The sequence below is a fragment of the Bacillus sp. AR8-1 genome (genome assembly GCF_008042345.1).
Classification (GTDB): Bacteria; Bacillota; Bacilli; order Bacillales; family Bacillaceae_G; genus Bacillus_A; species Bacillus_A cereus.
Window position 1 is genome coordinate 1 of sequence record NZ_QNUB01000013.1, and the last position, 115343, is coordinate 115343.

The following is a 115343-nucleotide window of genomic DNA, read 5'->3' on the forward strand; positions in this document are numbered from 1 at the left end:
GTTTCAGCGACTTTTATAATATATCATAGTATATTATTTTCGTCAACAAGTTTTTCAAGATAATTTGTATCTCTCATTTGCTGACTTTGCCTATTATATAGACTTTTCTATTACTATGCAAGTATTATTATAAAAAAATAAGAGGGGGAAAATCCCCCTCTTATTCTTCAGAAGAAACCTCTTCATTAGATTCTTCTTCTTCATCTTTCTGTGCTTTTGCTACTGTCGCTACCTCTTGCTCATCCTCTAAACGAATTAGACGAACACCTTGTGTATTACGTCCCATTTGAGAGATTTGATCAACTGGCATACGAATAATAACGCCTGCGGCTGTAATTAGCATGATGTCTTCTTCACCTGTTACAGACTTAACCGCTACTAACTTACCGTTTTTATCTGTAATGTTACAAGTCTTAAGACCTTTACCACCACGACTTTGTAGTCGATACTCTTCAACTGGAGTACGCTTACCATACCCGTTTTTCGTTACAATTAAAACATTCGTATCTTCTTCAACAATTTCCATACCTACTACTTGGTCCTCTTCGCCTAATGTAATAGCTTTTACACCAGCTGCATTACGGCCCATAGAACGTACATCTTGTTCATTGAAGCGAATTAACATACCGTTGCTTGTCCCTACGATAATATCTTTATCGCCAGATGTTAAACGTACAGAAATCACTTCATCTTCTTCACGAAGCGAAATTGCAATTAAACCGTTTGTACGTATATTTGCAAATGATGAAAGTGGCGTTCTCTTAGAAATACCTTGTTTCGTTGTAAAGAATAAGAACTGGTCGTCACCAAATTCACGAATTGGAATAATGGCATTGATCCACTCACCCTTATCTACCCCTAATAGGTTAATAATTGGTAGCCCTTTTGCAGTACGACTATACTCTGGGATTTCATATCCTTTCGTACGGTATACTTTACCCTTGTTTGTAAAGAATAAAATATGATCATGAGTAGACGTTGTTAATAAGTGTTCAACAAAGTCATCATCATTCGTACCCATTCCTTGTACACCACGTCCCCCACGGTTCTGTGTTTTGTACGTAGAAGCTGGTAACCTCTTAATATAACCGTTATGAGTTAACGTAATCGCAATGTTTTGCTCAGGAATTAAATCTTCATCTTCAATAAATTCCATACCGCCAATTGTAATTTCTGTTCGTCTCTTATCATTGAAACGCTCTTTTACTTCTGTTAATTCTTCACGAATAATCTCAAGAACTTTCTCTTCATCTGCTAAAATCGCTTTTAATTCAGCAATTAATTTCATTAAGTCTTGATATTCTTGCTCGATTTTTTCACGTTCTAATCCAGTTAAGCGTTGCAGACGCATATCTAAAATCGCTTGCGCTTGTTTCTCACTTAAACCGAAACGTTCCATTAAGCCTTGCTTTGCAATATCAGCCGTTTTTGAACTACGAATTAACGTAATAACTTCATCAAGATGATCTAAAGCAATTCGTAATCCTTCTAAAATATGGGCACGTGCCTCTGCTTTTTCTAATTCATAAGCAGTACGTCTACGGATTACTACCTTCTGGTGCTCCAAATAATGATATAAGTTTTGTTTTAAGTTTAGTACTTGAGGCTCTCCATTTACAAGAGACAACATATTAATACCGAAACTTGTTTGAAGTGCTGTATGTTTATATAGATTGTTTAATAGTACGTTTGCATTAGCGTCACGACGTACTTCCATGACAATACGCATACCATTTCGGTCTGATTCATCACGTAAATCTGTAATACCTTCAATTTTCTTATCGCGAACTAATTCTGCGATTTTTTCAATTAATCGTGCCTTATTAACTTGATAAGGTAGTTCCGTTACGATAATAGATTGTTTACCATTTGATTTCTCTTCAATTTCAACTTTGGCACGAAGCATAATAGAACCTCGTCCTGTTTCATAAGCTCTACGGATGCCACTTCGCCCTAAGATTAAACCTGATGTCGGGAAGTCTGGCCCAGGAATATATTCCATTAATTCCGCGATAGTGATATCTGGATTATGGCTTAATGCCAACACACCATCAATTACTTCGCCAAGTTGATGCGGCGGAATATTTGTTGCCATACCAACTGCAATACCTGTCGTACCGTTTACTAATAAATTAGGGAAACGCGCTGGTAATACAATCGGCTCTCTTTCCGAACCATCGTAGTTATCTTGGTAATCAATTGTATTTTTTGAAATATCACGTATTAATTCCATAGAAATCTTAGACATTCTTGCCTCTGTATAACGCATTGCCGCTGCTGAATCTCCATCTACAGAACCGAAGTTACCATGCCCATCTACAAGCATATAACGTTGACTGAAATCTTGCGCCATACGTACCATTGTTTCATAAACGGCTGAATCTCCATGAGGGTGATACTTACCGATTACTTCACCGACAATACGTGCTGATTTCTTATACGCTTTATCAGCTGTAATTCCTAAATCATTCATCGCATATAAAACCCTACGATGCACAGGTTTTAATCCATCACGAACATCTGGTAATGCACGAGATACGATAACACTCATTGCGTAATCTAAAAATGAGGTACGCATTTCATGACTAATATTAATTTCTCGAATTCGTGCTTGTTGTTGATTGTCTGACATCAACGAGCACCTCCTCTTACATTTCCGTTACACATACATTGATTTATATGTAGAAGACAGGAATACTTAGATTCCTGTCATTACTCATTTAAATATCAAGGTTTTTCACGTATTTTGCATTCTCTTGGATAAAGTTACGACGCGGTTCCACTTTATCACCCATTAAAATTTCAAATGTTTCATCTGCTTCTATTGCATCTTGAAGGGAAACTTGAAGTAACGAACGTACTTCTGGATCCATTGTCGTCTCCCATAGCTGAGTTGGATTCATCTCTCCAAGACCTTTATAACGTTGAATTCCTGGTTTCGGCTGGGCTGGTAACTCAGCTAATATTTTTTCAAGTTCTTTATCATTATAAGCATATTGAATTTTTTTACCTTGTTGCACTTTAAACAAAGGTGGCTGTGCGATATATATATATCCACACTCAATTATTTGACGCATATAACGATAGAAGAACGTTAATAATAGGGTACGAATATGCGCACCATCAACATCAGCATCGGTCATAATAATAACTTTATGATAGCGTGCTTTTTCGATATCGAAGTCCCCACCAATATTTGTACCAATCGCCGTAATAATTGTACGAACTTCATCATTTGATAAAATCTTATCTAAGCGTGCCTTTTCAACATTAATAATTTTACCCTTCAGCGGTAAAATTGCTTGAAAATGACGATCGCGTCCTTGTTTTGCAGATCCACCCGCAGAGTCACCCTCTACGATATAAATTTCACTAATTGCTGGATCTTTAGAAGAACAATCTGCCAATTTCCCTGGTAAACTTGAAACTTCTAAAGCACTCTTTCGGCGAGTTAGCTCACGAGCCTTTTTAGCTGCTACACGCGCACGTGCTGCCATCGTCCCTTTATCTACAACCTTACGTGCAACATTGGGATTTTCCAGTAAGAATTTTTCAAAAGCCTCAGAGAATACTGACTCCGTAATCGTTCTCGCTTCACTATTTCCAAGTTTCGTCTTCGTTTGCCCTTCAAATTGTGGATTTGGATGTTTAATTGACACGATTGCTGTTAAACCTTCACGAACATCTTCACCAGTCAAATTACTATCCGCATCTTTTAAAATGTTATTTTTACGACCATAATCGTTAATCACACGTGTTAAGGCAGTTTTAAATCCTACCTCATGTGTACCACCTTCATACGTATGAATATTATTTGTAAATGAGTAAATATGATTTGTATATCCTTCGTTATATTGAAGCGCAACTTCAACTTGAATACCATCTTTTGAACCTTCTACATATACAGGCTCTTCATGAATTGGTTGTTTTGAACGATTTAAATGTTCAACATATGATTTAATTCCACCTTCATAGTGGAACTCTTTCTTTTGCTTATGTTCACGTTTATCTTCAATTGTTAATTTAATATTACGATTTAAAAACGCCAACTCACGCATACGAGTCGCTAGCGTATCGAATTCATATTCTGTCGTCTCTTTAAAAATTTCTGGATCCGGTTTAAAGCGAGTTATTGTTCCAGTCTTATCTGTATCACCGATGACTTTTAAATCTGCAACCGGAATACCTCTTTCGTATTTTTGGTAATGGATTTTGCCATCACGATGTACAAATACTTCTAATTCTGTTGATAAGGCATTTACAACAGATGCACCAACACCGTGCAAACCACCAGAAACTTTATAACCGCCACCGCCAAATTTACCACCAGCGTGGAGGACAGTCATAATAACCTCTACTGCAGGACGTCCCATTTTTTCTTGTATACCAACTGGAATACCACGTCCATTATCCGTTACAAGAATACTATTATCTTCTTCGATACTAACGTTAATTTCATCGCAATATCCTGCTAATGCTTCATCGATACTATTATCGACAATCTCCCATACAAGGTGGTGAAGTCCCTTCCCACTCGTAGATCCAATATACATACCCGGACGTTTCCGAACTGCCTCTAGTCCTTCAAGTACCTGTATCTGACTTTCATCATATGCATTTTCTTGCATTTGTTTTTGTTCCATTGACACAAAGATCACCTACTTTTCCATTTAAACAGGGGTTTATGCCCTATCTATTTCACAATCTACCGTGCCGTTCGTTACATGAATTGTTTTCGCATCTTTTAATGTTTCGTGTTCAATTCCGTCGACACTCGTCGTTGTAACAAATGTTTGCACCTTTCCTTGAATTGTATTTAACAGATGTGATTGACGATAATCGTCTAATTCTGATAAAACATCATCCAGTAAAAGGATTGGATATTCTTTAACCTCTGAATAAATTAATTCAATTTCAGCTAATTTTAGGGATAGTGCGGTCGTTCGTTGTTGTCCTTGCGAACCAAAGACTTGAACATTTTTACTATTAACGAAGAATTGTAAATCATCACGATGAGGACCAATTAAAGTCGTACCACGGAAAATTTCACGTTGTTTCACAGATTGAAAACTTTCATAGTATACTTCTTTTATTTTCGACAAATCCATTGATTCTGATACATCTACACTTGGTTTATAGACAATTTCTAACTCTTCTAATCCACGGCTTATACCGCGATGAATTGGAGCTGCCCATTCCTGTAGCAAATGCAAAAATTCAAAACGTTTTTGCAGTATTTTTGCACCATGCTCAATTAGTTGAAGGGTAAATACATCCAACATCGTTTCCTCATTCTTACTATTCCCTTGCATTTTTTTCAACAAGTGATTTCGTTGCGTGAGCACCTTTTGATATTGACTTAATTCATACAAATATACAGGAGCTATTTGTCCTAATTCCATATCTAAAAAGCGTCTTCTTACTTGAGGGCTTCCTTTTACAAGATTTAAATCTTCTGGGGCAAACATGACAACGTTCATCACGCCAATATATTGACTTAACTTTTGTTGTTCAAGTTGATTTAATTTTGCCTTTTTACCTTTTTTCGAAATATTTAATTCCAAAGACAAAGAACTGTTTCTTTTTTGTAATTTCCCTTTTATTTGACCAAACTCTTCATCCCAGCGGATAAGTTCGCGATCATTAGAGGTTCTATGAGATTTCGCCATCGCTAAAACATAAATAGCTTCCATCAAGTTTGTTTTCCCTTGTGCATTTTCGCCGATAATTACATTTACCTTATCTTCAAAGGAAAGCTCTAATTTTTCATAATTGCGATAGTTTTTTAATTGTATTTCTGAAATAAACAAAGGGCTCCCCCTTTATGCCTGAACTTGGAAAGTTCCGCTTCCTGGAATTTCAATAACATCATTCGCATATAGTTTGCGACCTCTTCTATTTTCAAGTTCGTTGTTCACGTACACTTCATATTCTTGTAAAAACCATTTTACAGCGCCACCTGTATCAATTACATCAGCTAACTTTAAAAATTGTCCTAGTGTAATATACTCTGTTGAAATTTTAATATGTTTCATAAAATCGCTCACTTTCTGAAAGTGTTCATTCTTTCATTGTACTAAATAAACTAACATTAGGAAAGTAATACCCAAAAATCAAATAAGGGCCACTAGCATCTTTAAACTAGCAACCCTTATTCCTTACCTAGTAAGTACGAACTGGTAAAATTAATTGAATAATTGAATCATCATTTACTGTACGAATTAAGAACGGTCTCATCGCCCCAGTAAAACTAACTTTAATCTCTGTACTATCCAAGGCTTTCAATGCATCCATCATATATTTTGCACTAAAAGATATTTTTAACTCTTCTCCATCCACTTTTTCACATTGTACTTCTTCGACAACTTTTCCGATTTCTGGTGAATTCGAAGAAATCTCTAGCATTTCTTGCTCTAAAGTTGATAATTTGACAACGTTATTGCGGCCATCTCTCGCTAATAGTGAAGCACGATCAATTGCTTGTAGGAATTCTTTTGTATTCACAAAAATATCCGTTTTACTCTCTGCTGGAATTAAACGTGTTGTATCTGGATAATTTCCTTCTAACAATCTTGAGAAGAATAATAAATGTTTTGTACGGAATAATACTTGATACTCCGTAATAACGATATCTACCATTTCTTCAGACTCATCTAGAATCTTACTTAATTCATTTAAGCTCTTACCTGGGATAACAACATTAGCTTGAAATTCATCTGCAATATTATGTCCTTCGATTTTCGCTTTTCGAAGTGCTAGTCTATGACTATCTGTTGCAATACAAGTTAACTCGCTGTTATATACCTTCCAGTTTACACCTGTCAAGATTGGTCTTGTTTCAGAAGTAGAAACTGCAAATACAGTTTGTCTGATCATATGCTTAAGTAAATCTGTTGGTATCTTAAATACATGATGTTCTTCAATCTGTGGTAATAACGGATATTCTGCAGAATCTAAACCATTTAAGTTAAATTCTGATTTTCCAGATTTTATTTTTGTCATAAAATGATTTTCCACAGAAATTTCGACAGTATCTTTAGGTAGTTTTTTTACAATCTCACTAAAATATTTTGCTTGTAAAACAATGCTTCCTGATTGAGCTATTTCTACGATTTCTTTTCCATTTTCTTCGACAGGAATAAACGATTCAATAGAAATATCAGCATCACTTCCTGTTAATGTAACCCCTTCTTCAGTAGCTACAACTTTAATTCCTGTAAGGATAGGGATTGTTGTACGAGAAGAAACTGCCTTCATTACATCTTGTACACCTCTTACAAGATAGTCTTTTTGTATTGTAAAACGCATAAAGAAAAACCTCCGGTAAGTATAAGATTTTATTTAATTAATAAAGATAAAAAAATAGTAGTAATAGTAATAGGGCTTGTGGATATGTGGATAACCCCTTTGAAGGATGTAAAAACAGTCTATCTACATGTGGATAGACTGTGCGTAAAACAAGGTAAGTTATTCACACTATTCAGCTACTACTTTAAAATACCATTAATTTCTTCAACTTGCTTTTGTAATTGCGTATCGGTTTTTAGTAGTTTAGAAATTTTTTCATGGGCATGGATAACTGTTGTATGATCACGTCCACCAAATTCTTCACCTATTTTTGGTAAAGAGGAATCCGTAAGTTCGCGTGATAAATACATTGCAATTTGGCGAGGAAACGCAACTGATTTTGTGCGTTTTTTCGCTTTAAAATCTTCTAATTTTACTTGATAAACGTCTCCGACAGCTTTTTGAATATCATAAATAGAGATAATTTTCGGCTTAGAATTTGGAATAATATCTTTAAGTGCTTCAGCTGCTAAATCAGCATTAATATCTTTATTAATTAAAGATGAATAAGCTACAACTCGGATAAGTGCACCTTCTAATTCACGAATATTTGAATCAATTTGATTTGCGATATAAAGCATAACTTCATTTGGTATATCAAGCCCTTCAGCTTTTGCCTTTTTGCGTAAAATTGCAATTCGTGTCTCTAAATCTGGCGGCGTAATATCTGTAATAAGTCCCCATTCAAAGCGAGAACGAAGACGATCTTCTAAAGTTGGAATTTCTTTTGGTGGTCGATCACTAGAAATTACAATTTGTTTACTTTCTTCGTGTAATGCATTAAATGTATGGAAAAACTCTTCTTGAGTTTGTTCTTTTCCAGCAAGAAATTGAATATCATCTATCAATAAAACATCTACGTTGCGATATTTATTACGAAAATCAACAGCTTTATTATCACGAATAGAGTTAATAAATTCATTCGTGAATTTTTCTGATGATAAATATACAACTTTTGCATTTGGATTATGTTCAATTACATAATGACCAATTGCGTGCATTAAATGCGTCTTTCCAAGCCCAACTCCCCCGTAAATAAAGAGTGGATTATACGCTTTAGCTGGCGCCTCGGCTACAGCTAATGAAGCTGCATGGGCAAAACGGTTACCAGAGCCGATAACAAATGTATCAAATGTATATTTTGGATTTAACATGCTCTGTGGTAAATGAGCTGAATCATCTTGTGCTGGATTCCGCTTAACTGGAGGAAGATCAATGTCCTCTTCCGATTGACTTTGGGGAATAATAAAGCGAATTGCTAATTTTGCCCCTGTTAAATCGTATAGTGTTTCCGAAATTAGTTCTGAGTAATGAGATTCTAGCCAGTCACGAGCAAATTCATTTGGAGCTGTAATCGTTAATACGTCTTTCTTCAAGTTATGAGCCGTTGTTGATTTTAACCATGTTTCATAACTAGGCTTGCTTACCTTTTTTTCTAATTCTTTTAAGGCACTATTCCATAAATCAGAGATATTTTCCAAAGGTGTCCCTCCTTTACTAAGATGGTAAAAGAATAAGGTTGCGCAACAAATGTACAACCTAATAAATATAAAATGTATATTTATACGAAACGTATTTTAAAACCTAAAAACGTCGTTTGTATATGAGATAGGGTTTTCGACAAAAAAAGCAAATGTGGACAACTATTTACCCACATGTGATTAAAACTGTCCACATGTTATACACAAATTGTGGATAAGATAAAGGTGTGGAAAACTTATTCAAAGTGAAAACACAACTATAATATCAAAAAAAAGTGGCTATAGCAATGAATTTAAGAAAGTTATCCACAAAATCAATACCTTGTGGAATAAACTTGTCCACAACACGATATACTGTGTAAAAGTGGGAAAAAAGTTTGTGGATATAAAAAACGTGAAAAAACATTTATCCACAAGGAAATATAGATGCTGTGAAAAAGTATGTGAATAGGTTCAAAATGAATATTTGATGAAAATTTCTAGAACCATTGACATTTTCCTAGTTAATTAACTATAATTTATAGGACTGTCTTTAACAGATATTCCTCAGGGAGGTGTCATATAATGAAAAGAACTTACCAACCAAATAAACGTAAGCGCAGCAAAGTACATGGTTTCCGCAGCCGTATGAGCACAGCGAACGGACGTAAAGTGCTAGCAGCTCGTCGTCGTAAAGGAAGAAAAGTATTATCTGCGTAGACCACTGATCGTTCAGTGGTCTTTTTTTCTAATAATAGTGAATTTCCGCTGATGAAATACAGGAGTGTCAATTGATATGAAGAAAAAACATCGTATAAAGAAGAATGATGAATTCCAGGCGGTTTTTCAAAAAGGAAAATCAAATGCGAATCGTCAGTTTGTTGTATACCAATTAGATAAAGAAGAACAGCCAAACTTTCGCATCGGCCTTTCTGTTAGCAAGAAAATAGGAAATGCAGTAGTTCGTAATCGAATTAAGCGCATGGTCCGTCAGGCTATTACAGAGTTAAAAGATGAGATAGATTCTGGAAAAGATTTTGTTATAATAGCAAGGAAGCCTTGTGCAGAGATGACATATGAAGAAGTAAAGAAAAGCTTAATTCATGTCTTTAAACGCTCTGGTATGAAAAGAATAAAAAAGTAGCGTAAGGAAATGAATTACACTATATACATACCGATACAAGGAGGAGTAGGCTTTGAAAAAGAAATTAGGTTTACTAGCCATGGTCGTTGCATTAATGGCGATTGCCACCGGTTGTAGTGAAACGGGTCAGCCGATTACATCGAAAAGTACTGGGATTTGGAATGAATATTTCGTATATCCACTTTCTCAGTTAATCACGTATTTTGCCGACTTATTTAACAGTAATTACGGTTTAGCAATTGTTATTACAACTCTTATCATTCGTTTTGCATTATTACCATTAATGATTAAACAAACGAAGAGTACAAAGGCAATGCAAGCGTTACAACCAGAAATGGTGAAGTTAAAAGAGAAATATAGTTCTAAAGATCAAGCAACGCAGCAAAAACTACAACAAGAAATGATGCAGTTATATCAAAAGAATGGTGTAAATCCATTGGCAGGATGTTTACCGATATTTGTTCAGATGCCTATTTTATTCGCGTTTTATCATGCGATTATGAGAACAACAGCAATTAGTGAACATACATTTTTATGGTTTGATTTAGGACAGGCAGATCCGTTCTATATCTTACCAGTTGTTGCGGCAATTACGACATTTATTCAGCAAAAGCTTGCAATGGCAGGAACAGCTGGTCAAAATCCGCAAATGGCAATGATGCTTTGGCTTATGCCGATTATGATTTTAATCTTTGCAATTAACTTCCCAGCTGCATTATCACTTTACTGGGTTGTTGGTAATATCTTTGGTATTGCTCAAATGTACTTTATCAAAGGGCCAGAGATTAAGGCTAACAAAGCTGGAGGCTCAAGCAAGTGAGTATAATTACTGCTAAAGGACAAACAGTCGAGCTGGCAGTAGAGGATGCTTTAAGGCAATTAAACACATCAAAAGATCGAGTAGATATAAATATTGTCGATGAGGGTAAAAGAGGGTTCTTAGGTTTATTTGGGAATCGTCTTGCAGTAGTAGAAGTTGTATTGAAGAAAGATCCAATTCAGGAATGTGAAGAATATTTAAGAAATGTTATTCACAATATGGGTGTGGAAGTTGAAATTAGTAAAATTGTAAAAGGACGCGAGATTGAATTTACAATTTCTGGTGATGATGTAGGAGTTTTAATTGGAAAAAGAGGTAATACATTGAACTCTTTACAGTATTTAACAAAACTTGTCGCAAATCGTAACACGAAGCAGTATATAGGTATTACACTAGATGCTGAAAATTATCGTAGTAAAAGAAAAAGTACGTTAGAATCACTTTCTTATCGATTAGCGAAACAAGTATCTAATACGAAAAAAAGAGTTATTTTAGAACCGATGCCATCTTTTGAACGAAAAATTATTCATCAGGCATTATCAAATCATCAAGGTATCAAAACAACTTCTGAAGGAAATGAACCACATCGGCATGTTGTAATATCTCCTAAATGACCGGTTGCTCAAATGAGTGCCGGTTTTTTTGAGCGAAAAATAGATGTGGATAACTAAAAAACACTAAACTTATCCACTGTGAATAAGTTTAGTGTTTTTTACATGGGGATATAATAAAATGAGTTATTCTTCTTTTGTAGATAGGTTCGTTATGGTATCCTAATAATTTAGTGAAAGAAATAATCATGTTGAAATAGAGATAAATAAGCAAGTGAGGTGAAAGGACATGGAATTTGATACAATTGCTGCGATTTCCACAGCGCTTGGAGAGGGTGCAATTGCCATTGTTCGAGTAAGTGGGGATGATGCGGTTGAGAAAGTTGACCGTATTTTTAAAGGGAAGGATTTAACAGAGGTTTCTTCTCATACTATTCATTATGGTCATATTGTTGATTTAGATACAAATCAAGTTATTGAAGAAGTTATGGTGTCTATTATGCGCGCACCGAGGACTTTTACACGTGAAAATATAGTGGAAATTAACTGTCATGGCGGACTTGTTTCAGTAAATAAAGTATTGCAACTTATTCTAGCGCAAGGAGTACGATTGGCAGAACCGGGCGAATTTACAAAACGTGCTTTTTTAAATGGACGTATCGATTTATCACAAGCAGAAGCTGTTATGGATTTGATTCGAGCAAAAACAGATCGTGCGATGAATGTAGCAATTAATCAAATGGAAGGGCGATTATCTAAATTAATTGGTCGCTTACGTCAAGAAATATTAGAAACATTAGCTCATGTTGAGGTAAATATAGATTATCCAGAATACGATGATGTAGAAGAGATGACACATAATATTTTAATTGAGAAAGCAACGCATGTTCGTTCGGAAATCGAAAAAATATTAGAAACATCAAAACAAGGGAAAATCTTACGTGAAGGTATTGCTACAGCAATTATCGGTAGGCCTAATGTTGGAAAATCATCGTTATTAAATAGCCTTGTTCAGGAGAAAAAAGCAATTGTAACTGATATTGCAGGAACAACTCGTGATGTTATTGAAGAGTACGTTAATGTGCGTGGCGTACCTCTTAAACTTATAGATACAGCCGGTATTCGTGAGACAGAAGATGTTGTTGAACGAATTGGTGTGGAGCGTTCAAAAGAAATGATGAGCCAAGCAGATTTAGTATTAGTTGTTGTCAACTATAGCGAGGCTTTAACAAATGAGGATGAAGATCTATTCCATGCGGTACAAGGAAAAGACTTTATTGTTATTGTGAATAAGACTGATTTACCGCAAGCGATTGATATGGAACGTGTTACAGAGTTAGCCGAGGGAAATCGTGTTATTACAACATCCTTAATTGAGGAACAAGGAATAGATGAACTCGAAAAGGCAATAGCTGATTTATTCTTTGAAGGAACAATCGATTCTACAGATATGACATATGTTTCTAATGCGAGACATATTGGATTATTAACACAAGCGGGACAAACAATCGGTGATGCAATTGAGGCAATAGAAAATGGTGTACCAATTGATATGGTGCAAATTGATTTAACAAGAACGTGGGAAATACTTGGTGAAATTACTGGTGACACAGTCCATGAAAGCCTAATTGACCAGTTGTTCTCTCAATTTTGTTTAGGAAAATAATATAGTGATGTTTTAGAAAGATAGAGATTATTAGGAGGAATAAACAATGGGATACAATGCCGGTTCATACGATGTCATAGTAATCGGTGCAGGTCATGCAGGATGTGAAGCTGGTCTTGCGGCAGCACGAATGGGCTCAAAAACATTAATGTTAACAATTAACTTAGATATGGTAGCATTCATGCCATGTAACCCTTCTGTTGGTGGACCAGCAAAAGGGATTGTTGTTCGTGAAATTGATGCATTAGGCGGAGAAATGGGACGTAATATTGATAAAACTCATATTCAAATGCGTATGCTAAATACAGGTAAGGGTCCAGCTGTACGTGCACTTCGAGCGCAAGCTGATAAATTCTCTTACCAACATGAATTGAAGAAAACAATTGAAGAAACACCAAACTTAACGTTGTTCCAAGGAATGGTAGAGCGTTTAATCGTTGAAGAAGGTATATGTAAAGGGGTAGTTACACAAGCTGGTGCAGAATATACAGCGAAAACCGTTGTAATTACGACTGGAACATTTTTACGTGGCGAGATTATCATGGGCGATTTAAAATATTCAAGCGGTCCAAATAATCAACAACCGTCTATTACATTATCTGAGCATTTAGAGGAGCTTGGATTTGATCTTGTTAGATTTAAAACAGGGACACCTCCGCGTGTAAACAGTAATACAATTGACTACAGTAAAACGGAAATTCAACCAGGTGATGATAAGCCGCGTTCGTTCTCTTTTGAAACAACGAAATTTATTATGGATCAAATTCCATGTTGGTTGACATATACAAGTACAGAAACACACCGTTTAATAGATGAAAATTTACATCGTTCAGCTATGTATTCTGGTATGATTAAAGGAACAGGCCCTAGGTACTGTCCTTCTATTGAAGACAAAGTAGTAAGATTTAATGACAAACCACGTCATCAAATTTTCTTAGAGCCAGAAGGGCGTAATACACAAGAAGTATATGTACAAGGTTTATCCACAAGCCTACCAGAAGATGTACAACGTGACATGCTTAGAACAATTCCAGGCCTAGAAAATGTTGAAATGATGCGCACAGGTTATGCGATTGAATATGATGCAATTGTGCCAACACAATTATGGCCAACACTTGAAACGAAAAAGATTAAAAATTTATATACAGCAGGACAAATTAATGGAACTTCTGGTTACGAAGAGGCGGCAGGACAAGGGCTTATGGCTGGGATTAATGCAGCATGCCGTTCTTTAGGTAAAAAAGAAGTTGTTTTAGGCCGCGAGGATGCTTATATTGGTGTCTTAATTGATGATCTTGTAACGAAAGGTACAAATGAACCATATCGTTTATTAACGTCTCGTGCAGAATACCGTCTATTATTACGCCACGATAATGCTGATCTTCGTTTAACTGAAGTTGGTCGTGAAATTGGATTAATTAAAGAAGAGCGATATGAGCGATTTACAAATAAAAAATTACAAATTGAACAGGAAAAGGAACGTTTAAGCAGCATTATTATTAAACCACGTCCTGAAGTTCAAGAATTAATTCGCAATATTGGCGGAAGTGAATTGAAAGATGGAATACGTGCAAGTGACTTATTACGTCGTCCAGAGATGACATATGAGCATATTCATCTTTTAGTACCAAGTGAAGTAGAGTTAAGTGATGAAGTTACAGAACAAGTTGAAATTCAGATTAAGTACGAAGGATATATTGAAAAATCTTTACAGCAAGTAGAGCGTATGAAGAAAATGGAGAGTAAAAAAATCCCTGTAGATATTGATTATGACGCGATTTCTAGCCTTGCTTCAGAAGCTAGACAGAAATTGAAAGATGTTCGTCCACTTTCAATGGGGCAGGCTTCACGTATTTCTGGCGTAAATCCAGCGGATATTTCCATTTTACTTGTGTATATAGAACAAGGAAAAATTGCGCGCGTATCGAACCAATAACATAGTAAGGAGATATTGCTAGATGAACATAGAACAATTTCAATCTATGCTAGAAGAGAAGGGAATCACCCTCTCTTCTAGACAATTAGAGCAGTTCAAAATCTACTTTGAAACATTAGTAGAGTGGAATGAAAAAATGAACTTAACGGCTATTACAGAAAAAGAAGAAGTATACTTAAAACACTTTTTTGATTCCATTACAGCTGCTTTTTATTATGATTTTTCAAAACCATTCTCAATTTGTGATGTTGGTGCAGGGGCTGGATTCCCAAGTATTCCTTTAAAAATCTGTTTCCCGCACTTAAAAGTAACAATTGTAGATTCATTGCAAAAACGTATTAATTTCTTAAATCATTTAGCACAAAAGTTAGAATTAAGTGATGTTGCATTTTGTCATGATCGTGCTGAAACATTTGGGAAAAAAGAAGGTGTACGTGAATCATACGATATTGTAATGGCACGTGCAGTTGCGCGTCTTTCTGTATTAAGTGAGCTATGCTTACCACTTGTAAAAGTTGGAGGAACATTCATTGCAATGAAAGGTGCAGCAGCAAACGAAGAAATCGAAAATGGCAAGTATGCTTTAGAGGTGCTAGGCGGAGAGTTAAAAGAGATGTCTACGTTCCAATTACCGTTTGAAGAGAGTGAACGTAATATTTTATTAATCGAGAAAAAGCGCAAGACACCAAAGAAATATCCACGCAAACCGGGAACACCCAATAAATTACCTATTGAAAAATAAATCTTATTAGACGTAAGATTAAATTATATAAATGAAAACGTAAATGTTTCATAGGAAACATTTTATGGAGAATAGTCAATAGGCCTAAAAGGTGGTGGAATATGTATGAAAAATACGTTTTCTCGTTTATTTGGCTTTGGAGATAAAGAGAGCGAATTCGAATTACAAGACGAAAGCCATGAAGAGATAGATAAAAAGGTATATGAGGAAATACAAGAAATTCCGATAGTAAATATTACCCCTAACCGTTATCAACCAAGAACAGTTTTTGATGATGCGCGTATTGATGAGCTAGCATTAACGATTCGTACACATGGACTTATTCAGCCGATTGTTGTAAGGCAATATGAGGACGATAAGTATGAGATTATTGCTGGAGAAAGACGTTTTCGCGCGGCAACAAAGTTAGGTTGGGAAAAGGTTCCTGCAATTATAAAGAACTTAAATGATACAGAGACAGCTTCTGTAGCTTTAATTGAAAACTTGCAACGTGAGGAACTAACGGCAATCGAGGAAGCTGTGGCGTATCAAAAGCTGATTGAGTTACATAATTTAACACAAGAAGCATTGGCACAACGACTTGGAAAAGGACAATCTACAATCGCAAATAAGTTGCGATTGTTAAAGTTGCCTGAAGAAATAAAAAGTGCATTATTAGAAAAAAGCATTACAGAACGTCATGCCCGCGCTCTCATTCCTTTAAAAAATGAGGAATTACAACTGAAGGTTTTACAGGAAATTGTGGAGAAACAACTGAATGTAAAGCAAACAGAAGAACGAATTGCGAAGTTACTAGAGGAAGCAAAACCGAAGCGTAAGGCAAAGCAAAAAGCAGTAAGTCGAGATACGAGGATTGCTATGAATACAATTAGACAATCTTTACAAATGGTTACTGAAAGTGGTTTAAATGTTAATTCTGAGGAAGAAGAATTTGATGAGTACTATCAAATTACAATTAAAATTCCAAAGAAAAAATAATAATGACGTGTTAGAGACCTTATCCTATTGGAGAGGTCTCTTTTACTATATTTTCTTGTTAAATGAAGAAGGAGTTTATAAATAAATTTTGAAGTTTAATAAAGGACGTAAAAGAAAAAGTTTTATTTCATGTTACAATAAACGTAATTGTTACTAGAATAAGATAGAAAGGTTGAAAGTAGGTGACATCATGGGAAAAATCATTGCTATTGCTAATCAAAAAGGCGGTGTTGGAAAAACCACAACATCTGTTAATTTAGGGGCTGGATTGGCGCAAGTAGGTAAAAAAGTCCTTCTTGTAGATATTGATGCTCAAGGAAATGCAACGACTGGTGTGGGAATTGAAAAATCTGAATTAGATCAATGTATTTACAACGTTCTTGTGGAAGATGCAGATGTTCAAGGGGTTATACAGAAAACCGCAACTGAAAACTTAGATGTTCTACCCGCTACAATTCAATTGGCTGGTGCTGAAATTGAATTGGTACCGACTATTTCCCGGGAAGTACGTTTGCAAAGAGCATTACAGCCAGTTCGTGATGAATATGATTATATTATTATCGACTGTCCCCCGTCTTTAGGGTTATTAACGATTAATGCATTAACAGCAGCAGATTCTGTTATTATTCCTGTACAGTGTGAATATTATGCACTAGAAGGATTAAGTCAGCTATTAAATACAGTTCGACTTGTACAAAAACATTTAAATAAAAATTTAGCAATTCAAGGCGTATTGTTAACAATGTTGGATGCTCGTACAAATTTAGGGATCCAAGTTATAGATGAAGTGAAAAAGTATTTTAGGGATAAAGTATATCGCTCGATTATTCCGCGTAATGTACGCTTGAGCGAGGCTCCAAGTCATGGGAAACCTATTATGCAGTATGACGCTAAATCAAGAGGAGCAGAAGTATATATAGATTTAGCAGAGGAAGTGATTGCAGGTGGCTAAAGGATTAGGAAGAGGAATTAATGTGTTTTTTCCTGATTTAGATGTGAAAGAAGAGGAAACAATTCAGGAGATTATTGTAACTGAATTAAGGCCAAATCCATATCAACCGCGTAAACACTTTAATAAAGAGGCTATTCAGGAATTAGCAATTTCGATTAAGGAACACGGTATTCTACAACCATTAATTGCTAGAAAGAGTATTAAAGGATATGAAATCGTTGCAGGTGAAAGACGATTTCGTGCTGCAAAAGAGGCTGGTTTAGAAAAGGTACCTGCGGTTGTAAGACAATTAACTGAACAGCAAATGATGGAATTTGCTTTGTTAGAAAACTTACAACGAGAAGATTTAAATCCTATGGAAGAGGCAATGGCATACCAGATGTTAATGAATGAGCTAAATGTAACGCAAGAACAATTAGCGAAACGTCTTGGCAAAAGCAGACCTTACATTGCAAATTATACTCGGTTATTAAGCCTCCCTTCGTTCGTCCAAGATATGATTGCAAATGGTCAACTTTCAATGGCTCATGGGAGAACTTTACTTACGATAAAAGACGAAGAACAATTGAAGTCCTTATTGAAACGCATTGAAAAAGAAGGATTAAATGTTCGTCAATTAGAGAAAATCGTCCAAGAGATTAATAAACACGTTTCACGTGAAACAAAAAAAGTGAAAAAAGAGCGAAATATATTTTTCGTAGAACGTGAAACGTTCTTAAGAGAAAAGTTTGGCACAGATGTGAAAATTAAAGAGACGAAAAAAGAAAAAGGTAAAATCGAAATTGAATTTTTTAATAAAGAAGATTTAAATCGTATTTTAGAACTATTAGCACAGAAAAATTAAAAAGCAAACCATCTTATTATTTATAGATGGTTTGCTTTTTTTAATGCGGATAATTTTTGATCCGTCTCTTTTATACTTTGTGCGATTACATCAGCCATTTTCATGACTAAACTTAATCTTGTATTTTGAAGAACGAAAAACTCCATAAACCCATTTAGATTGACGATACCGTGTATATGCAGATCACCAACTGCAGGTAATTTCTTATTCATAGCAGCACCCGGTTTACTAGGTCCCTTTCCAGTAGTGATTGACCCAATATTTTGGGACTTTCCTAAACATGCATCAACAGCAATTATAAATGCAGTAGGATGTTTTTTCTGTATATTCTGAATTTTTTCTTCTAAATTTAGTGCATGTACTGGCTCATCTAGTGTACCGAATATTTGGAGGTTTTTTATGTCTATTTGTTCAAGTTTTGTACCAACTAACGGGCCGAGTGCGTCACCTGTAGAACGATCTGTTCCGATACAAACGAGAATGAGTGGTATATTAGTTTTAATAGGAATATGGGTAAGTAAGAAATTACTGATTATCTCAGAGGCTTCTAGATCTTGGTGCATAACGTTTTGAGTTTCTTTCTCAAAAAATGGTAAGCGAAAACTTCCAATGTTCATGAAGCACCCATCCTTTTAATAAATTTTCAATATATGTTATATGGTGAGAAAAATGGAAAGCTATAAGTGCGTAATTTTTGCAAAATGTGAATGAAAACGGAAATAATAGTACTAGTATATATATATTCGTTCCATTTTATACCTGAATGGCGGGGATAAAATAGGATTAAAATCATAAAATTTTTTCAGCAATTAGAGGACTTCTGATACAATAATAAGGATAACTAAAAAGAAATTTTAGCTAGAGAGGTAGAGGTACATGGATTTATTAACGAAGTGGTTTAATTCTACGAAACAGTATTTGTTAGATGCTGATCGTTGGGCTCATATTGGAGTTGCGACATTAAAAATATGTATTATTTTAATAATTGGTGCAGTTGTTGTGCGAATTGCAAGAGCGGTTGTACGAAATGCGTTTCGTATGGGGAGTCGTTCTCCAATTCAAATTTCAGAACGTCGTACAGTTACAGTGGCGAAATTACTTGAAAATATTGTAGCGTATGTTGTTATGTTCATTATGCTAATTGCGATTTTAGGTGTGTTTGATATTAATGCATCAGGTTTATTAGCGGGTGCCGGGGTAATTGGTTTAGCAGTCGGATTTGGTGCTCAAAGTTTAGTGAAAGACGTTATTACAGGTTTATTTATTTTGCTAGAAGATCAGTTTTCAGTTGGCGATTATGTTAAAATCGGTCAATTTGAAGGAGTCGTTTTAGAAATTGGACTTCGTACAACGAAAGTAAAGAGTTGGACAGGTGAAATTCATACTTTACCAAATGGAAGTATTATTCAAGTTACTAACTACTCAGTTAGTAATAGTGTAGCGTTTGTTGATGTATCTATTTCATATGAGGCTGATATTGCGAAAGCAGAACAGGTTATTGAAGATTTATTAGTAGAGTTACCTTCAAAGTATGAAAAAATGGTAACAACACCTCAATTATTAGGTGTGCAAACGTTAGCTGCATCAGAAGTTATATTACGCGTTATCGCTGAAGTAGAGCCGATGCAACATGCAGTTATTGCAAGGGCACTTCGTAAAGAGATTAAAAATCGTCTTGATTTACATGGAATTGAAATTCCATATCCACGTATGGTTTTATACAATCGTGAAGAATTGGTTAGTGGAAAAGCAATTTAGTATGGAGAGGAGTTTGAAGAGTGGAGCAAAAGGAATATAACTTGTACGATGTTGTGGAAATGAAGAAAGCACATCCATGTGGCGAGAATCGTTGGAAAATTATTCGTATGGGAATGGATATCCGCATTAAGTGCGAGGGATGTGACCATTCAGTAATGATTACTCGAAGAGAGTTTGATCGTAAGGTGAAAAAAATACTTGTGAAGCACGAAGAATAGAGGGAGAGTAACAGTTACAGTAGGTAACTGTTACTTTTTTTCGTTTGGCGGAAACTTGTCATTTTTTTCGTTACTATCTATAATGATGAAAGATTGAGACATAGGAGTGAAAAATATGGGATTAACGGCTGGGATTGTTGGATTACCTAACGTAGGTAAGTCCACTTTATTTAATGCAATTACACAAGCAGGAGCAGAATCTGCAAACTATCCATTCTGTACAATTGATCCAAACGTAGGGATTGTAGAAGTACCAGATGAGCGTTTAAATAAATTAACGGAATTAGTAGAACCGAAAAAGACTGTTCCGACTGTATTTGAGTTTACTGATATTGCAGGTATCGTAAAAGGTGCTAGTAAAGGTGAAGGTTTAGGAAATAAATTCTTATCTCACATTCGTCAAGTAGATGCAATTTGCCAAGTTGTTCGTTGTTTTGAAGACGAAAATATTACGCACGTTTCAGGGAAAGTAGATCCAATTGATGATATCGAAACAATCAACTTAGAGCTAATTTTAGCGGACTTAGAGTCTGTTGATAAGCGTATCGAGCGTGTTGCGAAATTAGCAAGACAAAAAGATAAAGAAGCTGTATATGAGCATGAAATTTTAGTTCGTTTAAAAGAGGCTTTTGAAGAGGGGAAACCGGCTCGTACTGTTGAATTTACAGAAGAGCAGATGAAGATTGTTAAAGGCCTTCATTTACTTACAACAAAAGAAATGTTATACGTAGCGAACGTAAGTGAAGACGATGTTATCGATCCTTCGGAAAATAAATACGTACAAATGGTAAAAGAATTTGCAGAAAATGAAAATTCTCAAGTAATCGTTGTATGTGCAAAAATCGAATCAGAAATCGCTGAATTAGACGAGGAAGAGAAAAAAGTATTCCTTGAAGAACTAGGTATTGAAGAGTCTGGTTTAGATCAATTAATTCGTGCAGCATATGACTTATTAGGACTTGCTACTTACTTTACAGCTGGCGTTCAAGAAGTACGTGCTTGGACATTTAAACAAGGTATGAAGGCACCACAATGTGCTGGTGTTATTCATACAGACTTTGAGCGTGGATTTATTCGTGCAGAAACAGTTTCTTACGATGACTTAATGACAAACGGTTCTATGACAGCTGCAAAAGAAGCTGGAAAAGTACGTTTAGAAGGAAAAGAGTATATCGTAAAAGACGGAGATGTTATGCACTTCCGTTTTAACGTTTAATCTAATATTTCCTAGGAAAAATAAAGATATGAGCTTGGCGAATATATTATATGTTTGCCAAGTTTTTTATGTATTGGTGAGTTGATTCATATAACTTACTATGATATAATCTAAACTCGTGAGTAATTACTATAAATTAATTGCTCCTTGCCCATTATGGGCCGTTTAGACCAAAAGGAGGTGAAAGTGTAATGAGAAAGTACGAAATTATGTACATCATTCGTCCTGGCGTTGAAGAAGAAGCTCAAAAAGCTTTAGTTGAACGTTTTGCAGGTGTTTTAACAAACAATGGTGCAGAAATCATTAACACGAAAGAGTGGGGTAAGCGTCGTTTAGCTTACGAAATCAACGACTTACGTGAAGGTTTCTACATGATCTTAAACGTGAACTCTAACGCAGAAGCGATTAACGAATTCGACCGTTTAGCTAAGATCAACGAAGACATCCTTCGTCATATCGTTGTTAAAGAAGAAGAAAAATAATTGATATATAAGGGAGAGTGGTTCGATTGATGAATCGTGTTATCCTCGTTGGTCGTTTAACTAAGGACCCTGACTTACGTTACACGCCCAATGGTGTTGCAGTAGCTACTTTTACGTTAGCTGTGAATCGCGCATTTGCGAATCAACAAGGTGAGCGTGAAGCTGACTTTATTAATTGTGTAATATGGCGTAAACAAGCAGAAAACGTAGCAAATTATTTGAAAAAAGGAAGCTTAGCAGGCGTAGATGGACGTCTTCAAACTCGTAATTACGATGGACAAGACGGTAAACGTGTATATGTAACAGAAGTTCTTGCGGAAAGCGTACAATTTTTAGAGCCGCGTAATGGCGGTGGGGAGCAACGTGGTTCATTCAATCAGCAACCATCAGGAGCTGGTTTCGGTAACCAAGGCTCTAACCCATTTGGTCAATCTAGTAATTCAGGTAACCAAGGTAATCAAGGGAACTCTGGATTTACGAAGAATGACGATCCATTTTCAAATGTAGGTCAACCGATCGACATTTCCGACGACGATTTACCGTTCTAATACAGTAAATTTGTTAGTTTTAACAAAGAATGGAGGGAAATAGATATGGCAGGACGCAAAGGTGGACGTGCGAAACGTCGTAAGGTGTGTTTCTTCACAGCTAACGGCATCACTCGCATTGACTATAAAGATGTTGATTTATTAAAACGTTTCGTTTCTGAGCGTGGTAAAATTTTACCTCGTCGTGTAACAGGGACAAGCGCAAAATACCAACGCAAACTTACAGTTGCAATTAAACGTGCTCGTCAAATGGCACTTTTACCATATGTTGGTGAATAATAGCGTATGAAATGCACAGTAGAGTCGGACTCTACTGTGCATTTTGCTATGCTTTTCTTTTTTGAAAGAGAGGTTAAAATGTGAAACAAACAAAGTTTATTACAGAAGGCGCAGCGTTATTAGCTATATATGCAATTTTATTGCTTATATCTATGTATGTTCCAATTTTAGGTACTGTTGTAACTTTTGCGTTGCCGTTACCATTTATACTATTAACGATAAGATATAAACTATCTAATGTGCTTGTGATTTTTGTAGTGGCACTTTTTGTTACTGTTATTGTGAGTCAACCTATGAATTTAGTGAAGACAATTATGTTTGGATTGATAGGGATTGTTTTAGGGTATACGTATAAAACAAGAAAAAAGCCAGTGGAAATCTTAATAGCAGGGACGCTTGCATACTTAATTGGTTTTGTACTTATTTATGTTGCGAGTATAAAGTTTTTCAACATAGATATAATGAAGCAGATGCAAAGTATGTTTAGTGAAAGTATGGTGCAAAGTGAAAAGATAGTAAGTGCTATAGGTATGCCGATTAGTAAGGAACAAAAAGAGTTACTTACACAAATGAATGATATATTACAATTGTTATTTCCAAGTATACTTGTTCTAGTTTCAGTATGTTTTTCTTGGATTACAGTGATAATATCAGGTAGTGTTTTGAAAAAGTTAAAACACGACATTATACCTTGGCCTAAATTTAAAGATCTACAATTACCAAAGAGTATTGTTTGGTATTACGTTATATTTATTTTGTTAGCAACTTTTATAAAAGTAGATCCAACATCATATTTACATATGGTATTTTCTAACCTATATGTCATATTTGCACTATTGCTTGTACTGCAAGGGCTGACATTCATTTCCTTTTTAGCGTATAGAAAAGGTTTTACAAAAGGGGTTCCTATTATTAGTTTTATTGTATGCATGTTTATTCCGATGCTGTTTCCTCTTGTGACAATCTTAGGTATAATTGACTTAGGGATTTCGTTGCGTTCTAAAATAGGGGAATAAAATAATATTCCTTATACTATTTTAATCTGTTTAACTAACTGGAAGGTGAGTTAGTTTTACTTTATAGGAGTTGTATACATGCCTGAATTTGATAAGAAACAGTGGTTTTTATATCCTGTTTATGTATTGGCATTTTTTGTGTTTGTGCTCATTTCAATTCTCTGTTATTTTCATTTAATTATGGGGATAGCTGCTTTTATCATTTTTTGTATCGTGTTCTTTATCGTTATACGATTTGAACTTAATTTTCAAAGGAATTTCGAAAAGCATACGACAGATATGATTACGAGGGTAAAGAAAGTCAGTAATGAAGCATTTAACCAAATGCCGATTGGTATTTTGTTATACAATAAGGATTACGGGATTGATTGGGCAAATCCTTATTTATCTTCATGCCTGGGACAGCATGCGTTAGCTGGATGGCACCTTTACGATGTATCAGAAACATTACTTCTTTTCATTAAAGGAGAAACTTCTGATGATATAGTCTCTTTAAATAATCGAAAGTTTCGTGTTTTTGTAAGGAAAGAAGAAAAGTTAATTTATTTCTTTGATGTAACGGAACAAACGGAAATCGAAAAGATGTATGAGGATCAACGCACTGTTTTAGCTGTAATTTATTTGGATAATTATGATGAAGTTACACAAGGATTAGATGATCAATTACGTACGAATATAACAAGTCTTGTGACATCGCGACTAAATGAATGGGCACTTAAGTATGGTGCGTATTTAAAACGTGCATCTTCAGAAAGATTCTTCGTTGTGCTAAATGAAAGTATTCTGACGCAGATGGAGAAAGGGAAATTTAGTATTTTAGATCAGGTGCGTGAAGAAACATCTAAAAGGAATATACCACTTACATTAAGTGTAGGTGTCGGATCAGGTGATTTACCTTTGTCAGAGCTTGGGGCAATGGCTCAATCTGGTTTAGACCTTGCGCTTGGGCGCGGGGGAGACCAAGTAGCTATTAAACAAGCGACAGGTAAAGTTAAGTTCTATGGAGGTAAGACAAATCCGGTTGAAAAGCGTACCCGTGTACGTGCTAGGGTCATTTCGCATGCGTTAAAGGATTTAGTATTAGAAAGTAGTAATGTCATTGTCATGGGGCATAGGGCTCCTGATATGGACGCAATTGGTGCTGCGATTGGTATTTTAAAAGTGGCTCAATTAAACGAGCGTAAAGGATATATTGTATTAGATGAAAATGATTCTGATAAGGGAATTAAACGCTTGATGGACAAAGTGAAACAAAATGAGGAGTTATGGTCTCATTTTATTACTCCAGAGCAAGCGATGGAATTTGCAAATGATGAGTCGTTACTTGTTGTTGTTGATACGCATAAACCTTCTATGGTGATGGAGCAAAAACTGTTACATAAAATTGAAAATGTAGTAGTTATTGATCATCATCGTCGTGGGGAAGATTTTATTGAAGACCCATTGCTAGTTTATATGGAACCATATGCTTCTTCAACGGCAGAATTGGTTACAGAATTACTTGAGTATCAACCTAAGAATTTAAAGATGACAATGCTAGAAGCGACGGCATTGTTAGCAGGTATTATTGTCGACACGAAAAGTTTCACATTCCGGACAGGGGCTCGTACATTTGATGCTGCTTCTTATTTACGCTCACATGGTGCAGATACTGTGCTTGTACAAGAACTTTTAAAGGAAGATATGGATCAGTATTTACGGGTTGCAAAAGCTATAAAAAATGCGTACATTTATAAAAATGGAATTGCGATTGCTAAAGTTGATAGTGATGATTACTACGATCAAGTGCTTATTGCGCAATCGGCAGACACGTTATTAACGATGACAGGGATTATTGCATCATTTGTTGTTGCGAAACGTGGTGAGAATCTCATTGGAATTAGCAGCAGGTCTTTAGGTGAAGTGAATGTGCAGCTAATTATGGAAAACTTAGGCGGTGGCGGGCATTTGACTAATGCAGCCACACAAATGAAAAATGTTACAGTAGATGAAGCTGAGGAGAAGCTTCGATTTGTTATTGATGACTATTTACAGGGAGGCACACAATCATGAAAGTAATTTTTCTAAAAGACGTAAAAGGTAAAGGTAAAAAAGGAGAAATAAAAAACGTACCGGATGGCTATGCAAATAACTTCTTACTAAAACAAGGATTAGCTGCTGAAGCAACAAATAGCAGTATGAAAACTTTAGAAGCTCAAAAGCGTAAAGAAGAAAAAGATGCAGCAGCAGAGCTTGAAAATGCAAAAGAGTTAAAAGAGACTTTAGAGAAATTAACTGTAGAATTAAAGGCGAAATCTGGAGAAGGTGGCCGTTTATTCGGTTCTATTACGAGCAAACAAATCGTAGATGCGATGCAAAAATCACATAAAATTAAACTTGATAAACGTAAATTTGAAATGGATGATGCAATTCGTGCATTAGGCTACACAAATGTAACAGTGAAATTGCATCCGCAAGTAACAGCGACAGTAAAAGTTCATGTTAGTGAACAATAAAAATAAATTAAGCAAGGAGGATTGCGTATGAGTGATGTACTTGCTGATCGTACCCCTCCGCATAATATAGAGGCCGAGCAGGCGGTTTTAGGTGCCATATTAATTGATCAAGATGCGTTAACGTCAGCATCGGAGTTATTGGTACCTGATTCATTCTATCGAACGAAACATCAAAAGATTTTTGAGGTCATGCTTGGATTATCTGATAAAGGAGAACCGATCGACTTAGTAATAATGACATCAGCGATGGCTGATCAAGGATTACTAGAAGAAGTTGGTGGAGTGTCTTATCTAGCAGAGTTAGCAGAAGTTGTTCCAACAGCTGCTAACGTTGAATATTATGCACGTATCATTGCTGAAAAGGCACTTTTACGCCGTTTAATTCGAACAGCGACTCATATAGTGTCGGATGGATACGAGAGAGAAGATGACGTGGACGGCCTTTTAAATGAGGCCGAGAAAAAAATATTAGAAGTATCCCATCAAACGAATGCAAAAGCATTTCAAAATATTAAAGATGTTCTTGTGGATGCTTATGATAAAATTGAACTTTTGCATAATCAAAAAGGTGAAGTTACTGGGATACCAACTGGATTTACTGAATTAGATAAGATGACGGCAGGTTTCCAGCGAAATGATTTAATCATCGTAGCAGCACGTCCGTCAGTAGGGAAAACTGCATTTTCATTAAATATCGCACAAAACGTAGCGACGAAAACGGATGAAAATGTAGCGATTTTTAGCTTGGAGATGGGCTCCGATCAGCTTGTTATGCGTATGCTTTGTGCAGAAGGAAATATCGATGCGCAAAGACTTCGTACCGGGTCACTAACTTCTGATGATTGGGCGAAATTAACAATGGCGATGGGGAGTCTTTCAAATGCCGGTATATATATTGATGATACACCGGGAATTAAGGTAAATGAGATTCGAGCAAAATGTCGTAGACTAAAGCAAGAACAAGGTCTTGGAATGGTTTTAATTGACTACTTACAGCTTATTCAAGGAAGTGGGAAATCAGGTGAGAACCGTCAGCAGGAAGTATCTGAGATTTCTCGTACTTTAAAAGGGATTGCACGTGAATTGCAAGTGCCTGTTATTGCCTTATCACAGTTATCTCGTGGTGTAGAATCTCGTCAGGATAAACGCCCGATGATGTCTGATATTCGTGAATCTGGAAGTATTGAGCAGGATGCTGATATTGTAGCTTTCCTATATCGTGAAGATTACTATGATCGTGAAACGGAAAATAAAAATACGATTGAAATTATCATTGCAAAGCAACGTAACGGTCCAGTAGGTTCAGTGGAACTTGCATTCGTCAAAGAGTTCAATAAGTTCGTTAACTTAGAACGACGCTTTGAGGATGGGGCATAAAGGCAGTATAAAAAAGAAACACATTTCTTATAATAAGATGTGTTTCTTTTTTTATGGGGTAAAGATAAGGCTTTCATAAGGTGAAAACATAATTCTTACGAACGAAAATGATTTTTGATAAAAAAATGTTCGCTTTTTGGTTGACTTCTTTTTCGGTTTTGGTACAATTATATTGTTTGAATAGATCGTTTGAAAATTGCGGAGGTGCTTTAATAATGTCTTCAGTAGTAGTTGTAGGAACACAATGGGGCGACGAAGGAAAAGGTAAAATCACTGATTTTCTTTCTGAGCATGCGGAAGTAGTTGCAAGATATCAAGGTGGAAATAACGCGGGACATACAATTGTTTTCGGCGGAGTTAAATATAAGTTACACTTAATTCCATCTGGTATTTTCTATAAAGAGAAAATTTGTGTAATCGGAAATGGCTTAGTAGTAGATCCGAAAGCATTACTTGAAGAGTTAAAATACTTACACGACCGTGGTGTAAGTACTGATAATTTACGTGTAAGTAACCGTGCACACGTTATTTTACCTTATCACTTAAAACAAGATGAGTTAGAAGAGGCTAGTAAAGGTGATAACAAAATCGGTACAACGAAAAAAGGTATCGGTCCTGCATATATGGATAAAGCTGCTCGTATTGGTATCCGTATGGCTGATCTTTTAGATCGTGAAGCATTTAAAGAGAAGCTTGAGCGCAATTTAGTAGAGAAAAATCGTTTGTTTGAAAAAATGTACGATACAGAAGGTTTCAGTGTAGAAGAAATCTTTGAAGAGTACTTCGAATATGGACAACAAATCGCACAATATGTATGCGACACATCTGTTGTATTAAATGATGCACTAGATAACAATCACCGTGTATTATTTGAAGGTGCACAAGGTGTTATGCTTGATATTGACCACGGTACGTACCCATTCGTTACATCTTCTAACCCGATTGCGGGTGGTGTAACAGTTGGAACTGGAGTTGGTCCTGCGAAAGTTACTCGCGTTGTAGGTGTATGTAAAGCATATACAAGCCGTGTTGGTGACGGTCCATTCCCTACTGAACTTAATGATGAAATTGGTCATCAAATTCGTGAAGTTGGTCGTGAGTACGGAACAACAACTGGTCGTCCGCGCCGCGTAGGTTGGTTCGATAGCGTTGTTGTAAGACATGCGCGTCGTGTTAGTGGTTTAACGGATCTATCATTAAATTCTATCGACGTTTTAACAGATATTCCAACTCTTAAAATTTGTGTTGCTTACAAATACAATGGCGAAGTTATCGATGAAGTTCCAGCAAACTTAAACATTTTAGCGAAATGTGAGCCTGTATATGAAGAGCTTCCAGGTTGGACAGAAGATATTACTGGTGTAAAATCATTAGACGAGCTTCCTGAAAATGCACGAAAATACGTAGAACGTGTTTCTGAGTTAACAGGAATTCAATTATCTATGTTCTCAGTTGGACCAGATCGTAACCAAACGAATATTGTTCGTAATGTATACGAAGCTTAATTGATATTTTAAGAAAAAACTCATGTCCGCATGAGTTTTTTCTTATCTTTTATAAAAAAATGAAAAAAAGTATTGCGAAGAATACAGAATACATGTTATGATATATCTTGTCGTCACGAAAATATGACGTTGGTGAGTATGAGCCATTAGCTCAGTTGGTAGAGCATCTGACTTTTAATCAGAGGGTCGAAGGTTCGAATCCTTCATGGCTCACCATTTTATTTTTCGTGGCCCGTTGGTCAAGTGGTTAAGACACCGCCCTTTCACGGCGGTAACACGGGTTCGAATCCCGTACGGGTCATGTTTTTTTATGCTTATTTTTGGTCCCGTGGTGTAGTGGTTAACATGCCTGCCTGTCACGCAGGAGATCGCCGGTTCGACCCCGGTCGGGACCGCTCGAATCCCGTACGGGTCATGTTTTTTTATGCTTATTTTTGGTCCCGTGGTGTAGTGGTTAACATGCCTGCCTGTCACGCAGGAGATCGCCGGTTCGACCCCGGTCGGGACCGCCACTTTTGTTTATACCACCATTAGTGGTTTTATATATAGTTTTGGCTCGGTAGCTCAGTCGGTAGAGCAGAGGACTGAAAATCCTCGTGTCGGCGGTTCGATTCCGTCCCGAGCCACTCTCAGGATATTAAGTGGGCCCACTTAATATCCTTTTTATTTATGTGATTTTACAAAACTGAGTAGTTATTTTAAAATAGAACGAGGAGCCTCTAGCAGTTGAAGCTAGAGGTTTTTCTATAGATCGTATAGGATTCCGTGTAAAAGTGGATCATACATGAGTCTATGAGAATAGAGGAGAAAATACTTAAACAAAGGATGCGGTCATATAGGACATACTATGTAAACATCAATATGTTTAGGGATTATTGACCATATTTTTATAAGGAGGAAATAGACGATGATGGGAAAGAAAATTTTAGTAGTTGATGATGAAAAGCCGATTGCAGATATTTTGAAGTTTAACCTAGAAAAAGAAGGTTTTGAAATAGTAATGGCGCATGATGGTGATGAAGCAATTGAAAAAGCTAATGAAGAACAACCAGATATGGTTTTATTAGATATTATGCTACCAGGTAAAGATGGCTTAGAGGTTTGTCGTGAAATACGTAAAAGTTCAGAAATGCCGATTATTATGCTTACAGCAAAGGACTCTGAGATTGATAAAGTATTAGGGCTTGAGCTTGGGGCAGATGATTATGTAACGAAGCCATTTAGCACGAGAGAATTACTTGCTCGTGTGAAGGCGAATTTACGCCGTCACCAACAAGGTGGCGCTGCAGAAAAAGAAGAAAATACAGAAATGGTTATTGGACCAATTGTTATTAATCCAAATGCATATAGTGTAACGAAGCGCGAGGAAAATATCGAGCTTACACATCGTGAATTTGAGTTGCTACATTATTTAGCGAAACACTTAGGACAAGTTATGACACGCGAACATTTATTACAAACAGTTTGGGGTTATGACTATTTTGGAGATGTGCGCACAGTAGACGTAACAGTACGTCGTTTGCGTGAAAAAATTGAAGATAATCCAAGCCATCCTACTTTAATTGTAACTAGACGTGGAGTAGGGTATTACTTGCGTGACCCAGAGCAGGAATAGTATATGAAGAAAGTTGGTTTTTTTCAATCTATTCATTTAAAATTTGTGCTTATATATATGCTATTAATATTAATAGCGATGCAAGTTATTGGGGTATATTTTGTAAGGGAATTAGAGAAGAGCCTAGTACAAGGTTTTAGGGATTCTTTAACGCAGCAAACAAACTTATTATCATATAACTTGAAACAAGAATTTAAAAAAAGTTATACAAAAGCAGAAACAGAGTCAACAGATGAAACGATTAAAACTTCTATTCGAAAGTTTGCCTCTGATCAAAAAAAAGTTATACAAGAGGTAAGTGTATTTGATTCGCATAGAAAGTTACTGGCTATTTCAGATGAATCAAAGCAGAATAAGGTGAATAGAACATCAACTGATATAGCTGTTCAGCGAGTGTTGGTGCAAAAAAAGCCAGAAGTGAAAATTGAGAAGGATGGTAGTACAGGCCATCGTGTTCAAGTTATGCTTACTCCGATTCTAGATGATAATGGCAAGGATGCGCTTGGTGTTATATACATCGTTGCATCTATGGAAGATGTATATAAACAAATGAAGGATATAAATCAAATTTTTGCTACGGGAACAGTAATTGCCTTATTAGTAACGGCCGTACTTGGGATTTTATTGGCTCAAACAATTACAAGACCAATTTCAGATATGCGGAGACAAGCAATCGAAATGGCAAAAGGAAATTATTCGAGAAAAGTAAAGGTGCATAGCCATGATGAAATTGGACAACTGGCATTATCCTTCAATAATTTATCAAAAAAATTACAACAAGCTCGTTCTTCTACAGAAAGTGAAAGGCGTAAACTATCATCTGTTTTATCTCATATGACAGATGGAGTAATTGCTACTGACCGAAAAGGGGATATTATTTTACTAAATGACCCTGCGGAAAAAATGTTAAATGTTTCTCGTGAAACAGCGCTTGATCAATCTGTTTTAGAGGTATTAGGGATACAGGAAGAATTTACGCTCGATCATTTATATGAAGAGCCAGATTCTGTTTTATTAGATTTTAGTACGAGAAATGAACCATATATTTTACGTGCTAGTTTCTCTGTTATTCAAAAAGAAACAGGGAAGGCAAATGGTTTAATTGCCGTATTATATGATGTAACAGAGCAGGAGCGTATAGAAAGGGAACGCCGTGAGTTTGTGGCGAATGTCTCTCATGAATTAAGGACGCCATTAACGACAATGCGCAGTTATTTAGAGGCACTTACAGATGGAGCATGGCAGGATCCGAATATTGCACCACAATTTTTAACGGTTACACAAGAAGAAACAGAAAGAATGATTAGACTTGTAAATGCGTTGTTACAGCTATCTAAACTTGATAGTACAGAGCACCGTTTAATGAAAGAATGGGTCGACTTTACTGATTTCTTTAATAATATTATTGATCGCTTTGAAATGTCTAAAGAACAAAATGTAAGTTTCAAACGATCTTTCTCTAAGAAGTCTAGGTTTATTGATATGGATACTGACAAAATTACTCAAGTACTGTATAACATTATTTCTAACGCATTAAAGTATTCACCAGAAGGTGGAACAGTAACATATCGCTTACGTGATCGCGGTGATTTATTAGAAATTAGCGTAAGTGACCAAGGAATGGGTATTCCAAAAGAAAACGTTGATAAAATCTTTGAACGTTTTTATCGCGTAGATAAAGCTCGTTCAAGACAAATGGGTGGTACGGGACTTGGATTAGCAATTGCAAAAGAAATGATCGAGGCACATGGTGGCTCTATTTGGGCGAAGAGTGAAGAAGGAAAAGGGACAACTATTTATTTCACGTTACCAATGGCAGCAGATGAAGAGGACGATTGGGAATGAGTATGGAAAACTTTAAAACAATAGTTTTAATTAACCTAGTTGTAATTAGCCTGTTTCTTACTTTTAACCTATGGACGTATGTGCCAGATTCTACATCCATGCAAAACGCAAAATTTGTACAGGGCAATGAAGGAACGAATCAAACTAAAATTTCTGATGTTGTCCGTCCTACTTCTATCATCGTGCATAAAGATAAAAATCATTATGGGAGCAGAAGAGAGGCAGATATAGAATCAATCTATAAGCCTTTGGAAGTAGGGGAACTACATGAGTTTAGAGAGATATCAATCACTAAGGGTGATTTCCTATCCTATGTGCATGGTGAAGGGAAAATTGAACTTGTTTTCCCTACTGATATCCCATTTGATGCAGTTAAATCTATGTTTAACATGAAAGAGAAAAGTACAGATAAGCCTAAACATTTTAATCGTATTCTCCTTGATCCTTCTAGGAGTAAGGATCAAGAAATTAAAATTAACTTTGTTTCTGATGGTGATAACTTTAAAATATATGAGGCAAAATTAAGTGGTGTGTATTTAAAAGATATTGTAAATGCTCAAAATCAATTTATAGTATCAGCAAAGCCCTATTTTGATTATCAAATGAATGATATGAAAAAGTTATTTTTACCAGATGGCACGACAGAGTTAAACAATATAACATATATTTCATCTAATTTAGCAGTTGATACGTTTAAGAATGCTCTGTTTAGTGATCCTCGTTATTTAAGTCCGATTACTGAGATATCGAAAGAAACATTTACAGATGGTATTAGATCCATGGAAATTGAAAACAATCGTCACATGCTAAAGTATAAAAACTCTTCTGTCTTAACTGAGAAAACGATAGATAATTTAATGCTGTTACAAAAAAGCTTTGAATTTGTAAGTGGTCACAGTGGAAGTTTGGATTCATATCGTTTGGACTATATGAATAAAGGAGAGACAGTATTTCGCTTACATGAAGATGGATATTCCGTATTCAATACAGATGGATTAGCTGAATTGAGACAAAAATGGGGATCAGAAGAAGTAATGGAATATGAAAGACCGTTGCTGTCTTTAAATACTAAAGGCATAGAACAGAAAGTTACTCTTCCGTCAGGGCATGTTGTAATAGCATCCCTAGAAAATAATCCAGAGATAAAGAAACAAGTAATTAAGGATATTGGTATTGGATACAAGTTATCACTAGATGGGCAAGTAGTTCGACTACAACCAATTTGGTATGTAAAGCTTGTTGAAGGTGAAACGGGTAAACAGCAAATCTATGAGTGGAGTGAGGGAGGACTAAATGGATTGGGATCGAATTAAAACCATATTTATTGTGACCTTTTTTGTTTTGGACCTCTTTCTCATTTTTCAATTCATTCAAAAGCAAGATAGTAATCAATTGGAGCTTATTGCAGAAACAAAGATAGATCAAGAATTAAAAGCAAATAAAATTACTATAGGGAATATCCCTAAGGAACCGAAGAAAGAGTCATTTATTAGAGCGGAAAATAAAGCCTTTAAAGAAGATGATATACAGTCTTTGAAAAATCAAACGGCGCATATACAAAATATGTACACGATAGAAAGTAAGCTAAAAGAGCCTTTTTTAAATACGAAATCATTATCAAAAGATAAGTATAATGAATTTTTGAAGAACTATGTATTGGATGGACAAAAGTATGAATTTGGAGCGGTGAAAGACTCTAAAATTTATTTCTTCCAAAAATATAAAGATAAGCCTATTTTCTATAATAATCAGGCGATGATTGTTGTGGAATTAAATGAAAAAAATGAACTTGTTTCATATACGCAGACAATGCTAACTGATTTAAAAGAAATGGGCGAAGGTGAAAAAACGAAAGAGCAAGAAATTATTACGGCTCAAACAGCTTTAGAAAATTTGTATTTAAAAAATAAAATTCATGGAAATACACATGTTAAAGAAGCGCAAATTGGTTATGCCACTCTTACCGCATCTACTTCTAATAACCAAGTACTTGCTCCAACATGGAATTTAAAAACGGAGCAAAAGCAGGACTTCTTTGTGAATGCAATTGAAGGACAAGTTATGGAATTAGGGGAAAAGGAAAATCAAGTGGTTGATGAACATACTGGAGTGAGAAATAATGGGGTTGCATTTTAGCGTACTTGCAAGTGGAAGTACAGGAAATATGCTATACGTAGGAACCGATGAAAAAAAATTACTAGTCGATGCAGGTTTAAGTGGTAAAGCGACAGAGGCTTTATTTAAACAAGCAGAACTGAATATAAATGATGTATCAGGTATTCTTGTAACACATGAGCATAGTGATCATATTAAAGGGTTAGGTGTATTGGCGCGAAAATATGATTTACCCGTTTATGCGAATGAGAAAACATGGAATGCAATGGAACATTTAATAGGAAATATCCCAACTGAGCAAAAATTCATTTTCTCAGTTGGGGATGTGAAAACATTTGGTGATATTGAAGTCGAATCATTTGGAGTTTCTCATGATGCGGCAGAACCGATGTTTTATGCTTTCCATAACAATAATAGGAAATTAGCGCTTATTACAGATACGGGATACGTAAGCGACCGTATGAAGGGCGTTATTAAGGGAGCTAATGCTTTCGTGTTTGAAAGTAATCATGATGTGGAAATGCTTCGTATGGGACGTTACCCATGGAGCATTAAACGACGTATTTTAAGCGACGTTGGGCATGTTTGTAATGAGGATGCTGCATTAGCGATGGCAGATGTAATTACAGATGAGACAAAGCATATTTATTTAGCCCATTTAAGCTTAGATAATAACATGAAAGAACTAGCTCGTATGTCAGTATCACAAGTACTAGAGGAAAAAGGATTTGGAGTGGGTGAATCCTTTGAAATTCACGATACAGATCCAAAAATGCCTACAAAAATTCAATACGTATAATTCTTCATTTTAGTAAACAATAAAGGTGAATATAGTTGTTTTCAGGAAGATGGGTGAACAAATATGTCCTTTATTGATGAAGAAAATTATCGTATGAAACGTGCAGGAAAAAAGAAGCATAAAGGTATAGTTCTTTCTAGTATAGCGGGAACAATTGTAGGAGCTTCTTTATTTGCGTTTGGAGCTCCTTTATTTTCAAATTCTGCTGATACGCTTCCGCAAGCTGAAGCAAGCGGAAGTAATATGGCCGAAGCTCAAGGAATTAAACAGATTAGCTTTGTAGATGCTGTTGATCGTGCATCTGAAGCTGTTGTGGGTGTTATTAACATTCAACGAGATAACTTTTCAGAGGCAGATTCAGAGGCTGGTACAGGATCAGGAGTAATTTATAAAAAGACAGATGGTCAAGCTTATATTGTAACGAATAATCATGTTGTAGCTGGAGCGAATCGTATTGAAGTAAGTCTAAGTGACGGTAAGAAGGTTCCTGGAAAAGTATTAGGAACCGATGTAGTCACAGATTTAGCTGTATTAGAAATAGATGCAAAGCATGTGAAAAAAATAATTGAAATTGGCGATTCTAATACTGTTCGCAGAGGAGAGCCAGTTATTGCGATTGGAAATCCACTTGGACTGCAATTCTCTGGAACTGTTACGCAAGGTATTATTTCAGCTAATGAACGTATTGTCCCTGTAGATTTAGATCAAGATGGACATTATGATTGGCAAGTAGAAGTGTTACAAACAGATGCGGCGATTAACCCAGGGAATAGTGGCGGTGCGCTTGTAAATGCAGCAGGACAATTAATTGGTATTAATTCAATGAAAATTGCTGCAAAAGAAGTAGAAGGAATCGGACTGGCTATTCCAGTGACTAGGGCTGTTCCGATTATGAATGAACTTGAGAAGTATGGAAAAGTAAGAAGACCGTATGTTGGGATTGAACTTAGGTCATTAAATGAAATTCCAAACTATTATTGGTCAAAAACATTACATTTACCAGGTACTGTAACAGAAGGAGTTTGTATTTTGGATGTGAAAAGTCCTTCGCCAGGCGCGGATGCTGGTTTAAGAGAACATGATGTTATTGTGGCAGTAGATGGAAAACCGATTCGCGATATTATTGGATTCCGCACGGCCTTATATGATAAGGAAATTAATGATAAAATGACTCTTACGTTTTATCGTGGTACAAAAAGAGTAACAACAACAGTGAAATTAGGCATTCAAAAGTATTAAAAACAGGAGGGCCTACCTCCTGTTTTCTATTGTAGAAAAGTGAGGTGAAGAAAATGAATTTACCTTGTTGTTTAGAACATGTTGAATTAGCGTTAGATATTATTGTGGATGAGTGTGAAGTTGCACCGGTTATCAACAGTGTGGATAACTCAGAAAAAGAGAAAAAAACATGTGAATTTTGTCAAAATGAGGCGACATATGTTGTATCGAACACAGATTCTCACACAATATGTGGGTAGTGTTTGTGGATATGTGGATAAGTTTTGTGGATAACATGTTTGTAAGGTGGAGGATACGTGTGAATATCTCGATTATTTCAATTGGGAAATTAAAAGAAAAATATTTGAAACAAGGTATAGCAGAATACTTAAAACGATTATCAGCATACGCAAAAGTAGAAGTAATTGAATTGCCAGATGAAAAGGCACCAGAAAATTTAAGTGAAGCAGAAATGTTAATTGTAAAGGAAAAAGAAGGTATACGTATACTGGATAAGATTTCTGATGACACGCATGTGATTGCATTAGCTATAGAAGGAAAGCAAAAGTCATCAGAAGAATTTGCGGTCAGTCTAGATCGCCTTGCTACATATGGAAAGAGTAAAGTCGCATTTGTAATTGGTGGATCACTCGGACTAAGTTCAGAAGTAATGAAGCGTTCAAACGAATCACTTTCTTTTTCAAAGATGACGTTACCACACCAATTAATGCGATTAGTGTTGCTTGAGCAAGTGTATAGAGCGTTTCGGATTAATCGTGGGGAACCGTATCATAAGTAAGATATTCTATGTAAAACAAAGGTAAGACGCTGATATTATCATATTTATTTTATTATGCCTATAACTGGAGGCTATGTGAATGGTAAGTGATCAGACGAGATATTCTAGGCTCGCGAATATAACAAAAATAATAAATACGAAATTAGAACTACGTGAAGTATTGCAGCGTGTGACAATGGCGATATCAGAGGAGATTGTTAGGTGCGATGCTGTTGGAATTTATTTACCCCAGGAAGATGGAACATTTAGAGGGTTTGCAGGAAAACCAGAGACCATAAATGGCGTAACACTCGATACTCAGGTAGTTGATCCTGAAATAGACTTACTGGCAAAAGAAGTTATTGAAACGAAAAAAACCATCTATATTCCTGATACCTCAAAGGATCATCGACCAGATCCGAGACCAGTTGATGCGTTTAAAATTAAGTCCTTATTAGCTCTGCCTATCTCATTTAGGCAAGAGTTATTTGGTCTGGTTTTTTTATTTGATTATGGGATTCCGATGAACTTAACAGATTCAGAAATTCAAAGTGTTGAAGCTTATGTAAATATGGCCGCGGTCGCAATTCAAAACGCAAATAATTTAACACAAAAGGAAAACCTTATTGTTGAGAAGCAGCTGTTACTAAATGTTACCCGTGATTTATCAATGTGTTCCTCGATACAGGAGAGTTTTGATAAATGCTTTTTTTACTTAGAACAGATTTTAGAGGGTAAAAATATGACTGCCCATCTTCTAGATCCGCTAGACAAAACAATGATTAAAACAACGAAATTAAGTAAGGGCTGTGATTGGACAGAAGCTGATTGGACAGAGAAAAGCTATGAAGCCAAGATCCAAGAAGTTATTCAAACAAAAAATATAGATAGTAAGGATTTATTGATGATCCCATTGATTTCAATGGGAGAAGTATTAGGGGTAATCGTCGTTGGGAAAGAAGGAAAAGCTCACAATTACGATAATTCTCAAATTCAACTAGCAAAATCTATCGTTGATGCCACAGCCCCTACGTTTTCAAATTTGTTATATATGGATAAACTAGAAAGTATAGTGGAAGAGCGAACGGGAGAGCTAGCTGCTGCTAATGAAAAAGTTACAAGTGTGATTGAATGTATTACGGATGGATTCTTTACTTTAAATAATAAATGGGAATTTACGTACGTAAATAAGCACCAATATTTTCCGCAAAGAAAAACAGCAAAAGATGTATTAGGAAAGAATATATGGGATGTTTTCCCGAGTGATATCGACACAGTTATGTATAAGGAATTTCATCGTGCGATGTCAGAACGAACTACAGTTCATTTCGAATTTCTTTCTACTGCAGATGAATATTGGCACGAAGTTATTGCATACCCGTATGATGATGGTATTTGTTGTATTTTTAAAAACATAACGGAAAAAAAGAAATATGAACAGGAATTGAAAAGATTATCTAACATTGATTTAATAGGGCAAATGGCAGCAGGTATCAGCCATGAAATTAGAAATCCAATGACAACGGTACTAGGATTTTTGCAGTTATTAAAAGAAGAGAATACCTATGAGAAACATAATAAGTACTTTCATTTAATGATTGAAGAACTTAACCGTGCCAATTCTATTATTACTGAATTTCTCTCAATGGGTAATACAAGGAAATTGGATTTGCAGATGTTAGATTTAAATTCACTTATCCGCGATATTATTCCTTTAATAAAGATTGATACGTATAATCAAAATAAATATATTCAATTCGATACAAATGACATTCCGAAATTACTTTTAAATCGTAATGAGATACGGCAATTATTAATGAATCTATATCGTAATGGCTTAGAAGCGATGAGTACAGGGAAAGTTCTAACGATTAGCACCTACAAGGAAGGTCAAAATTGTGTGGTGCTTGCAGTGCAGGATCAAGGAAAAGGTATCAGGCCTGAAGTATTAGAGAAACTAGGTACGCCATTTTACACGACCAAACATAATGGAACTGGATTGGGGTTAGGTGTATGTTATGCCATTGCTGCCCGCCATAATGCAAAAATAGAAATTCAAACAGGATCGGAAGGCACTACCTTTTTTGTTAAATTTAATTATGAAAATAATAAAAAATAAGCTTATTTAGAATAGTTATGATGAACCGTATCATAAATAAATTTATTCTTTGCATATAAAAAGGATAAAAAGACCATTGGACAAAAATTACCGATGGTCTTTTAAATATTATTAGATGGTATGTAGATTTCCTAAAATAAGTATGTTTCTATTTCCATAAAAATATGCTGTAATATGAAGAGGAAAAAGTATAAGTAGTTAGAGAAGTGAGGAATTAAAGGTGAAGAAGTTTAAGAAGTTTTACTTGGAGATTACGAGTGTATGTAATCTTGCGTGTAGCTTTTGTCCGCCGACGGAAAGGCAGAAGCAATTCATTTCTGTAGAGGATTTTGCTAAAAGATTAGACCAAATTAAACCTCACACAGACTACATTTATTTGCACGTGAAGGGGGAGCCGTTGCTCCATCCGAAAATAGATCAACTATTAGACTTAAGTCATGAAAAAGGGTTTAAAGTTAATATTACAACGAACGGAACGTTAATTAATAAGAGAAGGCATAGACTGTTAAATAAGCCCGCGTTAAGACAAATGAATTTTTCACTGCATAGTTTTGATGGGCACCCAGGTTCGCAAGATAAAGAAGGCTATGTAAGGAGTATACTTTCCTTCATTAGGGAAGCGACAAGTCAATCAGATTTAATTGTATCGTTAAGGTTATGGAATTTAACTCAGGATAATAAAACAAATGCTGAAATCCAGAAAAATAGAGAGTTATTATCCATAATTGAAAATGAATTTGATCTATCTTATCAGATTGAAGAGAAGCTTACACCAGGAAAAGGTATAAAAATTGCAGAACGTGTCTTTATTAATCAAGACTATGAATTCCAGTGGCCAGCATTACATGAAGAAGAGGACGATGGGAAAGGATTCTGTCATGGACTTCGTAATCAGGCAGGGATTTTAGCCAATGGGACGGTTATTCCTTGTTGTTTAGATGGTGAAGGGATTATTAACCTTGGAAATATTAATAATGATTCATTTTCTAACATTATAGAAGGTGAAAGAGCAACAAACATTGTCGATGGATTTTCAAAAAGAGTTGCGGTTGAAGAACTTTGTAGGAAATGTGGATACCGCAAAAGGTTTGGGAAGTAAATATAAAATAAGCCCTCATAAAGCGAGGGCTTATTTTTTTATTCTTGATAAGAATGCTCTAATTCATCAATTAATGAACCAACGTAAGAAACAGCTTTACGGATTGCATCTGGTTTTGACATATCTATTCCAGCATGTTTCATTAGTTCAAGTGGTTTCATTGTACCACCAGCGCGAAGCACATCTAACCAGCGATCAATAGCAGGTTGTCCTTCTTCTTTAATCATTTGAGCTACTGCAGTAGATGCAGTGAGGCCTGCGGAATATGTGTAAGAATATAGCCCCATATAATAATGAGGCTGACGCATCCAAGTTAAGCCCGCACCTTCATCGATTTCCACAGAATCTCCCCAGAATGTCGAAAGGACATTTGTTTTAATTTCAGTTAAAGTTGTAGCTGTAAGGGCCTGTCCTTCTTCTGCTAGAGCATATACTCTACGTTGATATTCACCCTCAAGTAAATGAGTAACAAAGTTGTGATAATATGTGCCGAGTAGTTGTAGAATGACCCATCTGCGCATTCTCTTATCGTCGGTAGTCGCTAGTAAATGCTGAGCTAATAGTAATTCATTCATAGTTGATGGTGCTTCAACAAAGTACATAGATGGACGTACGTTCATGATACGTTGATTTTTATTTGCTAAATAGAAATGACCAGCATGTCCAAATTCATGTGCTAAAGTGAAGCATCCACGCATCGTATTTTGCCATGTAATTAAAATATAGGGATGAGAGCCGTATGGACTTGAGCAAAATGCCCCTGTTGATTTGCCTACGTTATCTGCAAGATCTACCCATCTTTCTTTGAATCCTTTTTCGATTATGGAACTATATTCATCGCCTAATACTTTTAAAGAATTTTGAATGAGCGTGCCTGCTTCTTCATAAGTAATCGCCGGATTAAATTCGGGATCTAAAGGTGCATGTAAGTCACAGAAAAGCATTTGATCGAGTCCTAATACTTTCTTTTTTAAATCTGCAAAACGGCGCATATGAGGTGCTAATTCTTTATAAATAATATCAAGTTGGTTGTTATACGTTTCAAGTGGAACCTTTTGTGGTTCTAATAGCATATGGGTAACGGATTCATATTTACGTAAACGAGAAAGTGTTACTTGTTTTTTTACTTCGGTAGCATATGTAGTCGCAACTGTATTTTTATAGCGTTTCAAAGTGGAAACAAATGATGAGTATGCTTTTCTACGTATGTATGCGCTTGGAGAAAATTCATATTTGCTTTCAAATAATGCGAAAGAAACAGGGAGTTCGTTTCCTTGTTCGTCTTGTATAGAAGTGAAATCCATATCTGCCAATTTAGTCATGCCGTAAATTTTGTATGGAGAACTATGAACTTCGCCAAGTGCAGCAAGTGCTTCTTCTGTTTCAGGAGAGAGAGAGTGCTGCCTTTTTTGGAGTATTTCTAGTAACGACTTACGGAAAGGTTCGAGTTTTGTTTCTTCAGTTAAATATTTTTCAATTGTTCCTTCGTCGAATGAGAGGATTTCATTATGAATAAAGGATAGTGCAGTATGTACTTTCGTCCATAAAGCAGAAATTTTGGAAGAGTTCGCTTGAATGATTGGATTTGTACGATCAGTAGATTCTTTTAAATTTGCATATGAGTACAGTTTTGTTAACTTCATTAAAAGCTCTTCTTCTAAAAGTAGACAATTTAATAAAGTTGTGGAGTTAGTATGTAACCGTCCTTTAAATGCATCAAGTTTCTGTATATTATTTTCTAATACGTTTAATGCGGTATGCCACTCATCATCAGACTTATACAAATCAGACAAATCCCATTTTAGTTCGTTAGGTACTTCCGCACGAACAAGACGATTCTCAATTATAGTTTTCATGTCTTACATCCCCCTTATTAAAAGCATCTAAAAATATGATACTAGAAAATTCAGTAAAATAAAAATATTTTACATTTTTATATATGAAAAAGAAGGAGAAGCATAGAAATGCTTCTCCTTCTTTTTAAATTTAAGAATTAATATACTTTGTCACCATTGAAAATCGAGTTTTTCACGACAACATAATCTACAGTACGAATAGCATCTAGTTTTGTTCCACCAGCGTAAGAGATAGAAGATTGAAGATCTTGTTCCATTTCGATTAACGTATCTTCTAAAGAACCTTTATGCTCAACGAACATTTTCTTACCTTCAACGTTTTTCTTCTCACCCTTTTGGAATTCAGAAGCAGAACCGAAGTATTCTTTATAAAGTTTGCCATCTCTTTCGATAGTTTCCCCTGGAGACTCTTCGTGACCAGCGAATAGAGAACCGATCATTACCATAGTTGCCCCAAATCGAATAGATTTAGCTACGTCGCCGTGTGTACGAATACCACCATCAGCGATAATTGGCTTACTTGCAGCTTTTGCACACCAGCGAAGTGCAGCTAGCTGCCAACCACCAGTTCCGAAGCCTGTTTTAATTTTAGTAATACAAACTTTACCAGGTCCAATACCAACTTTTGTTGCATCAGCACCAGCATTTTCTAATTCTCTTACCGCTTCTGGAGTTCCAACGTTTCCAGCGATAACGAAGCTCTCTGGTAAATGTTTTTTAATATGTTGAATCATGTTGATCACAGCATTAGAATGACCGTGTGCGATATCAATCGTGATATATTCAGGTGTAAGTTGCTCAGCAGCTAATTGTTGTACGAATTCATATTCGTCCTCTTTTACACCAACGCTGATAGAAGCGATTAATCCACGTGATTGCATATCTCTAATGAATGAGATTCGTTTCTCTGGTTGGAAACGATGCATGATATAGAAGTAATTGTTTTCAGCTAAATAAGTTGCGATTCTTTCATCAATAATCGTTTGCATATTTGCAGGCACGACAGGTAATTTAAATTTATGTTTTCCTAAAGTGACAGTTGTATCACATTCAGAGCGGCTATTTACAATACATTTTGCAGGAATTAATTGAATATCTTCATAGTCGAATACGTTTTCCATCATTTACACCCCTAAAATACGAATATTTTATTTTTATTAATCAAAAATGTTCGTCCATAGGATAATTTACATTATTTTTATTAAGAAGTCAAAGGATTTCTTAACATTTTTTGAAAAAGTAGATTTTATATCTGAAAAACAACGTTAAAAACGAATTTAAAACGTTTTTTCAATTGTATTGTTCGTCTATGGAAAAGGTTGAAAAATTGAGATAATTACACAAGGTTGTATGTATTCTTTTTATTTTTTGGTAGGGCGAGGGTACTATGAAAGGGTTAATGCTAACAATACGAGCAAAAGATGTTATCAATTAGTTGAACAATATATGAAATGATAAGGTTTATTTCTATATAAAAAGATGAATCTGGCATGATCCACCTTTTTATGTGAGGTTTCAAGTATAATAAGTAGGGTGATAGTAACGTATACAAAAGATAAAAAAGAAAATAATACAGAATAAAATGAGGTTAATATATGAGTAAAAAAAGTTTTTCTGATTATAAATTAAGTAAGGAAATTGTAAGGGCACTTACTGGGTTAGGATATGATCATCCAACAGAAGTACAAGGTGAGGTTATTCCAGTCGCATTACAAAAGAAGGATCTTGTTGTGAAGTCCCAGACTGGAAGTGGAAAAACAGCTTCATTTGGTATTCCACTTTGTGAAATGGTGGAGTGGGAAGAGAATAAACCACAAGCATTAGTTTTAACACCAACGAGAGAGCTTGCGGTACAGGTAAAAGAAGATATTACGAATATAGGTCGATTCAAAAGGATTAAGGCTGCGGCAGTTTATGGGAAATCTCCATTTGCACGTCAAAAATTAGAATTAAAGCAAAAGACACATATTGTAGTTGGGACTCCTGGTCGTGTGTTGGATCATATTGAAAAGGGTACCCTTTCTTTAGAGTGTTTGAAGTATTTAGTTATTGATGAAGCAGATGAGATGCTAAATATGGGCTTTATCGATCAAGTAGAGGCAATTATTGATGAATTACCTACAAAAAGAATGACAATGTTATTTTCAGCAACACTTCCAGAAGATGTTGAAAAATTATCTCGTACATATATGAATTCACCAATTCATATTGAAATTAAAGCGGCCGGGATTACAACGGATAAAATTGAACATACTCTTTTTGAGGTGATAGAAGACGAGAAGCTTTCACTACTTAAAGATGTAACAACGATTGAGAATCCTGATAGTTGTATTATTTTCTGTCGTACACAAGAAAATGTAGATCATGTATATAGACAGTTAAAACGAGCTAACTATCCTTGCGACAAAATACATGGTGGTATGGTACAAGAAGATCGTTTTGAAGTCATGGATGATTTTAGAAAAGGGAAATTCCGTTATTTAGTAGCAACAGACGTGGCTGCGAGAGGAATCGATATTGATAATATTACACATGTTATTAATTATGATATTCCACTTGAAAAAGAAAGCTATGTACATCGTACTGGGAGAACGGGACGAGCTGGAAATAGTGGAAAAGCTATTACATTTATAACACCATATGAAAATAGATTTTTAGAAGAGATTGAGGATTATATTGGTTTTGAAATTCCAAAGGCAATTGGACCTTCAAAAGAAGAAGTTATGAAAGAGAAAGCTGCATTTGAAGAAAAGATACATGCTAAACCAATTATAAAGAAAGATAAAAATGCTGACATAAACAAAGGCATTATGAAGCTGTACTTTAATGGCGGAAAGAAAAAGAAAATTAGAGCGGTAGATTTCGTCGGTACAATTGCTAAAATTAAAGGTGTTACAGCAGAAGATATAGGCATTATTACGATACAAGATAACGTTTCTTACGTTGAAATATTAAATGGAAAAGGACCACTTGTCTTGAAAGTCATGAAGACTACAACGATTAAAGGGAAACAATTAAAAGTGCATGAGGCAATTAAGTAAATAAAAAACTATCCACTTTAATAGGTGGATAGTTTTTTATTTATGATTTTTTCAAATCATCAACTAGTTGCTCTGCTAAACGTCTATACATATTACTCATAGTCACAAAGGATGTTAGTAGTAGAAATTTTTCTAGCTTTGTATCTTCTAAGGAAGAAATCTCATTTACTTCTGTAACACGTTTATTTACGTCTTGTTTAAAGCTTTCGACATTGCTTTCAGTAAGAGCAAGATAATTTTTATATACCGCATTTAATTCGAATGAATCATCGTTTAATAAGGAGTCATTTATATTTTCTAATGAACTTTTTATATCGTTAATGGAGAGTGCGCCCTTTAATTGGTAAATTAGGCTAATTAAAATCATATGCTCTTTTGAATACTTTTTATTTTTGATAGGGATAAATAGTTTCCCTTTTGCGTAATTATTAATCATCGTTTTTGTTAATACTTTTTCATCGTCAGTTCTTGTTGTATCTGCATAAGTATTCTCAAATAGTTGGACAACTTGGTCTACATATAAGTCAACATTTGGAATATCCTCAAGTTTAATATTTTTTTCTAAATGTAATGTCTCAAGTAATTCATTTATATTTTCCACGTAAAATCCCTCACTTTTATAACTTAGTGGAACTTAATGTTTAATATATCTTTAAATATGGTATTACGAAACAAATGAATTGTAAATGTTGACCTTAAAAAGAAATGTGTATATAATTACATGTAGTTATTAAAACTACATGTAATTATATGAGGGGTGTTATTATGAATGCTTATGTAAGGGAACCAGTTAACGCATTTACTCACTTAGGTGGAGCGATATTATCATTTATTGCCTTATTAGCTATGCTTGTGAAAGTTTCTATTAATATGCCATCATTTGCTGCAATTACAGCTGTTATTTTGTTTGGTATTGGAATGATGGTCCTTTATACGGCATCAGCTGTGTATCATAGTGTTGTGGCCAATGAACGTGTTATTTACTTCTTTAGGAAGCTAGATCATTCTATGATTTTTATATTAATTGCAGGTACATATGCACCCTTTTGCTTAATTACATTAAATTCAGCAAGTGGTTTACTATTATTTTGTTTAGTTTATGCAACTGCGATTTGTGGCATTGTATTTAAGATGTTTTGGTTTAATTGTCCAAGGTGGTTATCGACAGCAATTTATATTACGATGGGTTGGTTAATTGTTTTATTCTTTGCACCGTTAGCTGAAAATTTAAGTACAGGAGGCATTATTTTCTTAGTACTTGGAGGCATTTTTTATACAATTGGTGGATTTATTTATGGAACAAAGCCAAAATGGTTAGAGTTTAAATATATGGGGCATCATGAAATTTTTCATGTTTTTGTATTATTAGGTAGTCTTGCGCATTTTCTAAGTGTATATTGTTACGTAATTTAATAAAAAAACGCCACATAATAAAAATTATGTGGCGTTTTTTTATTACCTGATTAGAATCATATATGTTATAAAATTATTATGGGATAAAATGTAAGTTTCTGTGTTCGCATGTTAAACATAGGATAAGAAATATGTGATATACTTTGAGAAGTTTATAATGAATGAAATATGGAGGACTATAATTATGGCAATACTTGTAACAGGTGGAGCAGGATATATTGGTAGTCATACATGTGTAGAATTACTAAATAGCGGTTACGAAGTTATAGTAGTGGATAACCTTTCGAATAGCTCGGTAGAATCTATAAATCGAGTGAAAGAAATAACAGGAAAACAATTTAAGTTTTATAAAGAAGATGTTTTAAATCGCGAAGCGCTTGACGCAATTTTTGAAGAAAATGCAATTGAAGCAGTTATTCACTTTGCAGGATTTAAAGCTGTAGGGGAGTCAGTAGCGATTCCATTAACATATTATCATAACAACATTACAAGCACGTTAGTGCTATGTGAAGTAATGCAGAAACATAATGTAAAGAAGATGATCTTTAGTTCATCTGCAACTGTATATGGTATCCCGGAAACGTCACCGATTACGGAGGAGTTTCCATTAAGTGCAACAAATCCATATGGTCAAACGAAATTAATGATTGAGCAAATTATGCGTGATGTAGCATTTGCAGATACAGAATGGAGTATCGCGTTACTTCGTTATTTCAATCCATTTGGTGCACACGAGAGTGGGCGTATTGGAGAAGATCCAAATGGAATTCCAAATAACTTAATGCCATATGTAACGCAAGTAGCAGTAGGTAAGTTAAAAGAATTAAGTGTATTCGGAAATGACTATCCAACGAAAGATGGAACGGGAGTCCGTGATTACATTCATGTTGTGGACTTAGCAAATGGTCACGTAAAGGCGCTTGAGAAAGTACTGAATACAACAGGAGTAGATGCTTATAACCTAGGCACAGGCATGGGCTATAGTGTACTAGAGATGGTTAAAGCGTTTGAAAAAGTTTCGGGCAAGAAAGTTCCTTATAAAATTACAGAGCGTCGCCCAGGTGACGTGGCAGTGTGTTTTGCTGATGCATCTAAAGCGAAGCGTGAATTAGGCTGGGAGGCAACACGCGGATTAGAAGAGATGTGTGCAGATTCTTGGAAATGGCAATCAAATAATAAAAATGGCTATTTAGAAGTTTAATGATGAATAAAAAAATGACCTTTGCATAAAAGCAAGAGGTCATTTTTTATATTCATTTTCTATTAAGTTTATTAGCGAACCTAGAAAAGAACGTTCGCTATTTTATAGGAATATTTGGCTGGCAACACATGTAGGAATCAATATTTTCAATGTAAGTAAAGGTATTGATTATTAAGTATGCGTTCTATTTCTCGTTTTAGAACGAAATTGTATTTAATATAGCCTAGTAGTAAGTGAATGAAGATTGAAAAGTGCTACAGAGGTATTGTTATAAATAAGGCAAATTATCGGAAAGGATATAGATGGGGGATCAACTGCCCGTAAAACCCCCCACTAATTAAAGCTTCACTTATGATCATCCAGCAACACAAGAGCAATTTCAGCGAGCATATGTAAATTTATTAAAAGAAATTAAAGGTTTTGAATCAAGCCTATTCCTTATACAAAATTGAGGGTTTGAAACAATCAAAAACTGCTAAGGGGTACTATCGCGTTTTAGGTCCGTAATACAATTTTCTTATAAGAAAGAATGTATTACGGACCACCACCTATTACATAATAGGAGGAATTAATGAATTCGAACAAGTTGTTTGTGATATACTGTGTTTCCCTCTTGACTTGTATATGGTGGGAGACTTCGCCCGAAACAATTTGCAATAATATTGGAGTGAGCGGGATAAGAAATACGTATTTCATACAAATCAACAGTCTCATCTAAATTAGCATAAAAGACTGCGAGATGATTGCCTTGTAAAACATATGGGAATTCTACTTCTACATTTTCACCAATTAATACAGGTAACTTTACAGGATTAGAATAATTAGACCAATCCCACACTTCTATATTTACATAGTGAGCGTAATATGCATCTAAATTTACAATGTTTACGACTGCTGAAATAGTTGCAGGCTCTCTTGTTAACACACCTGTAGAGTGAAAAACGGAATGATTTGGATAATGAAGAGGCATAAATATCAAACCTTTCTTAAAATGATATGATTTTACAATATCTTATGCTAGAAGGTAGTAGAATGAGATAGAGGAATGTATTATTTTATTAATTTTTTATAGAAATTGAAAGCGTATTATTGAAAAGTATTCCAACACTTGTATCATTGCTAGAGTCCGTTTATAATCAAGGAATCCTAGTTCATGTTTTGATAGGATTATTTATTATTGAAAGCGTTTTAAGTTCGCTCCTTTTTAAGGTAGGAGGTCTGACTTATTCAGATGAAAAATTATGTATGTAGTTTTAAATGGGAAGAAAAATAATATCAGTATCACTTTATAGTGTGGGGAGGTTAAAAGTGTGAAAGGTAAAGATTTTCACACGAATATATATGGGTTATATAGGATTATTACTTTCAGGGGCAGCTTTATTTTTAAATAGTCTTGTTATATTAGGGAAAGCAGAGATGAAAAGTGCGGGTGTTTTTAATTTATTTGTGGGTGCACTACAAATTATTATTCCGTTTTATTTGATCATGATTTCTGACCAAAGCAATTGGACAGTGTATTCATATGCGGCTACTTTCTTATTTGGATTAACTTATTTATATGTAGGTGTTACTTTTATAAAAGGAATGGATAGTAGTGGTCTAGGATGGTTTTGTATTTGGGTAGCAATTATTGCTTTATTCTATATGGTTGTTTCATTTGTTCAATTCCATGATGTTGTTAATGCATTAACGTGGTTTATGTGGGCATTACTTTGGTATTTATTCTTTGTATTAAATACACAAAAGAAGAACATCAATCAATATCTTGGAAGGATTGCCTTCGTACAATCATGGGTAACATTGACTTTACCTTCACTATTTTATTTTATGGGAGTATGGGGAGAGGGATTCGTATATGAACTATGGGTTTATGTATCAGTAATTTCTATTTTGTACTTCTGTTATTGTATTTATAAATATCGAGTACGTTAATATATGATCTGCATAAAAGCATGGAATCGTTAAACTGATTTCATGTTTTTTTATATATTAGCGTTTTATAATAAAAGAGGTGGTATCTCATAAATCATGAAAATGGGGATGATGAAATTGAAGAAAGTGTTGGTGCTAGGAGGAACAAGGTTTTTTGGTAAACATTTAGTAGAGTACCTTTTGCAAGCTGGACACGATGTAACAATTGCCACAAGGGGAGTTACTGAAGATTCTTTTGGTAGCGCAGTAAAAAGAATAATTGTCGATAGAAAAGATAGAAAGCTACTAGAAGAGCGTCTAGAAGGAAAAAGTTATGATATTGTATACGATAATTTATGCTATAGTTCAAATGCAGCGAAAATGGTATGTGAAGTTTTGAAAGGAAAAACGAAGAAGTATATTATGACATCTTCAATGGCTGTCTATGAACCTGCATTAAGTTTGTTAGAAGAGGACTTCAATCCATACGAATATGCAATTACATATGGAGATAGAAATGATTTTAATTATAGTGAAGGAAAGCGATTAGCCGAAGCGGTTTTATTTCAATATGCAACATTCCCAGTCGTTGCAGTGCGTTTTCCAGTTGTTATTGGAGAAAATGACTATACGAAAAGGTTACAATTTTACGTTGAATGTGTTGTGAACCAAAAACCTATCGTTGTGGATCATGTAGATGGAACTTTGTCATTTATACATGAAAAAGAGGCAGGAGAGTTTCTAGCTTGGTGCGGAATGGAAAATGTGAAAGGACCAATTAACGCCTGTAGTAACGGGGTAGTTTCTACGGAAGAAATTATTCATTTCATAGAAGAGAAGACGGGAATAAAAGCACTCATCCAGGAAGCTGGAGAAAATATAGCTCCTTATAATGAGGTAACTAACTGTACGTTACATAATGGAAAGGCTCGTAAATTTGGATTTTTGTTCCGAGAGCTGAAACTAGAAATAAAAAATGTTTTAAAACATTATATAAATACAATGAAGTAATCATAAATCCCCCGGTGGCAATCCGGGGGATTCTGGAGGATTTCGACAATACTGATTTTACATTACCAAATTTACCTTATACATACGACTAATGTTTTTGTGATTGAATTGCTTGTAAATACTTCTCGTTTACTTGGTCCCAGTTTACTGTATGCCACCAATTGGTAACAAACTCTGGGCGCCGATTTTGATACTTTAAATAATAAGCATGTTCCCATACATCAATTACGAGTAAGGGGATTTTCCCTTCTTGCAAAGGCGTATCTTGATTTGGTGTACTCATAACAGAGAGTTCCTCACCGTCAAGAACAAGCCATCCATAGCCACTTCCAAAACGACTAATAGCTGCTTTGGAAAGTTGATCTTTTAAGTTGTCAAAGGTATTGAAATAATAATCAATTACTTTTGCAACGTCTCCATTAGGCTCACCGCCACCTCGTGGGCTCATCACTTCCCAAAAAAGACTATGACAATAGTGACCACCACCGTTATTTCTTACAGCTGTAACAATTTCCTTCGGTAAAGCATCTAAATTACATAGCAATTCTTCTAAAGATTTATTATGTAATTCAGTATAATTTTCTAAAGTAGCATTTAAATTGTTTACGTATGTCGCATGGTGCTTTCCATGATGAATGGAAAGTGTATTGCTATCGATATGTGGCTCTAGTTCATCATAGTCATATGAAAGCTTTGGCAATTGAAATGAAGACATAACATTACCTCCTTTCTATTTAAAAAAAAGTTGGTCTAGGTAAAAATACTTTACCTGAGTCAAAAATACACCCATTTTCCATATAAGTCAATAGTAAGTCTGTTAATTTTCTGAAAAATATTACAATAAAAGTAACACTCTCAATTTCATTTGTGACTCCTATCCTTTTTGCTTATACTGTAAAGTAGCAAGGTTTTGTTGAAATAGAAGGAGATTGTTTATGAGTAAAACGAAACAATTAATAGAGGAAGCAAGTAATTTTATTACGATTTGTTATAAGGAGCTTCATAAAGAACAATTGATAGAAGAACGTATAAAAGAAATTCAAATTGAGATAGAGAAGACAGGGACATATGAGCATACATTTGAAGAACTTGTTCATGGTTCACGAATGGCATGGCGTAACAGTAATAGATGTATTGGAAGACTATTTTGGAGTAAGATGCACATATTAGATGCGCGCGAAGTAAATGATGAAGAGGGTGTATATAATGCATTAATTCATCATATTAAATATGCAACGAACGATGGAAAAGTTAAACCAACCATTACGATTTTTAAGCAATATCAAGGTGAGGAAAATAATATACGAATTTATAATCACCAATTGATTCGATATGCAGGATATAAAACTGAAATGGGAGTGATCGGTGACTCGCATTCCGCTACATTTACGGACTTTTGTCAGGAGCTTGGCTGGCAAGGAGAAGGTACGAATTTCGATGTATTGCCACTTGTATTTTCTATAAACGGGAAGGCGCCTACATATAAAGAAATTCCGAGGAAAGAAGTAAAAGAAGTGCCAATTGAACACCCAGAATACCCTATTTCATCACTTGGAGCAAAATGGTATGGGGTTCCAATGATTTCAGATATGCGCTTAGAAATTGGCGGTATTTCTTATACAGCCGCTCCGTTCAATGGATGGTATATGGGAACAGAAATTGGGGCGCGCAACTTAGCGGATCATGATCGTTATAATTTACTTCCGGCTGTTGCGGAGATGATGGATTTAGATACATCGAGAAACGGTACGTTATGGAAGGATAAGGCGCTAATTGAGTTGAATATTGCCGTACTACACTCTTTTAAAAAACAAGGAGTTAGTATTGTTGATCATCATACTGCTGCACAACAATTTCAGCAATTTGAGAAGCAAGAAGCTGCTTGTGGTCGTGTTGTAACGGGTAATTGGGTGTGGCTTATTCCACCATTATCTCCAGCTACCACTCATATTTATCATAAACCGTATCCGAATGAAATTTTGAAGCCAAATTTCTTTCATAAATAATATTTAGTGCAGTTTTTTTCTGCAAAATATATTTTTTTAATTACTGTTATGTAGCAAATGGAAGCCTTTACTCTCGGTTATTTTTGGAAGAGGATTTTTGAACCAAGGAGTTCCTTATGTTATAATCAAATTTCTGTTTCGAAGACCTTATAGAAATATAAGGTCTTTTGTTTTGCTTTTTTATGTAAGAGAAAGAGATTTTTTCTTTTTAATAAGGGATTTGGCATATTTTTAGGGACAACATAAGTATGTGGGAAGTCGATAAAATGTTATGCATATATAATTATTGTGTTTTGGGTTTAAACAATAAAACATAATAAAGTTGTTTTTTTAGATTGCTGAGGAAGGAGGAAGTGTAAATGAGGATGAAGAGTCGAAAAACTGATTGGCCTGTGTTTATTATTAGCGGTGGTTCACTTTTATTATTTGTAATTGCAGTTTTTTTGAACAAGGATTATGTAGAGAGTGCGATTAATAACAGTTTCGCTTTTTCAATTAAATATTTTGGTGCCTTCTGGCAAGTTTTATTATTAGGTACATTTATTGTTGCGATGTGTATGGCGTTCTCCAAATATGGGAGAGTTAAACTTGGGGGATTAGAAAAACCTGAGATTAGTACGGCAAAATGGCTTGCTATTATTATGTCTACATTACTTGCCGGAGGTGGCGTTTTTTGGGCAGCAGCAGAGCCAATGTACCATTTGATGACGGTGCCACCAATACATGATGGTATATCTGCTGGAACGAAAGAAGCAGTTATGCCTGCTTTAGCACAAAGTTATATGCATTGGGGATTTTTAGCATGGACGATTTTAGGTACAATTAGTGCGGTAGTTATGATGTATGGACATTATCATAAAGGTATGCCGCTAAAACCTCGAACGCTTTTATATCCTATTTTTGGGGAAAAATTAAGAAAGAGCCTGCTTGGAACGATAATTGATGCAGCTGCAATTATTGCAGTAGCTGCAGGTACAATTGGCCCAATTGGATTTTTAGGTTTACAAGCAAGTTATGGGTTACAAGAATTATTTGGAATTTCTGATGTATTTACTACTCAATTAGCAATTATTGTTTGTGTAGTGGCCGTGTCTACCATATCGGCAGTAACAGGTATTGATAAAGGGATTCAAATTATAAGTAATTTAAATGTTAGATTAGCAATTTTGTTAATGGCATTCATATTACTATTTGGGCCAGGTGGATTTATTATTGATTCGTTTGTTTCTTCGTTTGGATTTTATGTAAGTGAGTTTATACCGATGAGCACATACCGTGGTGATACAAGTTGGTTAGGATCTTGGACAATCTTTTTCTGGGGATGGTTTATTGGATACGGACCAATGATGGCAATTTTAGTGAGTCGAATTTCAAGAGGGAGAACGATTCGAGAAATCATCGTTGCAATTGGAATTATCGCACCTATTATTACAACGTTTTGGTTTACTATATTAGGTGGATCAGGTGTGTTTTATGAGTTAATGAATCCTGGTTCTATCTCGGATGCATTAAGTGAATCTGGTATGCCGGCAGCTATGATTGCAATTACAGGACAATTGCCACTTTCTAATATTATTGGACCAGCATTTCTTTTATTAACAATTTTATTTGTAGTGACAACAGGAGATTCAATGGCGTATTCCATTTCAATGGCAGTGACTGGAGACGGAGATCCTAGAATTAGTTTGCGAATTTTTTGGTCGCTTATTATGGGAGCAGTTGCAGCAATTCTTTTATATATGGGTGAAGGAAGTATTAATGCGCTACAATCGTTTATCGTAGTGACGGCAGTTCCGGTATCAATTTTGTTATTCCCGATGCTATGGTTAGCGCCTAAAGTTGCGGGAGAATTAGCATTAAAACAAGGTATTGTAAAAGAAGAAGATAAAACTGCATTCTTATTTCAGAAGGCTAGTAAATCAAAATAAATAAAAACGTAAAAGAGGAAGCATCTTAAATGAGATGCTTCCTCTTTTACGTTTAATCTAATACTTTTCCCTTTGTTTCTGGTACACATAGTAGCATTGTAATTAACCCGATTGGGTAGATGATAAAAATCAGGGACAATGCTCCAAGTAGGTTGCCACCTGTAGCGAGTAAGCCGATGATAACAGGCCCAAATCCAGCTAATCCACGTCCTGTACCGAAAATAAAGTTTTCTGCGGTAGAGCGAGCTTCAGCAGGATAGTTTTCAGCTAAAATTGCCCCAAATCCTCCCATCATTCCATTTGCAAAGAATCCAAGCAATGCACTTCCCCATAATAATAATGTTGAATCTGTGAATAAGAAGAAGTAAATGAGGCAGTATACTGTACCGCCAATATAATAAATTGCAAAAGTTTTACGACGACCAATTTTATCAGCTAGAATACCAAAGGTTGCAATTCCAATTAGCATACCGATGGTAGAAATGAACATCCAGCCACTTGCTTTTGCTAATGTATAGTTATATTTATTTGCTAAAATAGTTGGCATCCATGTGAAGATTCCGTAATATCCGAAGTTCTGGATAAATGACATAATAATAAGACCGATTGTTGTGATTGTTACTTTTTTACTGGCAAATAACTTTCGAAGTGGGAATTTTTTTATATGTTTTAGTTGTTCTGCTTCAGTAGGTGTTAATTTACCTGCAGCTTCTTTTTGCAATAGTTCTTTTTTGTAGCGTTGTTTTTGCTCCCATATTTTCGGTTCACTTAAACTTTTACGGACATAGACAGCTAGTAAAGCTGGAATTAATCCAAATAAGAAAACGGCTCTCCATCCAAAATGCGGGACAATAAATGCTGGAAGGAGTGAAGCAACCAGTACACCAAATTGCCATCCAAGTGCAACAACAGATGTCGCTTTAGCGCGCATTTCTTTAGACCATGTTTCTGTTACAATGGCCATTCCGATTCCGAATTCACCACCAACTCCCATTCCAACTAAAAAGCGAAGAATTAATAATTGCCAGTAGTCTGTTGCGAAATAAATGAGTGCGGTTGCTAGTGAAAACAGTAAGATTGTGAAGGCCATTGTACGAATACGTCCAAATAAATCAGCAATAAATCCAAATAAATAAGAACCAATTAACATCCCTATTGTGGTAGCTAATGTTAAGTTTCCACCTTCAACAGGACTTAAGTGAAACTCTTTTAAAATATAGACAAGTACGAAAGATAATAGCAACATATCTAAACCTTCTGCTGCATATCCTAGCGCAGAACCAAATAATGTTTTATATCTTTTCGCTTTCGTCTCCTCTGTTATTTGTTGTACATCAGTAGTGACGTTCATTATTACTCCTCCTTATTTTCTACAGTCGCTATGGAAGAATAACAAAAGGCCTTCTCACCTGATATGATGAGAAGGCCAAAAAAGCATACGTATCCCCAAAAAAGAACATACGTATATTGTATTCCGACTTCCTTCTCAACCTCACGGGGTTGGGTTAAAGGACTGTATTATATTACTTTATTTTTAGCACTCTTCTATTGTATTGTCAAATAAAGAGGAAGTTATTATGTGTAAAATATTTCAAAAAATATTTCGTTCTTCTTGACGCCGACTTCATTATTTTCCCATAATAAAACTAACTAAATAAAAAGGAATGAATCAAAGATGCTAAATTTAGTACTCATGATGATTGAACGAGTCGGACTTATAGTTATTTTAGGATTTTTACTCTCTCATATTAAAACTTTCAGACGTCTCCTTCATAAACAGGATGGCTATGTAGATAAGCTTAAGCTTATTTGTATTTTTTCGGTATTTACAATTGTAAGCAATTACACTGGGATTGAAATAGCAGGAAATACGATTATGAATGAAAATTGGTTACAAGGTGTTTCTTCGTCAAGTACAATTGCGAATACGCGTATTATGGGTGTTGGTATTAGTGGCTTACTTGGTGGCCCTATCGTAGGGGTTGGAGTAGGGTTTATTGCTGGTATTCATCGTTATATGCTTGGTGGTACGACAGCGCTAAGCTGCGCAATCTCTTCTATTTTAGCGGGGATTATAACTGGTTATATCGGATATATTTTCAAAAAATATAATCGTACAATTACTCCTAAGTTTTCAGCAGTTTTAAGTGTTTTTATCGTATCTTTAGAAATGGTTATGATTTTATTAATTATAGAGGATGGAATTAGCGTTGTGAAAACAATAGCGATACCGATGATTCTTGTAAATAGTTTTGGAAGTTTTATTTTACTTTCTATGATACAAGCTATTTTGCGTCAGGAGGAGAATGCAAAAGCACTTCAGACTCATAAAGTATTGCGTATTGCTGATAAAACGTTACCGTATTTTCGTCAAGGTTTAACAGAAGAATCGTGTAAGCATGTGGCACAAATTATTCACCGCTTTACAGGAACGGATGCGGTATCTTTAACAGATACAGAGAAAATATTATCGCACGTTGGATTAGCATCAGATCACCATATTCCTTCACATAGTTTAATAACTGGTTTATCAAAAGAGGTTTTACATACAGGGCAAATAATGAAGGCGAAATCACGTGAGGTTATTAATTGCCAACATGAAAGCTGTCCCTTACAAGCCGCTATTGTTATTCCACTAACTTCACATGGAAATACGATAGGTACATTAAAACTGTATTTCAAAAATTCTAACCAGTTAAGTCGCGTTGAAGAAGAATTAGCAGAAGGGTTAGCAAAGATATTCTCCACGCAGTTAGAGTTAGGAGAAGCTGAGTTGCAAAGTAAATTACTTCAAGATGCGGAGATAAAAGCATTACAAGCGCAAATTAACCCGCACTTTTTATTTAATGCGATTAATACAGTATCAGCTTTATGCCGAACAGATGTAGAAAAAGCAAGGAAGTTACTATTACAGCTGAGCGTGTATTTTCGTTGTAATTTGCAAGGGGCACGTCAGTTATTGATTCCACTAGAGCAAGAATTAAACCACGTACAGGCATACTTATCACTAGAACAAGCAAGGTTCCCAAATAAGTATGAGGTAAAGATGTATATTGAGGATGAGCTAAAGACAACTTTAGTACCACCATTTGTTCTTCAACTATTGGTTGAAAATGCACTGCGACATGCTTTTCCGAAGAAGCAACCAATATGCGAAGTGGAAGTGCATGTTTTTGAAAAAGAGGGTATGGTTCACTTTGAAGTAAAAGATAATGGACAGGGAATTGAGGAAGAACGTTTAGAACAATTAGGAAAGATGGTAGTTTCATCAAAGAAAGGGACTGGAACAGCTTTATATAATATTAATGAACGTCTTATTGGGTTATTTGGGAAAGAAACGATGCTTCATATCGAAAGTGAATTAAATAAAGGGACGGAGATTACCTTTATTATTCCAAAAAAAGTAGGGGAGGAAGAGCCGGGTGTTAAAAGTATTAGTAGTTGACGATGAAATGTTAGCACGTGATGAACTAAAGTATTTATTAGAGAGAACGAAAGAAGTTGAGATAGTTGGTGAGGCTGATTGTGTGGAAGACGCATTAGAAGAACTAATGCAAAGTAGACCAGATATTGTGTTTTTAGATATTCAATTATCCGATGATAACGGATTTGAAATCGCGAATATATTAAAGAAGATGAAAAATCCACCTGCAATTGTATTTGCTACTGCCTATGATCAATATGCGCTGCAAGCATTTGAAGTAGATGCGTTAGACTACATTTTAAAACCATTTGATGAAGAACGTATTGTGCAAACATTAAAGAAGTATAAAAAACAAAAACAAGCGCAAATAGAAACGAAGCACGAAATAAAGGGGACAGATGTAGCAGCAGAGATGCATAAATTAGCATTACCAATTGAAGAATCAATCGTACTTGTGAATATTGAAGACATTATATATGTAGGGCTTGTAGATGGGAAAGTAACAGTAAAAACAATGAGGGAAACGTATGTAACACATGATACACTTGTAATTTTAGAGAAGAAGTTACCACAAGCAAGCTTCATGCGCATCCATCGTAGCTTTATTGCGAATATTAATCATATTACTGAAATTCAGCCATGGTTCAATTCTACTTATAATTTAATCATGAAAGAAGGATCGAAAGTACCTGTTAGCCGTACATATGCAAAAGAACTCAAGAAGCTGCTTCGTATTTAAGAAGCAGCTTTTGTATTTCATCCTTTTATATTTGTAACTGATTCTGTATATTTGACGTTCCGTTATGTAAACGCTTACTTTGGTGTTTATATCCTATACAATAAAGGTACCAAATCGAAAGAGGTGGCCAAAATGAGTACGAAAAAAGTATATAGTTTCTTATCACAAGCATTTATATTCTCAGCTATTATGTTAATTTCAAATATTATTGCAACGCATTTACCAATTCCAATGCCTTCATCGGTAATCGGGTTAGTTATTTTATTTAGTCTATTATGTTTAAAAGTAATTAAATTGGAGCAAGTTGAATCACTTGGAACAGCTTTAACCGGTATTATCGGATTCCTTTTCGTCCCATCAGGTATTTCAGTTATTAATTCTCTTGGCGTAATGGGGCAATACTTTGTACAAATTTTAACTGTAATTGTTGTAGCAACAGTTATTTTACTCGCTGTAACAGGATTATTTGCACAATTTATTTTAGGAAAAGATGAAAAAGAAACAGAAGATACAAAAGAATTGAAAGTAGTAAATAAAGGACGCAAGCAAGGAAAGGTTGCGTAACCATTGAATTTATATATTGTTAGGAGGTAATGAACATGGCAAGCACAATGACTCCATATTTCGGAATCGTCGTTTCATTAATCGCATACGGAATCGGAACATTATTATTCAAGCATTCAAAAGGGTTCTTCCTATTTACACCATTATTCGTAGCGATGGTATTAGGGATTGTCTTTCTAAAGGTAGGTAACTTTACTTTTGAAGAATATAATACTGGTGGAAAAATGATTAGTTTCTTCTTAGAGCCAGCAACAATTGCATTCGCTATCCCACTATATAAACAAGTTGATAAGTTGAAAAAATATTGGTGGCAAATTTTATCAGCTATCGTGGTTGGATCTATTTGTTCAGTAATTGTCGTGTTCATTGTTGCAAAAGCAATCGGTTTAGATACAGCAGTAATGAATTCAATGCTACCACAAGCAGCAACAACAGCAATTGCGTTACCAATTTCAGAAAGTATCGGTGGTATTCCTGCAATTACATCGTTTGCGGTTATTTTCAACGCAGTTATCGTATACGCATTAGGAGCATTATTCTTAAAAACATTTAGAGTGAAACATCCGATTGCAAAAGGTTTAGCACTTGGAACAGCGGGCCATGCACTAGGAGTTGCAGTAGGAATTGAAATGGGTGAGGTAGAGGCAGCGATGGCAAGTATCGCTGTAACGGTAGTTGGGGTTGTAACAGTAGTTGTCATCCCGATGTTCATGCCATTCATTGGATAGTAAAACTTACTTAAAAAATAAGAAAAGCAAGCTATTTGTAGGACAGATTTCTACTGATAGCTTGCTTTTTATGTTACAGTAGTGGTAAGACCTATTTAAAAAAATGTAAGTTTCCTTAAATCTTCATTAATACTATGTAGAATACGTTTTGAATTAGGTCATTGTATTGTAAAATAAGAAGTAAGCTACTATATACCTGTTAAGGTAGGCATATAATGAGTTTATAAAAATCTTAATATGAATGAATAATTAAAAGTAGAAAAGAGAGAGAAATCTACTTATTAACGTTTTAGTTTATAGGACAGGAGAGAGTATTCGTCGATTATGCAAATAAAAAACCTGTTTCAAAGCAAAGGATTTCAGAGGTTACTCGTATTAGTAATACTTGCTCTCGTGTTATACGGGCTGCAAAGTATGTTGAATTTAATATTAATTACGTTTATTCTCACGTATTTAATGGATCGATTCCAAAAGTTTATTTCCCGCAAATTAGATCATTTCATGCCTATTAATCGAAAAATTATTATAGCATTTCTATATGTAATGTTAATTGGTGGAATTGCTATTACGCTATTTAAATATTTACCAGTATTAACGATACAAATTTCACAATTGATTTACCAATTCAATGTATTTTTAAGAAACCCACCAGATAGTGAACTAATTAAGTATGCAGTTAATGCTGTCAATCATATGGAGCTTTCTAAATATGTAGGACAAGGCGTAGACATTTTGTATAAATCAATTACGAATGTTGGTAAATTTGGTCTTCAAGTTTTACTTTCTTTAATTTTGAGTTTGTTTTTCTTACTAGAAAAATCTCGTATTGTTGGTTTTACTGCAAAGTTTAAAGAAAGCAGGCTTGCAATTTTCTATACTGAAATTGAGTACTTCGGTAAGAAATTTGCACGTTCATTCGGAAAAGTAATCGAAGCACAATTTTTAATTGCAGTTGTTAACTGTGTTTTATCCGTGATTGCACTATGGATATTAGGATTCCCGCAATTATTAGGTTTAGCATTAATGATTTTCTTGCTTGGATTAATTCCAGTAGCGGGGGTTATCATTTCGTTATTCCCACTTTGTATGATTGCTTACAATATTGGCGGTATTATGTACGTTGTTTATATTTTAGTTATCGTAACAGTGATTCATGCGCTTGAAAGTTACGTATTAAATCCGAAGTTTATGTCGCAAAAAACAAATTTACCGATTTTCTATACTTTTATGGTATTAATTTTCTCAGAGCACTTCTTAGGTGTATGGGGACTGATTATCGGTATTCCAATCTTCATTTTCTTACTAGATGTTTTAGACGTGACAAGTGATGAAATTGAGAAGGATGTTGGAACAAAATAAAGTGGAGTAGAGAAAAAGCATCGATGTTCGATGCTTTTTCTTTTATAACATTATGTTTCTTATGCCATACTGTAAGGAGAATATAGAATAGGGGTGAAGTAATGGCTGTAAATGAAAAGGTAGAATTGGCTACATTTGCTGGAGGGTGTTTCTGGTGTATGGTTTCTCCATTTGAAGAGATGGAGGGAATTATACAGGTTGTTTCAGGTTATACAGGCGGTCATAAAGAGGACCCAACGTATAAAGAAGTGTGCTCAGAAACAACAGGACATTATGAAGCAGTACAAATTACATTTGATGCAAATAAAATGCCGTATGAGGAATTGTTAAATATATATTGGAGACAAATTGATCCGACTGATATTGGGGGACAATTCCACGACCGCGGGCAGTCTTATGAAACGGTGATTTTTTATCATAATGAAGAACAACATAAAAAAGCTGAGGCCTCAAAAGAAGAGCTTGAGCAGAGTGGACGCTTTTCAAAACCAATTGCGACAAAAATATTACCAGCAGCTACATTTTATCCAGCTGAAGAATATCACCAAGGGTATCATAAGAAAAACACATTCCGCTATGAGTTATATCGTAAAGGCTCAGGACGAGATGCTTTTATTAAGCAACATTGGCCAAAGGATAATGCTCATTTAAAAGAAAAACTCAATGAGATGCAGTTTTATGTAACACAGGAAAATGGTACAGAACCACCATTTCGAAATGAGTATTGGAACCATAAAGAGGAAGGTCTTTATGTAGACATCGTTTCAGGTGAGCCGCTGTTTACTTCTCTAGACAAATTTGATAGTGGATGTGGATGGCCTAGTTTTACAAAACCAGTTATGTCAGCAAGTGTGAAAGAAAAGATGGATGTGAGTCATAATATGACACGTACAGAAGTGAGAAGTAAAGAAGGAGACTCACATCTTGGGCACGTATTTCCAGACGGTCCAGGACCAAATGGCCTTCGTTACTGTATTAATTCCGCAGCTCTTCGATTTATTCCAAAAGAGGAATTAGAGAAAGAAGGCTATGGCGATTTCCTAATCTTGTTTGGAAATAAAAAATAACCTCGCAGTTAGCGAGGTTATTTTTTTGTTATTTTGCTTTTTTCTTTTTGAACTTGCTTAATACTTCATAAACGATTGGAACAATAAGAAGTGTTAATAACGTTGAACTTGTTAATCCACCAATTACTGTTACACCAAGTCCTTTAGAAATTAAGCCACTACCTTCAAATCCTAATGCAAGCGGGATAAGAGCACCGATTGTTGCAATTGCAGTCATTAAAATCGGACGAAGGCGTGTTGCACCAGCTTCTAATAAAGCTTCACGTGTTGATAAACCTTCATTTTCTTTATGAATAACGCGGTCGATAAGCACGATTGCGTTTGTTACAACGATACCGATTAACATAAGCGCCCCAATCATTGCAGATACACTTAATGTTTCACCAGAGATTAATAAGGCAACAAGAGCCCCAATAATTGTGAATGGTAGCGAGAATAGAATTGCGAATGGTGCAAGAGCACCGCCAAATGTAACGACAAGAACGAAGTATACAATGGCAATCGCAGCTAACATCGCTAAGCCCAGTTGTTTGAATGATTCTTCAATATCTTTAGTAACACCGCCCATAGAAACATCTACACCGGAAGGAAGATCCATTTTATCTACTTCTTTTTGGACTGCAGCAGATGCTTTTGAAACGTCATCAGATGTTAGTTTTGCACTAACCTCTGCGTAAACACGTCCATCTCGGTGTGTTACTGTATTCGATGTTTCACCTTCTTTTACAGTCATAACATCTTTCACAGCTACTTCATTACCAAGTGGTGTTGTAATTTTGCGATTTGTTAAGTCATCGATTGTTTCATAATTTTGTTTTTCAGCTTCTACATATACATTGATATCTTTACCGTCTTTTTTAATTGTTGTCAGAATAGGGCGATCATGTTGATTAGAAAGTCCCATTCCAATTTGAGCAGCCGTTAAGCCCATTTTACTTAGCTTTTCTTGATCTGCGACTAAAGTGTACTCTGCATATGTTTTTGCAATACTAGAATCTATATCTTTTAAGTCTTTATTTTTCTTCATGATATTTTGAATATCTTTTACGACAGGCTTAATGTCTTCTGAGCTATCTCCGTAAACGTATAGTTTAATTTCATTACTACCGCCACTTGCTCCGAAGTCTTGGTTTTTCCATTCGCCTTTGCCAGACATCTTCTGTAAATCTTTAACGACTTGTTCTTTCTCTTTTTCGAAGTTTTTCGTGTCGTTATCATATTGCACGAAGAACATTGCTTGGTTTGATTGACCAGGACTCATTGGATTCTCTCCACCTAATGAGAACTGAATTGTTTTGACGTCTTTATTATCTTGGAAGTGCTTCTCAGCTTTTGTTGCAATTTTTTCAACGTCTTCTAACGTTTGACCTGGTTCAGGATTATATGTTGCAATAATCATTTTTTCTTCTTCAGAAGGTAAGAAACTTACACCGATAACTGGTACAAGTGCAAGACTACCAACCAATAGAAGGACAGCGATACTTGATGTAATAATTTTGTGATTTAAAGCCCATGCAAGTATGCGTTTATAACCATTTGCTAATTTACTTGGTTTTTCTTCATGATGTACTTCTTTTTCCCTCATACTCTCTTTCTTAAATAAAGAGTGAGCTAGCATTGGTACGATTGTAACAGCTACTAGTAATGATGCTAATAAAGCGAAGACGATAGTTAAGGCAAATGGTAAGAACATTTCACCAATCATACCTTTTACTAGTCCAAGTGGTAAAAATACAGCAATTGTTACAATGGTAGAAGACATAATTGGGATAAACATTTCTTTCGTAGCTTCACGAATTAAATCTTTTCCGCGCAATTTCTCTTCTGATAACGACATACGTCGGTAAATATTTTCAATAACAACAATTGAGTCATCGACAACGCGGCCTATAGCAACGGTCATTGCTCCAAGTGTCATAATGTTAAGCGTAATATCCATTTGCTTTATGACTAAAACAGCAATTAATAAAGAAAGTGGTATTGAAACGACAGAGATTAACGTTGTTCGAATATTTCGTAGGAACAGCATAATAATAACAATCGCAAAGATAGCACCGAAAATTGCTTTGCTTAGCATTGTTTCAACTGATTTTTCAATAGGTGCACCTTGGTCGAATGTTGAAATGATCTCTAAATCTTTATATTTTTTCTCAAGATCTTTTACTTTATCTTTTACTGCATTTACAACATCAACTGTATTTGCATCAGAGGCCTTCACAATTTGAATTCCAATTGCTTCTTTTCCATTTGTTCGAGAAATGGATTCTGCTTTCCCAACTTCTTTAATGTCAGCAATTTCGTCTAATGTAACTGTTGGAATCCCGTTCATAGCAGCTGGATTCATTTGTGGCGTTTGTGCGCCAGCGCCAGCATTTTGACTACCTTGACCGTTAGGTGATGAAGGTATAGCTGGGATTTTAAGTTCTTTTAATGTTTTAATCGTTGTAATATTGCCATCTACAACAACTGATTTTTCCGTGTCCTTAAATGTGTATAAGCCAAGTGGTAAAGATACATCCGATCCCTTAATCACATTTTTTACAGTATCTTCACTTAGTCCTAGTTCTTTCATTTTATCTTTCTTGAAGACGAGCTGTACTTCATCTACTTGTTGACCTGCAATTTGAACAGATGCCACACCATCAAGTCCTTTTAATCCTGGTACAACATTTTTTTCTACATTTTCAGTTAAGGTAGCTAAAGATTCATTCTTGCTTGCTACGCTTAACGAAATAACTGGAAAAGCATTGAAGTTTACTCGTGAAACCTTAGGGTCTTTAACACCGTCAGGGAGCTTTACATTTGTGAGAGCTTCTTTAATTTCTGTTTCTGCTTTTTCCATATTTTTATCAAAATCGTATTCTACTTGAATAGAAGATGCGTTTTGAAAAGATGATGAGCTAACAACGTTAACACCACTTAAATTTTGTAGTTGTTCTTCCATCGGCTTTGAAACTTTATCGGCTACTTCTTCTGGTGTAGCACCAGGATAGACCGTAGTTACTGTCACAATCGGTGTTGTAATATCAGGAATTGTTTCCAGCTTCATATTGAGGCCAGAGTAAATTCCCGCAATAGTAACAATAATGGTTAGTAGCCAAACTGCGAACTTATTTTTTAACGAGAAATTGATGATTTTGTTCATGTTTGCGCTCCCTTTTTATTATATTGACCAACTGGTCAGTCTAATACATAATATAACTGACCGTTTGGTCAATCGTCAATAAAAAGAGATGGTATAATAAATCCATAATAAGATGCGAGATTAAATTTAGGAGAGAAGATATGAAAGAAAAAGAGCGTTTAATTATAGAATCGGCTATGAAGTTATTTGCGACTAAGGGTGTAAATGCAACGTCGGTACAAGAAATCGTCACCACTTGTGGTATTTCAAAGGGAGCTTTTTATTTGTACTTTAAATCGAAAGATGAGCTTTTATTAGCGACACTTCGATATTATTATGACAAAATTCAAAAGAAAATGCTGGATATTGAGCAAGAGTCTTTGTTACCACGTGAAAAATTTGCAAAACAATTACATTGTCAGTTTAATGATATACAAAAGCATAAAGAGTTTATTATTATGCATGCGAGAGAAAATGCGATTCCGTTTAATAAAGAAGTGGAAGAATTTATGATGCGGATGAAGTTAGAGTCTCATGCATTTTATCGAAATAGTTTATTGTCCATTTATGGTAAAAAGATTATGCCATATTTATTGGATTTAGTAATTATGGTGGAAGGCATATGCCGTGGGTATTTAGAATTAATTATTTTACAAGCAACAGAAATTGATTTATCTTACGTCTCTGCTTTTATTTTAAAAAGAGTAGATAATTTAGTAGATGGCTTGGTAGAGTCTTCGGAAGAGCCTATTTTACATGAAGAAAAGCTTGGAGAATTTCTTTGTAAATCAGAGCTCATTAAGGAACAGGTTAAAGAGCATTTTTTAAAAGAAATTATTGGATTTAAGCGCACTCTAGCTGATCAATTAGAGGACGATGAGCTGCTAGTAACATTAGATGTTTTAGAGGCGGAAATGCGATTGCTTAATCCAAGAATTCCGGTAATTAGAGGTATGTTAGCAAATTTAGAGGTGTATCCGGAATTAAAAGAATTTCGCTTACGCCTTATAGGATACTACAATATAAAAAATTCTTAATAAAAAACTCCTTGTCTACACAAGGAGTTTTTTATTAATGATTACTTACTATTTTGAGACCATTCTTCTACATCCCAAACCTTTGTGATCCAATCTTCATAGAATTCCGGTTCGTGACATACAAGAAGAATAGTCCCTTTGTATGCTTTCATAGCCTTCTTAAGTTCTTCTTTTGCTGTAACATCAAGATGGTTTGTCGGCTCATCAAATAGTAGCCAGTTACTTTCTTCACCCATTAACTTACATAAACGAACTTTTGCTTGTTCTCCACCACTTAATTGACTTAATGGACGAGAAATATGTTCATTTTTTAATCCGCATTTTGCTAACATCGCACGAATTTGATGCTGGTCTAGGCCAGGGAATGTATTCCATACATCATCAATTGGTGTTATATTATCAGCTTTAACTTCTTGCTCAAAGTATGCAGGCTCTAAGAAGTCACCAAGACTTGTTTTACCGTTTAAAGGTTTAATTTTACCTAAGATTGTTTTTAGTAACGTTGATTTACCAACACCATTACATCCAACAATAGCAATTTTTTCACCACGCTCAATTGTCATTGATAGTTTTGGTAGTAGCGGATGTGTATATCCGATTTCTACATTTTCACCTTCAAAGACAAAGCGACTACTTGCACGACTTTCTTTAAATGAGAATTCAGGTTTAATTGCTGTTTCCGGACGATCAATAAGTTCCATGCGATCAAGTTGTTTTTGACGACTCTTTGCACGACCTGTCGTTGAATAACGAGCCTTGTTCTTTGCAATGAAGTCTTCTTGCTTTTTGATAAACTCGCGCTGCTTTTCATAAGCGTTTATATGTTGATTTTTATTAATTTCTGCTAGTTCTAGGAATTTTTCATATGTCGCTGTATAGCGTGTCATTTTTGTGAATTCTAGATGGAAAATAACATCAACACATTTGTTCATAAATTCTGTATCATGAGAAATTAATAAGAACGCATGTGGATATTCTTTTAAATAAGTTGTTAACCAATGAATATGTTCAACATCTAAATAGTTAGTAGGTTCATCAAGCAATAGCACTTCTGGTTGTTCAAGTAATAGCTTTGCAAGCAATACTTTTGTACGTTGTCCACCACTTAGTGCTGAAACATCACGATCTAAACCAATAGCATCAATTCCAAGACCACGTGCAGCCTCTTCAATTTTCATATCTAGTAAATAGAAACCACCTGCTTCAAGTGCATCTTGTATTTCTGCCATTTGTTCAAGAAGTTCTTCTAGTTCTTCTGGTGTAGCAGTTCCCATTTTTTCTGTAACTTCATTTAAAGCTGTTTCCTTTTCGAATAACGGTAAAAATGCATCCGCTAGTACGTCACGAATTGTACGTCCAGGCGTTAAAACCGTATGCTGATCTAAGTAACCGTAATGTGTGCCTGGTGTCCATTCTACACGACCTTCGTCATGAATAAGCTGACCAGTAATGATATTCATGAATGTTGATTTACCAACACCGTTTGCACCAACTAATCCAACGTGCTCACCTGCTAATAATCGCATAGATACATCTTTAAATAATGTACGATCGCCAAATGTATGTCCTAATTTTTCAACTGTTAATAAGCTCATAGTATCCTCCGTCCAACTTGAAATAGTACCTTGAATCATGATACTAAATTCTTTCATATAATGCTATCATTTCAAAATGTATATTTTTTCAAAAGAAGTGTTTGTAAATGTTAGTATATAAAAAAGTTACTTCTCCTACAGAAGTAACTTTTTGGTTATGCCTTTTGTTTAACTTCACTAACTTTCTTTTCAGCTACAATAAAATGCGGTCTACGTTTTGTTTCATAATAAATACGACCGATATATTCACCAATAACACCTAGGAATATGAGTTGAATACCGCCAATAAATAGTATAGCGGAAATGAGAGTAAAGTAACCAGGAACTTCCACACCACCGAGGATGATTTGAACGAACGTAGTGATTACGTATAAAAGTCCTAAAATGGTTGTTAGTAATCCAAGATATATAGATAGACGTAACGGTTTATTATTGAATGAAATTACACCATCAATTCCATAATTTAATAATTTCGAGAAGGTCCATTTACTTTCTCCATCAGAACGTAATACATTTTCATATTCAATGATTAATTCGTTATAACCGATCCAAGAAAATAAGCCCTTTGAAAATCGGTTGTATTCACTTAAAGATAATAAAGAATCTACTGCTCTTCGACTTAAAAGTCTAAAGTCACCAATACCGTCTACTAATTCAATATCTACAAATTTATTCATCACTTTATAGTAAAGACGAGAGACGAAAGAGCGAACGGGTGAATCACCAGTTCTTGTTCTTTTTGCAATGACTTGGTCGTAGCCGTCGTTATATCCTTCTAACAGTTCTTTTATTAACGTAGGAGGGTGTTGTAAGTCAGCATCCATAATAACAATTGCATCGCCTGTAGCATATTTTAAACCAGCTAACATTGCAGCTTCTTTTCCGAAGTTTCGACTAAATGATATGTAGTGTACCGATGAATCTGCACTAGCTAAATCACGTAAAATATTTAAAGTATCATCTTTACTACCATCATTAACAAAAACAAATTCATAATCGGTAGTTAATTTATGAATTTCAAGGGAAGTCTCTGAATAAAAGGCTCGAAGCACCTTTTCTTCATTGTAGCATGGTACAACTATTGAAAGGGTCATGTTTGACACTCCTTGTTTGTAGTGGATTAAAATAATATTTAGATATTATTTTAGGAAGCTATCTAAATAGATAGCTTCATGATTCATTAAGTGCTCATTATTGCTTTTTAAAAGAAAATTTTCGTCGTGCTTTTGGATTTTTGAAAATTAGTAAAGCTATACAGATAATTAGTGAGATGATTGATATGGTCATACCTAATTTGAAGTAAGGTGTAACGTAAGTCATTTCGATTACATGTGAACCTTTTGTAATTGGAACACCGATAAAGGCAGAATTCGCTTTCGTAAATTTTGTTTCTTTCCCATCAATTTTTATAGTCCAGCCTTTACTATATGGGACAGATAGATATAAGAGCCCGTCTTTATTTGATTTGATATCCCCTTTTAAATAATTGTTCTTATAATAAATATTTTCAAGCCTATTTTCAGTTAGTTTTTTTGTTTCTTTTTGTATACTTTCATAGTTTACAATATTTGCTTGCAAGTCACCTAATTCATACTCACCTGCCATATCAATAGAGATAGTTAGGTTTTCTGGACGCTCATTGCCCAAATTGTAAACAAACCTTTCTAACGGATAAGAGTATGCACCAGCATCGTCCCCTTTTCCTATCGTTTTTCCATTAACAGTTGCATTGAATGTGCCTGCATTTTTTAATTTTAATTCTATCAGTAGATCACCAGGTGTATCAGGATAATTGATAGGTACAATCATATTTCCAAAGCCATGAACAATTAGTTTATTTTCTTGTTTTTTCATGTTTTCGAATTTTGCTTTTTCCGTTTTAATAGATACTGCCTTTGATTTAAGGTCTTGTTTATTAAAATGGTTTAATGAAAATTCTTTTGTATTATTAACGACAACAGCATGTAATAATAATTGATCACGCTGAGCGAAGTTTAATTTAGAAAATTCTTCTTCACTTATAGCCGAATCATATACATATCCTAACGGTAAAGCATAGTCATTTTTGTAAATATTATATGGTCCTACTTGCTGTAATAGTTTATATCCATAAGGTACATTCTTTGAATCTGTATCAGCACTTAATACGCGATATTTTATACCTAGCATATTTTCGAGTAGTAGTCGACTATCAGCTTGATAAAACATTGAAGGTGTATCGTACATTTGGAATACGCCATATTTATTTTTCATAAAGTCATGGACATAATAATTAACCAAGCTTTGATACGTACTTACGCCATGATATCCTTGTAGCATTGGTGTGTTATATTCGCTATATGGATTAAGAATACGATAAAAGTCTTTATCATTTTCTTGTATGTAGCGAATTGCAGCAATTTCTTCTTGATTATCATAGCCTGGTTCGTGTAACTTTTCAGTTGAAATCTGGCTCTGTCCGTAAACTGTGCTAAGTATATTATTCGCATACATATAATTCATAGAAATTGTGCTAACGAGTACGTTCAATACAACTAAAAATTGTATGAAAGGTTTAGAAATATAACGCCATAAACATACTGTAATAACAGAAAGAACGACAGTTCCGAGTAAAATGTTATCAACGTCTTGTAAAGGTTTATCAGTTACATTTATATTTGCCTTTCTATAAAATGCATAAATGAATAATCCAATAGACACTAATAAACTTATTAAATAAGGTAATTTGTAGTCTTTCTTATGAATAATCATCCAATCTAGAATGTATGCAATTGTTTGGGCAATTACAAATACAAATAAATAAAACCATCTAGATTGCATTGCTGAAAAACCATTAAACATAGAATATGTATATGGAAGCATAAACAGAATGAACATGAATAACGTAAAGAATACTTTATTCTTAACGAGTTTATCACGTATAAACATTCCAAATACGATTAAGAATAAAATTAAAGTTGGTAAAGCTAATTGATGATTTTCAGCATTATACATGAAGAAAATATTTTCCATTAAATCTTTATAAAATTTATCTTCAAATAATAATGGTATCTCAAACTTTTTTGATAGTCGATCAGCGCTAAATACGGCATTAACTGATGGGAGGAAGCAAACGGCGGCTAAACCGAGTGATAATCCGTACAATAAACCGATTCTAATATAATAAGTTAGAAAAGAGACAATCGTTTTATTTTGTTGTGTCGCAAAGTATTGGAATAATGCATAAATAAATATGAAAATACTTGTGATAAAAGCAAAATAAAAGTTTGATGCTAACATTAAAGTAGCAGCGATTAGGAAAAGGCCGTGCTTCTTTTCAATAATATATTTATCAAGTCCCCATATTACTAATGGTAAAAATACAATGGCATCAGCCATGAAATCCCATAGTAAAGAGTGGCGGATGAAAGTAATACAGCCACCATATATAATAGCAGCAACAAAAGATGAGAATGCTGTTTTATTATGGTAACGTAAAGAACCATACATGAATACCATAGCTAAAAAGTTTTTTAAAATACTCATGTATAATTTCACGTCATATACTTGCTCAAGACTTAGTTTAGGTAGTAACAGTGTAATCCAGAAAAACGGTGATGTGCTGTAATAATAACTAAACTCTCCAAATAAATCTCCACCTAATCCATAATCAAAAGACCAAAAAAGGTTGCCATCTTTAAAGGCATGTTGTAGAAGAAACGTAAAAAAGCCAAATTGACGTAACGCATCCCCTGTACCAGAAAAGGCTTGATTAGATGTTAAAAAGAAATAATGAAAAGCAAAAGCGCACAATAATAATATTGGTATAATTATCATTGTTTTCTTGGAAAAGAATTTATTATTCGGCTTTATGCTCATAAAAATTGATAATCCTCCTTTGAAAGTCGTTACATGTAGCAACTAGTTTTTAGGTAGCATATAAAAACACACCAATTTTTAAAGGTGTGTTCTTTAGTTTTAACATGAGAAAATATATATTTTTGTTGAAGCATATATATTTTTACAAGCGTTGAATTTCATAGTTTATATATAATTTAGTATAAGGCATTTTCAGAAAGTAAGTCAATTTGAGCTGGAATATATAGCATTTTTTTACTGAAGAAAAATGATGGTATATAAAAAAGCAAAAAGCTTTTCCATTTTTAAATAGGAAAAGCTTTTTGCTTTTAAGCATGTTTGCGAATGAGCTTTTGTTTTATAAACCCTAAAACAAATCCACGTATTTGAGGATCAATTCCAATTCCAATTATACCGTATAGTATACCAGTAAGAGTTAAAGCAATTAGTGGCGGTAAGTTGATTAATGCAATTCGGTATATACCGTAACTAATAATAAAGGCTAAGGAATTAAATATAATTCCTTTAACTAATAATTGCATGCCTTTACGAATAAAGAGGGTAAATCCGATTAATAGTGTAATTTCGGTAAGGATAGCTGCGGCAGCTGCTCCCATCATTCCATATTTACTACCTAATACAATATAACCTATGATGGCAACAACTAATCCAATAGTCATTGTTGTTGCACGTTTCCATTGCTGGCCAATCGTTGTTAAATTATCGGCTAGTGGATAGTTAATTGATTGTAAAATAACCATAAACGCTAGAATAGCAAGAGCGTCACCGGCGGGAGCGTATTCTTCTCCTAATAAACTAACAATCCAGAAACTTGGATCCGCAATAAAGGGGATAGAAATTCCCATTCCTAAAAAAGACATAAGTTTTAATTCAAAACTTGATAATTTTCTATGTTCTTCAATATTTTTCTCATTACCAAAAGCAAAAAGCCTTGGATAAAAGGCCGCTGCAATTACCCCAGGTATTTGATATAGTACAGCAGGTATTTTAGATGCAGCACCAAAGAATCCAACTTGATTATACGTTGAAACCTTTTCTAATATAATAGGGCCCAATTGTGGTAAGAGCATAATGATGATGCCATTGATTGTAAAAATAAGTAGTTGATCTAAAATGCCTTTATCCCAACCCCTATGGACCTTCGTATAACGTATTGTCATTATAAAGGCGATAACACCTGTTACAAGACTAGATACCCCGTACATGGCAGCAACCATCATAAGTGACCATTGGAAAGACATCCCTAGTAATAGGGCAGCAGCAGCAGTTACACCTTGTAGTACAGAAATAATAGCTGTAAATTGCATGCGTTCTGTTACTTGGAAGTAAGCCATTCCAACACCTTGTAAGGTTGCTCCGAACATTGTTGGTAGAACAACCCAATATACCATCGCGCGTAAGTAAGCATCGGGATAGAAGAACTGGGCAAAAATAGCGAAAAGTACAGAAATTACGATAGCTAATATTAAACGAATACGTAAGTAACTACTTATTAACACGCTAATATTAGCATCGCTTCTCGTTCCTTCACGCATAAACGTATGTGTTAAACCTGCATCTGTAAAGTAACAAATAACAGCTGAAACTGCTAACGCAGTTGTAAACATACCGTAATCACTTGGAGAAACATACCTTGCAAAGAAAATTGTTGCAATAGCCAGTACAAAACGGACAGTAATGTTTCCTACAAACAGGTAGGATGCGTTTTTTAGAATTTTATTTGTTTTCATGAGAAAAGACCTTTCTATTCTTTAGGACCCGGTTAGCTTGTCCTATTTGTAAATTTGATTTGTTCACAGAAAGAGAGAGTATCGTTATATTTTCAGTTTAAGAAAACAGAAATTTAATTCGTACAAACCAAAGCATTGCATATAGTTTTTTACTACGTTTTCCATTCTTTGAATAGATTTTACGGCAATATTTCTTTATATCTTTTTTGATTAATTGAACTTGTGATTTATCTAATTGAGAGTTTTCTTTAATATATATACAAGCGTTATTGATGACTGTATAAGGGAATAAATAAGTCTCAAGAATTTCAATAAGTAACTGAGAATCTTTTGTAATGAAATCTTGAGATTTATTATGTACCCATTCCTTCATACGATTGAATACTTCCAGCTCTTTTGTCGTTTTTAATTCATAATCTTTATACTTAGAAGAAAGATTTCCTTCTGATAAGATTCTATAATAAGTTAAGTATTCATGGACATAACATACATTTGTCACACTCATAAGTTTAAATAAAAACTCTAAATCTTCGCCCCAACTACATTCTGGTGTAAAACGAATGTTATGATCCATTACGATGGATCGTTTGAAAATCCAAGTACTTGTTTGAGCAACAACTTGATGCGTTAGGAATGCTTTTGCCATATCACCTTTAATAAAGTTTGTTGTATGTTCAACCTTCTCGCCTGTTTCTTCGTAGAAATTCATATAACCACAATAGCAAGCGTCCATGTTGTTTTTATGCATACTTTCGACTTGCTTCTCAATTTTAGTTGGATGCCATAAGTCATCGCTATCAAGAAAAGCGACATATTCTCCGCTAGCATTTTCAATACCCGTATTACGAGCTACTGAAACACCTTGGTTTTTTTGATGAACGTATTTTACTTGCCCTGGATATTTTTCAGCAAGGTTTTTCACAATAGAAGGTGATTGATCTTTACTTCCATCATCTACAATTACAATTTCGATATTTTTATATGTTTGATCTAGTATTGACTGCATCGTTTCTTCAATATATTTTTCCGTGTTATACAGGGGTATGACAACAGAAACAAGTTGCTTTTGTTCCATCATAGAATTTTTATCTCCTCAAGTTTTTTATGTCTTGCATCATATATACAAGCCTTTTGAAAGGAAGAAGATTACAAGAACATCTGTATAAGTTTAACGCATATAAACTTTGTAAATCAACTTTCTATTAAAAAGGTGGCGGGAAGTTAGATTCTTATGGTTAATTCTCGTATTTCAAACAGCTTTATCATGTCTATTGCATATAACTTCTTATTCATGTCATTTTAACTTATTAGTTAAGTAGGATGTATCTATCGTAACGATTGTGAAGGCGAATAAATTATTATTAAGAATAAAAAACCTCTTAATTTTTGCAATAAATTAAGAGGTTTTTTATATTAGCTATGAAATATTAGGTTAGTCTTTGTCTGGCTCAGTTGCATTTAATTTTTGCTTTAGTAACGCATAATCTTGCGTTAATGTTACAAGTTGATGATGTTGTTTAGAAATTTTTCTTGTTAGGTCAAAAATTAAGATGAAACAGAATAATAGTCCAAATAAGAATAAAATGGAAGGGGGATATTCTACTTTTAATAGTTTTCCAATCCAGTTTATAATTTTATCGGTAGAACTTAAAATAGCCATTGCAATACAAACAAAAATCCATAAAACAGCATATTTCGTTTCTAAAGTTCCACGGCGAATGGAATTAATAATTAATAATAATAATAATAAAATAAAGATGAATGAAAAGGTAATTATAGGCATTTATTATCAACCTTTCACGATTTTTTGCATCAATATAGCAAGACTTACTTTAATCATGTAATATGCAGATTTAAAAGGTGTGATAGAAGATTGTCCACCTTGTCGCTCTTGCATATTTACAGATATTTCATTAATACGAAGTTTTTTCTTTTTTAAATGAATAAGAACTTCTGGTTCTGGATAATCTTTTGGATAGTTGTGTGCAAAAATTTTAATTACTTCTCGATTGATAGCACGATATCCAGAAGTTGGATCCATAAATGTTTGTTTTGTTAGTACTTTCAATAGGGCAGTAAAATAAAAAATACCGATCCTTCTGGAAATACTACCTTTATATGCTGTTTTTTCTGTAAAACGTGACCCTAGCACCATATCGCATTCATCTTCAGCGATTGGCTTTATAATTTTATATAAATCATCTGGATTATGTTGTCCATCAGCATCGAACTGAATCGCAATATCATATCCGTTCTCATATGCGTATTTATATCCAGTTTGTACAGCTGAGCCAATACCTAGGTTATATGGTAAATTCACAAGGTGAACAGGAAAATCTTGTACGATTTGAGCTGTTTTATCGTGTGATCCATCATTAATAACACAAATGCTTAATCCTGTAAAATGCTGTTTTAGTTTTAATAATCTTGTTAATGTATCTGCAATTGCTTCTTCCTCGTTATACGCTGGAATAATAATTAACGTTTTTGGTATTGAAATTGGTACTTCAATAGTCATTACCGCACCATCCCTTATATACTTAATCATATTATGGTTATTTTTAAACGAACTTTATTTAATATACCATTAACAGTATAACAAAATAAAGGAAAAGCTGGTGCATGATTTAGGAGAACAGATTGAGAATAAAATGGTAAGAGGTGATATTTTGTATAAAAAAATACATGCAAGGAAGAAAAAATCTGTGCATGTATATGGAAGAGTATTGTATTAAATATTCCAAGGTTTATTTAAAGTTAAAACCTCAGCCATTTCTTTGCTTTTTAAACGTCCTTTTTTTCTATTTTCCGCACGTTCTGAACCGGTTGTGTATAACCAATGTTCTTCCTCAGTTTCAGGTAGTACTTGTGGTACGGACGAAGGTTTTCCATCTTTTATTGCTACAAATGTAATGAAGCAAGTAGCAGCAATTCTACGCTCGCCTGCTAATAAATTTTCTGCAATTACTTTTACGAAAACTTCCATTGAAGATTTCCCTGTATAACATACGAATGCTTCATAACAAACAGAATCAGCTTGGTGAATTGGAGTTAAAAAATCAACTGAATCAATAGATGCTGTTACGCAATGTTTACGACTATGTCTTGCAGCCGCAATTGAAGCAATACTATCAATTTCTGCTAATAATTTCCCCCCAAAAAGTGTTTGGTGATTATTTAAATCGTTAGGAAAAACACGTGTTGTCTTAATGGCTTTAGATTCTCGCATGAATTTCTTTTCCATATATTCAGCCCCTATAGTCTGTTTTCAATCAGAATAATATGTGTAAGCTTAGTACTCATATTAGATATTTAATGAAGTAAAGTGTAGTCCAAAAGAGTATTATTTAAACTTCTGTATTTGTATTCATGTAACTGAAAGAAAATTTATTTTATCTAAAATGTAGTGTAAAAGAGGATTCGCTTACATTGCAAGTAAAAAGTAATGACTATGTATTTGTCATAGAAATTCTCTATCAGCCGTGTACCCATTCATGATAGAATCGTTTTGTTATGAATGGAAATAGAGGTGCAATGGACATATGAATCATATACAAACAAATTTTTCATCTTTCTTCAATAAAATTATGATCGGTGCGATGTTCGCATTTTTTGTTTATAGTTGTTGGGCAGCATTTGAGACAAGTAAGCAATTCTTTGGAGGAAGTACAACAAGTGTAACAATCATATTGGCAATTTTCGTCATACTTATTTTGTTAGTGGCATCAATTCTACAATATCGTTTTACAGATAAACAATTTCTTATTTTTCTTATAAGTATATCTATAGTTGTGAGGCTTAGTATGCTGTTATTTGTAGATGCTCCAATAATTGGTGATATGAAAGTGATGTATGAGTCTGCAAAGCAGATTGCAATTGGTAATAATATAGAGACTGTAACTCATTTGCCTTTTATTATATATGAGTCAGTAATTATTCGTATATTTGGTGATACATTATTCGCTTTACAACTATTTAATGTGTTATTTTGCGCAGGAACCGCATTTTTTATTTATCGTATTGCAGCAATGGTTTTTGGAGAAGAATGCGGTCGTATTGCTTCTATCTTTTATGCTCTGTATATTCCAAATATATTCATGAGTTCCGTATTAACTCCTGAGTCACTTGCAATATTTTTATTTTATTTTGCTTGTTACATACTTTTATATAAAGGATTAGATCATCCTTATATGTGGGTGTTTTCAGCGATTTTATTTGCATTTAGTAATATGATTTTCCCAATGGGATTATTTCTTCCTATTTTTATCACGGTATATGTATTATTAATCGAAGTATTTCAATCAGCAACGAAACAAAAGGTGTTACTAAAGATGATAGGGATACTTATTCTATTTTATAGTGCCCATTTTGGTGTGAATTATGGAATTAAGACAATGGGAATGTCACAATATACGATTGCGAATGAGACGTATGTTCAATCTGTTTTAATTGGAAAAACGCAACATGAAGAAAAAATATCGAAAAATCAAAGTGTAACAGAGCATATTGATCAAAAGTTAAAAGAGATTGAGGGAGAAAGATTTAAACTTTTAGAACCGATGATAAATCAGTTTTCAGATGAGGGGATAAATTCTATTCTTTTCAAATATGAAAAACTGATATATATAGCCGTAACATTGTTTATGACTATAGCTCTATTACACTTCCTTATTAAGAAACAACAAAATGAGGGATATATGTTGTTCTTATTTTTAATTAGTGGATACGTATTGTTAAAGCTCTTCCAAGTAGAGATGGCATATTACAATGTAATTATGCCAGCATTGTTTATTTTGCAGAGCTTTGGTGTTTATATGAGTTATGTGTATTGTCAAAAAATATTTTTCAGAAAATAAAAAGAATCCATTCTGGATTCTTTTTTTGATGGAAGATGAAATTTAGTAGTTAGTACAGATGAAAAGTATGCTTGACTACTAAATTTCATCTTATCGATTTAGTTCTAGTTGCAAATTATCGGCTGTTAGAGCCATTTGTGAGGAATCATCTTGAATTCCTTTCATTACTTGTGAAATAGCTTGTAGTTCGTGTTCAATTTTCTTATTCTGTTCTTTTGAGTTAGACATATCTTTTACGATTTCTTGGAAGTATCGATCTGTTGCCGACATACTATCTGTTCCTTCCGATACGAGAGAGCTAATTTGTTTCACAGAAGACGAGACACGAGTAATTTGTTCATTTGTTTTTTCGACGAGCTTTGTAACGTTAAATATAGATTCTTTCGTTTGCTCTGATAATTTTCGGATTTCGCCAGCAACAACAGAAAACCCTTTCCCAAATTCTCCAGCACGTGCCGACTCAATAGCAGCATTTAGTGCGAGTAAATTTGTTTGCTCCGCGATTGATTTAACGATATCTATGATTTCGTTAATTTTGTTAGAAATATCAAGAAGTTCATGAGTATCTGTAATAATCGTTTCCATATTCATTTGAATAGATCCCATTCGTTTGTTTTGCTGGTTTAATTGTTCTTTCCCTTTATTCGCTTTTTCTTCAGATGTTGTAGCTAATGATGTACCTGTTTTAGCAATCTCTACAATAGTTTCAGACTTAGCGGTTAGTTTTTGAATAGAAGAGCTTGTCTTTTCAGATACAGCAGCTAGTTCTGTTGCAATATGCGTAATTGTCATAGCAGTTAGTTCTTTTTCTTTCTCATGCTCTTTTTGCATTCTTTCATATTCAGATTCATAAGCTGCAAGAACAAGTTCTTGTTCAAGAGTGAATAATTTATTTATGACATTTATAGAATAGGAAAAATCATCGATTGTTGTTATTTTTGTTTGCAAAATCTTCATGATAGAGCGGAATAATTCTTGATAAGCAGCAGTATACCATTTTCGATGTAAACCAATTTGCACATGTCTTTTGGCAATTCTAACACGCTGTTCAATGAAATCTTCATGCATATTGCCGCTGAATAATTCTTTAATATGTGTTTTTAAAGTTTGTTTTAGTTTTGGAATAGAGCTGTAACGTTCAATAATAGTAATTAAATTAGGTTGTTTTGTAATGTTGGCATAGAATTTTTCAGTAATCCAATCAATTTCTGCATAAATAAAAGGCTGTAGTACTTTTACAACTTGTAAATCTTCTTTTGAAATATGTAGCATATCCATTTGAATTTTCAATTCAGAATTAGTAGGTACATTAAAAGTTATTTGTTGGTCCTTACTTAATTCGATTATACTGGCATTTGTTTTATTAATATTTTTTCTGAAAACCCCAAGCATCATTCTTCCCCCTGTATATAAAACGTTTTCAATTTTAAAACTAATATAGAGTAATTATTATATATAATTACTCTATATTAGTTCGTTGAATAGTATATAAATTAAAAGTTTAAAACTAATATAGAGTAATTATATATGCTTATATATAATTACTCTATATTAGTTCGTTGAATAGTATATAAATTAAGAGAATTCTAGATAGAATTCTCTTAATGGCCTTTATTAATTTTAGCATGTGTTTTAAAGAAAACAGGGAAATGCACATTATATATTACAGTGACGACACGAATAACGAATGTTACTAATAAACAAACATAGAAAGCTAATACGTGCGCCCCCATAGCGTATGTGATTAGGAAGCTAATTGCTCCTAAGATAGAAGCGATTGCGTAAATCTCTTTTCGGAATACGTAAGGGATATCTTGAGCACAAATGTCACGCAAAATACCGCCTCCAATACCTGTAATGACTCCCATTGAAACAACTAGAAATGAGGCGTCAACATGATGTGACATTGCCGCATTTGCACCAATAGCTGTAAAAACGCCTAATCCAACAGCATCAGAAAGCATAATAACGACTTGAAGTTTATTGATACGCTCAAAAAACATACAAGTAAATAATGCTGATAATACACTTACGAAAAAGTAAATGGGTTTTACAAATGCGACAGGGGGCAGGTTACCAATCATGATATCACGAATAATACCGCCGCCGAGCGCAGTGGCTACAGCTAAACAAAGGACACCAAATAAATCTAAATCTTTTTTTAAACCAACTAATGTACCAGAAATGGCAGCGGCGATAATGCCAAGAAACGTAAATATATCGATTAATAACATGGCCTTAATCCCTTCCTCTTAAAGATGTTCCAGAGAAAAAATATACACTAAAGTATTGGAAATAACAATTACTTTTCGCTACATGTAGAAAAACGGATAAAATTCATAAAGAAAGCGTTTGAAAATGTTTGGAAAATAACCATAAAGTAATCTGAAAAAGATATGAAAAGATTAATTTTACATTTTTTGATGTTGTTTAGTTGGTAAAATATTACAATCAGAGATGGGATGTTTATATTTGTATAAAATGATAAAAAAATATGTATATACTGACAAAAATAAGGGGATGGTTGTTAGATAGATTTTGTAAAAATAGGGGAGTATAGCTAAAGGACGATGATTTCTATTACTTATTAATACTTGTCCTGGCTAGTTTTAGCTGGAAAAATAGTTCTCGATTTGAATATGAGTTATGTTATAATTGCTAGGTGTGTTTGAATGATAAAAAATTATGATTAAAAGATAATGTTAAGATTTTGTATGGAGGTCTTGGAATGTTAGCAAATCAAGCTAGGGTTAGATTTGAGCATTTTTTGCTCTTTTTTATTATTTTACAGCCTGTTTTAGATTTATTAACGTCTCTTAGCATCACTTTATTAAAGTCAAATGCTACCGTTGGAATTTTAGTAAGATTCCTTATTATGGCTGTTGGTGGTATTTACATTTTAATTCAGGCAAAAGAGAAGGAAAATAGAAAGTTTTTAATTTATCTTATATTATTAGCCGGAGTTTTAGGGGTAGGATTTATTAATAACAAAATAGTTAAGGATCCTATTGTACTTAGTGAAGAAGTTAAATTCGTTGCGAAAGCATTATATATATATATCATGCTGGGATCATACATTTTAGCTTTAAAATCATTGAAAAAGACAGTTAATATTAGTGATAAGGTTCGAAATAGTATTGTATATTCTACATTAATCATTAACGCAATTATGGTTATTTCTATTTCAACATCTACTGACTTTGGTAGTTATGAATGGATGAAGGTTGGTTCTCGAGGTTGGTTCTATGCAGGGAATGAACTAGGTTCAATCTTAGCTATTATTTTCCCTATTGTGGTACTATATTCTATTCAAAAAACAAAGAGCTGGAAACACATTTTATATTGGATTCCATCACTTTTAATGATTTATTCGCTAATTCAAGTCGGTACAAAAGTTGGAATGGGCTCAATTGGTGCTACGTTAGGGGCAGCAATCGGAATCATTGTACTACAATTATTATTTGATAGAAAAAATCCGAACAAAAAATCCCTTGCGCTTAATGCAGTAATTGCTATGGTCCTATTAGCTGGTGTAGTTGGGACGTTTAAACAAACACCATTAGCACAAAATATGGGTATTCACAATAATTATTTATCAGAGCAAAATGTGGCACAGCAAGGTCAAAAAGAAAAAGAAATTAAAGAGAAGCTGAAAAAAGAGCAAGAACTTAAAGCAAAAGAAGAAAATCATCATAAAGTTGAAAAGCCAGAAGAAAAGGCGAAGATAGAAGAGGAAGTTAAGAAAGAGCTTGAGAAAGAGCAAAAGAAAGAAAATCAAGAAAATCTTATTTTCAGTGGACGTCAAGTATATGAAGAAAGACATAAGCAGTTCTTTAAAGAAGCGCCAATGTCACAAAAGTTATTAGGAATGGGTTATGCAGGTAACTTTAAATACAATGAACAAAAGCAGCCAGATCCAAAACTAATTGAAATGGACTTCCATGATTGGTTTTATGATTTCGGGATTATTGGCTTTGTATTACTAATGATTCCATTTATTTATTACGGGCTAAGAATTTTACTAGCATTTGCTACGAGATTTAAGGACATATTCAATATAAAATATGGAATGATTTCAGCAAGCTTATTGTTAGCGTTAGGTATTGCTTATATTGCAGGACATATTTTAACAGCACCAGGAGTTGGGATTTACTTTGTAGTGGTGTTAGCTTATCTAATAGTAGACCTAGAAATTGAATGATAAAAATAAAAGCTAACTTTTGTTAGCTTTTATTTTTTAGTACAGTAAAATAAAAATAGATGGAAACGTAGCGAGGATTTAAAGGAGGAAAAAATATGAGAATATTGCATATGAATGCAGGAGCAGAAGATGGGGGAGGGAAAACACATATTATTTCACTTCTCGATCAGTTTCCAACTGGTGAAGTAGAATTAGCAGTATTTGAAGATGGAATTGTTGCGAAGGAAGCAAGGGAGTTAGGGATAAAAGTCCATGTGTTTTCACAAAAATCGCGCTATGATTTATCCATTTTAAAGAATATAAGTGAATTTATTAATAAAGAAAAATTTGATGTAGTTCATACACATGGCCCTAGGGCTAATTTCTATGTTTCTTTAATGAAAAAGAGAATAAAGGCAAAATGGGTAACGACTATTCATAGTGATCCATTTCAAGACTTTACTAAACAGGGCTTAAAAGGTTGGATTTTTACGAAATTAAATTTGAAAGCCTTAAAAAATATAGACTTATTTTTCGTTGTAACAAATAGATTGAAAAAAAGCCTGGCAGCATTAGGTATTTCAAATGAAAAGATGCATGTTATTTATAATGGAATTGAATACGATAAGGAAAAAGCAGAAGGCTATAATAAAAAAGAAATGTTCAATATTGATGAAGATGTATTTACGGCAATCCAAGTAGCACGATTACATCCTGTCAAAGGACATGAAGTTTTATTCGATGCGTTACAACAAACAAAATTAGAGAAAATTAAAGTATTATTAGTTGGCGATGGCCCATTAGAAGAAAATCTAAAGTCATTAGCTACTGAAAAAGGGATTAAAGATAAAGTAGAGTTTTTAGGACATCGTCAAGATGTAAAACAATTATTTGCGTCGTCACATGTAAATTTATTAACTTCCCATAGTGAAGGGTTCCCACTAGTTTTATTAGAAGCGGCAAATCAACGCGTACCATCAATTGTGACTAGGGCTGGAGAAATTGAACCATTAATCGTAGATGAAACTTACGGATGGATTGTGCCAACAGGTGATGGAAAGGCATTAGCATTAGCTTTAGAAGAAGCGTATGATAAGTGGAAAACGGGAGAGTTAGCAGCAATGGGTAAACATATTTATGAGCATGCTACTATGAACTTCTCACTTCAAAAACTATATGAAGATACAAAGGAAACATATAAGCAATTAATAGCGAAAAACTAGTAATGATAGAGAGGATAGTTAACTATGGCAGTACAAACAGTTGATATTCTAGGCGTTCCTTTTTCTACAATGACAATGGATGAAACGGTCCAATATTTAAAAGAACAACTAGAAGCGGAGCGAACTCATACGTTTCAGGTAGTAACAGCAAACCCTGAAATTGTTATGTGCGCAAAAAAGGATGAAAAGTTCTATCAAACATTATTGAATACAGATTTAATTACACCTGATGGTATTGGGGTTGTAAAGGCAAGCGGGATGCTTGGTACACCTTTAAAAGAACGTGTAGCAGGTTTTGATTTAATGTGTAATTTACTTGCGAAGTTATCAGAAGATAGTAAACCAGTATCTGTTTTCTTATTAGGTGCAAAGCCACATGTTGTACAAGCTGCAGCAGATCATTTAACAAAGACATATTCAGCTGTATCCATCGCCGGTACACAAGATGGTTATTTTAAACAAGAAGACGAAGAGAATATTATTTCTCGCATTCAAGAAGCAAAACCAGATTTATTACTTGTTGCACTCGGTTTCCCGAGACAAGAGAACTTTATCCAAAACAATAAGCATCGTTTAGAAACGAAAATGGCTGTTGGAGTGGGTGGAAGTTTAGACGTATGGGCTGGAGAGGTAAAACGTGCACCAAAATGGATTCAAGCGATTCATTTAGAGTGGTTTTATAGATTATGCAGTAATCCAACACGTTGGCGTCGTCAGTTAGTATTAGCGGAATTTTTAAAAGAAGTAATGCGTTCGAAAAAGTAGCGAAATATCGCTGCTTTTTTTATTTGTTCATTTTTAATAAATTGAAACTTTAATCAGTGAGGCATCTCCACTGATTATTAGCTCTCACCAATCGGGATAGACGTTTTACTTTTTGGGAATGATGAAGGAGAATTTTTTACACAAAAGTATTTTACTTATACAATTCACACGTGTAAAATTATGTGTAAAGACACCTGTGTGAGGAGGGCTTCTAGTGGGCAAGGTAAAAGAAATTTCAAAGCGCAAACTACTTGGTATAGCTGGGCTTGGATGGCTATTTGATGCAATGGATGTTGGAATGCTTTCATTTGTAATGGTAGCCTTGCAAAAGGATTGGGGATTAAGTACGCAAGAAATGGGCTGGATAGGCAGTATTAACTCAATCGGTATGGCAGTAGGAGCGCTTATTTTTGGGATACTATCAGATAAAATAGGGCGGAAATCAGTCTTTATTATTACATTATTGTTATTTTCTATCGGTAGTGGTTTAACTGCATTAACAACAACACTTGCAATGTTTCTCGTTTTACGCTTTTTAATTGGTATGGGGCTTGGCGGAGAGCTTCCAGTTGCCTCTACACTAGTATCAGAGAGTGTTGAAGCGCATGAGCGTGGGAAAATTGTTGTGTTATTAGAAAGTTTTTGGGCAGGTGGATGGCTAATTGCAGCTCTTATCTCGTATTTTGTTATTCCTAAATATGGTTGGGAAGTTGCGATGGTATTGAGTGCAATTCCAGCACTATATGCTTTATATTTAAGATGGAATTTACCGGATTCCCCAAGGTTCCAAAAAGTTGAAAAAAGGCCATCTGTTATTGAAAATATAAAATCAGTTTGGTCTGGGGAATATCGTAAAGCAACAATTATGCTATGGATTCTATGGTTTTGTGTTGTCTTTTCCTATTATGGAATGTTCCTTTGGTTACCGAGTGTAATGGTGCTAAAAGGATTTAGTTTAATAAAAAGTTTCCAATACGTACTTATTATGACATTAGCTCAACTTCCAGGATATTTCACCGCTGCTTGGCTTATTGAACGTCTCGGTCGTAAATTTGTTTTGGTTACGTATTTAATTGGGACAGCTTGCAGTGCTTATTTGTTTGGGGTTGCGGATTCATTAACAGTATTAATTGTGGCAGGTATGTTACTATCCTTCTTTAACTTAGGTGCTTGGGGAGCATTATACGCCTATACACCTGAGCAGTATCCAACGGTTATTCGTGGTACAGGTGCAGGAATGGCAGCAGCGTTTGGGCGTATTGGTGGTATTCTTGGACCACTATTAGTGGGGTATTTAGTTGCCTCAGAAGCTTCACTATCATTAATATTTACGATTTTCTGCGGATCAATTTTAATTGGTGTATTCGCTGTAGTAATACTTGGACAAGAAACGAAGCAACGAGAATTAGTATAAAGTGAAATTTTAAATGTATGCCTGATCGTTTATTACCCTACACTACTTGGCTCTTTCTAGGCAGTTAATGTAGGATAAAGGGGAGAGGAAACCGAAGGGGTTTCCTTTTTTCTGTTTTTTTAGATAAATAATGGTATAGTAAGAAAAAGGGATTATTTCTTATAAAAGCGAATGTATACAGCAGGACATATGGACAAAGAATTAGGTGGTTGAAGAAATGAAAATTTTACTGATCATGGAAGAGGCAGAAGAGAGAAGAGAGTTAGCTGAAAATTTCACTGAAAATATGAGAAATGTAGAATGTTTTGAAGCAAAGACAGGAACAGAATCTTTATTTATGATGAAAAAACATATACCAGACTTTGTTTTTTTAAGTTCCAAATTACTAGATGGTACTGGTTTTGAATATGCAAGTTTATTACGAGAAATAAATTGCTATACAAAATTTATTTTTGTAGGTGAAAACATAGAGGAATCTATTACAGCTTTTCGTTTCCAAGCATTTTATTATTTATTACGACCATTTCGTGAAGAAGATTTACAATTTCTTTTATATAAAATAGGTAAAGAACAAGGTGAGAAAGCAAAGAGTTATTTGCGGAAACTACCGATAGAAAGTCAAGAAGGTATACGATATATGCTTCCAGAAGATATCGTATATGTAAGTAAAAATAAAGAAAATAAAACTGTTTCAATTTACACAACGAATAATCAGTATATTTCAACATATACACTTCAGGAATTAGAAAATAAGCTAAATGCATATGATTTTTTACGTGTGCATAAAAGCTATTTAATTAATATGTCATATGTAAAAGAACTGAAACCTTATTATAATGGAACGTATAATTTGTATTTAGATAGGTATGATGAGCAACCGATTCCAGTCAGTCGTAATTATGTAAAACGCCTTCGAAATAACATTGAATTATAGTAGGTAATGAGAGTATTTTAACATGATAAACTGAAAATCCTTCATGATAAGGAGGATTCAAGTTAAATATTCAGAAAATTTAGTACAATCTCCACTAAGAAATAGTATTGGGGGAATTGTATGTGAAGACATTGAAATCGATCTTACTTTGGGGCGTTATTACAGCAGTAGGAGCAGGTGCTTTTGGGGTAATAGCTTTATCACAAGGTGAAACCATTAATGCTGTATGGCTCTTAGTAGCTGCCGTATGTGTATATGCAGTTGCTTATCGTTTTTATAGTAGATTTATAGCGAGAAAGGTTTTTAATTTAGATGATAATCGGCAAACACCAGCCCATACATTAAACGATGGGAAAGACTATGTTCCGACAAATAAGTGGGTATTATTTGGACATCACTTTGCAGCGATTGCTGGGGCGGGACCTTTAGTAGGACCGATTTTAGCAGCACAAATGGGATATTTACCAGGGACCATTTGGATTATTGTTGGGGTAGTTGTTGCGGGGGCTGTCCAAGATTTTGTCATTTTATTTGCTTCGATGAGACGTAATGGTAAATCGTTAGGAGAAATGATTAAGGATGAGATTGGACCTGTTACAGGACTAATTGCAATGATAGGTATTTTAGGAATTATGATTATTTTATTAGCAGTATTAGCGTTAGTCGTAGTAAAGGCACTGATCGGAAGTCCTTGGGGAATGTTTACGATAGCAGCAACGATTCCTATCGCTATTTTAATGGGAGTTTATATGCGCTATATTAGGCCTGGTCGTGTTGGAGAAGGGTCAGTAATTGGTATTATCCTACTTATTTTATCTCTTATTGGAGGACAGTATGTAGCAGAAAACCCAACACTTGCAAGTATGTTCACATTTAGTGGTGAAACAATTGCTATTATGCTTATTGTATATGGATTTATTGCATCTGCATTACCAGTTTGGATGCTATTAGCACCACGTGATTATTTAAGTACATTTTTAAAAGTTGGAACAATCGTTGGATTGGCGATAGGTATTTTAATTGTAGCACCCAATTTACAAATGCCAGCAGTTTCGCAATTTATTGATGGAACTGGTCCTGTTTTCTCCGGCAATTTATTCCCGTTCTTATTTATTACGATTGCCTGTGGTGCGGTCTCTGGATTCCATGCTCTCGTTTCATCTGGTACAACTCCAAAAATGATTGAGCAAGAGGGACATGCACAGCCAATTGGTTACGGAGCAATGTTAATGGAGTCATTTGTAGCAGCGATGGCAATGATTGCAGCTTGTGTATTAACGCCAGGAACTTATTTTGCGATTAATAGTCCGGCGGCACTTATTGGTACGGATGTATCGCAGGCAGCTCAAGTTATTTCTTCATGGGGATTTGCTATTACACCAAATGAATTAAAAGAACTTGCTGTAAATGTTGGAGAGCAAACAATTTTATCACGTACAGGTGGAGCACCAACGTTAGCAATAGGTATGGCATATATTTTCTCACAAGTAATAGGTGGAACGGCGATGATGGCATTCTGGTATCATTTTGCCATTCTTTTTGAAGCCCTATTTATTTTAACAACGATTGACGCAGGAACTCGTGTAGGACGATTTATGATTCAAGATATTTTAGGACATGTATATAAGCCGTTTGCGAAAACAGATTCTACATTAGCTAATGTAATAGCTACAACATTATGTGTATTAGGGTGGGGATATTTCTTATACCAAGGGGTAATAGATCCGCTCGGTGGAATTAATACATTATGGCCACTTTTCGGTATTGCAAATCAAATGCTAGCAGGTATTGCATTATTACTTGGAACGACAATTTTGTTCAAAATGGGGAAAAAGGCGTACGTTTGGGTAACACTTATTCCAACTGTGGGATTGCTTATTGTAACAATGACAGCTGGTTATCAAAAGCTATTTCATGAAAATCCTAAAATCGGATTTCTATCTCACGCGAAGGTGTTTCAGGGAGCGTTAGATGAAGGGAAAGTGTTAGCACCAGCTAAAAATGTTACTCAAATGAAGCAAATTATTTTTAATGATTATATCGATGCAGCGCTTTGTGGGATTTTTATGATAGTTGTAATCGCTGTGTTAATTTCAGCACTTCGAATTTGGATACAAGTATTAAGAAATAAGCCAATGCCGTTAAAAGAGGCACCGTATATTCCTAGAGATGAAAGTGAGTCGAGGAACTATGCTTAAAAAGCTGTGGCAAGTATGGGGGGAAAGGAAGCGCTTTATTAGTTTGCTCGTTGGGGTACCAAGTTATGAAATATACGTAGAGCATATGAAAAAGCATCATCCAGAAGAAGAGATTGTATGTCAAAAGCAGTTTTTTGCTGAGGCACAAGAAGCAAGATTTAACGCAAAGGGTGGAAAAATATCACGCTGTTGTTAATGAAAAAGGGCGAGTTTTCGCCCTTTTTATTTTTTTGCTGTTTCACGTGGAACAGCAAAAAAATAAACAAAAAACTTTGGGAATTATAGGGATTTCGTATACAATAAAGTGAGGAAGGGGATAGATGGAAAAGTAGGGAGATTATTTTATGTTAAGGGACTTATTTGTAAATACAACAATTATTATTTCCTTTATTTTTGTTGGAGGTCAGCTTTTAAGAGATAAGCCGTTAAAAGAAGGATTCTCTTTTTTGCAGAAGTGTGTAATCGGTATTTTTACTGGAATATTAGGTGTACTGTTAATGCATTTTGGTGTACACATTGAAGATATTCTGTTGGATTTACGTTATTTAGCCATTATTTTGGCAATTATAGTTGGAGGTCCGGTAGCTAGTAGTATAACAGTTACTATAATTTTAATTACTCGACTAATTTTTACTGAGTACTCTTTAGCTTCCGAATTAGCTTGCTATACAATTTTACTAAGTGGAATTGGTGTTATCTTTATTGCAAGAATACAAACTTCGATTACGTTAAAGTTAGTATGGTTACACGTATACTGCCTTTCTATTTTGATAGTACCGATGTATATATTATTTAATGATATATCTGTAGTTGTACTATATTTAATTTCAAGTATTACTACAGGTTACATAACATTCGTAAGTACAAACTATGTTTTACAATCCAATGAGTTATTTCAAAAGATGAAACAATACGCAACGATAGATGCATTGACAGGTTTAGGAAACGTAAGACAGTTTGATTTAGAGATGAATTGTCATATTAGTAATAAGAACATGAAAAATGATTCGCTTTGTTTACTCCTTATAGATATTGATCACTTTAAGTATGTAAATGATACGTACGGGCATCCTGCAGGGGACGAAGTGTTAAAACAAGTAGGATGTATTTTACGAGAAACTTCACAATTTCCAGATTTGGCTTTTCGAAAGGGTGGAGAGGAGTTTGCGCTTTTGATACCGAATAAGGGATTAGCTTACGGAATTTGTATGGGCGAGCAAATTCGTACAGCTGTTGAAAGTCACCCATTTCAATTGTTAGATGGAACAAAAATAAAAATTACGGTTTCGGTAGGGGTTTCAGAGTATGAAGGGTCATCAGAGCAATTTATTCAAGCGGCGGATGATGCGTTATACTACTCGAAACGAAATGGTAGAAATAAGGTTAGTTCTGCATCTTAAAGATAAGATGACCAGAAGACATAAAGCTTATAAAAAACACTCACAGAGTCAATGTATGAACCTTGTGAGTGTTTTTATTTATATATTAGACAAGTTCTTTTGATACAACGAATTTACGATATGCACCATGGTGAGTTGGACCTACGTATTCGTTAATTTTGAATGAGTAACGAATAGCGGCTGTGATGAATTCTTTAGCAGTTTTTACTGCTTCTTTCACAGGTTTTCCTTTTGCAAGTTCTGCTGTAATTGCAGCAGAATATGTACAACCTGCACCGTGTGTATTGGTTGTATCGATTTTTTCTGATTCTAGAAGTTCGAATGTTTCTCCATCATATAGGACGTCGATTGCAGTTTCCGTACCAAGTTTGCTTCCGCCTTTAATTAGTACGTATTTGGCACCTAAAGCGTGGATTTTCTTCGCTGCTTCTTTCATGTCCTCAAGAGAATTAATTTTCACACCGCTTAATTGGTAAGCTTCAAATAAGTTTGGCGTTACAACTAATGCCTTTGGCACAAGAACGTCACGTAAGCAATCGTTCGTTTCAGGATGTAATGCTTCATCTGCACCTTTACATACCATAACAGGGTCAACTACTACATTTTTGAAATTGTGCTTTTCGATTGTTTCTGCAACCATTTCAATAATTTCTACTGATCCAAGCATACCTGTTTTTAAAGCATCTACGCCAACACCTTCAATTGTTGTTTCTAATTGTGGTTTTAATGTAGAAGCTGGGATTGGAAATACGTTATGTGCCCAACCGTTATGTGGATCCATCGTTACGATTGTTGTAAGAGATGTCATTCCGTATACGCCAAGTTCTTGGAATGTTTTTAAATCTGCTTGTATACCAGCACCGCCACTTGTGTCAGAACCAGCGATAGTAAGTGCTTTATTTAATGTCATTATGAAAGCCCCCTCAAGTGATATAATGAAAACTATGTTTTCACCATTATATCAATGTTACGAATAAGTACAAAGTGAAAAGTAGATGATTTATTTTAAGAGCTATTTAAAATCTTGTATGCAGGAGACTGAGTATGTTTCGAGATAATCGTACAAATGAATTAGTTATATTAAAGGAAATTGCAGAAACATTAAATACATCAAATGATACGTATCATGTATTGCAAGCTGTCCTAGAGAAATTACTAAGTGTGACAGGCTTAACGACAGGATGGATTTTTCTTGCAGATGAAAATGGGAAGTATACGAAGTTGATTGATTACCAATTACCAGAGGCACTTACATATGAAAATAAACGCCCGATGTGCGAAGGTGAGTGTTGGTGTTTACGGGGTTTTGTAGATGGGAAATTAGAGAGAGCCGTTAATATTATTGAATGTAAAAGAATTAATAATGCAATTGAATATAATTGGGGAGATACGGAGGGCATTCTTCATCATGCTACGGTTCCTTTAAAAGCTGGAGGAGAAAAATTTGGGTTGTTAAATGTTGCAAGTCCGGGTAAAACACATTTTTCGGAAGAAGAATTAGTATTACTCCAATCGGTTGCTTTCCAAATTGGTACGGCTTTAAAGCGAACAAAATTATATGAAAATGAAAAAAGAAGAGCACATTATTATGTGAAATTAGAGCGTTTCATTCAAGATTTAAAAACGATTCATAAGTTTAATGTATTACCTGAAAAGGTGGTAAATCACGTAGGTGAAGTATTTCAATGGAATCAAGTAGCGCTTTTTATTAGGGAGGAAAAAGAATTATCTCTGCGAGCGTCTTACGTTCAGGAAGAGTTACAAGAGGAAGTGAAAGAGGCGGCCAACAAGGCGTTAGAGCAAGATGAACCAGTTCTAATAAAACATCAAATAGGGCATAATGTGCATCTAAATCAAACTGTTATTGCTACGCCAATACATATTCAAAACCATATATTTGGTGTTTTATGTGTTAGCTTGAATAATGGAGAGTTTGATGCTAATACAATAGATGTAATTCAAGCGCTATCAAACCATGTTTCGTTAATAATAGAGAATTTGAGGTTAAACGAGCAGCGCCGTGAACTTGTACGAATGGAAGAAAGAAACCGATTAGCAAGAGATTTACATGATTCTGTTTCGCAAAAATTATTTTCATTAACCTTCATGACAAAAGGCGCCGAGGCAGTTTTAAAAGGTAAAAATGAAAAGGTAGATCAATCTTTGCATGAGATGCGTGAACTTGCACAAGGAGCTTTGAAAGAAATGAGGACATTAATTTGGCAGCTTCGTCCAGCAGGATTAGAAAAAGGATTATTGCCAGCTCTAAAACAGTACGGTGAAAATTTGGGACTGAAAATTAGGGAGCAAGTTACGGGTGTTCGTGATTTACCTCGTGTAGTAGAAGAAGCTTTATGGCGCATTGGCCAAGAAGCACTGAACAATGTAAGTAAGCATGCAGGTGTAAAAGAAGCGACGATTTATTTTACAGTGAATGAGAAAAATGTATCATTAGAAATAGTTGATCAAGGAAAGGGCTTTGTGGAAAAGAATATAAAAGAAAAGAAATCACTAGGTATGACTACGATGCGTGAAAGAGTAGAATTAGTTGGTGGAACAATTAAAATTGTAAGTAGTAATAAACGAACGAGCGTAAAAGTAAATGTACCATTATGATGTGAAAATGAGGGAAGTTTGTGAAAATAAAAGTATTGTTAGTTGATGATCATACAGTCGTTTTAAAAGGATTAGCATTTTTCTTAAGTACACAGGAAGATTTAGAGTTAGTTGGAGAAGCGAATAATGGGAAAGAAGCGTTAGTGAAAGTAGGAGAAACAAATCCTGATGTTATATTAATGGATTTATATATGCCTGAAATGGATGGTGTTGAGGCGACGGCATATATTAAAAAAGAGTATCCAAATGTGAAAGTAATTGTATTAACTAGCTTTTCTGATCAGGCGCATGTGTTACCTGCATTAAGGGCTGGAGCAAGTGGGTATATTTTAAAAGATGTAGAACCGGATCAGCTTGTTGAGGCTATTCGAAGTGCATATAAAGGTAATATTCAATTACATCCGGATATAGCAAATGCTCTTCTCTCTCAAACATTACCTGTAGAAGAAAAGGAAGAAGAACATTCTATTCAAGTGGATGTGCTAACAGCGAGAGAAAATGAGGTGTTGCAACTATTAGCAAAAGGGATGAGCAATAAGGAAATTGCATCTGTTTTAGTTATTACAGAAAAGACGGTTAAGGCGCATGTAAGTAGCATTTTGAGTAAATTAAATTTATCCGATCGTACGCAAGCGGCGTTATATGCAGTGAAAAATGGAATTTTATAAGACAAAAGTCGTAAGACCTAGTTCGCCTTTAGAAGGTGGACTTTTTTTATGGAAAAATACGTCTATGTGAGGACGAAATTGTCTTGATATAAAGATAAAATATGTTTGTAAGCAACAAAACAACAATTACAAGGGATACCTTTTTTGAAAGCATATAACAACATAAGAGTGAGTATTAGGAGGAAGAAATAATGGCAACAGTTTTATTCGTTAAAGCAAACAACCGTCCAGCGGAACAAGCAGTTAGTGTAAAACTATATGAGGCATTTTTAGCAAACTATAAAGAAGCACACCCAAATGATACAGTAGTAGAACTGGATTTATATAAAGAAGAATTACCATATGTAGGTGTAGACATGATCAATGGTACATTCAAGGCAGGTAAAGGATTTGATTTAACAGAAGAAGAGGCAAAAGCAGTAGCAGTTGCTGATAAGTATTTAAATCAATTCCTAGAAGCTGATAAAGTTGTTTTCGGCTTCCCATTATGGAACTTAACGATTCCAGCAGTGCTACACACGTATATTGATTATTTAAACCGTGCTGGTAAAACGTTCAAATACACGCCAGAGGGTCCAGTTGGCCTAATCGGTGATAAGAAGATTGCATTATTAAATGCACGAGGCGGCGTATATTCAGAAGGTCCAGCAGCTGAGGTAGAAATGGCTGTTAAATATATAGCAAGTATGATGGGCTTCTTCGGCGCAACAAACATGGAAACAGTAATTATTGAAGGACATAACCAATTCCCAGATAAAGCAGAAGAAATCATTGCTACAGGTCTTGAAGAAGCAGCTAAAGTAGCAAGTAAATTTTAATTAAAATTATAATCGTCACTCGAAAAAGCAGCATTAACATGTAAACGTTAATGCTGCTTTTTTTATATTTTTAGTTCATCAGCAAGTTTTTTTAATTGAATTCGATCTCGTATGTAATAGGTTCTTCCGTCTTTTTTTAAGTAATTTTGTTGGCAAAACTGATTTAATACATATAAAAGATGACGGTAGCTGATATTTAAATATTCCGAGGCCTCAGTATGCTTTTCTATATAACAATTATTTTGTTCTGTTAATAAAATAAAAGCAGCTAATCGATTTTCAAAAGGATAACTATAGTTTTTTGCGTAATTTTCAGTGCGAGTAATTGTCTTTTCTCCAATAAATTTGCATAAGTGCTGTAAAAACGTTGCATCTTGTAATAAAAGTTGCTGACAATCTTTAAGAGGAAGTGCCAAACAAACACAATCTTCTAGTACTTCAACGGACTTAGTAATATTTTCTACTCCTATTAATCCTAATTCCCCGATAAAAGATGGTGCTTGAATAAAATTAATTAATGAAACCTGCCCGTTTTTATGACTCATATATATTTTTGCCTTCCCAGAAATTAAGTAATAGAGATAAGGGAGAGTATTTCCTTCGCTACATATCATCTCTTTCGTTTGAAAAGAATGTAGCTCTACATATGGCAAGACATGAAATGAAAATAGGGTATGGAATTGATGGATTTGCATGTATTGATAAATTTCTTCCTCATTTTTGCTGATTTTCATATTTTCACCTCTATTTATAGTATGAGATATCTCCTATTATCTTTACAAGAAGGAATGATACGATTTATGTAAATTTGTTTTTGTAGAAAAGAGAGTGTGATGAGTTTATGAAAAAATATAAAACATTGCTATTTGATGTAGATGATACATTATTAGATTTCCAAAAGGCTGAAAAAGTGGCTTTACGGGTGCTTTTTGAAGAGAAGGGAATCCCTTTAACAGACGAGATAGAGGCTCGTTATAAAAAAATAAATAAAGGTCTTTGGGATGCTTTTGAAAAAGGGGAACTATCACGCAATGAAGTTGTAAATACACGATTCTCTCTGTTGTTTAAAGAGTATGGAGAAGAAGTAGATGGAATATTATTCGAAAATAATTACCGTAACTACTTAGAAGGAGGAAATCAACTCATGCAAGGTGCGTTTGAATTTATAAATCAAATTCAAGGGGAGTATGAGTTGTATATAGTGACAAATGGTGTTTCTAAGACGCAAGATAAACGTTTGCGTAATGCAGGGTTACATTCATTGTTTAAAGATGTTTTTGTTTCGGAAGATACAGGTTTTCAAAAGCCGATGAAAGAGTATTTTGATTATGTTTTTGAACGGATTCCTAACTTTGCACCTGAAGAAGGGCTGATTATTGGGGATTCATTAAGCGCGGATATTAAAGGTGGATATGTAGCGGGAATTGATACTTGTTGGTTTAATCCAGAAAGGAAGTTAAATGATAGTGGGATTATACCGACATATGAAGTGCATAATTTTGAGGAGTTAGAAGCGTTATTAAAGCAGCATGTGTAATAAAAAAATAGACAGTGGAGCTTTCGTCTCCACTGTCTATTTTTGTTAATTTGTATTTTCGTTATGTTTTGGGAGTGGAAAGGCATTCCCAATAGCAGCTGCACCAAGCATTGGCAATAGTAAATTAAGCGGGAAAAACATAAGTAATAGCAATGTAATAGCTATTGGCTTTCGTAACGCATAGCTCGAAATTGCTGTCGTTACGATAGCAACGGATGCTACTGGATCTATAGGAAGAATAGATGCTATAGCGTATCCAATACTTGATCCGGAAAATATAATTGGGAATATATGTCCACCCCGCCACCCTGTGTTCAAACAAACGGCAGTAATACACAACTTTAAAATCCCTGAAAGAAGTAGTATCCAAAAAGATAAATGGCTCCATTCAACAACTAACTCTTTTAATTGATGTTCCCCTGAAAATAATGTGTACGGAAGAAAAGTTCCTGCAATTCCTAATAAAATGCCACCGATAATTCCGAGTGTCAGCTTGTATTCCCTAAAAGGGTGAATTAACTTCTCTAATGTGAATTCTAACTTGAAATAAAAGAAACCAACTATAGCACCGATACTAGCAAGTGGAAGAAATGCGATCCATTCATTGAAAGAAAGTGCACCTTCCCCGAAATCAACAATAAAGGATCCACGATTATCGAGTTTACTCAGTAGTAAATAAACAGAAAAACCTGCGAAAGTAGTAGCTAAGTATACAATTGCCTTTTTTCCTTTAGAAAAAGCAGCAATTTGTTCCCCCTCATTTTCATTCGGTGCTAAATAACCGAATAATGGTGCGTTAAAAATGACACTTAAAGTAGCGCCAATTCCAATCTCGGTTAGCTCATTCATACCCTTTAAGGCAAATTTAAAGCGATCCCCTACCCATGTGCACAGTCCGCCTATAATTCCAACTAGTGCGGCTTCTGGACCAAGACTAGCTCCGAAAATTAAAACAATAATCGCTGTTAAAGTAGCCTGATGGACAAAGCGATATTCGATTCGACCAGTTTTTTTATATTCAGTCATCACTTCAGGCATAAGGCGTGGATATATAACGAAATATTTTTGTGATAGACCAACGAGGACCCCGCCAATTATTGTTACGCAAAGGGTGTAATAAGAGGGATAAGAGAGAACTTCAGGCAAGTATCCCCAAATAAAGTGGATTCCAATATTTATTGTGACTAAAAATAACCAGACTGTAGCTCCTACTATAGATCCTAGAAGAATGCCATATAGAGCAAGTATGTACTGCATATCTTTTTTATTTGTCATGTTATACCTCCGTTATGTAAATCTCAGTAGGGAAAAAGTGAAATATACTAGTGGAAAATGGATTGAATATATATAGTATCTTTTTGAGAGGACCGCCTATTCAACATATAGGCTGAATTTTAGAGAATTTGAATTTATAGGTTAAATTACTTATTTAATTTTATAGACTGATTTGAGTTTTTTAAAGGTCTTTTTTGAAATAGACTAGAATATATTTCTTTTGTTGCTTTATATGAAACTGTTAACATTTATTTTAGAACATTCAGAAAAACTGTTTGACATTAGAAAATTATTGCTATAAAATCAACGGTAATTGCATAGTCTTATCAAGAAAAGGTGGAGGGACAGGCCCGATGAAACCTTGGCAACAGCCGTATAACGGAATTGTGCCAAATCCTGCAGGTAGTAATCCTGAGAGATAAGAAAGAGCCTTTAGAGCGTGTTTTCAAACTGCTCCTTTCTTGTTTTCAGGAAAGGGGCAGTTTTTTATTTTGTATAAAAGAAAGGAGAATGAGAGATGGGAGAATCATGGGGAAAAGGAACGATTTGTGTGCAAGGTGGCTATACGCCAAAGAATGGTGAACCACGTGTTTTACCACTTTATCAAAGCACAACGTATAAATACGATACTTCGGATGATTTAGCAGCTCTATTTAACTTAGAGGCAGAAGGATATATTTATACGCGTATTGGAAACCCTACTCTAGCCGCATTTGAGCAGAAGTTATCAGATTTAGAAGGCGGTGTAGGAGCTGTTGCAACGGCTTCTGGGCAAGCAGCTATTATGCTCGCAGTTTTAAATATTTGTAGTAGTGGGGATCATTTACTTTGCTCTTCAACTGTTTACGGGGGAACGTTTAATTTATTTGGGGTGAGTTTACGTAAGCTTGGCATTGATGTTACGTTCTTTAATCCAAATTTAACGGCAGATGAAATTACGGCACTTGCTAACGATAAGACGAAACTTATCTATGCAGAATCATTAGGAAATCCAGCGATGAATGTTTTAAATTTCAAAGAATTTTCAGCTGCCGCTAAAGAATTAGAGGTACCTTTTATCGTTGATAATACATTAGCAACTCCTTATTTATGCCAAGCGTTTGAATATGGGGCAAATATTATTGTTCATTCTACGACTAAATATATCGATGGGCATGCAAGCTCTTTAGGCGGTATTGTAATTGACGGTGGAAACTTTGATTGGACAAATGGAAAATATCCTGAGCTTGTTGAACCAGATCCAAGTTATCACGGTGTAAGTTACGTTCAAAAATTTGGTGCAGCAGCATATATTGTGAAAGCACGTGTTCAACTATTAAGAGATTATGGAAATTGTATGAGCCCATTCAATGCATATATTAGCAATATTGGCTTAGAGACTTTGCATTTACGAATGGAGCGTCATAGCGAAAATGCTCTGGCAGTTGCTAAGTGGCTTGCTAATCATGAACGTATTGAATGGGTGAATTATCCGGGATTAGATAGTAATGAAAATTACTCGTTAGCAAAAAAGTATTTGAAAAAAGGTGCTAGTGGGGTTTTAACATTTGGTATTAAAGGGGGATTAGAAGCAGCAAAAGAATTTATCGCAAATGTAAAACTAGCAACTCTTGTAACGCACGTAGCTGATGCACGAACTTGCGTTATACATCCCGCTAGTACGACGCATAGACAATTAAATGCTGAAGATCAGCGTTTAGCTGGTGTTACATCTGATTTAATTCGTTTATCGGTTGGTATAGAAGATGTTTCTGATATTATTGCAGATTTGGAAGCAGCTCTAGTTGGAGGCAAAACACATGCCGATCATAATTGATAAAGATTTACCAGCTCGCAAAGTGTTGCAAAAAGAAAATATTTTTGTAATGACGAAGGAGCGAGCAGAAACACAAGATATACGCGCTTTGAAAATTGCTATATTAAATTTAATGCCAACGAAGCAAGACACAGAGGCACAATTACTTCGCTTAATTGGAAACACACCGTTGCAATTAGATGTTCATTTACTTCATATGGAATCACATCTGTCTCGTAATGTAGCGCAGGACCATTTAACGAGCTTTTATAAAACGTTTCGTGATATTGAAAATGAAAAATTTGATGGGCTCATTATTACAGGAGCACCAGTTGAAACTCTTTCTTTTGAAGAAGTAGATTATTGGGAAGAGCTTAAACGTATTATGGAGTATTCAAAAACGAATGTAACATCTACGCTCCATATTTGCTGGGGGGCACAGGCTGGTTTGTACTATCATTATGGTGTTCCAAAGTATCCCCTTAAGGAAAAAATGTTCGGTGTATTTGAACATGAGGTTTGCGAGCAACATGTGAAATTGTTACAAGGATTTGATGAATTGTTTTTTGCTCCGCATTCTCGTCATACAGAAGTACGAGAGAATGATATTAGAGAAGTGAAAGAATTAACATTGTTAGCAAACTCTGAAGAAGCAGGTGTTCACCTTGTTATTGGGCCAGAAGGAAGGCAAGTTTTTGCCCTTGGACATAGCGAATATAGTTGTGAGACGTTAAAACAAGAATACGAACGAGATCGTGACAAGGGATTAAATATTGATGTGCCAAAAAACTATTTTAAACATAATAATCCAGATGAAAAGCCGCTTGTTAGGTGGAGGAGTCATGGTAATTTATTGTTTTCTAATTGGTTGAATTATTACGTGTATCAAGAAACCCCTTATATATTGTAAAGAAAGATTGTGTAACACGTGGCAACGTTTTCCTTGTAAAGATTAACTTATATTTTTCCGAATGTTCAAAATACATTGTTTTTCAGATTTTTTACTCATATAATTTCATCTAAACACAATTTTTGAGGGGTGGACAGTACTATGAAAGAAATTCAAGTTGGGTTATTAGGTCTTGGGACAGTTGGCAGTGGTGTGGTTCGTATTATTACGGATCATCAAGAACGACTCATACACCAAGTAGGTTGTCCAGTTAAGGTAACGAAAGTATTAGTGCAAAACATTGAGAAAGAGAGAGAGGTAGAGGTACCTTCTACTCTATTAACACAAGATGCAAATGAAATTTTAGATAATCCAAATATTGATGTTGTCATCGAAGTGATGGGTGGCATTGATGATGCAAAATCATATATTTTACAAGCTTTAAAAAGCGGAAAGCATGTTGTAACTGCAAATAAAGACTTAATGGCATTACATGGAGCTGAATTATTAGCGACAGCAAAAGATAATAAGGCTGATTTATTCTATGAGGCGAGTGTGGCAGGAGGAATTCCAATTTTACGCAGTATCGTAGAAGGACTTTCTTCAGATCTTATTACGAAAGTAATGGGAATTGTAAATGGAACGACAAATTTTATTTTGACGAAAATGTCAGACGAAGGGAGAGCGTATAACGACGTGTTAAAAGAAGCCCAACAACTTGGATTTGCAGAAGCAGATCCAACATCAGACGTAGAAGGTTTAGATGCAGCAAGAAAAATGACGATTTTAGCTACTCTCGGTTTCTCTACAAATGTAGAGCTTGGAGATGTGAAAGTAAAAGGGATTACCTCTATTACAGAGGAAGATATTGAATACAGTAAGAGCTTAGGTTATACAATTAAATTAATCGGTCTTGCAAAACGAGATGGTGAAAAATTGGAGGTTACAGTTGAACCAACTTTACTTCCAAATACACATCCTCTTGCGGCAGTACAAAATGAATATAACGCTGTGTATGTGTACGGTGAAGCAGTTGGAGAAACGATGTTTTATGGACCAGGCGCAGGAAGTTTACCGACAGCGACAGCTGTTGTTTCGGATTTAGTTGCTGTAATGCAAAATATTAGATTAGGGGTAACAGGAAATAGTGCAGTAGTCCCACAATATCAAAAAGTATTAAAAGATCCAGACGAAATTGTCGTGAAAAAGTTTTTAAGACTTCATGTAAAAGACGAAATTGGTGTATTTGCAAAAATTACTTCACTGTTCTCTGAGCGTGGCGTTAGCTTTGAAAAGATTATTCAAATGCCGCTTGAAGAGAAAGGAAAGGCTGAAATTGTAATTGTAACGCATCGTGCGTCTCTTGCTGATTATGATTATATTCTACATACGTTGCAAGGGTATGAAGAAATCGATTGTTTGAAAGCGAACTATCGAATTGAAGGGGATGCTAAGTAGTATCTCTTACCATAAAACAGAAAGAGCCTATTAAGCAGCTTGCTTAATAGGCTCTTTTCTATTTAAAATCTGCGTACCAACTTGAATAAATGCTTGGATAATCCAGCCTGTTGTAAAGGATAAGATGATTGTTCCAAAATAGATAGGTCCATCTAATAAAAAGCTTAACGTTAAAAATAAAAAGGCTAATGAAATCTCTGTTCTTCTAAACGTCCATTTTTTCTTTTCAGCAACCGTTAAAACGAAAGCTTCTTGAGGCGCTGCGCAAAGGTTTGTAGAGACGTAAAGACCAATTCCAGCTCCAACGAATAGATTTCCGCAAATAAGTGTTATATATTTTGGAAGAGAGCGGATAGCGTCCATAATAGTTGTAATGGAACCAATCCAATCAACAAAAAGAGAAATAAGAACCATCGTTACAATTGTACCGATTGTAATTTGTTTTTTATTCCAAAAGAGTACGATAAGTGTAAAGGCAAAGTTAATCATGAAAATCCAAAAACCAATACTTATCCCAAAATTTTGATATAGTGCAATAAAGAAGGAATCATAAGGACTAAGTCCAAAGGAAGTAATTGTTGTCATCATATTAATACCGATGGCAAGAATGAGTAAACCGCCAATGAAAAATATATATTCTAATTTGAATCGAAGCATAGTTGTATATCCTTTCTAAATGTATTTGCTAGGAAAGGATATATTGTGGAAAGCTTACCAGGTCAAGGGAGAATTTTTGTGAGAAGGGGAAAATGAGATGACAAATATAAGAAAGATTGCTGAACTTGCTGGAGTATCTGTTTCAACTGTTTCACGTGTACTAAATAATCATCCGTACGTAAATGAACAGAAACGAAAAGAAATTTTAGCAATTATAGAAGAATTAAATTACACGCAAAACGTGAATGCAATTCATTTAGTGAAAGGAAAAACGAATGTAATTGGCGTTTTATTGCCACACGTAAATGATCAATATTATAGTGCTATTATCGAGGGGATATCAAAAGAAACAGCAAAGAATAATTATAATATGATGCTTTGCCAGACAAATTATAGCGAAGAAAGAGAACTAGAAATTTTAAATATGTTAAAAATGAAAAAGCTTGATGGGGTTATTATTTGTTCTCGGACAAATAGTAAGGAGAAGCTTGAAGAATATACGAAATTCGGCCCAATTGTTATGTGTGAAGAAATAGATTCGAAGTATATTTCAAGTGTCCATATCGATTACTACAAAGTATTTTCACGTGGGATGAAAAGCTTAATAGATGCCGGTCATACACGTATTGGATATTGTATTGGAAGAAGTAATAGCGTTAATAGTCAAAGACGAAAGAAGGCGTACGAAGATTCGCTTCAACAGAGTATCGTAACATCGTTAGAGACCTGGAAATTTGAGGGATGTTTTACAGTGGAAGATGGACGCAATGTAATTAGAGAATGGGCTCATATGTCAGTAAAACCGACGGCGTTCCTTGTATCTTGTAACCATATTGCAGCGGGGATGGTTACAGAAGCAAAAAAACAAGGAGTTCGTATTCCAGAGGATATTACGATTATCGGGTGTGATGATCAAGAGGTGGCAGATATATTGGGTATAACGACGATTTCGCATTCTAGTAAAAACGTTGGAGTGAAAGCGTTTGAATTATTATATGAAAAGATTAATGAAGAGAAATTAGATGTGAAGCATATAGAGTTATTACCAAAGTTAGTAGATAGAGAAACGACATAATTGAGAAGGTGTGAAAATCGCTTTTCAAAATTTCGTTTGGTATAATTATGGACAATCTATGAGGGCTAAAAGGGGTTTTGATATGAGATCAAAAGTAGTAAAAGTAATTCTACTCATTACAATTGCATCTTTCTGTTTATTTGCATATGGCTTTGTTTCAGGTGTAAATGATGTATTAAATCCGAAAGCTTCAAATTTAATTAAAAAGACCGATGTAGTGGCAAAAGAGAAAAAGAAAACGGGAACGTTACAAATCGTTAGTTTAGGTGATTCATTAACGCGTGGCGTTGGTGATAAAGAAGGAATTGGCTATGTTGGGCGAATGAAAGAGGATTTACAAAAAGATTATAAGCAAAAAATTGCATTAACAAATTTAGCAGTTAGTGGTGCAAAAATGCCCGATTTATTAAAACAAATTGAGAGTAGTGGCGCTCAATATTCAATTAAGCAAGCAGATGTAATCGTGTTAACGATTGGCGGGAATGATTTGTTCCCAGGCTGGGAATCGCTCGGGAAAATAGATTTAGAGACGTATCGTCCTGATACAGAAACGTTTCAAAATGAAGCAAAGAAAATTATAGAAGAAATTCGTAAATTAAATACAGATAGTCCGATTTTTTGGCTTGGTTTATACAATCCTTTTGAAGATGTAGAAGATTTAAAAGGGTCTTCAAACATTGTTGTGGACTGGAATGCATCTTTAGAGAAGTTAGCGCTAAACGATAAAAATGTGTATATTACACCGACATTTGATTTATTCCAAAACCGCGGGAAAGATTTATTATACTCTGATCATTTTCATCCGAATGAAGTAGGTTATACGTATATGGCAGAACGTTTAGTTCAAAATGTTGTAAGTAAATTAAAACTAGAACAAGGAGGGGTAAAATGACGACGATACTTTCCGTACGAGACTTGAAGAAGGTAATTGGAAACAAGACTCTTGTAGAGAATATTTCCTTTGATGTAAAGCAAGGAGAAGTGTTCGGGTTCCTAGGACCAAACGGTGCTGGAAAGACGACTACCATTCGAATGTTAGTCGGATTGATTAAGGCGACAGAAGGTAAGATTTCTATCGGTGGTTATTCGATTAAGGAAAATTTCAGAGAAGCGATGCGTCAAATTGGGAGTATCGTTGAAAACCCAGAGTTGTATACATATTTAACAGGATGGGAAAATTTAAAGCAATTTGCTCGTATGTTAGGTGATATATCAGATGAACGTATTATTGAAATTGCTGAAATGGTTCATTTAGATGAAAGAATTCATGACAAGGTAAAAACGTACTCACTTGGTATGAAACAACGCCTTGGAATTGCACAGGCGCTCCTTGGGAATCCTAAATTGCTTATATTAGATGAGCCAACGAATGGTTTAGATCCAGCAGGGATTAGAGAACTTAGGGAATTTATACATAAGCTTGTGAAAGAAGAAAATATGAGCGTGTTTATTTCAAGTCACTTGCTAAGTGAAGTGCAAATGATATGCGATCGCGTTGCTATTATTCATAAAGGAAAGATGATAACAGTTGCCAAGGTTGAAGAATTAATTAAAACAGCAAGTGATCGTGTAGAATGGATTGTTACACCAATTTCTAAGGCGAAAGATATGCTAGAAGCGGCCGAGGAAATAAGAGAAGTGAGTGTAAAAGGCGAGCGATTACTATGCCGCATGGATATTGCATCTATAAGTAGTTGGAATAAAAAATTTGTAGAAAATGAAATAGATGTACATAGCGTTAAGGAGCTTGTATTTACGCTAGAAGATTTATTTATTGAACTCACAAGGGGTGAGCAGCATGCGTGAATTTGCGAATCTAGTTTTAAATGAATCAGAAAAGATTTACCGTAAGAAACGTATTTTTGTTGTCATGCTTATTTTAGCAATCTTGATCCCGCTTTTTGTGTACGCGCAGTATCGTGAAATAGAAACGACACAAAAAAGACTCGGTACAACTGATTGGAAGGTTTCATTGCAACAGCAAATTGTTGATTCTCAGAACCGGTTGAACAATTCTAGGTTGCCAGAAGAATGGCGTGATTGGTTAAAGGTAAGAGTTGAGCAACAACAATATTATTTAGATCATGATATTAACCCGATGGCACCGGGTGCACCGACTTTTGTCAGAGCATTTATTGAACAAGGAATTACATTGTTTATTCCGCTTCTCGTAATGATTGTCGCTATTGATATCGTTTCAGGAGAACGAAGTGATGGGACAATGAAGATGTTACTTACGCGGCCGATTCGGCGCTGGAAAATACTCCTTAGTAAATACGTGACGATGTTATTTTTCATTTCGCTCATACTGTTTCTTGTAGGTTTGTTTGCTTACATATTATCAGGGCTTGTATTTGGATACTCGGGATGGAATTTACCTGTTTTAACAGGATTCGTCATTGATAAGGAAACGTTAAATACGAACTTTGTGCATCTTATTCCGCAGTGGCAATACATCTTAATGGCGTATGGACTAGCCTGGTTTGTTGCTATCGTTGTCGGAACTATATCATTTATGGTCTCTGTTTTAATTCGTAATACACCAGCTGGTATGGGCGTTATGCTAGCTGCATTAATTGCAGGCGGTATCTTAAGCTCATTCGCAACATCTTGGGAAGGTGCGAAATATATTTTTAGCGTGAATTTATCATTAACGGATTATTTATCAGGAAAATTACCTGCATTACAAGGCTTATCAATGGGATTTTCTTTGATGAATTTAACTGTTTGGGCAGTTGTTTCCCTTATTATTTCGTTCTTAGTATTTATAAAACAGGATATGTTGAATTAATTAGACAGGAAGTGACAGTATGGAAAATGTTTTAAAGAATGATTGGGGACCATTATTGGCACCAGAATTTGAGAAAGAGTATTATCGTACTCTATCCAGTTTTTTGACAGAAGAGTACAGCACGCATGTTGTTTATCCGAAGGTAGAAGATATTTTTAACGCTCTTCAGTATACAAGTTATGAAAATACAAAGGTTGTTATTTTAGGACAAGATCCATATCATGGACCGAATCAAGCGCATGGTTTAAGTTTTTCTGTACAACCTGATGTTAAAACACCACCATCATTGTTAAATATGTATAAAGAACTTCGAGATGAATATGGTTATGAAATCCCGAATAACGGTTATTTAGTAAAATGGGCGGAACAAGGAGTATTACTACTAAATACTGTATTAACAGTTCGTCAAGGCGAAGCAAATTCTCATAAGGGAAAAGGATGGGAGCACTTCACAGATCGTGTGATTGAACTGTTGAACGAACGTGCAAAGCCAGTTGTTTTCATATTGTGGGGGCGCCATGCGCAGGCGAAGAAGAAGTTAATTACGAATCCGAATCATCATATTATCGAATCTGTACATCCAAGCCCATTATCGGCAAGACGTGGTTTCTTTGGTAGTAAGCCATACTCTAAAGTAAATACGATTTTAGCTAATATGGGAGAAAGAGAAATTGATTGGGAAATTCCAAATTTATAAATAGAAAAGGTAGTTAACAGTCGTTAACTACCTTTTTATTATTGTTGTTCGTTCTTTAATTTTGCATCTAGTACAAAAGTACCAAATGGGATAACTGATGAAACAAATGCTCCAAGTGCCCATAAAATTGATTTACGGTGTACGATTGTTACTTGAATTACTGCAAAGATGAATAGAATAAACAGAACACCATGAGCCATGCCTGTAATTTTAACAGCTGTTGCAAATCCTGCGAAATATTTCAATGGCATTGCTACAAATAATAGTAATAGGAAAGAAATACCCTCAACTAGTCCAATTGCTCTTAATCGTCCGATTGGTGTAGATAACATAAAGTAGCCTCCTTTAACGTATGCTTGTATATAGTAAATTTGTATTCTTTTTCAAAATAAAATAGTCTATTTTGTTTCATTATATACAAAAAGAAAGTTTACACTACGAGAATAGTGCAAAGTTCAAAATATAGTCACAAAAGCATGAGAATTTAAATAAAAACCTATTTGAAGTATTTGACTTCAAATAGGTTTTGTGAATGAAAATATTAAACAAGTACATCCGTTTTTAAAACGAATTTCTCTACAACTTTTGCAACACCATCATTCATATTTGTATCTGTTACGTAGTTTGCAATTTCTTTAATATCATCAGGTGCATTGCCCATTGCAACGCCAAGACCAGCAAATTCAATCATTGCTTGGTCGTTATAGCTATCGCCCATTGCGATAACTTCTTCACGCTTAATGCCAAGCTTTTGAATCAGTTTGTTTAAGCTCGTTCCTTTTGTAACACCGGCTTCAGTAAATTCTAAGAAGAATGGTTTCGAACGCATCACACTTAATTGGCCTTCTAGTTGTTTTTGTAGTTTCTTTTCAACTTCAACAAGGCGTTCAGCTTCTTTATTCATTAATACTTTTACTACAGGCTCTTTAACTGCGGCTTTAAAGTCATCTACTACAACAATTGGCATACCAGTAATATCGCCCTCAATTTCAGTATAAGGATTATTTTCTTCCGTTACGATATCATCGCCCATATAAGTATGAATCCATACATCTTCAGTTTTACTAATTTCAAATAGGCTGTGAACGATTTCAGGAGATAGTGTACTACTAAAGATTTCTTCGTTTGTTTTACAGTTAATAATTTTTGCGCCATTAAAAGATAGAATGAAACTGCCGTATTCTTCTAAGCGAAGTTCTTTGGCTACATTGCGCATACCAAACGTTGGACGTCCAGAAGCAAGTACAACCTTTACCCCTTGCTCTTGTGCAGTCATTAACGCTTCTTTCGTACGAGGTGAAATAGTATGGTCATCACGTAATAAAGTATCATCTAAATCTAAAACAATCATTTTATAAGTCATATAGAAAATTCCTTTCTTTAATTGAAATCAAAATACATGTTCATGAAGATGTTGAGGAATAATAGTAAGACATCAAACCTCTTTGAAAAGAAGTAGATAAATCATTATGAGTGTGTTGCTCATAATATCGGTTAATAATCATTGGGGATGGATAAAACCCCAATGATTCAAGTTTGATTTTATCGTAACAACTCTAAAGGTAGAGTGCAATAATGGAAGTTTTCCAATTTACGATATTTGTTTTGCTGTGGAACGAGAAAATAGTATTTCTAGCAAAATGGCCATTACAGATCCAAGAACGAGACCGTTACTTAAAAACGATGCTAGAAATGGTGGAAGTGTGGAATATGCTCCTGCTGGAACAAACATAACTCCGACTCCTGTGAAGATTGAAAGACCGGCTACTTTAAATAATTGTTCTTTATCCTGGACAGTTTCGTATTCTCGAAAGGCGAGGCCAATCATGCTTGCGAATACAGGATAAATAGCGGCATAACCAACTGCAACAGGGATTGCTGCAAAGAATGAAGTAATCTTTGGGAATATACTAACGACAATAATAAAGCTTGACCCTAATATAAAAGGGAGACGTTTATAAATATTAGTCGTTGCAATAAAACCTGCTGATCCAGAAATAGCGACAGGCCCAATAGCTGAAAACAGGCCACCTAGCAATTGGTTGATTCCTGTTATAATGCCGGCTTGTTTAAAACGATCTGATGCAGCATTTTCTTCATATTTAGAGACAACCTTTTGTACAACGCGAATACTTGCTAACATATTTGTTAGAAGTAAGAGTGTAACAAATATGACCGTAATTACCATATTCCATTCAACACGAGGCATGCCGAAAACAAATAAGGACGGAAAACGGATTATGTCTGTCACTGGTGTTATTGGATTAGATAATCCGAAGCATGCGAATAATATCCAGCCGCATATGATACTGAAAAGAACGGAATATTGTCCAATAATAGGTAGCTTCATGATGAAAAAGGATAGTAAAATAACAATGAGTGAAAGAATAAATACGTTAGGTTGTACTTCTGTATGTTTTCCATCAAGGCCAAACATTCCCTTTAAGAAGGAGCCACTGAGTTGCGCGACAAGAAGAAATAAATACGTTCCAATGACTGTCGGTGTAAAATAGCGAACGAGTTTATCAATAAGTCCAAAAACGCTAAGAATAATACAAATAATACCGCTTAATAAGAAAGCATATTGAAGAACTTTAAGTGTCTCATTGCTTGATCCAAATAATACGACGCCTAAACTTGCGTAAAGGGAGAAAATTCCCCACCAAAGGCCAGCAGGACCTTCTTGAATAGGAAGTTTATGCCCAAATATAGCTTGCAAGAGACCTGCAAAGCCTAGAACAAATAATGTTCTTTGTACGAATGCAATGGCTTCAGCGCCATCAAGACCATAACTAGTTGCGACACTAATTGGTACAATAAGGCTTCCAGCTAAAATAAATAGTGCCCATTGTAAGGCGGAAAGAAATGTCTTCATTATATCAACCTCTTTCATAGATTCCGTATCTAGTATATACGTATTTTATTTCCACTGGCAAAGATTGTAGATAGAGAAAAGAGTTGAAACACGGTATGAATGCACGTAAGCAATTATGGATAGCAGTTATATGTATGACTTTTGTTGTAATTCTAGGAACGATAGGATTTATGACAATTGAAGAGATTAGTTTGTTTCAAGCATTTTGGATGACGATGATTACTGTATTGACTGTTGGATACGGAGATGCTGTTCCTGTAACGCAAGCAGGGAAAGTATTTGCGCTCCTTATTATTCCTGTTGGTGTAGGTATTGTTACGTATGCAATTGGGGTAGTGGCAGCTATGATTATTGAAGGGAATTTATTTCATGCAGTACGGAGGAAGAAGATGGATAAACAAATAGCGCAGTTGAAAAATCATATTATAGTATGTGGTTGCGGTAGAGTGGGGCTTCAAGTTGTACATGAATTGCAAGAAAAGAACATTCCATTTGTCGTTGTTGATAAAGATGAAAGTATATTGGAGCAGGAAAAGCTTTTATTTGTACATGGAGATGCAACGGAAGATCAAGTATTACATAATGCCGGAATTTTAAAAGCAGCTGGTTTAGTTGCTATTGTTGCAAATGATGCCGAAAATGTATTTATTACATTAACAGCAAGAGGATTAAACGATACGATTAAAATTGTGGCGAGATCTGAAAAGCCAGAAACTGAAGAGAAATTAAGGCGTGCTGGTGCAAATAAGGTTATTAATCCATCTAGTATGGCAGGTATTCATATAGCAAAAGGTATTGCAAATCCATTAACCGTTCATTATATTGATACAGTGTTGTATGGAGTAGAACAGTCATTTGTCATTGAAGAAATTCTAGTTGGCAAAGATTCAATACTAGTCGGTAAATCGTTACTAGAGAGTAATGTAAGGAATCAGTTTGATGTAACGATATTAGCGATTTCAAGAAATGGTAATATTATACATAATCCAACAGGGCAGGAAAAACTACAAGAACATGATATGATAATAGTATTTGGTTCAGTAGAGAAACTGGGACAATTTGAGAAAGAATTACAAAGTACGAGGTGATAAGGAATGCAAATATCTAGTGACAAGATTTTAAATAAAATGGCGAATGAAATTGCGAAGGCAAAAAGTAGCGAAGGACAAAAGTCAAAAGAACATTTATTAGTTGTGCGTGCTTTATGCGATTTACTATTAGATGAACAGGTTGAATCTTCTACGTATAGGGAGCCGCAAATTCAATCGCAAGTAATTGGATCACAGCCTATAACAACAGTTCAACCAGTTATACCAGTTTCTGGAGAACCTGTGTATATAAAAGAAGAAGGTGCAAATGGTAATTCTTTATTTGATTTTTAAGAATTAAATCGTTTGGCTTATATGAAAAAATTGCTTATGATAAAGGTAAAAAAGGGGAATTAAGATGAAAATTTTCTTTTTACTAGGTTGTATTGCAGCGGGGCTATCTGTTGCGTTAGGGGCCTTTGGAGCACACGGTTTAGAAAATAAAATTTCTGCGAAAATGTTAGAAGTTTGGAAAACAGGCGTTACATATCAGATGTTTCATGCAGGTGGATTATTCGTAGTTGCTTTATTGATGGATAAGGTTCAATCATCACTTTTAACTACTGCTGGTTGGCTAATGGTAGCTGGGATTATTATGTTCTCAGGTAGTTTGTATGCATTAAGTACGACAGGCATTAAGTTCTTTGGCCCAATTACACCTCTTGGTGGTGTAGCGTTTATTGTGGCGTGGATTCTAGTAGGGACTGCAGTTGTAAAAGGATTATAAAAAACAAAAGCTGGCATTTGCCAGCTTTTTTTATGGTCTTGGAGTATAAGTTGCTTGTTGACTAGGTAAATACGTAATTTCTTCTGGAAATTCTACGTAATCTAAGTAGATCATTAATAGTAAATAGCGTTTTCCTGATTGCGGTTCACTAATAACGATATGGTCACGGCCGGCTGCTTCAATAATACCTGTATAAGATTGTGTACCAAGGGAACTGCCACGTTCATAAGTCATTACAACTGTAGCTTGCTTACCTTTGTTTAAACGAAGGATATTTTCAATATAGGATTGCTCTAGAGGTAACATGCCTTGAGAAATTGCATATTGAGCTTGCGCAGCTTGAGCTGTTTGTTGTTGCATTGCTTGCTGTTGTTGTTGAGTCATTTGTTGTGGTTGGACATAAGTTCCAGATGGTTGATAAAAACCTGTTCCATAGTACGGATTTTGTTGCTGTGCCATTCAAAAATCCCTCCTCATTTTCATCTCTTAATATACGCTAGGACAGTCTTCACCAGATGGTTGGAAGAAGCAGTGCTTTTTGAAGCGACCAGAGTTTTGTTGGTTATACCAAGTTGGTGGACAAGGACCTTCAGGTCTAAAGAACCATAAGGCAAAGTTAGCGGGCCAAAAACGTTGTCCTTGAATAGTTCGCCTTGCTAAGGCGATATCTTGTTCACGGGCTCTTTGATAAAAATATCCTTTTTGTGTTGCCTCAAAACCACCAGGATTTTGATACACCATTTGACGTAAATTACGAATACTTTTAAAGTCTAAACAATTTCCGCGGACACGATTTACCCCAACGTTTCCGACCATTAACATTCCTTGTTGCCCTTCTCCTTCGGCTTCAGCACGCATCAGTCTAGCTAACAACTTTACATCTGCTTCGTTATAAGCAATAACACCCATTATGTGTCACCTCTCTTTTTGTAATACCTTTTGGAAAGAGGTTTATTTCTAGATGAAGTGTGGAACAATTACTAGTTCATACGTATGAGAAAAAGGACTCAGATATGACAACCAAACGAAGTTTTACATTGAGAGAGGAAAATAAAAAAAGCTAGCGTGAGCTAGCTTTTCATCATTAAAATACTTTAGACCATAAGTTTGAGAAGAAATCTCCAATAGAGCGCATTGTTAGCACAAACCAATTTGCTTTTTCAACTTCCTCTGTTGTTTTTGCAGTAACTTTCATACTTTTACTACCGTCTAAGAAACCATATTTATCAGTTGATGCTAAAGTAATTGAGCCTACTTTAGCATCTTTCTTAACAGGAGCAACTAAATGTCCATCTTCAGCAAGAGATTTATCTAATTCAGTCCCAATTTTATAAGGATCTTTGCTACCTTTTTTCGCAATTACTGTTATTTCTTTTTCAGGTGCAACCGTTACTTGATCTTCTTTCCCTTTTACTACAGAGATTGTGTTATTTTTATCAACCTTGAGCTTTTGTTTTTCGAAGTTATTAAATCCATATTCGATTAATTCACGAGATTCTGTGAAGCGCTCGTCCATTGATTTCGTTTTAATAATAACCGAGATAAGACGTAAATCACCGCGTTTCGCAGTAATAGTAAATCCATATCCAGCTGTATCAGAACTTCCTGTTTTTAAACCATCAGTACCTTCATAAGCGAAGGCAGCTCCTGGTAACATCCAGTTCCAGTTTTCCATACGAATTGGTTTTGGATGATTGTCTGGGAAGTTTCTAAATCTTTGTTTTGTATCCTCTAGCATTTCTGGATACTTTGTAATCATTACTTTTGAAAGTATACCCATATCGCGAGCTGACATAGAGTTTTCTGCATTTGGATCAGTACCCTCGGGATGTTTCCCTTTTAAGTCAGCGTTATTTAAACCAGTAGCGTTTACAAATTTATATTTCTTTAACCCTAGTTTTTTTGCATGTTCATTTGCAAGATTTAAGAAGTTTTTCTCACTTCCTGCAAGTAGCTCTGCTAAAGCAATACTAGACCCGTTTGCAGAAAAGATAACAATAGAATGATATAATTCTTTTACAGTATATTGACGTCCTTTCTCAAATGGTACGTTAGAGAATTCATTATTACGTGAGACTTCATAAGCGTAATCGGAAATATTTACTTTCGTATCCCAAGTAATTTTCCCTTCTTTAATTGCTTCTAAAACAGCGTAAACAACAATTAATTTTGACATACTAGCAATAGCTAGCAGTTCGTCTGGGTTTTGTTCATGCAGTATTTTCCCTGTATCTGCATCAAATAGAAGTGCAGCAGCAGCTTCTATTTGTATTTTTTCTTCCGCATGGGATGTTGTTACTCCTAAGGAAGAAATTGACAATAGAAGCGCTAGTAAAATAGACAAGATTTTCTTCATATAAATTATCACCTTCGCATCGTTATTAGCATATAGCTCGTACCATTTTAGCATGAATTTGGATATAGAAAAGTTATAATTTTGTAAGGAATTTGTCGGTTTTTGTTCGAATTTGCGGGAAAAAGGAGTTTTTTGAAGAGAAATATAGAGGGAAATAAAAAAAGGAACGAATTTCGTCCCTTTTTCAATATTATATGTGTAAAAATTTCTCTACTTTTTCGTCTGGTAAGATGTTTCCAACGAAGAATGTTCCGAATTCACCATAACGAGCACTTACTTCATCAAATCGCATTTCATATATAAGTTTCTTAAATTGAAGAACATCGTCAGCGAATAATGTTACGCCCCACTCGAAATCATCGAATCCAACAGATCCTGAAATAACTTGGCGTACTTTCCCTGCGTATTGGCGACCAATCTTGCTGTGACTGTACATCATTTTTTTACGCTCTTCCATAGGAAGCATGTACCAGTTGTCATCACCTTGGCGACGCTTATCCATTGGATAGAAGCAAATATGATTTGCTTTCGGTAATT

The 115343-nt window shown here is 34.9% G+C and carries 104 protein-coding genes, 5 tRNA genes, 1 pseudogene and 1 riboswitch (1 of these 111 running past the window's edge); of the genes and pseudogenes, 74 read left to right on the forward strand and 36 right to left on the reverse strand.

The genetic code is table 11. From position 1 onward, the window contains the following. Window positions 1-160 precede the first annotated feature (160 nt). From gyrA to dnaA, 6 genes are all read right to left on the reverse strand, one after another. Window positions 161-2632: a DNA gyrase subunit A gene (gene gyrA, locus DN400_RS08010; protein ID WP_001282866.1), complete on the reverse strand. Its 2472-nt coding sequence runs from the start codon at window positions 2630-2632 to the stop codon at window positions 161-163. A gap of 88 nt (window positions 2633-2720) precedes the next feature. After that, window positions 2721-4643, reverse strand: coding sequence for a DNA topoisomerase (ATP-hydrolyzing) subunit B (gyrB, locus tag DN400_RS08015; RefSeq protein ID WP_000435980.1), 1923 nt, complete (start codon window positions 4641-4643; stop codon window positions 2721-2723). Between the two features lie 39 nt (window positions 4644-4682). After that, window positions 4683-5810, reverse strand: coding sequence for a DNA replication/repair protein RecF (recF, locus tag DN400_RS08020; protein WP_000470755.1), 1128 nt, complete (start codon window positions 5808-5810; stop codon window positions 4683-4685). 12 nt (window positions 5811-5822) lie between these two features. Continuing rightward, the gene (gene yaaA / locus DN400_RS08025) at window positions 5823-6035 is read right to left on the reverse strand and encodes a S4 domain-containing protein YaaA (protein ID WP_000680510.1); all 213 of its coding nucleotides are present in this window, start codon (window positions 6033-6035) and stop codon (window positions 5823-5825) included. Between the two features lie 127 nt (window positions 6036-6162). Next, the gene (gene dnaN / locus DN400_RS08030; RefSeq protein WP_001212886.1) at window positions 6163-7308 is read right to left on the reverse strand and encodes a DNA polymerase III subunit beta; all 1146 of its coding nucleotides are present in this window, start codon (window positions 7306-7308) and stop codon (window positions 6163-6165) included. Between the two features lie 179 nt (window positions 7309-7487). Continuing rightward, window positions 7488-8828 (reverse strand): chromosomal replication initiator protein DnaA, encoded by a 1341-nt coding sequence (dnaA, locus tag DN400_RS08035; protein WP_000428028.1) that lies wholly within the window; start codon window positions 8826-8828, stop codon window positions 7488-7490. A 564-nt stretch (window positions 8829-9392) separates the two neighbouring features. Here dnaA and rpmH point away from each other — a divergent pair. From rpmH to spo0J, 10 genes are all read left to right on the forward strand, one after another. Continuing rightward, window positions 9393-9527: a 50S ribosomal protein L34 gene (gene rpmH, locus DN400_RS08040; RefSeq protein ID WP_000831901.1), complete on the forward strand. Its 135-nt coding sequence runs from the start codon at window positions 9393-9395 to the stop codon at window positions 9525-9527. 76 nt (window positions 9528-9603) lie between these two features. After that, window positions 9604-9951 (forward strand): ribonuclease P protein component, encoded by a 348-nt coding sequence (gene rnpA / locus DN400_RS08045; RefSeq protein WP_000726621.1) that lies wholly within the window; start codon window positions 9604-9606, stop codon window positions 9949-9951. 52 nt (window positions 9952-10003) lie between these two features. Then, window positions 10004-10771 carry a YidC family membrane integrase SpoIIIJ gene (spoIIIJ, locus tag DN400_RS08050; RefSeq protein WP_000727740.1) on the forward strand — a complete coding sequence of 256 codons (768 nt, stop codon included), beginning with the start codon at window positions 10004-10006 and terminating at the stop codon, window positions 10769-10771. Continuing rightward, window positions 10768-11385, forward strand: coding sequence for an RNA-binding cell elongation regulator Jag/EloR (gene jag / locus DN400_RS08055; protein ID WP_097913149.1), 618 nt, complete (start codon window positions 10768-10770; stop codon window positions 11383-11385). The genes spoIIIJ and jag overlap by 4 nt, the downstream gene beginning before the upstream one ends. 226 nt (window positions 11386-11611) lie before the next feature. Then, window positions 11612-12988 carry a tRNA uridine-5-carboxymethylaminomethyl(34) synthesis GTPase MnmE gene (gene mnmE / locus DN400_RS08060; RefSeq protein ID WP_000393762.1) on the forward strand — a complete coding sequence of 459 codons (1377 nt, stop codon included), beginning with the start codon at window positions 11612-11614 and terminating at the stop codon, window positions 12986-12988. A 46-nt stretch (window positions 12989-13034) separates the two neighbouring features. After that, on the forward strand, window positions 13035-14924 hold the full coding sequence (gene mnmG, locus DN400_RS08065; RefSeq protein ID WP_000541052.1) for a tRNA uridine-5-carboxymethylaminomethyl(34) synthesis enzyme MnmG: 1890 nt from the start codon (window positions 13035-13037) through the stop codon (window positions 14922-14924). A 22-nt stretch (window positions 14925-14946) separates the two neighbouring features. Further along, a complete protein-coding gene (gene rsmG, locus DN400_RS08070) occupies window positions 14947-15666 on the forward strand; it encodes a 16S rRNA (guanine(527)-N(7))-methyltransferase RsmG (RefSeq protein WP_001019628.1) in 720 nt (239 codons plus the stop codon). A 105-nt stretch (window positions 15667-15771) separates the two neighbouring features. After that, window positions 15772-16644: a nucleoid occlusion protein gene (noc, locus tag DN400_RS08075; protein WP_000799016.1), complete on the forward strand. Its 873-nt coding sequence runs from the start codon at window positions 15772-15774 to the stop codon at window positions 16642-16644. Between the two features lie 190 nt (window positions 16645-16834). After that, window positions 16835-17596, forward strand: a complete 762-nt coding sequence (gene soj, locus DN400_RS08080) for a sporulation initiation inhibitor protein Soj (protein ID WP_000516114.1) — start codon at window positions 16835-16837, stop codon at window positions 17594-17596. After that, a complete protein-coding gene (spo0J, locus tag DN400_RS08085) occupies window positions 17589-18440 on the forward strand; it encodes a stage 0 sporulation protein Spo0J (protein ID WP_001051823.1) in 852 nt (283 codons plus the stop codon). The genes soj and spo0J overlap by 8 nt, the downstream gene beginning before the upstream one ends. Before the next feature lie 20 nt (window positions 18441-18460). Here spo0J and yyaC read toward each other — a convergent pair whose 3' ends face one another. After that, a complete protein-coding gene (gene yyaC, locus DN400_RS08090) occupies window positions 18461-19057 on the reverse strand; it encodes a spore protease YyaC (RefSeq protein ID WP_001020709.1) in 597 nt (198 codons plus the stop codon). 259 nt (window positions 19058-19316) lie between these two features. On the opposite strand from yyaC, the gene DN400_RS08095 reads away from it, so the two are divergent. The 26 genes from DN400_RS08095 (at window position 19317) to DN400_RS08220 (ending at window position 40922) form a co-directional block, all read left to right on the forward strand. Further along, entirely contained in the window at window positions 19317-20198 is an 882-nt protein-coding gene (locus DN400_RS08095; protein ID WP_000365111.1) for a mechanosensitive ion channel family protein, read from the forward strand. 20 nt (window positions 20199-20218) lie between these two features. Further along, on the forward strand, window positions 20219-20416 hold the full coding sequence (locus tag DN400_RS08100; RefSeq protein WP_000435486.1) for a DUF951 domain-containing protein: 198 nt from the start codon (window positions 20219-20221) through the stop codon (window positions 20414-20416). A 115-nt stretch (window positions 20417-20531) separates the two neighbouring features. Next, window positions 20532-21632 (forward strand): redox-regulated ATPase YchF, encoded by a 1101-nt coding sequence (ychF, locus tag DN400_RS08105; protein WP_000524670.1) that lies wholly within the window; start codon window positions 20532-20534, stop codon window positions 21630-21632. 191 nt (window positions 21633-21823) lie between these two features. Beyond that, window positions 21824-22114 (forward strand): 30S ribosomal protein S6, encoded by a 291-nt coding sequence (gene rpsF / locus DN400_RS08110; protein ID WP_001233781.1) that lies wholly within the window; start codon window positions 21824-21826, stop codon window positions 22112-22114. 26 nt (window positions 22115-22140) lie between these two features. Further along, window positions 22141-22662 carry a single-stranded DNA-binding protein gene (gene ssb, locus DN400_RS08115; protein ID WP_002094213.1) on the forward strand — a complete coding sequence of 174 codons (522 nt, stop codon included), beginning with the start codon at window positions 22141-22143 and terminating at the stop codon, window positions 22660-22662. Window positions 22663-22707: 45 nt separating this feature from the next. Further along, window positions 22708-22941 carry a 30S ribosomal protein S18 gene (rpsR, locus tag DN400_RS08120; RefSeq protein ID WP_000918873.1) on the forward strand — a complete coding sequence of 78 codons (234 nt, stop codon included), beginning with the start codon at window positions 22708-22710 and terminating at the stop codon, window positions 22939-22941. Window positions 22942-23021: 80 nt separating this feature from the next. Then, on the forward strand, window positions 23022-23957 hold the full coding sequence (locus tag DN400_RS08125) for a YybS family protein (RefSeq protein ID WP_000814846.1): 936 nt from the start codon (window positions 23022-23024) through the stop codon (window positions 23955-23957). Window positions 23958-24035: 78 nt separating this feature from the next. Then, window positions 24036-26009, forward strand: a complete 1974-nt coding sequence (locus DN400_RS08130) for a DHH family phosphoesterase (RefSeq protein ID WP_001113780.1) — start codon at window positions 24036-24038, stop codon at window positions 26007-26009. Next, window positions 26006-26452: a 50S ribosomal protein L9 gene (gene rplI / locus DN400_RS08135; RefSeq protein WP_000864223.1), complete on the forward strand. Its 447-nt coding sequence runs from the start codon at window positions 26006-26008 to the stop codon at window positions 26450-26452. Before DN400_RS08130 ends, rplI begins: the two co-directional genes overlap by 4 nt. 27 nt (window positions 26453-26479) lie before the next feature. Continuing rightward, on the forward strand, window positions 26480-27829 hold the full coding sequence (gene dnaB, locus DN400_RS08140; protein ID WP_001286147.1) for a replicative DNA helicase: 1350 nt from the start codon (window positions 26480-26482) through the stop codon (window positions 27827-27829). 215 nt (window positions 27830-28044) lie between these two features. Beyond that, window positions 28045-29334 carry an adenylosuccinate synthase gene (locus tag DN400_RS08145; RefSeq protein ID WP_000100230.1) on the forward strand — a complete coding sequence of 430 codons (1290 nt, stop codon included), beginning with the start codon at window positions 28045-28047 and terminating at the stop codon, window positions 29332-29334. A gap of 140 nt (window positions 29335-29474) precedes the next feature. Beyond that, window positions 29475-29550 (forward strand) — tRNA-Lys (locus DN400_RS08150). Window positions 29551-29563: 13 nt separating this feature from the next. Beyond that, window positions 29564-29635, forward strand: a tRNA-Glu gene (locus tag DN400_RS08155). A gap of 21 nt (window positions 29636-29656) precedes the next feature. Beyond that, window positions 29657-29729, forward strand: a tRNA-Asp gene (locus DN400_RS08160). Window positions 29730-29770: 41 nt separating this feature from the next. After that, window positions 29771-29846 (forward strand) — tRNA-Asp (locus DN400_RS08165). 41 nt (window positions 29847-29887) lie between these two features. Further along, window positions 29888-29960 (forward strand) — tRNA-Phe (locus DN400_RS08170). A 281-nt stretch (window positions 29961-30241) separates the two neighbouring features. Beyond that, entirely contained in the window at window positions 30242-30949 is a 708-nt protein-coding gene (walR, locus tag DN400_RS08175) for a cell wall metabolism DNA-binding response regulator WalR (RefSeq protein WP_000971865.1), read from the forward strand. A 3-nt stretch (window positions 30950-30952) separates the two neighbouring features. Then, window positions 30953-32794 carry a cell wall metabolism sensor histidine kinase WalK gene (gene walK / locus DN400_RS08180; RefSeq protein WP_000755367.1) on the forward strand — a complete coding sequence of 614 codons (1842 nt, stop codon included), beginning with the start codon at window positions 30953-30955 and terminating at the stop codon, window positions 32792-32794. Next, window positions 32791-34107 carry a YycH family regulatory protein gene (locus DN400_RS08185; protein WP_098212007.1) on the forward strand — a complete coding sequence of 439 codons (1317 nt, stop codon included), beginning with the start codon at window positions 32791-32793 and terminating at the stop codon, window positions 34105-34107. Before walK ends, DN400_RS08185 begins: the two co-directional genes overlap by 4 nt. Then, on the forward strand, window positions 34088-34930 hold the full coding sequence (locus DN400_RS08190; protein ID WP_000383720.1) for a two-component system regulatory protein YycI: 843 nt from the start codon (window positions 34088-34090) through the stop codon (window positions 34928-34930). Before DN400_RS08185 ends, DN400_RS08190 begins: the two co-directional genes overlap by 20 nt. Then, window positions 34914-35708, forward strand: a complete 795-nt coding sequence (locus tag DN400_RS08195; RefSeq protein ID WP_000522837.1) for an MBL fold metallo-hydrolase — start codon at window positions 34914-34916, stop codon at window positions 35706-35708. The genes DN400_RS08190 and DN400_RS08195 overlap by 17 nt, the downstream gene beginning before the upstream one ends. A gap of 63 nt (window positions 35709-35771) precedes the next feature. Next, a complete protein-coding gene (locus tag DN400_RS08200; protein ID WP_000008031.1) occupies window positions 35772-36947 on the forward strand; it encodes a S1C family serine protease in 1176 nt (391 codons plus the stop codon). Window positions 36948-37000: 53 nt separating this feature from the next. Then, entirely contained in the window at window positions 37001-37186 is a 186-nt protein-coding gene (locus tag DN400_RS08205; RefSeq protein WP_001052833.1) for a CxxH/CxxC protein, read from the forward strand. Between the two features lie 59 nt (window positions 37187-37245). Beyond that, a complete protein-coding gene (gene rlmH, locus DN400_RS08210) occupies window positions 37246-37725 on the forward strand; it encodes a 23S rRNA (pseudouridine(1915)-N(3))-methyltransferase RlmH (RefSeq protein WP_001027003.1) in 480 nt (159 codons plus the stop codon). Between the two features lie 79 nt (window positions 37726-37804). Beyond that, the gene (locus tag DN400_RS08215; protein ID WP_065229630.1) at window positions 37805-39823 is read left to right on the forward strand and encodes a GAF domain-containing sensor histidine kinase; all 2019 of its coding nucleotides are present in this window, start codon (window positions 37805-37807) and stop codon (window positions 39821-39823) included. A 220-nt stretch (window positions 39824-40043) separates the two neighbouring features. Further along, window positions 40044-40922, forward strand: a complete 879-nt coding sequence (locus tag DN400_RS08220) for a radical SAM/SPASM domain-containing protein (protein ID WP_000713633.1) — start codon at window positions 40044-40046, stop codon at window positions 40920-40922. Between the two features lie 38 nt (window positions 40923-40960). Here the strand turns inward: DN400_RS08220 and pepF are convergent, their stop codons facing one another. Both pepF and guaC read right to left on the reverse strand, forming a co-directional pair. Beyond that, window positions 40961-42778, reverse strand: coding sequence for an oligoendopeptidase F (pepF, locus tag DN400_RS08225; RefSeq protein WP_065229629.1), 1818 nt, complete (start codon window positions 42776-42778; stop codon window positions 40961-40963). Between the two features lie 137 nt (window positions 42779-42915). After that, a complete protein-coding gene (gene guaC, locus DN400_RS08230) occupies window positions 42916-43899 on the reverse strand; it encodes a GMP reductase (protein ID WP_000432447.1) in 984 nt (327 codons plus the stop codon). 474 nt (window positions 43900-44373) lie between these two features. Between guaC and DN400_RS08235 the strand changes: the two genes are divergently transcribed. After that, window positions 44374-45819, forward strand: a complete 1446-nt coding sequence (locus DN400_RS08235) for a DEAD/DEAH box helicase (protein WP_016079555.1) — start codon at window positions 44374-44376, stop codon at window positions 45817-45819. Between the two features lie 40 nt (window positions 45820-45859). Here the strand turns inward: DN400_RS08235 and DN400_RS08240 are convergent, their stop codons facing one another. Then, complete coding sequence (locus DN400_RS08240; RefSeq protein WP_000427876.1) at window positions 45860-46420, reverse strand: DUF1836 domain-containing protein; 561 nt, start codon at window positions 46418-46420, stop codon at window positions 45860-45862. Window positions 46421-46584: 164 nt separating this feature from the next. Between DN400_RS08240 and trhA the strand changes: the two genes are divergently transcribed. Continuing rightward, the gene (trhA, locus tag DN400_RS08245; RefSeq protein ID WP_065229628.1) at window positions 46585-47232 is read left to right on the forward strand and encodes a PAQR family membrane homeostasis protein TrhA; all 648 of its coding nucleotides are present in this window, start codon (window positions 46585-46587) and stop codon (window positions 47230-47232) included. Between the two features lie 184 nt (window positions 47233-47416). Continuing rightward, on the forward strand, window positions 47417-48433 hold the full coding sequence (gene galE, locus DN400_RS08250) for a UDP-glucose 4-epimerase GalE (RefSeq protein ID WP_065229627.1): 1017 nt from the start codon (window positions 47417-47419) through the stop codon (window positions 48431-48433). Window positions 48434-49001: 568 nt separating this feature from the next. On the opposite strand, the gene DN400_RS08255 is transcribed toward galE, so the two are convergent. Then, window positions 49002-49403: a hypothetical protein gene (locus DN400_RS08255; RefSeq protein ID WP_016079559.1), complete on the reverse strand. Its 402-nt coding sequence runs from the start codon at window positions 49401-49403 to the stop codon at window positions 49002-49004. 371 nt (window positions 49404-49774) lie between these two features. Here DN400_RS08255 and DN400_RS08265 point away from each other — a divergent pair, with 371 nt between their 5' ends. Both DN400_RS08265 and DN400_RS08270 read left to right on the forward strand, forming a co-directional pair. After that, entirely contained in the window at window positions 49775-50365 is a 591-nt protein-coding gene (locus DN400_RS08265) for an AmiS/UreI family transporter (protein WP_000540540.1), read from the forward strand. 96 nt (window positions 50366-50461) lie between these two features. Continuing rightward, window positions 50462-51355, forward strand: coding sequence for an NAD-dependent epimerase/dehydratase family protein (locus DN400_RS08270; protein WP_043924732.1), 894 nt, complete (start codon window positions 50462-50464; stop codon window positions 51353-51355). A gap of 88 nt (window positions 51356-51443) precedes the next feature. Here DN400_RS08270 and sodA read toward each other — a convergent pair whose 3' ends face one another. Beyond that, window positions 51444-52070, reverse strand: a complete 627-nt coding sequence (gene sodA, locus DN400_RS08275) for a superoxide dismutase [Mn] (protein ID WP_000094037.1) — start codon at window positions 52068-52070, stop codon at window positions 51444-51446. A gap of 220 nt (window positions 52071-52290) precedes the next feature. Here sodA and DN400_RS08285 point away from each other — a divergent pair, with 220 nt between their 5' ends. Together DN400_RS08285 and DN400_RS08290 are read left to right on the forward strand one after the other, a co-directional pair. Further along, window positions 52291-53361 carry a nitric oxide synthase oxygenase gene (locus DN400_RS08285; RefSeq protein WP_000047620.1) on the forward strand — a complete coding sequence of 357 codons (1071 nt, stop codon included), beginning with the start codon at window positions 52291-52293 and terminating at the stop codon, window positions 53359-53361. Between the two features lie 359 nt (window positions 53362-53720). Next, the gene (locus DN400_RS08290) at window positions 53721-55289 is read left to right on the forward strand and encodes a BCCT family transporter (protein ID WP_001242450.1); all 1569 of its coding nucleotides are present in this window, start codon (window positions 53721-53723) and stop codon (window positions 55287-55289) included. A gap of 52 nt (window positions 55290-55341) precedes the next feature. Here the strand turns inward: DN400_RS08290 and DN400_RS08295 are convergent, their stop codons facing one another. Next, window positions 55342-56640: an MFS transporter gene (locus DN400_RS08295; protein WP_016513283.1), complete on the reverse strand. Its 1299-nt coding sequence runs from the start codon at window positions 56638-56640 to the stop codon at window positions 55342-55344. Between the two features lie 324 nt (window positions 56641-56964). Between DN400_RS08295 and lytS the strand changes: the two genes are divergently transcribed. The 6 genes from lytS to msrB all read left to right on the forward strand — a co-directional run bounded on the left by lytS (window position 56965) and on the right by msrB (window position 63170). Further along, window positions 56965-58734: a two-component system sensor histidine kinase LytS gene (gene lytS, locus DN400_RS08300; protein WP_065229625.1), complete on the forward strand. Its 1770-nt coding sequence runs from the start codon at window positions 56965-56967 to the stop codon at window positions 58732-58734. Continuing rightward, window positions 58712-59452: a LytR/AlgR family response regulator transcription factor gene (locus tag DN400_RS08305; protein ID WP_000921848.1), complete on the forward strand. Its 741-nt coding sequence runs from the start codon at window positions 58712-58714 to the stop codon at window positions 59450-59452. The genes lytS and DN400_RS08305 overlap by 23 nt, the downstream gene beginning before the upstream one ends. Before the next feature lie 132 nt (window positions 59453-59584). Then, complete coding sequence (lrgA, locus tag DN400_RS08310) at window positions 59585-60016, forward strand: antiholin-like murein hydrolase modulator LrgA (protein WP_147801628.1); 432 nt, start codon at window positions 59585-59587, stop codon at window positions 60014-60016. 35 nt (window positions 60017-60051) lie between these two features. Beyond that, window positions 60052-60744, forward strand: coding sequence for an antiholin-like protein LrgB (gene lrgB, locus DN400_RS08315; RefSeq protein ID WP_000168869.1), 693 nt, complete (start codon window positions 60052-60054; stop codon window positions 60742-60744). A 324-nt stretch (window positions 60745-61068) separates the two neighbouring features. Continuing rightward, entirely contained in the window at window positions 61069-62103 is a 1035-nt protein-coding gene (locus DN400_RS08320; RefSeq protein ID WP_001166009.1) for an AI-2E family transporter, read from the forward strand. Between the two features lie 101 nt (window positions 62104-62204). Further along, window positions 62205-63170: a peptide-methionine (R)-S-oxide reductase MsrB gene (gene msrB, locus DN400_RS08325; protein WP_000290179.1), complete on the forward strand. Its 966-nt coding sequence runs from the start codon at window positions 62205-62207 to the stop codon at window positions 63168-63170. 28 nt (window positions 63171-63198) lie between these two features. On the opposite strand, the gene DN400_RS08330 is transcribed toward msrB, so the two are convergent. Then, window positions 63199-66315, reverse strand: coding sequence for an efflux RND transporter permease subunit (locus DN400_RS08330; protein WP_147801629.1), 3117 nt, complete (start codon window positions 66313-66315; stop codon window positions 63199-63201). Between the two features lie 140 nt (window positions 66316-66455). Between DN400_RS08330 and DN400_RS08335 the strand changes: the two genes are divergently transcribed. After that, window positions 66456-67331 carry a TetR/AcrR family transcriptional regulator gene (locus DN400_RS08335; RefSeq protein WP_065229623.1) on the forward strand — a complete coding sequence of 292 codons (876 nt, stop codon included), beginning with the start codon at window positions 66456-66458 and terminating at the stop codon, window positions 67329-67331. 41 nt (window positions 67332-67372) lie between these two features. Here DN400_RS08335 and DN400_RS08340 read toward each other — a convergent pair whose 3' ends face one another. From DN400_RS08340 to DN400_RS08375, 8 genes are all read right to left on the reverse strand, one after another. Next, window positions 67373-68926 carry an ABC-F family ATP-binding cassette domain-containing protein gene (locus DN400_RS08340; RefSeq protein WP_063549394.1) on the reverse strand — a complete coding sequence of 518 codons (1554 nt, stop codon included), beginning with the start codon at window positions 68924-68926 and terminating at the stop codon, window positions 67373-67375. Window positions 68927-69081: 155 nt separating this feature from the next. Next, window positions 69082-70020, reverse strand: a complete 939-nt coding sequence (locus tag DN400_RS08345) for a glycosyltransferase family 2 protein (RefSeq protein WP_000175825.1) — start codon at window positions 70018-70020, stop codon at window positions 69082-69084. Window positions 70021-70117: 97 nt separating this feature from the next. Beyond that, the gene (locus DN400_RS08350) at window positions 70118-72784 is read right to left on the reverse strand and encodes a YfhO family protein (RefSeq protein ID WP_098312786.1); all 2667 of its coding nucleotides are present in this window, start codon (window positions 72782-72784) and stop codon (window positions 70118-70120) included. Window positions 72785-73092: 308 nt separating this feature from the next. Continuing rightward, on the reverse strand, window positions 73093-74514 hold the full coding sequence (locus tag DN400_RS08355) for an oligosaccharide flippase family protein (RefSeq protein ID WP_097997177.1): 1422 nt from the start codon (window positions 74512-74514) through the stop codon (window positions 73093-73095). A 97-nt stretch (window positions 74515-74611) separates the two neighbouring features. Next, entirely contained in the window at window positions 74612-75592 is a 981-nt protein-coding gene (locus DN400_RS08360; RefSeq protein WP_000970530.1) for a glycosyltransferase family 2 protein, read from the reverse strand. A gap of 354 nt (window positions 75593-75946) precedes the next feature. Next, on the reverse strand, window positions 75947-76297 hold the full coding sequence (locus tag DN400_RS08365; protein ID WP_001121774.1) for a DUF2304 domain-containing protein: 351 nt from the start codon (window positions 76295-76297) through the stop codon (window positions 75947-75949). Between the two features lie 6 nt (window positions 76298-76303). Further along, complete coding sequence (locus DN400_RS08370) at window positions 76304-77032, reverse strand: glycosyltransferase family 2 protein (protein ID WP_000151539.1); 729 nt, start codon at window positions 77030-77032, stop codon at window positions 76304-76306. Between the two features lie 213 nt (window positions 77033-77245). Beyond that, complete coding sequence (locus DN400_RS08375) at window positions 77246-77758, reverse strand: acyl-CoA thioesterase (protein ID WP_000412123.1); 513 nt, start codon at window positions 77756-77758, stop codon at window positions 77246-77248. A 298-nt stretch (window positions 77759-78056) separates the two neighbouring features. Here DN400_RS08375 and DN400_RS08380 point away from each other — a divergent pair, with 298 nt between their 5' ends. Next, complete coding sequence (locus DN400_RS08380; RefSeq protein WP_097997178.1) at window positions 78057-79370, forward strand: ArnT family glycosyltransferase; 1314 nt, start codon at window positions 78057-78059, stop codon at window positions 79368-79370. 90 nt (window positions 79371-79460) lie between these two features. Here DN400_RS08380 and DN400_RS30265 read toward each other — a convergent pair whose 3' ends face one another. The 3 genes and pseudogenes from DN400_RS30265 to DN400_RS08390 form a co-directional block, all read right to left on the reverse strand. Continuing rightward, window positions 79461-80201 (reverse strand): methyl-accepting chemotaxis protein, encoded by a 741-nt coding sequence (locus DN400_RS30265; RefSeq protein WP_372464371.1) that lies wholly within the window; start codon window positions 80199-80201, stop codon window positions 79461-79463. A 15-nt stretch (window positions 80202-80216) separates the two neighbouring features. Further along, a pseudogene (locus DN400_RS30270) lies at window positions 80217-80765 on the reverse strand (protoglobin family protein); the annotation flags it as partial. A gap of 206 nt (window positions 80766-80971) precedes the next feature. Further along, entirely contained in the window at window positions 80972-81604 is a 633-nt protein-coding gene (locus DN400_RS08390) for a trimeric intracellular cation channel family protein (RefSeq protein ID WP_000924377.1), read from the reverse strand. A gap of 494 nt (window positions 81605-82098) precedes the next feature. On the opposite strand from DN400_RS08390, the gene DN400_RS08395 reads away from it, so the two are divergent. The 8 genes from DN400_RS08395 to DN400_RS08435 all read left to right on the forward strand — a co-directional run bounded on the left by DN400_RS08395 (window position 82099) and on the right by DN400_RS08435 (window position 91484). Then, window positions 82099-83571 (forward strand): O-antigen ligase family protein, encoded by a 1473-nt coding sequence (locus DN400_RS08395; protein ID WP_097997180.1) that lies wholly within the window; start codon window positions 82099-82101, stop codon window positions 83569-83571. Between the two features lie 95 nt (window positions 83572-83666). Further along, window positions 83667-84773 carry a glycosyltransferase family 4 protein gene (locus tag DN400_RS08400; RefSeq protein ID WP_097997181.1) on the forward strand — a complete coding sequence of 369 codons (1107 nt, stop codon included), beginning with the start codon at window positions 83667-83669 and terminating at the stop codon, window positions 84771-84773. Window positions 84774-84797: 24 nt separating this feature from the next. Then, complete coding sequence (locus DN400_RS08405; protein WP_000290751.1) at window positions 84798-85538, forward strand: WecB/TagA/CpsF family glycosyltransferase; 741 nt, start codon at window positions 84798-84800, stop codon at window positions 85536-85538. Between the two features lie 214 nt (window positions 85539-85752). Then, window positions 85753-86952: an MFS transporter gene (locus DN400_RS08415; protein WP_097997182.1), complete on the forward strand. Its 1200-nt coding sequence runs from the start codon at window positions 85753-85755 to the stop codon at window positions 86950-86952. Window positions 86953-87169: 217 nt separating this feature from the next. Further along, entirely contained in the window at window positions 87170-87886 is a 717-nt protein-coding gene (locus tag DN400_RS08420; RefSeq protein WP_000698259.1) for a LytR/AlgR family response regulator transcription factor, read from the forward strand. A gap of 122 nt (window positions 87887-88008) precedes the next feature. After that, a complete protein-coding gene (cstA, locus tag DN400_RS08425) occupies window positions 88009-90084 on the forward strand; it encodes a carbon starvation protein CstA (protein WP_016513279.1) in 2076 nt (691 codons plus the stop codon). Next, window positions 90077-90280, forward strand: a complete 204-nt coding sequence (locus tag DN400_RS08430) for a YbdD/YjiX family protein (RefSeq protein ID WP_000914502.1) — start codon at window positions 90077-90079, stop codon at window positions 90278-90280. Before cstA ends, DN400_RS08430 begins: the two co-directional genes overlap by 8 nt. A 148-nt stretch (window positions 90281-90428) precedes the next feature. After that, window positions 90429-91484 (forward strand): GGDEF domain-containing protein, encoded by a 1056-nt coding sequence (locus tag DN400_RS08435; RefSeq protein WP_098312682.1) that lies wholly within the window; start codon window positions 90429-90431, stop codon window positions 91482-91484. 85 nt (window positions 91485-91569) lie between these two features. Here the strand turns inward: DN400_RS08435 and pdxK are convergent, their stop codons facing one another. Continuing rightward, window positions 91570-92394, reverse strand: a complete 825-nt coding sequence (pdxK, locus tag DN400_RS08440) for a pyridoxine/pyridoxal/pyridoxamine kinase (protein ID WP_000174259.1) — start codon at window positions 92392-92394, stop codon at window positions 91570-91572. A gap of 134 nt (window positions 92395-92528) precedes the next feature. Here pdxK and DN400_RS08445 point away from each other — a divergent pair, with 134 nt between their 5' ends. The 3 genes from DN400_RS08445 to DN400_RS08455 all read left to right on the forward strand — a co-directional run bounded on the left by DN400_RS08445 (window position 92529) and on the right by DN400_RS08455 (window position 95586). Further along, window positions 92529-94100 (forward strand): GAF domain-containing sensor histidine kinase, encoded by a 1572-nt coding sequence (locus DN400_RS08445; protein ID WP_000488132.1) that lies wholly within the window; start codon window positions 92529-92531, stop codon window positions 94098-94100. 20 nt (window positions 94101-94120) lie between these two features. Beyond that, complete coding sequence (locus DN400_RS08450; RefSeq protein WP_000695797.1) at window positions 94121-94768, forward strand: response regulator; 648 nt, start codon at window positions 94121-94123, stop codon at window positions 94766-94768. Between the two features lie 191 nt (window positions 94769-94959). Beyond that, window positions 94960-95586: an FMN-dependent NADH-azoreductase gene (locus DN400_RS08455; protein ID WP_098312681.1), complete on the forward strand. Its 627-nt coding sequence runs from the start codon at window positions 94960-94962 to the stop codon at window positions 95584-95586. Window positions 95587-95648: 62 nt separating this feature from the next. On the opposite strand, the gene DN400_RS08460 is transcribed toward DN400_RS08455, so the two are convergent. Then, window positions 95649-96320 carry a transcriptional regulator YeiL gene (locus DN400_RS08460; RefSeq protein ID WP_098312680.1) on the reverse strand — a complete coding sequence of 224 codons (672 nt, stop codon included), beginning with the start codon at window positions 96318-96320 and terminating at the stop codon, window positions 95649-95651. A gap of 107 nt (window positions 96321-96427) precedes the next feature. Between DN400_RS08460 and DN400_RS08465 the strand changes: the two genes are divergently transcribed. Then, window positions 96428-97123, forward strand: a complete 696-nt coding sequence (locus DN400_RS08465) for a YjjG family noncanonical pyrimidine nucleotidase (RefSeq protein WP_097945624.1) — start codon at window positions 96428-96430, stop codon at window positions 97121-97123. A 45-nt stretch (window positions 97124-97168) separates the two neighbouring features. Here DN400_RS08465 and DN400_RS08470 read toward each other — a convergent pair whose 3' ends face one another. Continuing rightward, window positions 97169-98398, reverse strand: a complete 1230-nt coding sequence (locus tag DN400_RS08470; protein WP_147801630.1) for a chloride channel protein — start codon at window positions 98396-98398, stop codon at window positions 97169-97171. A 320-nt stretch (window positions 98399-98718) separates the two neighbouring features. Then, window positions 98719-98823, forward strand: a riboswitch (SAM riboswitch). Between the two features lie 92 nt (window positions 98824-98915). On the opposite strand from DN400_RS08470, the gene DN400_RS08475 reads away from it, so the two are divergent. The 3 genes from DN400_RS08475 (at window position 98916) to DN400_RS08485 (ending at window position 102540) form a co-directional block, all read left to right on the forward strand. Beyond that, entirely contained in the window at window positions 98916-100214 is a 1299-nt protein-coding gene (locus DN400_RS08475; RefSeq protein WP_098211673.1) for a bifunctional O-acetylhomoserine aminocarboxypropyltransferase/cysteine synthase, read from the forward strand. Continuing rightward, the gene (gene metA / locus DN400_RS08480; RefSeq protein ID WP_001121531.1) at window positions 100198-101103 is read left to right on the forward strand and encodes a homoserine O-acetyltransferase MetA; all 906 of its coding nucleotides are present in this window, start codon (window positions 100198-100200) and stop codon (window positions 101101-101103) included. Before DN400_RS08475 ends, metA begins: the two co-directional genes overlap by 17 nt. Window positions 101104-101244: 141 nt before the next feature. Beyond that, window positions 101245-102540 (forward strand): homoserine dehydrogenase, encoded by a 1296-nt coding sequence (locus DN400_RS08485; protein WP_065229614.1) that lies wholly within the window; start codon window positions 101245-101247, stop codon window positions 102538-102540. Between the two features lie 30 nt (window positions 102541-102570). On the opposite strand, the gene DN400_RS08490 is transcribed toward DN400_RS08485, so the two are convergent. Beyond that, the gene (locus tag DN400_RS08490) at window positions 102571-103197 is read right to left on the reverse strand and encodes a YczE/YyaS/YitT family protein (RefSeq protein ID WP_000943411.1); all 627 of its coding nucleotides are present in this window, start codon (window positions 103195-103197) and stop codon (window positions 102571-102573) included. A 97-nt stretch (window positions 103198-103294) separates the two neighbouring features. Between DN400_RS08490 and DN400_RS08495 the strand changes: the two genes are divergently transcribed. Genes DN400_RS08495 through DN400_RS08515 form a run of 5 tightly spaced genes read left to right on the forward strand, consistent with a single transcriptional unit; the run spans window position 103295 to window position 107760 of the window. Further along, window positions 103295-104272, forward strand: coding sequence for a LacI family DNA-binding transcriptional regulator (locus DN400_RS08495; protein ID WP_147801631.1), 978 nt, complete (start codon window positions 103295-103297; stop codon window positions 104270-104272). 10 nt (window positions 104273-104282) lie between these two features. Continuing rightward, window positions 104283-105164, forward strand: a complete 882-nt coding sequence (locus DN400_RS08500) for an SGNH/GDSL hydrolase family protein (RefSeq protein WP_002094210.1) — start codon at window positions 104283-104285, stop codon at window positions 105162-105164. Then, entirely contained in the window at window positions 105161-106078 is a 918-nt protein-coding gene (locus tag DN400_RS08505) for an ABC transporter ATP-binding protein (protein WP_000207730.1), read from the forward strand. Before DN400_RS08500 ends, DN400_RS08505 begins: the two co-directional genes overlap by 4 nt. Next, the gene (locus DN400_RS08510; protein WP_097997186.1) at window positions 106071-107063 is read left to right on the forward strand and encodes an ABC transporter permease subunit; all 993 of its coding nucleotides are present in this window, start codon (window positions 106071-106073) and stop codon (window positions 107061-107063) included. Before DN400_RS08505 ends, DN400_RS08510 begins: the two co-directional genes overlap by 8 nt. A 19-nt stretch (window positions 107064-107082) precedes the next feature. Beyond that, a complete protein-coding gene (locus DN400_RS08515) occupies window positions 107083-107760 on the forward strand; it encodes a uracil-DNA glycosylase (RefSeq protein ID WP_000432541.1) in 678 nt (225 codons plus the stop codon). Between the two features lie 38 nt (window positions 107761-107798). On the opposite strand, the gene DN400_RS08520 is transcribed toward DN400_RS08515, so the two are convergent. The 3 genes from DN400_RS08520 to DN400_RS08530 all read right to left on the reverse strand — a co-directional run bounded on the left by DN400_RS08520 (window position 107799) and on the right by DN400_RS08530 (window position 110635). Continuing rightward, complete coding sequence (locus tag DN400_RS08520) at window positions 107799-108092, reverse strand: DUF3817 domain-containing protein (protein WP_000953396.1); 294 nt, start codon at window positions 108090-108092, stop codon at window positions 107799-107801. 209 nt (window positions 108093-108301) lie between these two features. Next, window positions 108302-109123, reverse strand: coding sequence for a Cof-type HAD-IIB family hydrolase (locus tag DN400_RS08525; RefSeq protein WP_097997187.1), 822 nt, complete (start codon window positions 109121-109123; stop codon window positions 108302-108304). A 228-nt stretch (window positions 109124-109351) separates the two neighbouring features. After that, window positions 109352-110635, reverse strand: coding sequence for a purine/pyrimidine permease (locus DN400_RS08530; protein WP_000847031.1), 1284 nt, complete (start codon window positions 110633-110635; stop codon window positions 109352-109354). 95 nt (window positions 110636-110730) lie between these two features. Between DN400_RS08530 and DN400_RS08535 the strand changes: the two genes are divergently transcribed. The 3 genes from DN400_RS08535 (at window position 110731) to DN400_RS08545 (ending at window position 112450) form a co-directional block, all read left to right on the forward strand. Next, window positions 110731-111723 carry a potassium channel family protein gene (locus tag DN400_RS08535; RefSeq protein ID WP_000993985.1) on the forward strand — a complete coding sequence of 331 codons (993 nt, stop codon included), beginning with the start codon at window positions 110731-110733 and terminating at the stop codon, window positions 111721-111723. 6 nt (window positions 111724-111729) lie between these two features. Further along, window positions 111730-112017, forward strand: a complete 288-nt coding sequence (locus tag DN400_RS08540; protein WP_001167346.1) for a YwdI family protein — start codon at window positions 111730-111732, stop codon at window positions 112015-112017. Between the two features lie 64 nt (window positions 112018-112081). After that, window positions 112082-112450 carry a DUF423 domain-containing protein gene (locus DN400_RS08545; protein ID WP_000688315.1) on the forward strand — a complete coding sequence of 123 codons (369 nt, stop codon included), beginning with the start codon at window positions 112082-112084 and terminating at the stop codon, window positions 112448-112450. 30 nt (window positions 112451-112480) lie between these two features. Here the strand turns inward: DN400_RS08545 and gerQ are convergent, their stop codons facing one another. From gerQ to hemQ, 4 genes are all read right to left on the reverse strand, one after another. Then, window positions 112481-112909, reverse strand: coding sequence for a spore coat protein GerQ (gene gerQ, locus DN400_RS08550; protein ID WP_000068652.1), 429 nt, complete (start codon window positions 112907-112909; stop codon window positions 112481-112483). A gap of 27 nt (window positions 112910-112936) precedes the next feature. Continuing rightward, a complete protein-coding gene (gene cwlJ, locus DN400_RS08555) occupies window positions 112937-113359 on the reverse strand; it encodes a cell wall hydrolase CwlJ (RefSeq protein WP_000538155.1) in 423 nt (140 codons plus the stop codon). A 175-nt stretch (window positions 113360-113534) separates the two neighbouring features. Beyond that, window positions 113535-114806 (reverse strand): serine hydrolase, encoded by a 1272-nt coding sequence (locus tag DN400_RS08560; protein ID WP_000722847.1) that lies wholly within the window; start codon window positions 114804-114806, stop codon window positions 113535-113537. Between the two features lie 190 nt (window positions 114807-114996). After that, a protein-coding gene (gene hemQ, locus DN400_RS08565) for a hydrogen peroxide-dependent heme synthase (protein ID WP_001287595.1) crosses the window boundary here: on the reverse strand, window positions 114997-115343 show its 3' portion. 397 nt of this gene lie beyond the right edge of the window; only the last 347 of its 744 coding nucleotides appear in the window; its start codon lies off the right edge, out of view — the gene reads right to left on this strand; it ends in the stop codon at window positions 114997-114999.

Excerpts from the sequence above, each read along its gene's own strand:
- gyrA (WP_001282866.1), bottom strand. The coding sequence starts at position 2,632 with ATGTCAGACAATCAACAACAAGCACGAATTCGAGAAATTAATATTAGT.
- gyrB (WP_000435980.1), bottom strand. The coding sequence starts at position 4,643 with ATGGAACAAAAACAAATGCAAGAAAATGCATATGATGAAAGTCAGATA.
- yaaA (WP_000680510.1), bottom strand. The coding sequence starts at position 6,035 with ATGAAACATATTAAAATTTCAACAGAGTATATTACACTAGGACAATTT.
- dnaN (WP_001212886.1), bottom strand. The coding sequence starts at position 7,308 with ATGCGTTTTACAATACAAAAAGACTATCTTGTAAGAGGTGTACAAGAT.
- rpmH (WP_000831901.1), top strand. The coding sequence starts at position 9,393 with ATGAAAAGAACTTACCAACCAAATAAACGTAAGCGCAGCAAAGTACAT.
- rnpA (WP_000726621.1), top strand. The coding sequence starts at position 9,604 with ATGAAGAAAAAACATCGTATAAAGAAGAATGATGAATTCCAGGCGGTT.
- mnmE (WP_000393762.1), top strand. The coding sequence starts at position 11,612 with ATGGAATTTGATACAATTGCTGCGATTTCCACAGCGCTTGGAGAGGGT.
- mnmG (WP_000541052.1), top strand. The coding sequence starts at position 13,035 with ATGGGATACAATGCCGGTTCATACGATGTCATAGTAATCGGTGCAGGT.
- rsmG (WP_001019628.1), top strand. The coding sequence starts at position 14,947 with ATGAACATAGAACAATTTCAATCTATGCTAGAAGAGAAGGGAATCACC.
- noc (WP_000799016.1), top strand. The coding sequence starts at position 15,772 with ATGAAAAATACGTTTTCTCGTTTATTTGGCTTTGGAGATAAAGAGAGC.
- soj (WP_000516114.1), top strand. The coding sequence starts at position 16,835 with ATGGGAAAAATCATTGCTATTGCTAATCAAAAAGGCGGTGTTGGAAAA.
- yyaC (WP_001020709.1), bottom strand. The coding sequence starts at position 19,057 with ATGAACATTGGAAGTTTTCGCTTACCATTTTTTGAGAAAGAAACTCAA.
- DN400_RS08095 (WP_000365111.1), top strand. The coding sequence starts at position 19,317 with ATGGATTTATTAACGAAGTGGTTTAATTCTACGAAACAGTATTTGTTA.
- ychF (WP_000524670.1), top strand. The coding sequence starts at position 20,532 with ATGGGATTAACGGCTGGGATTGTTGGATTACCTAACGTAGGTAAGTCC.
- rpsF (WP_001233781.1), top strand. The coding sequence starts at position 21,824 with ATGAGAAAGTACGAAATTATGTACATCATTCGTCCTGGCGTTGAAGAA.
- rpsR (WP_000918873.1), top strand. The coding sequence starts at position 22,708 with ATGGCAGGACGCAAAGGTGGACGTGCGAAACGTCGTAAGGTGTGTTTC.
- DN400_RS08130 (WP_001113780.1), top strand. The coding sequence starts at position 24,036 with ATGCCTGAATTTGATAAGAAACAGTGGTTTTTATATCCTGTTTATGTA.
- rplI (WP_000864223.1), top strand. The coding sequence starts at position 26,006 with ATGAAAGTAATTTTTCTAAAAGACGTAAAAGGTAAAGGTAAAAAAGGA.
- dnaB (WP_001286147.1), top strand. The coding sequence starts at position 26,480 with ATGAGTGATGTACTTGCTGATCGTACCCCTCCGCATAATATAGAGGCC.
- DN400_RS08145 (WP_000100230.1), top strand. The coding sequence starts at position 28,045 with ATGTCTTCAGTAGTAGTTGTAGGAACACAATGGGGCGACGAAGGAAAA.
- walR (WP_000971865.1), top strand. The coding sequence starts at position 30,242 with ATGATGGGAAAGAAAATTTTAGTAGTTGATGATGAAAAGCCGATTGCA.
- walK (WP_000755367.1), top strand. The coding sequence starts at position 30,953 with ATGAAGAAAGTTGGTTTTTTTCAATCTATTCATTTAAAATTTGTGCTT.
- DN400_RS08185 (WP_098212007.1), top strand. The coding sequence starts at position 32,791 with ATGAGTATGGAAAACTTTAAAACAATAGTTTTAATTAACCTAGTTGTA.
- DN400_RS08190 (WP_000383720.1), top strand. The coding sequence starts at position 34,088 with ATGGATTGGGATCGAATTAAAACCATATTTATTGTGACCTTTTTTGTT.
- DN400_RS08195 (WP_000522837.1), top strand. The coding sequence starts at position 34,914 with ATGGGGTTGCATTTTAGCGTACTTGCAAGTGGAAGTACAGGAAATATG.
- DN400_RS08200 (WP_000008031.1), top strand. The coding sequence starts at position 35,772 with ATGTCCTTTATTGATGAAGAAAATTATCGTATGAAACGTGCAGGAAAA.
- DN400_RS08205 (WP_001052833.1), top strand. The coding sequence starts at position 37,001 with ATGAATTTACCTTGTTGTTTAGAACATGTTGAATTAGCGTTAGATATT.
- DN400_RS08215 (WP_065229630.1), top strand. The coding sequence starts at position 37,805 with ATGGTAAGTGATCAGACGAGATATTCTAGGCTCGCGAATATAACAAAA.
- pepF (WP_065229629.1), bottom strand. The coding sequence starts at position 42,778 with ATGAAAACTATAATTGAGAATCGTCTTGTTCGTGCGGAAGTACCTAAC.
- guaC (WP_000432447.1), bottom strand. The coding sequence starts at position 43,899 with ATGGAAAACGTATTCGACTATGAAGATATTCAATTAATTCCTGCAAAA.
- DN400_RS08235 (WP_016079555.1), top strand. The coding sequence starts at position 44,374 with ATGAGTAAAAAAAGTTTTTCTGATTATAAATTAAGTAAGGAAATTGTA.
- trhA (WP_065229628.1), top strand. The coding sequence starts at position 46,585 with ATGAATGCTTATGTAAGGGAACCAGTTAACGCATTTACTCACTTAGGT.
- galE (WP_065229627.1), top strand. The coding sequence starts at position 47,417 with ATGGCAATACTTGTAACAGGTGGAGCAGGATATATTGGTAGTCATACA.
- DN400_RS08255 (WP_016079559.1), bottom strand. The coding sequence starts at position 49,403 with ATGCCTCTTCATTATCCAAATCATTCCGTTTTTCACTCTACAGGTGTG.
- DN400_RS08265 (WP_000540540.1), top strand. The coding sequence starts at position 49,775 with ATGGGTTATATAGGATTATTACTTTCAGGGGCAGCTTTATTTTTAAAT.
- DN400_RS08270 (WP_043924732.1), top strand. The coding sequence starts at position 50,462 with ATGAAAATGGGGATGATGAAATTGAAGAAAGTGTTGGTGCTAGGAGGA.
- sodA (WP_000094037.1), bottom strand. The coding sequence starts at position 52,070 with ATGTCTTCATTTCAATTGCCAAAGCTTTCATATGACTATGATGAACTA.
- DN400_RS08285 (WP_000047620.1), top strand. The coding sequence starts at position 52,291 with ATGAGTAAAACGAAACAATTAATAGAGGAAGCAAGTAATTTTATTACG.
- DN400_RS08290 (WP_001242450.1), top strand. The coding sequence starts at position 53,721 with ATGAGGATGAAGAGTCGAAAAACTGATTGGCCTGTGTTTATTATTAGC.
- DN400_RS08295 (WP_016513283.1), bottom strand. The coding sequence starts at position 56,640 with ATGAACGTCACTACTGATGTACAACAAATAACAGAGGAGACGAAAGCG.
- lytS (WP_065229625.1), top strand. The coding sequence starts at position 56,965 with ATGCTAAATTTAGTACTCATGATGATTGAACGAGTCGGACTTATAGTT.
- lrgA (WP_147801628.1), top strand. The coding sequence starts at position 59,585 with ATGAGTACGAAAAAAGTATATAGTTTCTTATCACAAGCATTTATATTC.
- lrgB (WP_000168869.1), top strand. The coding sequence starts at position 60,052 with ATGGCAAGCACAATGACTCCATATTTCGGAATCGTCGTTTCATTAATC.
- DN400_RS08320 (WP_001166009.1), top strand. The coding sequence starts at position 61,069 with ATGCAAATAAAAAACCTGTTTCAAAGCAAAGGATTTCAGAGGTTACTC.
- msrB (WP_000290179.1), top strand. The coding sequence starts at position 62,205 with ATGGCTGTAAATGAAAAGGTAGAATTGGCTACATTTGCTGGAGGGTGT.
- DN400_RS08330 (WP_147801629.1), bottom strand. The coding sequence starts at position 66,315 with ATGAACAAAATCATCAATTTCTCGTTAAAAAATAAGTTCGCAGTTTGG.
- DN400_RS08335 (WP_065229623.1), top strand. The coding sequence starts at position 66,456 with ATGAAAGAAAAAGAGCGTTTAATTATAGAATCGGCTATGAAGTTATTT.
- DN400_RS08340 (WP_063549394.1), bottom strand. The coding sequence starts at position 68,926 with ATGAGCTTATTAACAGTTGAAAAATTAGGACATACATTTGGCGATCGT.
- DN400_RS08345 (WP_000175825.1), bottom strand. The coding sequence starts at position 70,020 with ATGACCCTTTCAATAGTTGTACCATGCTACAATGAAGAAAAGGTGCTT.
- DN400_RS08350 (WP_098312786.1), bottom strand. The coding sequence starts at position 72,784 with ATGAGCATAAAGCCGAATAATAAATTCTTTTCCAAGAAAACAATGATA.
- DN400_RS08355 (WP_097997177.1), bottom strand. The coding sequence starts at position 74,514 with ATGAAAACAAATAAAATTCTAAAAAACGCATCCTACCTGTTTGTAGGA.
- DN400_RS08360 (WP_000970530.1), bottom strand. The coding sequence starts at position 75,592 with ATGATGGAACAAAAGCAACTTGTTTCTGTTGTCATACCCCTGTATAAC.
- DN400_RS08365 (WP_001121774.1), bottom strand. The coding sequence starts at position 76,297 with ATGCCTATAATTACCTTTTCATTCATCTTTATTTTATTATTATTATTA.
- DN400_RS08370 (WP_000151539.1), bottom strand. The coding sequence starts at position 77,032 with ATGACTATTGAAGTACCAATTTCAATACCAAAAACGTTAATTATTATT.
- DN400_RS08375 (WP_000412123.1), bottom strand. The coding sequence starts at position 77,758 with ATGGAAAAGAAATTCATGCGAGAATCTAAAGCCATTAAGACAACACGT.
- DN400_RS08380 (WP_097997178.1), top strand. The coding sequence starts at position 78,057 with ATGAATCATATACAAACAAATTTTTCATCTTTCTTCAATAAAATTATG.
- DN400_RS30265 (WP_372464371.1), bottom strand. The coding sequence starts at position 80,201 with ATGCAAAAAGAGCATGAGAAAGAAAAAGAACTAACTGCTATGACAATT.
- DN400_RS08390 (WP_000924377.1), bottom strand. The coding sequence starts at position 81,604 with ATGTTATTAATCGATATATTTACGTTTCTTGGCATTATCGCCGCTGCC.
- DN400_RS08395 (WP_097997180.1), top strand. The coding sequence starts at position 82,099 with ATGTTAGCAAATCAAGCTAGGGTTAGATTTGAGCATTTTTTGCTCTTT.
- DN400_RS08400 (WP_097997181.1), top strand. The coding sequence starts at position 83,667 with ATGAGAATATTGCATATGAATGCAGGAGCAGAAGATGGGGGAGGGAAA.
- DN400_RS08405 (WP_000290751.1), top strand. The coding sequence starts at position 84,798 with ATGGCAGTACAAACAGTTGATATTCTAGGCGTTCCTTTTTCTACAATG.
- DN400_RS08420 (WP_000698259.1), top strand. The coding sequence starts at position 87,170 with ATGAAAATTTTACTGATCATGGAAGAGGCAGAAGAGAGAAGAGAGTTA.
- DN400_RS08430 (WP_000914502.1), top strand. The coding sequence starts at position 90,077 with ATGCTTAAAAAGCTGTGGCAAGTATGGGGGGAAAGGAAGCGCTTTATT.
- DN400_RS08435 (WP_098312682.1), top strand. The coding sequence starts at position 90,429 with ATGTTAAGGGACTTATTTGTAAATACAACAATTATTATTTCCTTTATT.
- pdxK (WP_000174259.1), bottom strand. The coding sequence starts at position 92,394 with ATGACATTAAATAAAGCACTTACTATCGCTGGTTCTGACACAAGTGGC.
- DN400_RS08445 (WP_000488132.1), top strand. The coding sequence starts at position 92,529 with ATGTTTCGAGATAATCGTACAAATGAATTAGTTATATTAAAGGAAATT.
- DN400_RS08455 (WP_098312681.1), top strand. The coding sequence starts at position 94,960 with ATGGCAACAGTTTTATTCGTTAAAGCAAACAACCGTCCAGCGGAACAA.
- DN400_RS08460 (WP_098312680.1), bottom strand. The coding sequence starts at position 96,320 with ATGAAAATCAGCAAAAATGAGGAAGAAATTTATCAATACATGCAAATC.
- DN400_RS08465 (WP_097945624.1), top strand. The coding sequence starts at position 96,428 with ATGAAAAAATATAAAACATTGCTATTTGATGTAGATGATACATTATTA.
- DN400_RS08470 (WP_147801630.1), bottom strand. The coding sequence starts at position 98,398 with ATGACAAATAAAAAAGATATGCAGTACATACTTGCTCTATATGGCATT.
- DN400_RS08475 (WP_098211673.1), top strand. The coding sequence starts at position 98,916 with ATGGGAGAATCATGGGGAAAAGGAACGATTTGTGTGCAAGGTGGCTAT.
- metA (WP_001121531.1), top strand. The coding sequence starts at position 100,198 with ATGCCGATCATAATTGATAAAGATTTACCAGCTCGCAAAGTGTTGCAA.
- DN400_RS08485 (WP_065229614.1), top strand. The coding sequence starts at position 101,245 with ATGAAAGAAATTCAAGTTGGGTTATTAGGTCTTGGGACAGTTGGCAGT.
- DN400_RS08490 (WP_000943411.1), bottom strand. The coding sequence starts at position 103,197 with ATGCTTCGATTCAAATTAGAATATATATTTTTCATTGGCGGTTTACTC.
- DN400_RS08495 (WP_147801631.1), top strand. The coding sequence starts at position 103,295 with ATGACAAATATAAGAAAGATTGCTGAACTTGCTGGAGTATCTGTTTCA.
- DN400_RS08505 (WP_000207730.1), top strand. The coding sequence starts at position 105,161 with ATGACGACGATACTTTCCGTACGAGACTTGAAGAAGGTAATTGGAAAC.
- DN400_RS08510 (WP_097997186.1), top strand. The coding sequence starts at position 106,071 with ATGCGTGAATTTGCGAATCTAGTTTTAAATGAATCAGAAAAGATTTAC.
- DN400_RS08515 (WP_000432541.1), top strand. The coding sequence starts at position 107,083 with ATGGAAAATGTTTTAAAGAATGATTGGGGACCATTATTGGCACCAGAA.
- DN400_RS08520 (WP_000953396.1), bottom strand. The coding sequence starts at position 108,092 with ATGTTATCTACACCAATCGGACGATTAAGAGCAATTGGACTAGTTGAG.
- DN400_RS08525 (WP_097997187.1), bottom strand. The coding sequence starts at position 109,123 with ATGACTTATAAAATGATTGTTTTAGATTTAGATGATACTTTATTACGT.
- DN400_RS08530 (WP_000847031.1), bottom strand. The coding sequence starts at position 110,635 with ATGAAGACATTTCTTTCCGCCTTACAATGGGCACTATTTATTTTAGCT.
- DN400_RS08535 (WP_000993985.1), top strand. The coding sequence starts at position 110,731 with ATGAATGCACGTAAGCAATTATGGATAGCAGTTATATGTATGACTTTT.
- DN400_RS08540 (WP_001167346.1), top strand. The coding sequence starts at position 111,730 with ATGCAAATATCTAGTGACAAGATTTTAAATAAAATGGCGAATGAAATT.
- DN400_RS08545 (WP_000688315.1), top strand. The coding sequence starts at position 112,082 with ATGAAAATTTTCTTTTTACTAGGTTGTATTGCAGCGGGGCTATCTGTT.
- gerQ (WP_000068652.1), bottom strand. The coding sequence starts at position 112,909 with ATGGCACAGCAACAAAATCCGTACTATGGAACAGGTTTTTATCAACCA.
- cwlJ (WP_000538155.1), bottom strand. The coding sequence starts at position 113,359 with ATGGGTGTTATTGCTTATAACGAAGCAGATGTAAAGTTGTTAGCTAGA.
- DN400_RS08560 (WP_000722847.1), bottom strand. The coding sequence starts at position 114,806 with ATGAAGAAAATCTTGTCTATTTTACTAGCGCTTCTATTGTCAATTTCT.